Here is a 115,343-nt window from a genome sequence, read left to right as displayed (position 1 = left end):
CGCTTGTCTTGCAGGGTTGCCAATCATTAGCGCATACGGCAACACATCTTTGGTAATAACTGCGCCGGCGCCAATAAAAGCATATTCACCAATCGTATGTCCACAAACAATAGTGGCATTCGCACCAATAGTAGCACCACGCTTTACCAATGTAGGTTTAAACTCCTGCTTGCGGCTGATGGCACTGCGTGGATTAATCACATTGGTAAATACCATCGAAGGACCTAAAAACACATCCTCTTCGCAGGTTACGCCTTCATAAACGGTTACATTATTTTGCACTTTTACATTGTTGCCTAGGGTTACACCACGGCCAATCACTACGTTCTGGCCAATATTGCAATCATCGCCGATGGTGCTGTGCTGCATAATGTGGCAAAAGTGCCAGATATGCACGCCTTTGCCAATAGTGCAAGGCTCATCTATGTAAGAAGATGGATGAACATAATAATCCTGGTTATTCATAATTCGTTATCAAATTTATACTTTACATTCATCCGCCCGTTTCAAAGTTGAAAAGCAGCAGCAACAAACGTATGAAAGAACGATATTATTCCCTGGATGTTTTCAGAGGCGCTACGGTAGCGTTTATGATTATGGTCAACAACCAGGCAGGTACGCCTTATAAGCCGCTCGACCATGCACCGTGGCATGGCTGCACGCCTACCGATCTGGTGTTTCCTTTTTTCTTATTTGCTGTAGGCAATGCCATGGCTTTCGTAATGCCGCGTTTACAGCAGGCAGGCACACCGGCTTTTTTGGCAAAAGTATTCCGGCGTACGCTGCTCATTTTTGGCATTGGGCTTTTCTTAAACTGGTGCCCTTTTGTGCGCTACGACGCTGCCGGACATTTGGTGGGTAAAGGCTGGGAGTGGATTAACGGCGATGGGCAACTTGCCGGTATTCGTGTAATGGGTGTGCTGCAACGTATTGCTTTGTGTTATCTTTTTGCTTCGCTGATTATTTATTTTTTCAAGCCGCGTGGTGCGTATGTTACTGCTTTTATTCTCCTGATGCTGTATTGGGTATTGTGCGCTATGCTGGGCGATAAAATGGACCCATATAGCCTGCAAGGATATTTTGGAACGGCAGTAGATAAATGGGCTTTCGGCGCCGCGCACATGTATCATGGCGAAGGCGTAGCTTTTGATCCCGAAGGTTTGGCAAGTACTATTCCGGCTATTACACAGGTGATCTTTGGCTATTTTGTGGGTCAATATATTCAGCTCAAAGGCAAGAACTATGAGATGCTGAGCAACCTGTTTGTTGCTGGTTTGGTATTGATGTTTGCCGGTTATTGGTGGGATATGCTTTTTCCTATTAACAAAAAAATATGGACGAGCAGCTATGTGATATATACTACGGGTTTGGCTATTGCCATATTATCGGTGGTTATTTTTATTATTGAGTTTAAAAACCGGCGTGGCTGGCTCTCGCAGTATTTTAATGTATTTGGTAAAAATCCGTTGTTCATCTTTTTCTTAAGTGGTTTTTTACCACGCGTGCTCGCATTGATTCGCATACCTAATAGCGTAAATGCTGCGGGTGTACCGGCTTATACATCGCCTTTTGGCTGGTTTTATTTACATATTTGTAAGCCTTTATGGGCTGATGAGCGTGCTGCTTCGCTGTTTTATTCAATATGCCTTATCATTTTCTTTTGGCTGATTGGTTATATATTAGACAGAAAGAAGATTTATATACGGGTATAATATTGAGGTTAAAACGGATGGACCAATTAAAAAGTTTAGTAGCCTTTTATATTCAGGTTCTCAATAATAATGCTTATCGCACATAGAAAAGTTAAGTAAACGGATATCCTTAGTTTAATAGTACTAACCCAAGGCTTTAGCTCAATATCGTTTAATGGAGTATTGTATTAAGCTCCTTAGGAGTGGTACGTTTATAGTTTTAAACGCATCGCTCCTACGAAGCTTATCTTAATGGCATTCGAAATCTTAGGTTATATTCTTCCAATATCTTCATCAACTGATTTTTTCCATTTACCTGTCTCCCATTATCTGTGCATATCTGCGCCATCTGTGAGAAAAACATTCACATTAATCTACGGATGCGATGATTCATAATAGAGCTTGCCCGTATTCCACTTTACGCATTCTCTCATTAATGTCAAATTACTTTACTTTGCCGCAGTGAAAAAACCGGTAGTTCAGATTATTAACCGTTCGCCCAATCCGTTGCCGCAGTATGCCACGGCAGGCGCTGCTGGTATGGATATTCGCGCACACATTCCGGCACCCGTTACTTTACAACCTTTGGAGCGGAGTTTAGTAGCCACAGGGTTGTACATCCAATTGCCCGATGGCTACGAAGCGCAGGTGCGTCCGCGCAGCGGTTTAGCCATCAATCACGGTATTACCTGCCTCAATAGTCCGGGCACAATTGATGCAGATTATCGTGGCGAGATAAAAGTGATATTAATCAATTTATCGAACGAGCCGCACACCATTCGGCCCGGCGATCGGATTGCCCAAATAGTTATTCAAAAGGCGGAGCAGGTAGAATGGATGGAAGTAAACGAAATTATGGAAACAGCAAGGGGTGCTGGCGGCTTTGGGCATACGGGAAAGGAATAAATAACAGGTTAAGCATTGTAAAAACTACAGCTTCTTTTTAAAGCAGCTATTTTAATAACAAGAATGAAAAAACGTATTCGTATTATCAATCGCATTGTAGCTGCAGGTTTTTTTTTAATGGTAGCGTTTGCTGCCTGCCGCCCTGCAAAAAAAGTGCAGCGCATTGGCGCCGTTATTACTACAAAAGATACTGCATCTGCCGTTGCGCCCGATACCGCTGCCAATAAGGTAGATACTGCCCAAATAATCAGGAATATTGTTGACACATTAGGTAATCGTACAATTAACTTTAAAACATTTACTGCCAAAGTAAAAATGGACTACGACGGTAGCGAAGGCAACGGACAGGCTACGGTATATTTGCGTATGCAAAAAGACAGCATCATCTGGCTGTCGCTCACCGGCGCTTTTGGTATTGAAGGTTTTAGAGTCATTATTACTAAAGACAGCGTAAAGCTGATGAACAAGCTGGATAAAGTGGTACAGTTTAGATCTATACAATACCTGCAGGATTTGACACATGTGCCATTAGATTTCGATAACATGCAGCATATTCTTATCGGCAATCCTATTTATCTTGATAGCAATATTGTTTCGTATAAATATAGTGATGATGCTATTTTAATATTGATGGCAGGAGATGTATTTAAAAACCTGCTTACTTTAGACAAAAACACGTTGCTCATGCTGCATAGCAAGCTGGATGATATTGATCCCGATAAAAACCGCACGGCTGATATTACCTATAGCAATTATGATAAAGTGAATAATTTTTATTTTTCTACCGTGCGCAAAATATCGGTAGCAGAAAAGGCAAAGCTGGATGTTAGTCTCGAGTTTAAGCAATATACTTTCGACCAGCCGCAAACTTTTCCATTTAATATTCCAAAAAGTTATAAAAGCAAATAATAATTAACAGCTATACAACGTACTGTACACACTGCAGGCAGTTAATTTTATTAATCCTTACAAAACGGTTTACATGTTTAAGCAACTGGTAGTTTTAGTAATGATGCTGGCAATAGGTGCCACAGCAGCATTTGCCCAGCAAACAAAAGAAGAAATACAAAAAAAGCAACAACAATTGCAGCGCGAGCTGGCTGACCTGAACAGTACGCTTGCCGACATTAAAAAGAGTAAAAAGCAATCGCTTAGCCAGTTGGCGCTGGTGCAGCGCAAAATAAAAGCACGCGCAGAACTGGTTAGCAGCATCAATAAGCAGTTGCGCAATATTGATGATGAAATTTACCACAATAACCTCGATATTTATCGTTATAAAAAAGAACTGGATACATTAAAGGCAAATTATGCCAAGAGTCTCGTGTTTGCCTATCGCAACCGCAGCAGTTACGATTATCTCAACTTTATTTTTTCGGCCAACTCTTTCAATGATGCTATGAAACGCGTGACTTACCTCAGAAGTTACCGTCAATACCGCGAAACGCAGGTGGATAATATTTTGAAAACGCAAAACCTGTTGCAAACCAAAATGAGTAACCTGAAAGCAAGCAAGACCGAAAAGAGCAATACGCTGCAGGAGCAGGGCAAGCAGCTAAAGCAAATGGAAGCCGACCGCAAAGAGAAAGATGAAGCAGTACAAGACCTGAAAGGGCAGGAAAAAGAACTGGCTTCGCAAATACAGGACAGGGAAAGAACCCGTAAAAAACTGAACAACCAGTTGCAGGAAATCATTCGCCGCGAAGTAGCCGAAGCAAAGCGCAGAGAAGCAGAACGCCAGGCACAAATAGCTAAACAAAGAGAGGAAGAACGCAAACGCAAACTGGCTGAACAACAGGTACAGCAAGCCCAGGCAGCCAACAACGGCGCTGCCAACAATGGTGCTGCTACGCCTGCACCCAACAATACTACGGCGGCTATAGCCCCGCCAACTACTACAACACCGGCACGTAATAGCAACCGTACATACAGCGCGCTGGAATCAACGGAAGAAAACCTGACGGCTTCTATAAACTTTGAAAATAATCGCGGACGCTTGCCTTGGCCGGTAAATGCAGGTACTATTGTTATACCATTCGGTGTTTATGAAATTCCAGGTACGCCATTGCATGGTACCAGCGACGGAATAGATATTGCCGTGCCAACCGGTACAACCGTAAAATCGGTGGCTGACGGCGAAGTATCGGCAGTGGTGGACTTAGGTGACGAGCGGATGGTGGTAGTGCGGCATGGTAAATATTTTACTACGTACAGCCATTTAGCAACTGTAAGTGTAAACCGGAACGATAAAGTACATGCCGGCACTGTAATAGGAAGGGCTGCCAACAGTGATGATGGCGGCGGTATGGTTACTTTTATGGTATCTAATGAACAGGGCAATTTCTTAAATCCTACAGGCTGGCTAAGCGGTAAATAAATGGATGGAGGTACAAGAGATAAGAGGACAGCATCAAGATATACATTACGAAAAAGAGTACAAGATTCAGGCTACAAGGCTAAAACTAAAAGCACCTGCAAACAGTTTTGCAGGTGCTTTTAGTTTTAGAGAAATATAGCTATTTAAAATGCTACTGATTGTTCAATCCTCTGCCGGTTTTATGCTGCAATTCATCTATGCGCCTGGAGGCTTCTGCCTTGGTGAGGTTTTCGTCAAACTCCTCATTTGCCTCGTCCGACAATGTTTTTAAATAGCTTTTTTGTGCGCCGGTCATTGGCTCATCGCTGGTTGTCCATTCATCCGGATCTTTTTGGGTATTAGAGCCGGAAATGTTGGTGTTGGCTTGCGATACCTGGTTCTTTTCATTTTTTGCCATAATGCTACAATTTTTAGCAAATAATAAAACAAAAAGCAAACCAATATTGGTGCATTAACTTAATGTTATCAATTGTGTAAAATGTACACAATACAAAAAAGTACCTTACCTTTGTGCCGTCAAAAATAAAACATACAGCCTTACACCAAAGCTTAGTAGTCAGTACCCGCCGTAAGGTTTTCCCGCTTGCTTCCAGTTTTGCTTGTTTCATATTTCATAAGATTGCTGCTATAGCGCCATTGCTTTGCCTGCACGAGACCTTGCTATAGTAAAATTTTTCCGGTTGTTGCCTTTTATTGATTAACAATTAAAAAAGCAATGTTTATGAAAAAGCAAGTATTAAATTTTAGAAAAGCAATGTTAGTAGCCGTATTAGTAAGTACCGCATCACTTACTGCTATGGCAGCACCAGCTACGGGTAAAAACGAAAAGACCAATCAAAACAACATCCAGTACGTAGAAACGACCGACAATGGAATCGTATTCAATGTAAAATACGATAATGCAGAAGCTGCAAAGTTTGACCTCATTATTAAAAATGAATATGGCGATGTAGTATATCAGCAAACGTACAATGATAAAAACTTTGATAAAAAAGTAGTGCTGGTGAAAGAGCCCGGCGAGGCCCGTCTGACCTTTATCATCAAAGGTGCTGATACTTACAAGCAATCGTTCGACATTACTACCGTTACCAGAACTGTGCAGGAGGTAGTGGTTAAAAGTTCAAAATAAGAGTCGTTAGTACGCATTTGGAAAGATGTTCAGGATTAACCAGATTATCGGAGTAAGATCAATTAAAGCAAAAGTTCCGGCCAATGAATGGTCCGGAACTTTTTGTTGCCTGAACCGGGATTTTTTGAGATAAGTGAGATAAGCAGGATTGGAAAAAATATACAATGGATGAATCTATTACTATAATCAAACCTTCTCTATAGCCCACTATTTGAACTGTGAGCTGGATGTTAGTAAAAAATGCACATAAATGGGTTCAGCCGTTTTTATGTTATCTCTGCGTACTTCCTGCGTAAACTTCTATTCCCCGGCGGTAAAAAACGTACTCGCTTACATGCCCAGCAGGTATTCTTTAGTTGCAGTGTGCGACGCCTCTGCAGCCTCATTATTGTACTACAAGCTTGTACCGCAAAAAAGAAGAAAACACCACCAGGTGTTTTCTTCTTTTTAATATAAATGAGTATGCTTCTTTTAATACTATTTTCAAAGAAGCATCATTATGCGTTCGCTATAAATTCCTGATCTTCCAGCTTGTGGTTTGATACCTGTAAACTTACACAATATCCGCTATTGCTCTTCGGCGCTTACTGCTTTTTCGCGTTTATAAAAAATGGTAATAAAGCCCGGCTTGCGTGCTGTACTTTCGATAATGATATTACCGGCTTTGCTCTTACGCACCCGTACGTGCGCCGGCCGATAAACCGACAGCAGGTACACCACACTAAAGAAAGTAGCAGCCTGCAACAGGATTAAAACAGTAACATTGAATGATGCACAGGCAAAAGATAATAGCGAAAAAATAAGACTGAGGCTTGCTAAAATAAGCGTGGTGGCACGTGAAGAAAAACCTTTATCTAAAAAAAGATGATGAATGTGATTGCGGTCGGGGAAGAAAGGCGATTTTTTTTGATACAGGCGAATGCAAAACACCCGCAATGTGTCCATTAGCGGTATTAGTAACAACCCAAAACCTACTGCCGGAGAGGCGCTTGCAGTAAAAGTAGTAGCCGTTGGCGCTGCAGTAATAAAACGGATGACAAGTATAGCATTGATTAGCCCAAGCATTAGCGAGCCGGCATCACCCATAAATATCTTTGCCGGATTGAAGTTGTAATACAAAAAAGCAACAATGCTACCCGCCAGTGTAAAAGCGATAAGCGCATAAGCCAGATCGCCATTTACATAAAACCAGGAGCCAAAAAATAGCGTGGAAATAAGGCTAAGACTTCCTGCTAAACCATCCACGCCATCTATAAGGTTGATGGCATTAATAACAACCACAATAGTAAAGTAGGTAAGTATATAACTAAGGAGCACCGGTATCTCGTGAATGCCCAAAAAGCCATACAGATTATCGATGAGTAAATGCCCTTTTACTATCAGAATAAAAGAAGCTGCTAACTGACCAATAAATTTTTTAAGTGGTGAAAGGATCATAATATCATCGCCCACACCCAGAAAAAACACAATGAGAAAAGCTGCGATAAGATACTGAAACTCTAAAAAACTATTATTAATACTGGCACTCAGCAGCAAACTGAACAAAAAACCTGAAAATATACCAATGCCACCAAAACGCGGAACCGGGTCTTTGTGAATCTTACGGGCATCGGGTATATCCACCAGTTGTTTGGACTTAGCCAGCTCTATAAGGATAGGTATTAAGTAAAAACTAATAAAGAAAGCTACGACCGCCCCTACTATAATCTGCTGCATGAAAATGGTTTAAGAGTTAGTCTAACAGTAAAAGTCAGATTAGCAAAATTGGTGCAAAAGTACTGGTTTTTGCTTTTAGCCGGTATCCGGGAGCTATTTTATTGCTGTACCGGCCCTCTTGCATGCAATACCTTTTAAGTACGCTAATTCCATTAAATACGTAAATTACAATTATGTAAAATACCATAAACCATGATGCTATTAAAGTTCTCAGCGTTGCTTGATATTTTATTTTATATAAAATAAATGCATGGTTTTAAATGAAAAAGCATGGCTGCCTTTCGCAAAAACATAACATTATGTAGCAAAAGGGGAGGCTGAACGGCACTTATAAGCCAGTATAATTGTGCCATTTATTGCTCAGGTGCTATCTGCCGTTTAACCGTAATTGGAACAGTATTTAAGAAGTTAAAACTACAAAAGCGTAAAGAAAAGACCCCGCCTTTGCAGGCAGGCAGCTTCATTTTGCCGCTTTTATTGTTGCTTCGCCTGTGGCGGCAGGTACCAGATTCTAAGGTTTTATTGCCCGCAACATTTCCCGTTTTCCGGGTGGTCCAGCTAGTTTTTCTACCTTAAAATGAGCAGCCAGCATATTTCGCCGTACATCGCCTTTACTGCAATACGTTACCAGTACACCGCTGGTTATAAGCATATTATATAATTGTTCAAAGATCTGTTGTGTCCACAATTCTGGCTGGGCAGCCGGTGCAAAAGCATCATAATAAATAAGATGAAAAGGCAATGCAGCTTCAAATGCCTGTAGCGAAGAGTTGCTTTTATGCAATGTAAAAAAAGGATGTATTGCCACCGGCTCATTCCACTTGCATTGGTGCAAGGCGGTAAAATAAGCTTGCGGCAACACTGCTGAATAATCCAGTTCTTTTATTTCGTTATGGTTTAAAGGATATTTCTCAACTGCCTGGTAAAATATGGCTTGCTTTTGCAGTATGGCTTGTTTTAAAGTGAGCAAAGCATTCAATCCGGTGCCAAATCCCATTTCAAATACACGCACTGTTTCATATTGTTGTAGCAAGGGTATTAAGCCGGCTTGTATAAACACGTGCTTACTTTCCTGCACAGCACCATGCCGGCTATGATACGTTACCTGCATATCAGGAATAGCGATGGTTGGCGAGCCATCGGCGGTAGTTTGAATGATGCGTTGCATGCAGGTGTAAATTAAAGGGTTTAGACAATACTTCCATTCAAACATATTTATACGTTGATATTACTTAATTTGCCTGCATGGATTATGTTTCGCATTTATCAAAAGATAAAAAATTAGCTGCCATTATTCGTGAGCCGGCAGAACCATTGTACTCCCGGCAAAATATTCCTTTACGGCTGATGGCCAGCATTATGAGCCAGCAGCTAAGTACCAAAGTAGCCAAAGTTATCTACCATCGTTTTTTAGCTTTATACAACGGCGAAGAACCCACGCCGCAGCAGGTATTGGCTACAGCACCCGAAGCATTGCGTGCCATTGGATTGAGTAATGCCAAAGTAAGTTATGTACACAATGTAGCCCGCTTTTGTATAGAACACCAGATAGAAGACCATACGTTGCTATCTATGAGCAACGAAGCCATTATAGCATTGCTTACGCAGATAAAAGGTGTTGGTCAGTGGACAGTAGAAATGTTGCTGATGTTTACGCTTGGGCGCGAAGACGTGTTTGCAGCAGACGACCTGGGCATACAGCAAGCCATGATAAAACTATACAACATTAAAACAACCGAAAAAAAAGCACTGAAAGAAAAAATGCTACAACTTTCTGCCAAATGGAAACCATACCGCACCTACGCCTGTATGCACTTGTGGCGCTGGAAAGATAATGTGCCCGATGCTTAAGTTGATTGGAACTGCTGAGGTATAAGACACAAAGTACATTAACAACTAAATGGCCTTACTTATGGTTGGATGTCTTCTCTGCTGATAGCTTTATTTTTTATCTGGAGGTGTATCACCATCCGGAATGCAGGTAATTTATTCTAAATCAATTTATGTTAGAGAGTGTAGTTTCATAATAATCTGCAATGGAACGAAACTTCGCCGTGTAGTTCGCCAGGATGCGATTCAATAAAAATAACCGACCTTTTGCAGGTAATCCTGCTAATTCCTGCCCGGCTGACAACAGCCTGGGCAGGAGCCTAACCACATAAAATTCCGGTTCGGACATTTCACCAAGTTTTTAAGCCGCATCTTTCGCTATTCCTTAGATTTGCGCCTGTTTTAAATAAATTATACATATTATGACTGAGGAACTGGAATTGCTGTTAGAGGATGCGGAATCTTCTATGAAAAAAGCGATTAGTCATTTGGAAACAGAACTTACCAAAATACGTGCAGGTAAAGCCAACCCCACCATGCTCGATGGTATATTCGTTGAATATTACGGTGCTCCCACACCCATCAACCAGGTTGCCAATGTATCGGTCTTAGATGTCCGTACCATTAGTATTCAGCCCTGGGAAAAAAAAATGCTGCAGGCTATTGAGCGGTCTATTATGGCTGCCAATATTGGCATTACCCCGCAAAACGATGGCAACCAGATTCGCTTGTTTTTGCCGCCGCTTACCGAAGAGCGCCGCCGCGAACTATTCAGAAAAGCCAGCAACGAGGGCGAACAGTCCAAGGTAGCCATCCGCAGCATTCGCCGCGACACTATAGAGCAGATAAAAAAACTGCAAAAAGATGGCGACCTGAGTGAAGATGCGAGTAAAGATGCAGAAAATAGTGTGCAGGAACTGACCGACCGCTTTATTGCGCTGGTAGATAAGCATCTGGCAGCTAAGGAAAAAGAAATGATGGCAATTTAGAAATAGCTGCACCCAACAGGTTTGCTGGCTCTTGTGAACTTTTATTTAAATTTTATAGTATTTGAGTGTTCCTGCCTACCAGATAAAATTAGACCAGTTTGAAGGCCCCTTCGACCTGTTGCTGTTTTTTATAGAACGCGACGAGTTGGATATTTATAATATTCCTATTACCAAAATCACCAACGATTTTTTGGCGTATATCCACGCGCAGGAAAAACTGAATATAGAACTGAGCAGCGAGTTTATTTTGTTTATTTCTACACTCATGCGCATTAAGGCAAAAATGCTCCTGCCGCGCAAAGAGATAGATGCGTCGGGCAATGAAATAGACCCGCGCAAAGAACTGATAGACAAAATACTGGAGTATAAACGCTACAAACAGGCAGCTGCCGAACTGGCTGAAAAAGAAGCCTTGCGTATGCTAATGATGAAACGCGGCAACCTGCAGCAAGAATTGGTATCCATAGGTGAGCAGGCTGCCGAGGGCACCGAGATACAAACGGTTACGCTCTTCAAACTGATGAAGACGTTTGAAAAAGTAATGCAGCGCCTGCACGACAAGAACAACAAGCCGGTACATACCGTAGTGCGCTACAACTATACAATGGAGGAAAGCCGTGAGCACATGTTGCTGGTGGTAAAAGAAGAAAAAACCGTGGCGTTTGAAAAGGTATTTGCCCACTGCGAAAACCGCATTCATGCCATCTTTTTATTTCTTTCGTTGCTGGAACTGGTGCAACTGCATTATATGAATATACAAATAGGTGAAGGACGCAACAATTTTATACTGGAGTGGAATGAAGAAAGGGAAGAAGAGACAGTAATAAATGTTTAAGAATTTGAGCTACGAATAACACTAAGCTCTATGTACGGCGCCCGGTGGATACAGCAATACTTTACAACTGCTTTGTGTAACTTCTGCTCTTTGTGACTTAATGGTTCATCTATCAGGCAGCTTCTTTATTATGCCACAATGATATTCTCATTTTTTAACAAAGGCATATTGTTGAAGCGTAACAATACATTAGCAACCACGGCTACATCGCGCTGGCAATATTCTACTATGCGTGGCAGGTCATTTTCTTTATAATATACTTCCTGCACCATGCTGCCGTCCATGTCGGTTTTAGAGGTAGGCACGCCCAGCACACTCGCCAGCAGATCGAGCGAGATGTAGTTTTTAATATCGCCAAAGCGCCACCATTGCAAAGTATCCAGCATGTTTACTTCCCAGGGTTTGGCGTTGTGCAGGCACAGATATTGAGGAAGTGGTATATGGTTAATAATCATGCGCCGACATATATAAGGAATATCAAATTCCCGGATATTATGGCCGGCAAATTGAAAATCATTCTTAAGTTCGCACATTTTATTACTGATTTTTAAGAAGTTGCGGAGCAGTTCTTTTTCATTATGGCCATAAATGCTTTTTATTTTAAGGAAATTTTCATTGTTCCTATGTTGAAAGCAACCTATTGATATACAGATGATTTTACCAAACTCAGCCAGTATGCCGGCTTTTAGCAGGTAGCTGTCTTCGGGCTGCATGCCTTCTGGTATAGTTTTAGCTATTTTGTGCCACCATCGGGCTTGCCATTCGGTGCTAAGCTGTTGATAGGCAGGTTGTTGAGGAACCGTTTCAATATCAAGTAAAAACAATTTATGGAGCGGTAGTGCGTTATTCACAAGGCAGTTCTTTTTGTTTAATAAAACACAATTTATATGAGTTATACTAATTATCCAAGTGCCGGCACTCCAACTCCAGCCGGACGCCCTAATGATTCAAAAGACAACCGTAAACTAATATATGGCATTCTTATCGTTGCCCTGCTGGGCACGTGGGGGTATATTATTTACGATAAAAACAAAACCAACGAAAACATTGCGCAGCTGCAAACGCAAACAAGAACCACCGAAGTTTCCAGAGATTCTATACAGGAAGCATACAACGACATAGCCCAGCAGTTTGATACGCTTAAGAGCAACAATTTGCAATTGCAGGGAAAGCTATCCAAGAAAGATGAAGATATTAAGAGCCTGAGAAGCCAGATTGAAACAGAACTTAAAAAAAGTAACCGCGACAATGCTAAGTTGCAAAGTCTCATTAAGGAGCTGAGAGGTAAAGTAACGGATTACGAAACCCAGATTGCCCAGTTGAAGGCTGAAAACGAGCAACTCACTACCAGCAACAAGCAGCTTACGGTGCAGAGAGACTCGCTCAATACCAGCAATCAAACGTTAGCACAAAACCTTAGCACTACACAGGCCGAGAAAGCGCAGGTGGAAGATGTGGCTTCTACTTTACACGCTTCCAACATCAATATTGAGGCAATAAACGTAAAAGGCAGTGGCAAAGAAAAAACGACTTCTACTGCCAAGCGTGCCGACTTATTCCGCATCTCTTTTCAGTTGGATGAAAACCGTATTGCCGATAGCGGCGAAAAGGAATTGTATGTAGTGGTTACTGGTCCTGATGGTAAGCCCATTACTACACCATCCGATGGCAGCGGTACTTTTCAAACGCGTGACGAAGGTGAAAAGGTATATACCAACAAAGTAGATGTACAATATACCCAGGGACAACGCCTGCCGGTAAGCTTCGACTGGAAAATAGACAACAACCATTACCAGACGGGTAATTATACCATACAGATTTATCACAATGGTTACAAAATTGGCGAAGGCACCAAGAGCCTGAAAAAAGGTGGTTTGTTTAGCTGATTTATTTACAGGCAACAAAATTTTTAATCAAAAAAGCACCATTTTTATGGTGCTTTTTTGTTATGGGATGAACTTGTGTGCTACTATAAAGCTGTTGGTATAGCCTGCATGGCTATTGGAAGAAACGTTAAACAATGCCTTCATTGCGAGGGCCAAAGAAGCAACCTGTGGATGGCAGTACAAGCGATATAAGCCCTTTAGAAATTGATTTAAGACTTAATCTAAAGTTCTAATTCAATCCATCCATAACTATTTATACAACCCACAAAGTGCTTCACTGGCGCCCGCAATAACAAAACCATTTACTCCAACGCTTTAAAAACATAACCTTCTTTACTAAAATGCGCTAATACATTTGGCAGTGCATAGCTCATGCGGCTCCAGGCTTTGGTGCTGTCGTGGAAAACAATAATGGAGCCTTTTTGTGTATGTTTCAACACGTTGTTTAAGCATTGTTGCGGTGATAGTTGTACATCAAAATCGCCGCTTAGTACATCCCACATAATAATTTTAAACAGTGGGCGTGCTGCATCTTCTTTACGCATCAGCAGCTTACTCTGAAACTTTTTTATGCGCCCGTATGGCGGGCGGAACAAGTTGCTTTTAATAAGTTCCGCTGCGTCTATAATATTGTTGATATAAGTAGTATCATCCGTTTTCCACCCGTTTAAATGGTTGTATGTATGATTGCCGGTTGCATGCCCTTCATCCAGTATCCGTTTATATACCGATGGAAGGCTTGCTACATTTTTTCCTATACAAAAAAAAGTAGCTTTTGCGCCATATTTCTTCAATTCGTCCAGCACAAATGGCGTAGCTGTTTCGTGTGGCCCATCATCAAAAGTGAGATACAGCACTTTCTCTTTTGTACGTATTTTCCATACGAATGAGGAATAGAGCTTTTTTAACCACCAGGGCGCTTTTACAAAATACATACAGCACTTAATTAAATTCTATGACTACTACCGTGTCTGGTTCTTCATCCGTTATGGCGGGCAGGTTCGTAAGCAAAAGTGTGCTACCGTTCAATTTGGCTGGCACTGCATTTTTATTCTTCAGCAAATACACTTTTCCAATCTTTTTTGCAGGAAAATTAGTCAGTGATATGCTATCCCTGTTTGGCTGTAAAAGATGCACGAACATTTTATTATCTGTTTGTGTAATGCAGCCCCAATCCTGTGGACGCATGTAACCACCTTTGGTGTTGTAAATACTTTCGCCATACGTATTCATCCAATTACCCATCCAGCGTAGCCGCTCAACAAATTCCGGCTGAATCTCCCCATTAGGCATTGGTCCAATGTTCAATAAAAGGTTGGCACCATAGCCGGCAGCTTTTGCCAGTAAATCAATTAATTGTTTAGGAGATTTGTAAGAGGTATCAGTTATATTGAAACCCCAGCTATTGTTCATAGTTACACAAGATTCGAGTGGCAGATCAGATGGCTTCTGAAAGTTTAAACCACCTTTATTTTCGCCCGGCAGATCCTGTTCAAACATCTGAAAATCTTCGCCCGGCAATGGGGTAAGATGGTGGTTGTTGCCTATTAAACATTGTGGCTGTAATTGATGGATCAGTGTATAAATTTCATCGAGGTGCCAGTCAATTCTGGGCGTTCTGTCCGCGGCACCTTCAGGCGCTGTCTGGTCCCAATAACCATCAAACCAAATACCGCTGATTTCTCCATAATTGGTCAATAACTCGGTAAGCTGGTTTTTCATAAACTGGATATAATCGTTCCAATTGCCTTTTACGGTGCGGCCGGTGCCTTGTCCGGTGCGCCCGGTCCACCAGCTATAATCATCGCGCCGCCAGTCCAGTAAAGAGTAATAAAAAAACAATTTGATGCCTTGTTTATGGCATTCATCTGCTATCATTTTCACTATATCTTTTTTGTATGGCGTATGCATAATATCAAAGTCGGAATACTGGGTATCCCACATGCTAAAGCCATCGTGGTGGCGGGTGATGAGTGTAATGTATTTCATGCCTGCATTCTTAGCCAGGCTTACCCATTGTGCCGCATCAAAGTCTATGGGGTTGAAAAATTTTTCAAGTCTTGTGTAGTTTGCAACAGTAATATTGCGTTCGTTCATTACCCACTCACCCGAACCGGGAATACTGAAAGGCCCCCAGTGGATAAACATACCAAAACGGGCATTCTCAAACCATTCACGGTTTTTGAGGTTAGCGGCTGTAGGTTTGTAAGCAGTTTGTGCATGTAGTAATGCAACACATAATAAGGATACAATACAAAGCAATTGTTTCTTCATGCTAATGGCATTTAGCAATAAAGCTAATAACAAAAGCGGTATAGAAAAGCGTAAGTTAATTATGAATATAAAAGGGTTAGTTAGCAGATAATAGAAAATTATACGCCTCAAAAATGCTTGCAAGCTATACGGCAGCCGAAAAAAAAGGGCGTTATCATTGTGGATTGCACAAAAAGTATATTTTTGCTCCTGTAACTAAAACCATTTTACAATGTCAGACATAGCTACACGCGTAAAAAAGATTATTGTTGACAAATTAGGCGTTGATGAATCTGAAGTAACCACTGATGCCTCTTTCACCAACGACTTAGGCGCTGATTCATTAGATACAGTAGAGCTCATTATGGAGTTTGAAAAAGAATTCAACATTTCTATTCCGGACGAGCAGGCAGAAACAATTACCACGGTAGGCCAGGCAGTTACTTACCTGGAAGAACACGCTAAATAAGCGCTGCACTGTTCACCTGTATAATTTAATCCGCCTTTTGCAGTAGGTATTTTGCCGCGAAAGGCGGATTTATAACTTTTAAAAAAGGCTTGCACAATGGAGTTAAAAAGAGTTGTAGTAACTGGTATCGGAGCAATCACACCGATTGGAAACACTTTACATGATTATTGGGAAGGCTTAATAAATGGCGTCTCCGGTGCCGATTACATTACTCAATTTGATGCATCCAAGTTTAAAACGCGCTTTGCCTGCGAGGTAAAGAATTTTGATCCTACCGAGTTTCTGGATAAAAAGGAAGCGCGTAAAATAGATCGCTTTACCCAACTGGCTTTGGTTGCCAGTGATATGGCTATGGCTGATGCCGGACTGAACAAAGACAACACAGATCCCGACAGGATAGGTGTTGTCTTTGGTAGCGGTATTGGAGGCATCACTACCTTTCAGCACGAAGTAAGCGAGTTTGCAAAAGCCGACGGTACGCCGCGCTTCAATCCTTTCTTCATACCCAAAATGATATTGGATATTGCTGCCGGGCAAATATCTATGCGGCATAACCTCCGGGGCCCCAACTATGCTGTGGTAAGCGCCTGCGCTACCAGCACCAATGCTATTATAGATGCTTTTGACCTGCTGCGTTTGGGCAAGGCCGATATTATTTTAAGCGGTGGTTCCGAAGCTGTTATAACCGAAGCAGGTGTAGGCGGCTTTAATGCTATGAAAGCCATGAGCGAGCGGAATGATGACCCCAAAACAGCCAGCCGGCCGTACGATAAAGACCGTGATGGTTTTGTAATGGGCGAAGCTGCCGGCATACTGATAATGGAAACGCTGGAACATGCATTGGCAAGGGGTGCCAAAATTTATTGCGAAATAGCCGGCGGCGGCGCCACGGCTGATGCATACCACATTACTGCTCCGCACCCCGACGGGTTGGGTGCCCGCAATGTAATGCTGGCTGCGCTTAGCGATGCCAACCTGCTGCCTGAGGATATTGACTATATCAACACGCATGGTACTTCTACACCGCTGGGCGATGGCGCAGAAGTGAAGGCTATAATGGATGTGTTTGGCGAACATGCGTACGAACTAAACATCAGTTCTACTAAGTCCATGACGGGGCACTGCCTTGGCGCTGCCGGTGTAATAGAAGCTATTGCTGCTATCATGGCAGTAAAAGATGATGTTGTACCGCCCACCATTAACCATTTTACAGATGATCCTACGCTCGATCCTAAACTCAACTTTACCTTTAACAAGGCGCAGCACCGCTTGGTAAATGCGGCGCTGAGCAATACTTTTGGTTTTGGCGGCCACAATGCTGCTGTAATTGTAAAGAAATACGTAGCTTAACGCAGTGCAAATACTTCGTCGATTTTTCAGAAATAAAGGCAAACCATCTTTTGAGCAGCAGCTACGCAACCTGCTGGGTATTAATCCTGGAAAAATATCGCTGTACCAAACAGCGCTTAGTCACCGCTCGGTAAAGGAAGGGGCTGATGAAAACAACGAACGGCTGGAGTATTTGGGCGATGCGGTATTGAGCACTATTGTGGCGGATTACCTTTTTAAGCGCTATCCGTACAAAGGCGAAGGTTTTCTTACCGAGATGCGCAGCAAAATGGTGAATCGTCAAAAGATGAATGACGTAGCCCTGAAAATGGGGCTGAAAAAAATTACTATTTACAACAAGTTTGATAATGCGCTCAGAGGTAGCCAGATCTTTGGTAACACACTGGAAGCCCTTGTAGGCGCTATTTACCTCGATAAAGGTTATAAAAAAACGCAATATTGGGTGTTGCACCGCATGGTTATCCCCCATTTGTATGTAGATGATTTAGAGTCGATTGATATCAACCTCAAGAATAAACTGATTGGCTGGGCTACCAAAAACGGTAAAGCGTTAGAGTTTGAAACCATAGAAGAAAAGCTGGAAAACGGTCGCCGTATTTTTACCATTGCTGCCGTGCTCGACGGCGAAGCGTTGGCGCAAGGCAGAGGCTTTAATAAAAAAGACGCCAGCCAGATAGCTGCACAACTGGCAATTGAGAAATTGAAATTATAGTCCTTTTTAATAAAGATATTTCCTGATGTTTTCCTGATTTGGCTGATGAAGAATTTGAACCGCGAAGACGCTAAGGCGCAAAGATGCTCAAAGACTTTCTCTTCATCTGCTATTCCTTCGTGCGCCTCTATGTTCTTCGTGCCTTTATGGTTCAAAGAGAATTATGCCGCTGCTGTCTGATGTTGCTTTAGCACATTGATAAGCATATTGGCTTGCACTACGCCGCTTTGCCGCCACAGCACTTTACCGTTTTTAAACACGATTAGTGTGGGTACGCCCTGCACCTGGTAAGCACTCGCTGCCTGCGGATTCTTATCAACATCTACTTTAATAATGGTTACTGCATCGCCAAGTGCATGTTTTACCTGCTCCAGAATAGGAGACATCATTTTGCACGGGCCGCACCACGTAGCAAAAAAATCTACCAGTACCGGCTTGTCTGAATGTATTACCTGCTGAAAGGAATTCATAACTGTATGTTTTAAAATGGATTAATTACAAAAGCTTTTTGAATCACAAAACCGCTAAGAAAACACCAGATTTCATTAAAAAGACTTTATATCCTATTCCTTATATCTTTAAACCTTGTCTTTTTTCCTGAACTCTTGTGCCTTGTTCTCTTGTTTCTTCTTAAAAATATTTATCCAATGTTATTCCAAAAGTGAATAGCAGGTTTTCGCTGCCAGAACGGCTTATTTTGTTGTAACTGAGGGCAGAAGTGAGGCTCAGCCATTCATTAAGCTTAAAAGACAAGCTGTTATTGAATTTAAAAATGTAGTCTTTAAACGAAAGCAGCGAAGGTTGCCAGAAGTTAACGCCTTCGATGGTAATCACTTTACCAATCAAAAAATGATATTTTACTCTTAACGAATTGCGAACGGTCTGGTATTTTTCTTTGCCAAAAGTAGCATTGGTAAGGTCGGCCATTTCAAACAAAATACCATCACTTACTGTAAAAACGGCATTGGTAGTATCTATAAAACGATAACCAACACCGGCACCCGGCTGAAAACGGTATTTGGTTTTTAAAGAATAGCTACTTTCAAAATTGAGCAAGCCCCAATAGTACAACTTGCTTACTTTCTTCAAAAAATCCATATCGGTGGTAGCTGCAAAGTCGTTGTTGGTAAGCGTTTTATTAAGTTGGCCATACACCCAACTGGCATTCGTATTCAGGGTTATTTTACGCTTATTAATGTTGAAGCCAACACCATTGTTAAGAAGATAAGCATCACCAGCGTTGGTTTTATTGAGCGATCCGGTAGTGGCAAAGCGCAGGTGATAATTAATGGAATCGTTGAATTGTGCTGATGCGGGCAAAAAGGGTATAATACATAAGCAGAGTATGAGAATGGTGGTAAAGATGTTCATCCGGCTGTTGCTGTTTGTTTGCAGCCATGCCGCAATTACTGTGCCTTGAAGAATGGCATTCTTTGTATATTGTATTGAATATAATTATTACATTAAAATACAAAAGGCGAAGCAGTAAACCCTTCACCTTATTCACCGAAACCTATTAAGTATTTTGTAGTTGATTGACCGAATGATGAATGCAATATGCTATTAATTACTGCCGTTCATTTCATCAAAACTACTGTTATTATTAAGCAACATCTAATGCTGCCAATGCTACTTCTTTTTCCGCTGCTTCAAATATCTTCCGTTGCTTCCAATCATACCATTTGACCGGTGCCGTTTTTTTCATCAAAGTATCTATATTGCGCATTCCTACCAGGTTCCATACACCTTTTAGCTTGCCGCTAACCGAGTTGTTGAGTGCACGCAGGCTCATGGCAAAGCCACTTTCAAGATACTCCATGTGGTGCCAGTAACCACCGGGCATAAACAAGGTATCGCCATGCTCCAGCGTTGCATCAAAGCCTTGTGCAAACTCAATCGCCGGAAACTTTTTTGTATCAATCTTGCTTTTTTCAGGATCGTAATAATTGCTGAAATCAGCAATACTCAATACTTCAAATGGCTTGCGGTATAGTTTGTATTGCTCTTTGTACGGAAACATCAGCACCCGCTTTTTGCCGGCAAACTGCGTATGTAAAATATGGCTCAAATCAATATCGAAGTGCATGTGTGTAATGGAGCCTTGTCCGCCTGTAAACAGCATAGGCACTCTTTTTACAAAGCCTTTCATGTATGCATCTGGCCAGGTAAAATCTTGGGTAAGCTGTGGTGCATGGCTAAAAATATTAAACAAAAAAATACGCCACGCAGCCGGGCCTTTGCTAATCATATCTATATACCTGCCGAAGGTAGTGTAGTCATCAGCTTTGTTTACAGGTGTATAAGCATCACTTTTTACATTGTTGTAAATGCCTACTTCTTTATCGCCTACAATAGATTTGAAGTAATCCCAATTCCATTTGCTATATGCCGGCCAGCTTTTTGCCAGATTTCTAAGCACTACGGGTACCTGCGGCTCATAATATTTTTGCTTAAATTCTTCCGGACTTATATCATTCACCACATCAATAGGCTGCAAGTGCATTTGGATATATTTTTGCGCAAATTTAAAATGAAGTTATTGTTAACACCTTCTTATTTGTAAATTCAAAAGCTAATAAAAATAAGGAACAATGCTACTACACGTTCACCCGGATAATCCCAATCCACGCCATATCAAAACCATTGTAGAATGCCTGCAGGATGGGGGTATAATTATCTATCCAACCGACACGATTTATGGCTTAGGCTGCAATATTTTTCAGCATAAAGCTATTGAGCGCATTGCACGCATTAAACAGATGGATCCTGCAAAAGCCCAGCTCAGTTTTGTGTGCTACGACCTGAGCGATTTGAGTAAATATACCCGCAGTATTTCCACACCGTTATATCGGTTACTGAAAAATTATTTACCCGGGCCATTTACCTTTATCCTCCCCGCCAGCCGCGAAGTGCCTAAGCTGTTGCAAAGTAAAAAAAGTACCATTGGTTTGCGTATTCCCGATAACAATATTGCACGCACCATTGTACATGAGTTAGGCTCGCCTATTTTATCAGCCTCATTGCCTGGCGAGATGGTGGAAGAATATACCGATCCGGAATTGATTTATGAGAATTTTAAAAACCGTGTAGATATTGTGGTAGATGGCGGTATGGGTAGCATGGTGCCTTCTACCGTTATAGACTGCACCACAGATGAATACACAGTACTGCGGCAAGGCGCTGGTGTGTGGAATGAAGCGGAAGTGTAGCTAAATTTTAAACCTCAGATTGAACTGATCTAAAACTGATTTACTGATAACTATCTGTATAAAAGTAAGCATCTGTATTATTAGTTAGTCAATAAGGTTAATCAATATTGTTACCTCCAATATTAAAGCTCTTTCTATGATACTTGCATAAGCCATGTACATCTATGGCGGCGCGGTGTTCTTTAGTGCCATAGCCTTTGTTTTTCTTCCAATTGTAGTGTGGGTGCTCATTGTGCAGGCGCAGCATATAATCGTCACGGTAGGTTTTGGCTAAAATACTGGCTGCAGCGATGCTTGCATATTTGCCATCGCCTTCTACTATGCAATGGTGTGGGATGCTTTTATAAGGTGTAAAGCGATTGCCATCTATCAATAACAATTCGGGTATTATTTTCAGTTCATCCAGTGCGAGATGCATGGCTTTAAACGAAGCCTGCAAAATATTAATGCGATCAATTTCGCCTTCATCAATCATCGCTATGGCATACGTAATTGCTTCCTTTTCTATTACTTTCCTTAACTCATACCGTTGCGTTGCTGTTAGTTGCTTGCTGTCGTTCAATACCGGGTGCTGAAAGCTTTTGGGCAAAATAACAGCCGCTGCAAACACTGGTCCTGCATAGCAGCCACGCCCCGCTTCATCGCAGCCCGCTTCTATCAATATTTCCTGGTGAAAAGACTGGAGCACGCTATTCGTTCTTTATACGAAAATAAAAAGCTGTTTGCAATAGTATGCTTAATGGTGCAATCTTCTCAAAACTTTAAAACAGCCGTGCGTATCGTGTTCTATTTTTGCACAATTTTTAATTCTCTTTCATGCAGCAGTACCAGCGTTATTTATCGTTCACCAGGTTGTTATTAATTTGGTTGTTTGTAGTCATTCTTGCCGGCAGTATTGTGCGCACTACACATAGCGGCATGGGCTGCCCGGATTGGCCAACCTGCTTCGGCAATGCTATACCGCCCACACAGGAATATCAGGTGCGTTTTCAAGCGGATCATGAATATAGAAAAGGACAATTTATTATTTATAACGACAGCCTGAAATATGCAAATAAAACTTTTAAAAGTGGCGCTGCCTATAACCCTGCCGACTGGCAGCAATATGAGAAAAACAACTACGCCAAATTCAATGTATATCAAACGTGGATTGAGTATATCAACCGTCTTACAACCGGCGTTTTAGGTTTTATCATTATTGCGCATATTATCTGGAGCTGGCGGCTGTTTGGCAAAACAAGGCGGTCCATTCTTTACTGGTCGCTTTCCTTGTCGCTGCTTACTGCATTTGAGGCATGGCTGGGCAAGATAGTGGTTGATACCAACCTGGAGGTAGTGAAAATAACGCTGCACATGCTCTTTGCATTATTAATAGCTGCAGTTGCGGTTATTATTATTCACAAGGTAAAAGCAGCGCCGAAAGTAGTTGGTAAACAACTAAAATGGTTGAGCACAATTACTTTGCTGGTGGTATTGGTGCAAATAGTATTAGGCACTGAAGTACGTGAGCAAATAGATGAAATATCACTGGCACTTAGCTATACCAGCCGCGAGCTTTGGATAAGTCGTCTCAATGGCTGGTTTGAGGTACACCGCGATGTAGCATGGGCAGCAGCTATATTGTGCGTTTATCTTTTCTGGCAATCACTTCCGCACAAAGTGTTACAACGTACTGCTTTCATCATTCTTGCCTGTGTGGCAGGCACGGTATTGCTGGGCTTGATATTAATGTATGCAAATATTCCTGCTGCTGTACAGCCGCTGCATTTACTGCTCTCCAGTATTTTGATTATTGCTTTGTTTGCATATAGGTTGAAGGTGAAGTAAACTTTCGTAGTAAATTAAGCGTGCAAAATCAAATCGTAAATCTGATAAAACAGGTGTTATGGAAAATATACAGCAGCCACTGGTTTTGCTCGATTGATAAATAAACTTTGGACTAAAAGTGAGGCTGAACTTAAAATGATATGTACGCAATTATCGGCAAACGAATTAGCAGAAGAATGAAAAATATTATTAAAGACACAGACTTCAATAATGCTACTGAAGAGATATTACAAAAGTCATTCAAAAGAAATACTATCCGGAGCAACAGGCATAAAATAGTTATTGAGATTTCTTAAAAAACTTTATCATAAATATTGCTGCTACTATCACTGTTAGCCCAGGACATAGGATCAATAAAGTGCGCTAAATCCGGAATAAAGTTTTCGGGTAAAGACTTTTTAGCAATGGTAATTTTCTTTTTTATGCTGCCGTCATCAACAGGCTGTATTGTAATAATTAGTTTCCTTTTGTTGATATCGTAATACGCTGTTCTAATTCTAACAGGAACATTATTATACTTTTCATCCATAATAACTTCATGTAATTCTATGCTAATCAGTAAATATTTTTTAAGCTCTTGGTTAAATGTATAATGCAAGCTGAAAAAACCACCATGAAAGCTATGTTCAATGTTAAGCGTGTCATTTGATATAGCCCATTGAGGGCCTCTGCCATCGCGTATATATCTTGCGGAGCTATCTATAACCGTCAATGTATCATTCCTTCTCTCAAGTACGAAAATTTTACCAATTGGGTCTGCATTGCCGGTGTCTTTACGCCACGCCTGAATGATAATGATATTGTCCTGATCACCTTTTTGCTCAATATAAAAATCGTCAACAAAATTATTATTTGAAGTATCAAAATAAAACTCCGGTCCGATCAGTTGATTAATCTCTTTGATTACTGTTGTATCCTGAGCGAAGGATAACTTTGAAGAAAATAAGAAGATTAAAAAGAAAATAAAACGCATTTCTTATGTAGGTTGTTTGCTTTATAAAATACAATCCCTGCCTGTACCTGCAACTAACTATTGAAGGCTAAGGATAATAAGAAATGCTGACAGGGTTTCAAATCCTGTCAGCATTATAAGTAAAAGCCGCAATCACAGCATATTTTCCCGCACTTTCCCGTTACTACTTTTGCTATAAAGTATGGTAAAAGGATAAGTACCTGAGCCTGATTTTGTGGTAAAACGTGTCTGACACGTTCAAAATTCAACGTAATTACAATTAGTTATTAATTCAAACAACCATATAGCTTTTTAATAAAACACTCTCTTTCATTCAGCATCACTTCCAGCCGCCGCCCAATGCACGATATAGTTCTATTAAAGAATAAAACATTTGCTCTTTGGTATGTACCAGTTGCATTTGCGCATCTATCACGCTGCGTTGTGCCGTAATCACTTCAAGATACGAGGCGTAGCCGGTTTTAAAGAGGAGGTTAGAAGTAATAACTGCCTGATTCAGCACTTCAGCTTCTTTCTCTTTCAGCCTGTATACTTCTTCTAAATTTTGAATACTGCTCAGGCTGTTCACTACTTCGCGCACTCCATTTTGTATAGTTTGCTGATAAGCATAATACGCATCTATGCGGGCAGCGCTGGCAGTACTAAGATTGCGCCGCAACATGCCCTGGTGAAACACCGGTGCTGTAAGTCCGCCCAAAATGCCATATGTGAGTGAGCCGGCATTTACCATCATCGGCAGCTTAAAGGCATTCATGCCAACGTACGGCGTAAGCGTAACATTAGGATAAAAAGCTGCCCTTGCGGCGCTTACATCTGCTTTGGCGGCCACCAGCTCAAGTTCTGCCTGCTGTATATCCGGCCGGCGGTGCAACAACTGTGCTGGCACGCCCGCCTGCACTATTGAGGGCAACGTTTTGCTGAGCAATGAAGTGTCGCGCAGCACTGGCTGCGGGTAGCGGCCAAGCAACATATTAATTTCATTTTCGGTTTCGGTTATTTGCTGCAGCGTTATCCCTTTCAGCGCCATCGTATGGAGCAGTTGTGCCCTGAATTGCTCTACAGCCAATTCGTTGGCGCGGGCAGCCTGCTTTTGTATTTTCACAATTTCCAATGCCGAATCCTGCAGGCGGATATTATTTTGAATAATAGCTAATTCATTATCCAGCGCCAGCAATTGATAATACCGGCTGGCTACCTCTGCTACCAACGAAGTTCTTATGAGTTGTTCACCCTTTTGCGAAGCTAAAAAGCGGGCGTATGCTGCTTTCTTCAGGTTTTTGAGTTTGCCCCAGATATCCAGTTCCCAGGTGCTGCGCAAACCTGCAAAAAAGTCGGGTGTAACCGGGTAAGGAATGCGTTGCTTGCTGTTGAGATTGTCTGATAGATTGGTGTCGTAATTGCCTACGCCGCTTTGGGTGTACTTGCCATATTTATCCACGCCGGCAGTTACTTCTGCATCTACACGCGGCAGCAGAGCGCCTTTGCTAATGTAGTATTGGTTGCGCGCAATGGTGATGCGCTGCATTGCCCTTTTTAAGTCGAGGTTTTGCTGCAGGGCAGTGTCAATCAGGCTTACAAGATACGGGTCGGTAAATAGTTGCTTCCAGGGTACATCGCCGAGGCTGGTGCTATCGACGCCTAAGCTATCGGCATATACTGTTGGTGTTTGAATGTGTGGTAAAGGTGCCGGCTGCGATACTTTACAACCTATGTTGCTTATTAATACGATTGCTGTAATTACAATTCCGATCTTGTTTTTTATGCTCATGCTTACTCAAAAATTTAAAACATAAGGTGGATGATCAGCAAAATTTTTCGCTCATCCACTGCCATTATTTGGTATTATTTTATTGTCTTCCTACGGAAGATGTTGCTGGTAAAAAAGACATACAACCGGCTATTAGTATCTTAGGAAAACGCATGATTTCGCTTGTAAGCGGGCGGATAGTATGCAAGCCATTGTGTATGCTTTTCATCTGCTATTACGAGCTGCTATACAGGATACATTTTCTAAACTTACTATAACCGTTTTTCTCCTCACAACAGCTAATTCTGATTATCGTTTATAGTAATTTCTTCTTTCACTATCGTTACCTGTGTGCGCTGTAATATCAATTGTTTTCTCTTTTTGCCTTCGGCCATTTTTGCAAATAGCACATACAAGCCGGGCACGAGCACCACACCAAACAAAGTACCGATGAGCATGCCGCCAGCCGCAGTTGTACCTATAGAGCGGTTGCCAATAGCACCTGCGCCCGAAGCAATACACAGCGGAATCAAACCGGCGATAAAGGCAAAAGAAGTCATCAATATCGGGCGCAGGCGCGATACGGCACCTTCCTGCGCTGCCCGCAAAATAGTTGCACCTTCTTTACGCCGCAAGATGGCAAACTCCACAATTAATATGGCATTTTTGCCCAGCAAGCCTATCAACATTACCAGGGCTACCTGTGCGTAAATGTTGTTTTCCAATCCAAATAATTTCAGGAATAAGAATGACCCGAAAATGCCCGCAGGAAGCGAAAGGATAACGGATAAGGGCAGTAAGAAACTTTCGTACTGGGCAGCCAGCAATAAGTACACAAACAGGAGACAGATAGCAAAAATGTAGAGCGCCTGATTGCCCGATAGTATTTCTTCGCGCGTCATGCCGCTCCACGCAATGGTGTAGCCGCGCGGCAGCTTTTCGTCTGCCACTTTTTGCACGGTAGCAATAGCATCGCCGGTGCTGTAGCCGGGTTTAGTTTCGCCGCTTATCATTGCTGCGGTGTACATGTTATAGCGTGTTACCTGCTCGGGTCCGTACACGCGCTCCATGCGTATAAAAGTGCTCAGCGGTACCATTTCCCCTTTGTTATTTTTTACATACAGCTTCAACACATCTTCGGGCTTGGCGCGGTAGCCGGGCGCTGCCTGCAACATTACTTTATACATTTGCCCAAAACGTATAAAATTGCTTGTGTAATAACTACCCATCAGCGTTTGCAAAGTGCTTAATGCGTTATCAATCGTTACCCCTTTTTGTGCCGCTATTTCCTGGTTTACGTGTATCATGTATTGCGGAAAATTGGCATCGAAAGAAGAAAAAGCATCACTGATTTCGGGCGTTTCTTTTAGCTGGCTCATAAACTCGCGCGTAACTTTTGCTGTCCGCTGCATATTGCCTTCGCCGGTATGGTCGAGCAACTGCATTTCTATACCGCTGGCATTACCAAAACCCGGTACTGTTGGCGGCGGAAAGAACTGTATCACTGCATCAGAAATATATTTCGTTTGTTCTTCCAGTTCTTCAATAATGTCATCCGCAGTGCCTTTGCGGTCTTCCCATGCTTTCAGATTAATCATTGCCATACCATACGAAGCACCCACTGTTTCGTTTAAAATGCTGTAACCGGCAAGCGTGGTAATGTTTTCTACGGCATCTACTTTTTTAGCGGCAGTATATACCTGTTCCAGCACTTTTTCGGTACGCTCCAGCGTGGCACCGGGTGGTGTGGTTACATTTACATAAATAACACCCTGGTCTTCGGTAGGTATAAAGCCGGAAGGCAGCACCGAGCCAAGTCCCCATGTGGCCGCAAAGAAAGCAACGAGTAAGCCTAACGTAATTACCCTGTGGGCAGCCACAAAGCCAACCAATCGCTTGTATTTATTTTCAGTAGCACTATACCAGCGGTTGAAGCCGCCAAAGAAGCGCTGCATCAGTGATGGTTTGCGGTTATGTTTGGGTGGCTTTAGTAAAAGCGCACAAAGAGCCGGTGTAAGCGTAAGCGCATTAATACCCGATATAACAATGGCTACGGCCAGCGTAATAGAAAACTGACGGTAAAACACCCCTGCCGGTCCGGTCATAAAAGCAACCGGAACAAACACTGCCGACATCACCAGTGTAATAGCTACAATAGCGCCGGCAATTTCTTTCATACTTGCCAGCGTTGCCTCCATGGGCGGCAGGTGTTCATCGTGCATTTTGGCATGCACCGCTTCTACCACCACAATAGCATTATCTACCACAATACCAATTGCCAGCACCAGTGCAAACAACGTAAGCAGATTGATTGAAAAGCCCAGCATTTGCATAAAAAATAAAGAACCAATTAGCGCCACAGGCACCGCCAATGCGGGAATTAAAGTAGAACGGAAATCCTGTAAAAAAATAAACACTACGATGAATACGAGTATAAATGCTTCTATTAATGTCTTCAACACTTCATGGATGGAAGCATCTATAAAACGCGATACATCGTAGCTGATATCGTACGTCATGCCAGGTGGAAAAGTAGCGGCTTTCAGTTCTTCCATGCGCTGTTTTACATTGGCTATTACCTCACTGGCATTGGAGCCGGGGCGCTGCTTCATCATAATAGAAGCCGACGGGCGACCATTGGTACGCGAAACCATGTTATAATCCTCGGAACCAAACTCCACATCTGCCACATCTTTCAGCTTTAATACCGAGCCATCGCTGTTGGCACGAATAACAATATTGGCATATTGCTGCGGCTCGCTGAACTTGCCCGTGTAGCGCAACACATACTCCTGTGTTTGCGGCATTTTATCGGAACTTAAACCGGTTTTACCAGGTGCTGCTTCCACATTCTGGCTACGGATAGCTGCAATAATTTCATCGGCAGAGATATCGTAAGCCGCCATTCTATCGGGCTTCAACCATACGCGCATAGCATAATCGCGCGAACTCATTATTTCCACGCGCCCTACGCCATTGATGCGCTTAAGTTCCTTCAATACATTGATGTCGGCAAAATTGTAAATGAAGTTTTCGTCCAGCGTTGTATCCGAACTCATAATGTTGAGATACATCAGCATACTATTCACTTCTTTTTCGGTGGTTACGCCTGCTTTTATTACCTCTTCGGGCAGTTCGTCCACTATGGTAGTTACGCGGTTTTGTACGTTTACAGCAGCCACATCGGGGTCGGTGCCCACTTCAAAATTGACGGTGATGAGCGTAACGCCGTCATTGCCGCAAACCGTTTGCATATACGTCATGCCAGGCACGCCGTTGATGGCTCTTTCCAGCGGTGTAGCAACCGCTTTGGTACATACTTCGGCATTGGCGCCGGTGTAGGTAGCCGTAACAGTAACGGCAGGTGGCGCAATATCGGGAAACTGGGTAACCGGCAGGGTAAACAAAGCCAATACACCCAACAATACAATGATGAGGGATATAACTAAAGAAAGAACAGGTCGTTGTATGAATGTTTTGAACATGAAGCAACAAGTTTTTTCATGATATAAATAAAAAGGTGCTTTACCCCACCGCGTATTGCGGCAGAACAACATATAATGAAGAAAAAGCTACTGTTATAATTTTTGCGCCAGCAGGCTATCCATTGTTATAAAGTTTGGTTTAATGATCATACCGTCGCGTGCTTCCTGTATGCCTTCGTACAATATTCTGTCGCCGGGCTGTAAGCCGGATTTTACCACATAAAAATGCGAGAAACGCAGTCTTGGCTGGAAGCTTTTCATTACCAGGCGGTTGCTGTCGGTCAGTACAAACACATAGTCTTTATCCTGAATTTCGAGCACCGATTTTTCGGGCAGAATAACAGAGTTGTCTATATCCATCGGCAGTTCGATGGTGCCGGTAGAGCCATGCCGCAATATTTTATCGGGATTGGGAAAAATGGCGCGAACAGCAATAGAGCCGGTATTTTCGTCAAACTCGCTTTCTATTGTTTCTATTTTGCCGTTGTATTTATAAGGGCTGCCGTTGGCTAATATGAGGCGTACATCGTTTTCGCCATTCAGTTTGTGTTCGGTCTTTAAAAAGTTGAGGTATTCGTCTTCGGAGATATTGAAATAGGTATAAACAGAGCTGATGTCGGTAGCGGTGGTAAGCAAATCACCTTCATTTAAGAGGCTGCCTACTTTTAAGGGTATGCGGTTGATAACGCCATCAAAAGGCGCATATACATTGGTATAAGATAGTTTGGTTTCTACATTGCTCAATGTTGATTGCAGCTCTTGTATCCTGGCTTTGGCGGCGCTCAGTTTTGCTTTGGCAACATCCAGCTCCGATGCAGTAACTACATTTTTATCTACCAGCAGTTTTACTCTTTCCAGTTCCAGCTCTGCCGATTTGCTGTCGGCGATAGCTATGGATAAAGCAGCTTTGGCTTTAGCTGCATCCTCTTTGTATTGTTTATCTTCTATGTGAAATAATAGTTGTCCTTTTTTTACCTGTTGTCCTTCATCTACATATATTTTTTCTAGAAAACCCGGTATGCGGTTTCTTATTTCTACATTCTGTACTGCCTGTATATCGGCTACATAAGGGCGCGATACAGAAGTATCAATCGCTTTTAACCTGGTGACCGGCAGCGTTTCCGGCTCACTTACTTTTTGTTGCTCTTCGCCGCAGGCGGTCAAACCAATCAGAACACTTACACAGATAAAAAATTTATTCATACGGTTGCTTGTTTTAAAAATATACTGCTTACCTGTACGCGTATTTCCTGATACAGGTAAAAACTATTACTCATCGGTTTTTACGACGGGTATTAAGGGCAATATTACTTGTAAATGAGCGGCATGATTGATAAGCCGTATTAACAATAATGGCCTCGCAAAGAAGCTGTTATTGCTTAGAACAGGAACAGACTTTCGGGTAAAGCAAAAATGCTTTATGAGCCTGCCATCCAACTATCCACAAACAGATTGCCGCAAACCGGCAATTGCCTGTTTTTGACATGCTACAAAGGTATAAAAAACAGTACTTAAAGCGAAGTGTGAGCGCATACACTAGCGTGGTAAACACACCATAACTGTCCCATAATTAGATACAAATGCCCGTGCAAGAGGTTATATTGTATTAACGTACAGCTTGTTTTGGGTGTAAAAAGTAGTAAAAAAGTTATTTGTTAAATATTTTTTATATTAGTAAAGCACACCAAATAAGAGGTGATAAAACGTATCCGGCACATTCAAATTGTCTGATACGTTTCCTTGTTTTAAAGCACGCTAAATAGCGATGTATCATTGCGGTATGCTACACACCAAACGGATAAGTTTCCGGCGTTTTGGCGTTGTGTGGTTCCATGTGCAACGGATGCAAGGCTTGGGTTGTATCCAGATAAATCAATGCATCATATCGTTCGGCCAAAACAGAAGGTACGTAGTTTCCATACTTTTCGCGCAGCGGATCGTACACTACGCCAATGGCCCGATGACGCACACGCTGCTGATACAATTTATCATGCTCCTCACTAAACAGTATATAGCGGTTATGGCTACTTTCTTCATGCAATATTTCTTCTATACTGCCTTCTCTTGCTTCCGGCACTTCCATTACCCGCATCGGCTCGCCCCATTCGTCGCCGGCTATTACCGTGCCCTGGTACGATGCAAAACCACATAAGTACACATTATCAACGCCATATTCCTCACGCGCCAACTGCCCAATATTGAACATGCCTGCCCCTTTCATATCGGTAGCTCTTGCATCGCCAATATGTGTATTGTGCTCCCATACAATACCTTTTGAATCCAGCCTATGAAACCGCAACAGCCGCTGCAAGGTTTCCATCATGTGTGTGTCACGCACATTCCAGCTATTATCATCAAAACCTATCATACTACTATAATATTTTTCTGCATTTACGGCTATCAGCGCATTCTGCTCGGTATTAAAACCAGCTTCTCTATCGCCATCCAGAAACTGTGCTTTCATTCTTATTTCGCGCAGCAGGTTTACTACTTCGTCGCGGCAGCTATGTTTGGTAAGTGAGTACCGCGCATACATATGCTCGTTTTCCTGAAAAGGCTCAAAGCATTGTATGGCTTTGCGTACCGATTTAGCGGTTTGCGGGTCTTCTTTATCCAGATAATTCATCATTACTTTCATGCTATCCCAAAGGCTATATACATCCAATCCGTAAAAGCCTACTCTTTTATCTGCCGGTAAATCTTTATTGTATTCGCGCAGCCATTCGGCAAGGGCTGCCACTTCCCAGTTTGCCCACATCCAGGTAGGCCAGCGGTCAAAAGAATTGAGTATGGCTTTAATGTCATCGCCGGCATCTTTATAGCCCTTTACATACCGGTTAATTAAGTAGCAATCCGGCCAATCGCCTTCCACCGCAATAAAGTTGAAACCTTGTTCCTGTATCAAACGTTTGGAGATAGCCGTGCGCCAGGTATAAAATTCATGTGTGCCATGCGATGCTTCCCCCAGCATTACAATACGTCTGCCATTCATGTCTTCGAGCAATGGCGTCAAATCGTTGGAAGTGGTGAGTGGATACATACGAAAGAATTTTAATAATGAACTATATGATAGCTGCACAATTTTGATACCGCAGATGAATGCTGATGAGGTAATGGCTGTAATCTTAGGTAAGCATTTTTGGTATGTTCCGGTTGTATTAAAGTATATATTTGTTGAAAGCGGGGCTATATTTTAATCTATGAATACACTATACGAAGCGGCTGATTTTTTAAAGCAAAAAGGCATACACGAACCATTTGCAGGCATCGTACTGGGCACTGGCCTGCATCAATTCATTCATTATATAAATAATCCTGTTGTTATTCCGTACAGCGATATTCCGAATTTTCCATTATCAACCGTGGAGTTTCACAAAGGCAATTTGATATATGGAAATATTGGAGAAAAGAAGGTGCTCGCCATGCAGGGTCGCTTTCATTTTTATGAGGGTTATACCATGCAGCAAGTAGTATTTCCGATACGTGTAATGAAGTTGTTGGGCATTCAATACTTATTATTAACTAATGCGGCGGGTGGTATCAATCTTAATTTTAAGAAAGGCGATTTGGCGCTCATAAATGACCACATCAACCTGCAAACGGGCAACCCGTTGACAGGAAAAAATATAGATGCATTAGGCTCACGTTTTCCCGATATGAGCGAGCCTTATAACAAGTATTTGTGTAATGTATTGCAGCAAGCAGCAGACAAATTGAATGTACCTTTGAAAGAAGGCGTATATGCAGCCGTAAACGGTCCGAATCTGGAAACCAAAGCCGAGTATCGTTATCTCAAAATTATTGGTGCCGATATGGTAGGCATGTCTACTGTGCCCGAAGTGATTGCGGCCAATCATGCACAGTTGCCTTGCGCTGCTGTTTCGGTTATTACCGATGAATGCGACCCTGATAATTTGCAACCAATAAACAACATCGCAGAAATTATTGAAGTGGCAGGCAAAGCCGATAAGCAACTTTCACAAATACTCTATCAAACTATTCTATCCCTATAATCGTAATTCTTTATATGGAAAATCATTATTACAATGCCGAAGATCTCGGCAAATTTGGCGCAGTTAGCGAATGGCAAAAAACAATGGGCGATAAATTTTTTGCATGGTATAGTGAAGTATTTAAAGAGGGTGCTTTATCGGCTAAGGAAAAATCATTGATAGCTTTAGCTGTCGCGCACGCAGTGCAATGTCCATATTGCATAGATGCGTACAGTAGCGATGCATTTGAAAAAGGCTGGAGCGAAGAACAAATGATGGAGGCTGTGCATGTAGCAGCAGCCATACGCGGCGGTGCATCGCTGGTGCATGGCGTGCAAATGATGAATAAAGTGAAGGAAATAGCGATGTAATAAGTCGCGAGCGATAAACTGCAAGAAAAACGTATAGCAATTGTATCTGTAATTAGCCGCAAGCTTTTTGCTATTAGAATAAGAGACGTTAAGAATAATAATTGATGAAATCATTACAAGCTATGCACCACCTGCTTGCAGAGGCAGGCCATCAAATAGAAGTGTTGGAGCACCAGGGAGAATTGCCAATGTTTAGAGATAAACTGCAGGTGGTTGGCTTATTTCCCTTACTACCGGTAAGTGCGGAGATCTTTCAGGTGAATATTGGAAAAATGTGCAATCAAACGTGCAGGCATTGTCATGTGGATGCGGCTCCCGACAGAAAAGAAATTATGACACGCGAAACAATGCAATTGTGTTTAGATGTATTGAAAAATAATCCATCCTTTACAACGGTTGACGTTACGGGCGGTGCACCGGAAATGAACCCTGATTTCAGATGGTTTGTAGAAGAGATCAAAAAGCTCAATAAGCATATCATAGTACGTTGCAATCTTACTATTATTCTTGCCAACAAACGCTTTCACGATTTGCCTCATTTCTTTAAAAAACATGAGGTAGAAGTAGTTTCTTCCCTGCCATTTTATACGCAGGACAGAACCGACCGGCAGCGTGGCAATGGTGTGTTTGAACATTCTATACAGGCTTTACAAATGTTGAATGCGGTTGGTTATGGCACAGCAGGTTCGGGCTTGTTATTAAACCTCGTTTACAATCCTGCAGGTGCTTTTTTACCACCATCACAAGCAGCCTTAGAAAAGGAATACAAAGCAGAATTATTGAAACGGTATAATATCTTTTTCAATAACCTGTATGTGATTACCAACATGCCCATCAGCCGCTATTTGGATTATCTGCTGGTAAGTGGTAATTACGAAAAATACATGGATAAACTGGTAAATGCTTTCAATGTAGCAGCCGCCAAAAATGTGATGTGCCGCAACACCATTTCTGTAAGTTGGGATGGATTTTTATATGATTGCGATTTCAACCAGATGCTCGATTTGAAAGTAAGTTGCAGTCACTCGCAACATCTTTCCAGTTTTGATGCAAAGGCGATGAATCAGCGTAGCATTGTAGTAAACCAGCATTGCTACGGGTGTACTGCCGGTGCAGGTTCCAGTTGCGGTGGAGCAGTGGCAAAATAAATTTTTGTAAAACGAATCAATTATCAAAGCAGGCATTAAGTTGCATTAAACACTTCTTTGTGCCTTCGCGCTTTTGTGGCAAAAAACATTTGGAAACAGCACTCATCATATTTGTACGCCCACCTATTTTAGGCAAAGTAAAAACGCGCCTCGCCAAAACAATTGGTGATGTAAAAGCATTGGAAATTTATAAAGAATTGCTTCAACATACGCACAGCATTACTCAAACACTCCCTTGCGATAAATATGTTTTTTATACAGATAATATTAAGCGAAATGATATTTGGGAGAATAGCATTTACCATAAAGAAGTGCAAAGTGGTAATGAATTAGGCACACGTATGAGTACTGCTTTTGAAGGTTTAATTCAGAAGAGATATCAGCATATTTGTATTATCGGCAGCGATTGTTTTGAATTAACAACAGATATTATTCAACAGGCTTTTAATATGCTGCAGCAGTATGATGTAGTGATTGGTCCTTCAGCAGATGGTGGATATTATTTACTGGGACTTAACAATATGCATCCACTTTTGTTTACCAATATTCAATGGAGCACCTGCAACGTATTGGAGCAAACAATAGCTGCCTGTATTGCTTCCAATTGCTCGCATATACTGTTACCAATGCTGCATGATATAGATGATGAAAAAGATTGGATACAGCATCAAACCAAACAAGCCGCTTTATGATAAGCATTATCATTCCTGCTTATAACGAAGAAGCCCAGATTGCGGCAACTATTGCAGCCATAAGAGTGCAGAGCAATGCAGCATATATCACCGAAATTATTGTAGCCGATGGTGGCAGCAGCGATGGAACGGTGGAGGCTGCAAAAGCTGCGGGCGCTGTTGCTGTGGTAAGCCCGGCTAAAGGACGGGCGGCACAAATGAACTACGGCGCATCTATGGCAAAAGGTAAAATCCTGTATTTTTTGCATGCTGATACATTGCCTGCAACAAACTTTACAACAAACATTATCAATGCTATTGATAAAGGTTTTGAAGCAGGTTGTTTTATGCTCACTTTCAATCATGCGCATTGGTTTTTGAAAGCTAATTGCTGGTTCACGCGCTTTGATGTAAATGCTGTCCGTTTTGGTGATCAAAGCTTATTTATTACAAAGGAAAAGTTTATACAAGCGGGTGGTTTTTGCGAAAAACATATAGTGATGGAAGACCAGGAAATTATTAAGCGCATAAAGAAAATTTGCTGCTTCACTGTTATAAAAAAACCGGTGATTACTTCTGCACGTAAATATTTGGAGAATGGTATTTATAAAACGCAGGGTATCTTTTTTATTATTTATTTTATGTACCAGTTAGGCTACCCGCAACAAACCCTGGTAAATACTTACAGGCGGTTAATACGGCAGGATAAGTTATAGTTATTAATGCAGTGTATAATAAAAATACTGTTGTAAAAAAATATTTGTAAACATATATGGATGGAAAAGTTAAGAGCCATTTTTGATAGCATTGGCACACCAGTATTAATGGTTGTTTTTGCTACACTTTTTATTATAGAAGGTAGAAGGCAGTTGCGTAAAAGAGTGCAATCGCGGTGGCATCGTATTTTCATCAATTTTGTTGTTTCGCTGCCCGCTTTTACATTGCTGCGTTTACTCCTGATTCCTGCCATGGTATGGCTGGCAGTACAAAATGAAGGATGGCATTTTGGGTTGAATTATTTATACAATTTGCCTGCATGGGCGGAAGCAGCCATTGCCTTTATTTTATTGGATTACACCAATTATTGCTGGCATATACTCAACCATAAAATTCCTTTGTTGTGGCGCTTCCACCTTGTGCACCATACTGATGCAGATCTGGATGTAACCACTGCTATCCGTTTTCATTTTGGTGAGATTATCGGGTCGGTCTTCTTTCGCGGTGCGGCAGTAGTAGTGCTCGGTGCAACGCCGTTGCTCGTGCTCATTTATGAAATTGTTTTTGAAGCCTGCACACAATTTCATCACAGCAATATGAAGCTGCCTTTAAAAGTGGAAAAGGCACTAAACATACTGATGGTAACGCCACGTATGCACGGCATTCATCATTCAGTGGTGCGTAGCGAGACAGACTCTAATTACTCCGTTATCTTTTCTTTTTGGGATAGAATACATCGTACCATGAACCTGCACATTCCGCAGCAGCAGGTAGTGATTGGCGTACCTATGTACAGCAATCATCAGGAGTTGACGATTGGTTTTTTATTAAAGTTACCTTTTACCAAAATAAGAGCATGGAAGCTGAATGTACCGGAAGAAAATTCGGGTAAAGAAGAAATACGCTATTGACCAATGTGAGTAGTGAATTGTAAGTGCTGGAATTATTCACTATCTACATTCACAATTGACAATTCACCACTCACAAAATCACTATAATCTTTTAATGCTGATAATCGCTACCGGAGGCATAAATGCCTGATCCTCTTCGGGCTGGTCATAAATCTTTCGCACTACATCCATGCCTTTTACCACTTTGCCAAAAGCAGCATAGCCTTGCCCGTCAGGATTATTTTCACCACCATAATCAAAGCCCGGCTGGTTGCCTACGCAGATAAAAAATTCGGTAGTAGCCGTACCCGGTGCCTGCCGTGCCATGCTCAATATACCATCGGTGTGGTGAATGCCGGTTTGTTGCGTAGTCTCGTGCGGAATGCCGGGTAAGGCTATGGATTTTGATGGTGCCGTTTTCCATATTCCGCCCTGTATCAGCTTTGCTTTGGCAGCATTAGACGGCTGGTTATCGGTACTGAGTATGCGATAAAAGTAGCTCCGGTTGTACAAGCCCGAATCTACATAGCGTAAAAAAGCGGTAGCTGTTTTAGGTGCCTTATCGGTGTATATCTCTGCTTCTATATCGCCAAAACCGGTTGAGATAATTACATGCGGATATTTGTATTTGGGCGATGAACAAGCTATTACAATAATTGCAATCAGTGCTATACTATAATACCATCGTTGCATAATTGATAGAATAATTTTAAGTTTTTAATTTCAATCTTACCAGGTATTGCCCATATTCATCTTCTGCTATAAACTTCACGGCATAGCCTTCCGCAACAGCTATTTGCTTCAACAACTTTTTATCAATATACAGCCAGGTAAACCATTCTGTTTTTTGTTTTTTATATTGATAACGGTAGGCTGTTTCGCCATAATAATACTGCCTGGGCAATGGGTTTCCTTCATAAATATATGCCACATCTGATGAATCGAAAAGCAATTGCCCGCCGGGGAGTAATAGTTGTTTGGCATGCTGTAAAAAACGTTGCAAACCGCTTATGGTATTTACCAGTCCAATACCATTCATCAGCAATAATAAGGTATCAAATTGATCACCTGTATAGTCGAAAATATCCTGATGCAAAGGTTTCGTTATGCCGCGATGCTGCATTACTTCAACTGCTTTGGCAGAGGTGTCTATAGCCGTTACCGCGTGCCCATGTTGCTGTAGCCATAAAGCATGGCTGCCTGCTCCGGCACCAATGTCCAATATCTTTCCCTTGCAATATTGCAAAGCCGCTTGCTCCGGCAGCGGCATATCATTGTATTGCCTGAAGTACATGGCAACAGGCATTTCTTCCTTTGGTCCGTATTGATTGATAATCCACAGCTTGCCTTGCTTTTTACTAAAATAGTAGTCGTGCAGCGCAGCACCCAACACATCGTTGCTCATAGGTTAAAATGAAATAATAAACAAATGTGCTGTATAATTGAATAGGAGACCAACAAGATGAAAGAATTGTGCGGTATAAGGAAAAATCATGCAGCAAACAGATGTAATTTTATAAGGATATTATATTTTGAAAAACAAAATATAGAGATATTGCCGCCGCAACGAGCAGCATTGTTGAAAAAAGTTTTAAATTGCCACATTCCCCAAATGTTATGGCATTAAAGATTATAGACTATGGCTCGCCTGAGTATAAGCAAATGGTACAGTTGCGTTACAATATTTTGCGCAAACCGCTCGGGCTTGAATTTGAATCCAAAGACCTGGAGAAAGAGCATAATGATATTTTACTTGGCTGCTTTGATGATGGTAAACTGGAAGGTTGTTGCCTGCTAACGCAAACCGGGCCCAAAGAAGTGCGGCTGCGGCAAATGGCAGTTATATCGGGGCTGCAGGGAAAAGGCATTGGCAAAGCACTAATACAATTTGCCGAGAATATTGCCCGCGACCGGGGTTTCGAAATGATATGTATGCACGCCCGCAAATCGGCGATGGGTTTTTATGAGAAATTGGGCTACGAAAAAATAGGTGACGAATTTATCGAAGTTACCATTCCGCATTATAAGATGGAGAAAAGGCTGTAAACTGAACCGGCTTACTTTGCACTTCTGTGCGTAATATGCGTTCTGAAAATGGTGCGCAGGTCATCAAGCCTGTCGGGCGGAATACATTCTTTTGGCAAGAGAAAAAAAGACTTGGGCGAAAAGTACAAATGAAAGAAATTGGGGCTTTCAAAATAATGCGTAAACTTATTCCAGCTCCACTCTACATAGCCACGCTTGTTTTGCAGGCGTACCTGGCGCTCCAGTATGAAAATGGTAAAATTATCTTTAAAAGTGCCGGAACGCCTGTAAATAATATTGGGTAGAAGATACCAAAAGCTAATCATTAGAAAAATCCAGATAATGCTGCTCAGCAAAAAAGGCTCGGGACGAATTCGCTTTGTATAAAACAATACCGCCGACGTAATGGCGAAAATATTGACAAGAATAAGCAGGATGCGGATTTCTTTACGTGTAATAAAGTGGTAGCGTAAACCTTGGATTACCTTTTTTTTGTTGTACGAAATACTAAACTGCATGTTTCAAAAGTAAGCACATTTTGATGCGTATAAAGCTGGTGCACAAAATACATTTATAAAGCTTGTTTTTGAATCATGAAACCAGGAAAATAATAGGCACATAAAGAACAAAGGCAACGCGATTCCAAATTTTTGGAAATTGGTAATTCTTTACTGTTGAAATTTTTTAGGCTGTTTAAGATAGAAGAAGAGGGAAACAATGAGTATTCTAAGAAAAGAATTTGCACGAAATATTCTATATTTCTTTCGGTACTACGCTGTGTCTTCTGTTATTTTGTGGATCAAACAATTTTTTAACCGTCTTCTAAACACATTGGTTCCATTATTACACTGCAATCCCTAAAATAAAAGGAAAACACGGTAGGATGCTTTTCCTGTTATTTATCAGTCAAGTGCATTGATTTTTATCTGTTAGCTTTGTATTTTATTATTTATTAGGTATTAAGGAAAACTTTTACAGTTATTGTTGCTATGCCGCATAGAGAAGCGAATTTACACCAGTTAGAAGCTTTGTTTAATTATGCCACTATTGGTATTGTGGTTACCGATGCACAGGCGCGCATTATCAACTTCAACAGGTGCGCCGAAGGGCAGTTTGGCTATACAAGAGATGAAGTGTTGGGTAAGAAAATAGAAATTCTGTTGCCCGAAGATTACCGCAACAGCCATGTGCATTACCGCGATGTGTTTTTTGGCGATCCGCACCCGCGCCGCATGGGGGAAGGCAGAGATCTGAATGCCCGCAAAAAAGATGGTACGGAGTTTCCGGTAGAAGTAAGCCTTACCTATTACACCGCCGACCAGACGTATGTGATTGCATTCATCATAGATATTACGGTACGCAAGCATAGCGAACAAATTGTGTTAGAGCAAAAGGAAGAACTGCAACGCGTAACCAAAGAGATAAGACAACTGAATGCAGTGCTGGAGCAAAAGGTAGCAGACCGCACCAAAATGCTGCGCGAAACCTTAGCAGCATTAGAGAAATCGAAAGAAGAAGTAAATGAAGCACTGAAAGCAGAAAAAGAATTAGGCGAGCTGAAATCCAGGTTTGTAACGATGGCTTCACACGAGTTTAGAACGCCTTTGAGTACTATTTTAACATCGGCTTTCCTGCTGGAGAAATACAACAATGTGCACGAGCCTGCCAAACGCGAAAAGCACATTCAGCGCATCAAAATAGCCGTAGGTGATATGCGCAGCATACTGGAAGATTTCTTATCGCTTGGCAAGCTGGAAGAAGGTTTGATAAAAGCTACTATTGCAACCGTGCAGGCCGAAGAGTGCTTTGCGGTAATAAACGATGTAGTGCACGAAATGGAACCTGTATTTAAGCCAGGGCAAAAAATACAATACACATTTAATGGTAGCGGCGAAATATCTGTTGATAGGCAATTGTTGAAAAATGTGTTGATGAATCTGCTGTCTAACGCCAGTAAATTTTCACCCGAAAACGGTGTTATAAAAGTAGCGGGTACAGTAACTGATGACCAACTGCAAATTGTGGTGCAAGACAATGGTATTGGTATTTCCAAAGAAGATATGCAGCACTTGTTTGAGCGTTTCTTCCGTGCAAAAAATGCAAGTAATATACAAGGCACCGGTCTTGGGTTGCATATTGTTGTAAAATATCTCGACCTGATGAATGGCACCATAGATGTACAAAGCGAACTGAATAAAGGAACAACTTTTACTGTTCGTATTCCGGCATAAACGTTTTAGTTTTTATGAAAAGAATATTGATAATAGAAGATAACGATGAAGTAAGAGAGAATACCGCAGAAATATTGACGCTCTCGGGTTATGAAGTATTAACGGCAGCTAACGGAAAGGAAGGTGTGGAAGTGGCTTTGGCACAACGCCCCGACCTGATTGTGTGCGATATAATGATGCCCGTACTGGATGGCTACGGCGTACTGCACCTGCTGAGTAAACACGAGGACACGGCTTCGATACCCTTTATTTTTCTTACTGCAAAAGCCGAAAAAGCAGACCTCCGCAAAGGTATGGAAATGGGCGCTGATGATTATCTTACCAAACCTTTTGATGGAATTGAACTCTTAAACGCCATAGAAGTAAGATTAAAGAAAGCCGCCGCATTAAAACAAAAACTGAACGCGAACAACGAAGATCTTTCTGCATTTATAAACAATGCAAAGGAGAAAGGCTTGTTAAAGCTTACAAACAAAGAAAGCATCATTTACACGTATAAGAAAAAGCATATCCTGTACAGCGAAGGCCAGAAGCCCAAAGCAGTGTACTATATAATAAGCGGTAAAGTAAAAGTATATAAAACCAACGAAGATGGTAAAGAACTGATTACCGATATGTACACCACAGGCGATTTTTTTGGTTACCTGCCGGTGCTGCAGGATGTAAACTACCGTGATAATGCTGAATTGCTGGAAGATGCCGAAATGATGCTGATACCACGCGAAGACTTTAAAAAACTTATTACTGCCGATGCACAAACAGCCAAAGAATTTATTGGGTTGATGACCAACAACATGATGAACAAAGAAGAAGATTTGCTGAACCTGGCATATAATACATTGCGCAAAAAAGTAGCATACGGATTGGTACGGATGGCTGAAAAATATAAAGCTGATAACGGCAAAGAAACCATTATCAGCTTATCGCGCGAAGACATGGCACAGTCTATTGGCATAGCTACCGAATCGCTGATACGCACGCTTACAGATTTCAAGAAAGAAGGACTGATAGACCTGCAGCCGGGTAGGGTAATAATACTAAACGAAAACAAACTACGCAATTTGCCATATTAAGCAACGGAAGTATTCAGTTCGCTTAGTAGTTTACCCTCCTGGTTTTGCTGTTCCAGCGTCCAGTCGTTGGTGAGGGTAGTTTCAATCCATACGTTGCAAAACTTACGATATACTTTTACCCTCAAACCTGCTTTTTCTAAAAACTCCTGTTCCAGCCGGGCAACCGTTTGGTGTATGCCTATGCTGATAGCGGTGGCAGGTACTCTTGCAATTACTTCGTTTGCGTGCATAGCTTCTGCTTTGCCTGCATGTTGCCTTATCATTTCAATCTTCAGGTAAGGGTAGCGTATATTGAAATCAGTTTGTATCTGCTTTACTTGTTTTCCAGCTTCTATCTGCAGCATAGTCCTAATAATTTTTATAATTCATTACAAATGTACCCGGATTCAAAAGCCTTCAGAAAGACTAACATCATTTTAAAATATGAGATTCGTCAGGTATCTGCTTACCGGTAAAAAATAAAAAGAAGAGCGCACAAAGCCTTCCTTTTTACAAGAAGGCTTTTGCGCTAACATATACCTAAAGAAAACCACTCTTATGATTAGTAGGTAATTAGCATCTTAGAATTATACCGCTCACAGATTTCGCTTTAGCTGTTGTGTAGAATCACACCTGTCAGCACTTAAATCTGGTTTCAAAAATTTGTTTTAATGTATTAACGGGCAAGATAACCGCCGTCCACTGCATAGTAGCTGCCGGTTACAAAGGATGCTTTATCAGAGCTTAGCCACACCACCAGTTCGGCAACTTCTTTCGACTCGCCCAGTCTTCCAATCGGGTGTAAGGGCACCAAAAAAGATTGTTTTACATTATTGTCCATCCCTGCCTCGGTAAGCAAAGGAGTATTGATAAATGCCGGCCCTATTGCATTGATGCGGATACCTTTTGCAGAATATTCCAGCGCTGCCGTTTGTGTCAGTCCAATTACGCCATGCTTTGCTGCCACATAACCCGCTGCATTGGCAAAGCCAACAGACCCAAGTATAGAAGAGTTATTGACGATAGCTCCGCTGCCCTGCTTTTGCATTTGCAGCAACTGGTATTTCATGCAGTAAAACACACTGTTGAGGTTAATGGTAATCACCTTGTTCCAGCCTTCAATACTCATATCGCCTACTGCACTGCTTTCGCCACCAATGCCTGCGTTATTGAAGGCAATGTCTAAGCTGCCAAACGTTGCTACGGTTGTATTTACCAGTTGTTCGCACGCTTCGGGCTGGCTTACATCGGCTTTTACAAATATGGCTTTGCCGTCATGTTGTTGTATTTGTTTTACTACTTTATTGCCTTGCATTTCATGAATATCACTCACAACTACGTTAGCGCCATATTCAGCATATAACAAGGCTGTTGCTTCGCCAATACCCGATGCACCACCGGTTACAATTGCGGTTTTGCCGCTTAAATATTTATCCATGAAAGGGGATGTTGCTTGTTAAGAATGTAAGTAGAAAAGTACTGCGCAATACAGAATAAGTAGTACATCTGCTGTCCATGCAAGGACTATCACAGGAATGGTGATTTTAGTAGGCTGTGCAGCAAGGCTAATAATTAACACCGGTACATTGATAACGCATGCTAAAACCCATAGCGGGAAGCTATTATTGCCCATGAAAATGATAGCAGCCAGGGTAAAAGGTAATACTGCTGCTATTTGTACAAGAAGGGCAACCACTAACCACAATATTCTGCTGTATTCTTGTTTTTCGCACCAGTTAATAAATTTTGAAAAGACATTTTTGCTAGTTTTCTTAACACTGGGATGCTGATCGGTAGCTACAAAATCATGTACTTCGGTTGTTGATATTGCTTGTTGCATAACTATAATTTTTTGAGATTTGCTGGTGCAAATCTCAGCACTACTGCCTCTTTATTGCATGATATACGTCAGGTAAAAAGATGATTCTCGTCAGGTTTATGAGCTATTTGTGATCAATAATTGTTACGGTTAAGGAATTACTTGATTGGAACCCTGAAGACAGGGACCTGCTGCAGGCTAAAGGATACGCGAAGTATGCTTTTTTTATTCTCTTTGCGTTCTCTGTGACTTCGTGGTTCAAAAAAGCTGCATTTGCTCACCTTTGCCTATTTTTGCAGCTTAAAAAATCCTGCACATGGAGATAGCGCCCGGCGCTTTGCTGCAAACAATCAATAGCCCTGCCGATATAAAAAAATTGGATCGTTTGCAATTGCACCAGCTTTGTGATGAGCTGAGACAATACATTATAGATGTGGTAAGTGTACATGGCGGGCACTTTGCAGCCAGTCTTGGTGTAGTAGAACTTACCGTAGCCTTACATTACATTTATAATACACCCTACGATCAGTTGGTGTGGGATGTAGGTCATCAGGCGTACGGGCATAAGGTACTCACAGGGCGCCGCGAGAACTTTATCTCCAACCGCAAATACAAGGGCATCAGCGGCTTTCCCAAACGCAGCGAAAGTGAATACGATACCTTTGGCGTAGGACATTCTTCCACGTCTATTTCTGCCGCACTGGGCATTGCCATGGCTGCCAAATACAAGAAGGAAAACCGTAAATCGGTAGCTATTATTGGCGACGGCGCCATGACGGCGGGAATGGCATTTGAAGGATTGAACCATGCCGGTGTAGCCGATGCCGATATGCTGGTAGTATTGAATGATAATGGCATTGGCATAGACCCGAATGTGGGTGCATTGAAGGAATATCTCACCGATATTACTACCTCTCAAACCTACAATAAACTGCGTGATGATGTTTGGAACCTGCTTGGAAAACTACCCGTAGGTAAACGCTTTACGCGCGACATGGCAAGCAAGCTGGAAACCGGCATCAAAGGGCTGATAAGCAAACGCAGCAATTTGTTTGAGTCTTTAAACTTCCGCTATTTCGGGCCAATTGACGGGCACAACATTACCAAGCTGGTAGATACTTTATACGATTTAAAAAATATTCCTGGTCCCAAACTGCTACACATTATTACTACAAAAGGTAAAGGCTACGCACTTGCTGAGAAAGATCAAACCAAATGGCACGCGCCCGGACTGTTTGATAAAGTAACCGGCGAGATTTACAAAAAAGTATATGATACGCCGCAACCGCCCAAGTACCAGGATGTGTTTGGCAAAACTATTATAGAACTGGCAGAAAAGAACCCGCTGATTATGGGCATTACACCGGCTATGCCCAGCGGCTCCTCGCTTAAGTTTATGATGGAAGCTATGCCCAACCGTGCTTTTGACGTAGGTATTTGCGAGCAACATGCGGTAACATTGAGTGCTGGTTTGGCCACGCAAGGCATGAAGGTTTTTTGCAACGTGTATTCTTCCTTTATGCAGCGTGCCTACGACCAGGCAGTACATGATGTAGCCATACAAAAATTGCCTGTTATCTTTTGTCTGGACAGGGCAGGCCTGGTAGGTGAAGATGGACCTACACACCACGGTGCTTATGATATTGCTTACTTCCGCTGCATACCCAATATGATTATCAGTGCGCCGATGAATGAGCAGGAATTGCGCAACCTCATGTACACCGCACAGTTGGAAGAAACGAAGCTGCCTTTCGTCATCCGCTACCCACGTGGGGAGGGGGTAATGCAAAACTGGCAAACACCTTTTGAAAAACTGGAAATAGGTAAAGGCAGAAAGCTGAAAGATGGTAATGATGTAGCTGTTTTAACCATTGGTCATCCCGGCAATTTTGCCACTGTTGCCATACGCCAGTTGCGCACGGAAGGCATTGATGCTGCACATTACGACCTGCGTTTTATAAAGCCTATAGATGAAGCTTTACTGCACGAGGTATTTGCAAAGCATAGTAAAATAATAACTGTTGAAGACGGAACAATTATAGGCGGTTTTGGTGCTGCGGTATTGGAGTTTATGGCAAAATATAATTACACCGCCGAAGTAAAAACCTTGGGCATTCCAGACAGGATTGTAGAACACGGCACATTAAAGGAACTTCATGCAGAATGTGGTTACGATGCCAATGGCATTGCGGCTACAGCAAGAGCAATGATGCAGGATAGTGTGCGGGTGAAGGTAGAATTGCTGGGGTAAGTTAATGCGGAATTAGCTGCATAAATTACAATAGTTTCATACAATACGCAATTTTAAGCTTCGCCACCCAAATGTCAAACCTTGATAAAAGGAGTTATTGAGTTTTACCTTAATAAGCATCCACAAAGGCTAAACGCTTCTCCCGGCATGTGTTTCACATGCCGGAGCAACATGAAAGCTTAACGTAAGTTCTTTTTCTCTCACAAAGGAATAATATTTGAAACAGGTGTTGCAAACTATGGCAACATCTCACAAATCTATATACGGCGCACTCGTGGCTAATGTGCTGATTGCCATTACCAAATTCATTGCCGGTGCTGTTACCAACAGCGGCTCCATGATATCCGAAGGGGTGCATTCGATGGTAGATACAGTTAATGAATTGCTTTTACTGCTTGGTATTCACCAAAGCAAAAAGCCACCGGATATAAGACGCCCGTTTGGCTACGGCAAAGAGTTGTACTTCTGGTCGTTTATTGTTTCTATTTTAATATTTGGGCTGGGTGGCGGCATTTCCATTTATCAGGGTTATATGCATATCCGTCATCCCGAAAATTTAGGCGATCCATTCTGGAACTACATTGTATTGGGCACTTCCATCATTTTCGAAGGTACTTCGCTCATTATAGCCATCAAAGAATTTAATAAAGTGCGTGGCAAACAATCGTGGTGGGAGGCTGTAGTACGCAGCAAAGATCCTTCTAACTTTTTAGTGTTATTTGAAGACAGTGCTGCAGTTGCTGGATTATTTGTAGTAATGATTTTTATGTACCTGAGCCATGCCTTTAATAAACCTTTTTTAGATGGCGTGGCATCGGTGATAGTAGGGCTTTTGCTTGTGGGGGTATCGTTAGTGTTGGCGCGCGAAAGTCGTAGTTTATTAATGGGCGAAGGTATTGCACCCACTACTCAGGAAAAGATTATTGCACTCACCGAAAAAGATGAAGCCGTACTTAAAGTTTTAAACATTGTATCCGATTATCGTTCGCCGGAAGAAGTACTGTTGTTGTTAATCGTAGCCTTCAAAGCCGACCTCGATACAGGTGAAATCAACGAAGCCATTGCAAGGATACGGGAAGAAATAAAAGAAGAATTTAAGCTGGTACGTTACGTTATTATTCAGCCGGAGTTTTATGAAGAAAAGAAAGAGAAAGCTGCTTTGGATGAACAATTACCGCTCTTTTAAATGAAACTTTTACAGAAAGATAAATTTGCAAAACAAAAAGAAAACATGACCACAGCAGCTATAAGGTAAAAATTGTATAATTATATACCAATGATAATGTTATTGCTATTCCCTCAATTCCTTAACAATCTTTCTCCCCAATAATCTGCAACTTTGCACTTAAATCAGCGTTTAATCAGATTATGCAGTTGTATTGTAATTCACTTACGCAGTATAGCAGACTCCAAACAAAGGAAGTAAATATAGGCGGTTTGCTGCTCGGCAATTTCCATCCCGTGCGCGTACAAACAATGACTACTACCGATACGATGGATACCCTTGCCACGGTAGAGCAAAGTATCCGTTGTATAGAAGCCGGTGCCGAACTGGTGCGCATTACCGCACCCAGCAAAAAAGAAGCAGAAAACTTATTAAATATAAAAAATGAATTACGCCGCCGTGGCTATACTACGCCGCTCGTAGCCGACATTCACTTTACACCTAATGCCGCCGAAATAGCGGCACGCATTGTAGAAAAAGTACGCATCAATCCCGGCAATTATATTGATAAAAAGAAGTTTGAACTGATTGAATATACCGATGCAGATTATGCCGAAGAAATAGATCGCATTCGTGCGCGTTTTACCCCACTCATTAATATTTGCAGGCAATACGGTACCGCGATGCGCATTGGCACTAATCATGGTAGTTTAAGCGATAGAATCATGAGTCGCTATGGCGATACGCCGATGGGCATGGTAGAAAGTGCGATGGAGTTTTTACGCATTGCCCGCGATGAAAGCTATCACAATATTGTGCTGAGTATGAAAGCCAGCAATCCGCAGGTGATGGTGCAGGCTTACCGCTTGCTCATTCAGCAAATGGATGCGGAGTTTGGCGAATGTTACCCGTTGCACCTCGGCGTTACGGAAGCCGGTGATGGGGAGGACGGACGTGTAAAAAGTGCTGCTGGTATTGGTACTTTAATGGAAGATGGTATTGGCGATACCATTCGCGTAAGCCTTACAGAAGATCCCGAGTTTGAAATACCGGTGTGTAAGGATTTGGTGAAAAGATATTTTGGGGAAGGTTACGAAGGGCATGAAACAAGAAGCAAGGAGAAAGCAAGTGACAAGGTGCAAGAAAAAATTAATGCAAGCCTGTCAACTGTCAACAATCAACTGTCATCTGAAAACCCACCACTCACCACCCACTACTCACTTCCCCAATATTCTCCCTTCTCCTACACCCGCCGCGAAACATTTGCAGTAGATAATATTGGCGGGCATCAGGTGCCGGTGGTGATTGCCGATTTAAGTAAGATAGAAAACATTACGCCGCAGCATTTGCAGCGTGTTGGCTATACATACGATGTTATATCGGATAAATGGAACATCAGCGATGCGGCTGCCGATTATATTTTTACCGGACATCAATTATTAAGCTTTGCTTTACCCGGCACTTTGAAAGTAATTGTGTACCCGGCTACCTGGTTGCAGGCGGAAGACAAAATAAAATATTTCCCTATTTATCAGGATAGTGGCTTTGCGCAGGCAACAATGGTAAGCGACCACATCAACTTTGTGATGATTGATTGTTGTAGTGATAAATCTGGCTTAGATAATTTTACTTACTTAGATGTTGTTGCCAACAAGCCCAATGTAGTGCTTTGCTTAAGCAGTAATGCTAAACACGCGATGCTCAATGTACGCCGTATGTTTATAGAACTGCAAAACCGCAATATTCGCAATCCTGCAATCTTAATTTGCGATAGTTATTGGCAAACTGCCGATGAACATCTCATTCATTATGCTGCGGAATGTGGTGCTTTATTATTAGATGGTTTTGGCGATGGACTGTGCCTCGGCATGACGCAGGAAAGCTATCAGCAATCGCAAAGTATGAATGCCAGCGGGCGCAATTACCTCAACAATGCTACCGTTGAACAATTCATTAATAACACTGCTTTCAACATCTTACAGGCTACGCGTACGCGCATTTCCAAAACCGAATATATTTCCTGTCCTTCCTGCGGTCGTACCCTGTTTGATTTACAGGAAACAACTGCTAAAATCCGCGCCGTTACCAACCATCTAAAAGGGGTGAAAATTGCCATTATGGGGTGTATTGTAAATGGCCCCGGCGAAATGGCAGACGCTGACTTTGGTTATGTGGGCAGTGGTGTAGGTAAAATTACCTTGTACCGCGGCAAAGAAGTGGTTAAACGCAATGTAGATAGTGCCATTGCCGTGGATGAATTGATTAATTTACTGAAGGAAAGTGAAGTATGGATAGAGCCGCAGGCGGCAACACAGCAAGCAATGCTGGTATAGTTGTATTGCAGCCGGAGAAAACAGATAAATTTTGTGCGGGTATGTGTTTGTTGAACCGCAGAGTAATGCTCAGAGCAAATGGTTCCGGATTTTTTGAAGGTCCGGAATCTTTTGTTTATTTCTTAATCCAATGCATTCCTTCATTCCAAAATTCCGGTTAAGTCCATCAGGTTACTCAGCAAAAGCAATCAGGAAACGTCATTGTCCATAATTACTACTCCGCCCAACTCATTACATAATTTTCATTCTCTATTCCCAATGCCTGTTGCGTAAGCATCAGCGGGTGAAATGTATCTATCATCACTGCTAATTCTTTAGTTTCTTTAGCACCAATACTTTTCTCTACTGTGCCGGGGTGCGGGCCATGCGGAATGCCTGCGGGATGCAGCGTTATCATACCTCGTGTTACATTTTTACGGCTCATAAAATCACCATCCACATAATACAATACCTCATCGCTGTCTATGTTGCTGTGGTTATATGGTGCAGGAATAGATTGTGGATGATAATCGAATAATCTTGGAACAAAACTGCACACCACAAAATTGTTGGCTTCAAACGTTTGATGCACTGGCGGCGGCTGGTGCACGCGACCGGTAATAGGTTCAAAATCGTGTATGCTAAAGGCAAACGGATAGCAGCAGCCATCCCAGCCCACAACGTCAAACGGGTGGTGTGCATAGTGCAAGCCGTAAAGCACACCTTTCTTTTTTGTTTTAATAATAAAATCACCCTTTTCATCAATAGTTTGCAGGTTTTGCGGCGTGCGTATATCGCGCTCACAATAAGGCGAATGTTCCAGTAATTGGCCGTATTTACTCAGGTATTTTTTAGGAAAACGGATAGGCGAAAAAGACTCTACAATAAATAGCCTGTTATCGCTGCTATCAAAATAAATCTGATAAATAGTGCCGCGCGGAATAATCAAATAATCGCCATAACTAAACGGCAGTTCGCCATACTGCGTCAACAGTTTTCCACTGCCTTCATGTATAAAAATCAGTTCGTCGGCATCCGCATTTTTATAAAAATAATCCTGCATACTTTCCTGCGGTGCAGCAAGACTGATGTGGCAATCATTATTCACCAACACCGGCATGCGGCTTTGCAGATAATCTTTTTCCGGTTGTATTTTAAAACCTTCAAAGCTGCGGTGTTTCAGCATTTTTTCTTCCGCAATGGCAGGCGCCGCACTTACCGGTTCATCCGTTTTGATGATCTGTGTTGGCGGATGCGCATGGTATAGCAAAGAATAGTCATTGCTGAATCCTTCGGTAGAGAATAACTGTTCGGAATATAAAGTGCCATCCGGCTTACGAAACTGCGTGTGCCGCTTATGCGGAATAGAACCAAGAGAAGTATAGTGAGCCATAATAATATACGATTTACGATGCATGATATGCGGTGTGATGAACGGAATTACGGATAATCATATATTGGTAATGCAATACGTTCCTTAAATTTTTGAATTCTCTGCTAAGGTAAGCAGAAGTGGAAAGTAATTTGTAATAAAAACTAACAGTTGTTATTTTTTTAGATAATTTTTTTAATTTTGTTGAACGATGCAGCCCGATTATCCACATAAAATATTCAACGACCATTGCAACTCCTACGTCTGCCTCATGGAAGCACTGGCAATAGATAACAGTTGTTGTAAACGGTAAACGTGTGAGTGGTTAATTGTGAGTTCGAATTACGCTCACTATTCACTTCGCATGTTATCATTTCATTTTCGGTTTCACCACTCACTACCAACTACTCCTGCTCACAACATTCATCACACATCTTAAATAGTACATTATTATGTTTCCCGATATTCAAACTCCGCAAAAAACAAAACGGCAAAACAAAACCGTTGATTTCCTGCCGTTGCAAGGTACCGATTATGTAGAGTTTTATGTAGGCAACGCCAGGCAAGCCGCCCATTTTTACAAAACTGCTTTTGGTTTTCAGAGCCTCGCGTATGCCGGCCCGGAAACCGGCGTGAAAGACAAAGCAAGCTATGTAGTAAGGCAGAACAAGCTTACGTTTGTTTTTACTACGTCTTTGCACAACAACAGCGAGATAGCAGCACATATACAAAAGCATGGTGATGGTGTAAAACACCTCGCCTTGCGTGTGGAGGATGCCGCAGATGCGTGGCATCAAACCACCATACGCGGCGGCGAATCGTACCTGGAACCTTTTACACTGCACGACGAATTTGGTGAAGTAGTAATGAGCGGCATTCATACTTATGGCGATACGGTGCACCTTTTTATTGAGCGGAAAAATTATCATGGTGCTTTTATGCCTGGCTACCAACCCTGGAAAAGTGCTTACAATCCACCGGAAACCGGATTGCTATACGTTGATCATTGTGTAGGCAATGTAGGCTGGAACCAGATGAACCATTGGGTGCAGTTTTACGAAGAAGTAATGGGCTTCCGCAATATTCTCACCTTTGATGATAAAGATATTTCTACCGAATATTCGGCCCTGATGAGTAAGGTAATGAGCAATGGTAATGGTTATGTAAAGTTTCCTATTAATGAGCCGGCGGAAGGCAAAAAGAAATCGCAGGTAGAAGAATACCTGGAGTTTTATAATGGCGAAGGCGTACAACATGTAGCCTTAGCTACACACGATATTGTGAAAACAGTAACTGCCTTGCAAAGCCGCGGTGTGGAGTTTTTAAAAGTACCTTCCAGTTATTACGATGATTTGGCAGAACGGGTGGGACATATTGATGAAGATCTGCAGCCGTTGAAGGATTTGGGGATATTAGTGGACCGGGATGATGAAGGATATTTATTGCAAATCTTTAGCAAGCCGGTAGAAGACCGCCCGACTTTATTCTTTGAGATTATTCAGCGCAAAGGCGCAAAAAGCTTTGGCAAAGGCAATTTTAAAGCTTTGTTTGAAGCTATTGAAAGAGAGCAGGCATTAAGAGGAAATTTGTAGCAATAAAGGAGTAACTTCATTGAAATAAATTTATAAATCACTTTAAAATAAGTTACTTATTCTCTTCTCCCCGGAGAAGGGTTAGGGATGAGGTCTTATGAAATTAGTATCTTACTTACACAACGACAATGAGCAGCTTGCTTTTTTAGTAAATGGCTTACTATACGATTGCGATTTGATGCACCCCGAACTGCCGGCAACTATGGGTATGTTGCTCAATTTTTGGGATGATTTATTTCCTCAAATGCAGCAAACCGAAGAAGCTATCAGGCTTGATAATTTAGGTGAAGGAAATGGTGTTGACATCAATGAAGTAAAACTGTTATCGCCCGTTCCTTTTCCTCCTTCGTGCCGCGATGCGTATGCTTTCCGTCAGCATGTGGCTGCTGCCCGCCGCAATCGCAAGGTGCCTATGATTCCCGAATTTGACCAATATCCGGTATTTTATTTTACCAATCACAACAGCATACAGGGCGCCGGTGACATTCAATGTATGCCCGACCACTTTCACAAGCTGGACTTCGAACTGGAAGCAGCGATTATTATTTGTAAAACCGGCAGAAATATTAAAGCCGGAGAAGCGGATGAATATATTGCCGGCATCATGATTATGAACGATATGAGCGCCCGCACCTTGCAGATGGAAGAAATGAAATTGAATCTTGGCCCTGCCAAAGGCAAAGACTTTGCAACGGCAGTAGGGCCATGCCTGGTTACATTAGATGAATTGGAACAATATGAAGTACCTGCCAAAGAAGGTCATACAGGTGAAAGCTGGAACTTACAAATGACGTGCAAAGTAAACGGTGAGCAGGTAAGCCAAGGTAACCTCAGCGATATGGACTGGACATTTGCTGAAATCATTGAAAGAGCCAGCTATGGCGTAACGCTTCATGCGGGCGACATCATTGGCAGCGGCACGGTTGGTACAGGTTGTTTTTTGGAGTTGAATGGAACGGGTAAATTAACTAACCCGGATTATGAGGAGCAATGGTTGAAAGAAGGTGATGAGATTGAAATGGAGATAGAAGGAGTAGGGGTGTTGAAGAATAAGGTTGTGAGGGAAGAAAGTGATTTTTCTATTCTGGAGAAGAAGAGAGCTTTCATCGCGGAGAACGGAAGTAGATAGAGTTTACACAGAGATTGATTATTTTACAAAGAGGTACCCTTAGGTAAGGCATACGAGATTGATTTATTAGTAGAAGAAGAGATTATTATAGAAAATAAATCCTGCGAAGCCATTTTGCCCGTTTTTACAGCGCAGTTAATTACTTATTTAAAACTATATAATAAGCGATTAGGTTATCCGATAAAATTTCAACGTGCCATTGTTAAAGGATGGCTTTAAAAGAGTTGTACATAAATTTTAAAAACAAAAAATGAAGAACACTAGTAGATATATAGCAGCTCAAATTCCTCAATAAATAAACTCTGCGAAAACTCTATCTACTTCCGTTCTCCGCGGTGAAAATCTGGTGAAAACATGCATATCAACCTGAACGATATCACCACACAGCAGGCGCACCACTTTTTACAATATGCCATTGCACCACGCCCCATTGCATTTGTAAGCAGTATAGATGCTAATGGCAGTGTAAACTTATCGCCATTCTCCTTTTTCAACTTATTCTCCACCAATCCGCCTATTGTTATTTTTTCACCATCCCGGCGGGTACGCAACAACACTACCAAGCACACACTGGAGAACGTAAAAGAAGTACCCGAAGTAGTCATTAACATAGTTACCTGCTATATAGTGCAGCAGGTATCCTTAGCCAGCTGCGAGTATCCAAAAGGAACGGACGAATTTATTAAAGCCGGTTTTACCAAAGAAAAAGCAACGCTGGTGCGACCGCCAATGGTAAAAGAAAGTCAGGTAAAAATGGAGTGTAAAGTATTGGAGATAAAGCCCGTGGGCAACGAAGGCGGCGCTGGCAACTTAGTGATTTGCGAAGTGCTGTGTATGCATATGGATGACAGCATTTTAAATAAGGAAGGCACCATGATTGACCAAACCAAACTCCACCATGTGGCACGGCTTGGTGGCGACTGGTATTGTAAAGTAACGGAGCAAAACCTATTTAAAGTAGCCAAGCCCAGTACAAAATTGGGCATCGGGTTCGATAACTTGCCGCTTTCCGTTTTGCATAGCAACATACTCACCGGCAATCATCTGGCACAACTTGCCAATGTGGAAGCAATACCCGAACCTGATGCATCTTTCAACAATGTAGCCCTCCTTTTCATTCTAAAAGAGTATAAAAATAATGTAATAAAAATGAACCATGAATTGCATCTGCTGGCTGCCAGACTACTAAACAATGGGTTGGTGGAAGACGCCTGGCAGGTGTTATTAAGAGAAGTGTCCCCAACCCCCGAAGAGGAGCTTTTAAATACATATACAATGGCAACAGCCTTTTCTGAAGAAAGAGACCTGGCAGACCCTCTTCAAGGGCTGGGGACCGATAACCACAAAATAGTCTAACGATGCAACATAATAAACCTACAGTACAGGATTATAGTACTTATACACCAGAAGATTTTTATGTATGGCAATTGCTGTACGAGCGCCAGTTGCCTTTTGTGCAAGCCAGTGCAAGTGAATTATATTTAGCTGCTTTGGATAAAATTGGCTTTAACGCGGCTGAAATTCCGCACTTTGAAGAAACTACCAAACGGCTGCAACATCACACCGGCTGGCAACTGACCGTTGTACCCGAACTGGTGCCGCAGAAGGAATTTTTTGAAATGCTTACCAGGAAAACCTTTCCGGCTACTTGTTGGTTGCGCGCACTGGAAGAGTTGGATTACATAGAAGAACCGGATATGTTTCATGATGTATTTGGACATGTGCCGCTGTTGGTGAATAGTGCGTATGCCGGGTTTATGCAAAACTTTGGCAAGCTGGCAATGAAGTGGATAGACACGCCCGAAGCGATACCTGTTTTAGCACGTGTGTACTGGTTTACGATTGAGTTTGGTTTGTTGCACGAAAATGGCAAAAACAAAATCTTTGGTGCAGGTATTATTTCTTCTATCGGCGAAACGCAGCATGTGTTTAAAGACGAATCCCAAAAAGTGCCATTCAACATCCGGCAAATGCTCACTACCGAATACCGCATTGATACGTTGCAACCAACATATTTTGTAATAGATTCTTTTGAGCAATTGTGCAATGCTATTCCAGACATAGATAAGCAATTAGAACAGATTTTTTCAACACAACTAATACACTAAATTATATGTGGCAGGAAAAAGATAACGCTTTGCATCAAAGCTTTACATTCAAAGATTTTTCAGAAGCATTTGCTTTTATGACGCGTGTAGCCCTGCTGGCAGAAAAGATGAACCACCATCCCAACTGGAGCAACGTGTGGAATAAAGTAGAAATAATGCTTAATACACATGATGCTGGTGATACCATCACCGATAAAGACCGGCAACTGGCAAAAGCTATTGATGAATTGGTGAAAGCATAATGTTTAATAGGTATGCAGTACTACAGGCCATCCGTTCACATACCGTAGTGGTTCTATGCAAAGCACCCTTTTTATATAATGATCTTCGCTGGTTTTGCTTTTATTTGCCGGGATAGCATGATAAGCAATCCACCGGTTGCCTTTGTTATCTGCAACAATAGAATTGTGCCCCGGCGCCAGCCATGTACTGTCTTTCTCCAGAATAACGCTGCTGCCTTTACCGTTTGCCTCACCTAACCGCTCAAATGGTCCAAATGCGTTAGTTGCTCTTGCTACCATTACGGCGTAGTTTGCCTTGCTGCCGCAGCAGTTATCGCCCGAATAATACAAATAATATTTTCCTTTATACACATCTATCCAGCCACCTTCAATCAGGTTGGTATAGTTATTTTCTGTGTGCGGAAAAACAACAGCCACAGCCGTGCTGCCCGGTTTAAAGGCAGTCCAGTTGTTGGTTAATTCCTGCACCTGTATAGGCTGAAAACCAGAACCCCAATACAATAGCTTTTTGCCCGTAGCGGGATCAATCATCGCCATAGGATCAATATCTTTAAAACCTTTACCTACAATCAGCGGCGAATCTTTTGGTACAAAAGGACCTTCGGGATTATCTGCAAAGGCAACACCTATGCCTTTGTCTGTTGTGGTATCATTACTTTTTGCACAAAAGAATAGAACATATTTGTGCAATGTAGTATCGTACAGTACATGTGGCGCCCAAAAGTCTTGTGTACGGTTTGCCCATGCAGGTTTGTTTGGCAAGGCATCACCAATATAGGTCCAGTTAAACAGGTCTTTAGAAGAAGCTAATTGTATGTTTACCATTTTTCCGTTGTGTTCCGATTGGGTAGCATAAGCATAAAAAGTACTATTAACATTGATAACTGTCGGATCGGGAAAATCAATATCCAAAACAGGGTTGTGGTGAATAACTGATTGCTGCGGAGTAGATTGCCGGCTGCAACTTATATTAGCTGCCAACAGCAATACATACAGTACAAAAAAGGTGAGTGTATTTTTTATAAACATATTAATGCGAAGGTTTATCAGCATTGGAAAAATTAAAACAATCAATTATTTCTCAAACAGGCAGGATGTATTCCGAATTGGCGAACAGTAGCCCCGGCATAAGCGTTGGGGCAATACGTTATGACCAGCGAATAGTTGATTGCACGCGGTAAATACCTGAACTTTCTTATACCTCTCGAAGCATTATTTCAAATAGCACAGACCTGTTTATTTGTTTACTTCAGCAACTGCATTACAAAAGTCAGCATGGAAAATGTATAAAAAATTTTTTGTTAAAGGAAAAATATGCTTTTTTTGTGCAAACGATTGTATCAATCAATAACCGGTGAAAGTAACCATACAAGACTTAGCTGCTCAACTCCACTTAACGACTGCAACCGTGTCGCGGGCATTGAATAACCATCCCCGTATAAGTGATAGTACCAAGAAAGCTGTAGTTGAACTGGCAGAAAAAATGAATTACCGCCGTAACCGGATTGCTTCCTCTCTGCGTTCGGGAAAAACGCATACAATCGGGGTGATTATCCCCAGCGCAGAAATTAATTTTTTTGGCTCGGTCGTGCATGGTATAGAGAGTATAGCCAACACAAATGGCTATAACATCTTATTGTACCAGTCCAATGAATCAACAGAATACGAGCAAAAAGCCATTGAAACTTTTATAGATGTGCGGGTAGATGGTGTGCTGGCATCTATTGCAAAGGAAACAACTGATATAACCCATTATCTGGAACTTAAAAGCAAAGGGATACCACTTGTGTTTTTCGACCGTAGCAAGGACATGGTGAACATACCATCGGTGGTAGTGGACGACTTTAAAGGTGGATATATGGCTACCCAACATCTGCTGCAGCAGGGTTACAGGCGAATTGCACATATTACCGGACAGCTTCATCTCAAAATTTTTAATGACCGGTTAAATGGATATAAATCTGCTTTACATGCAGCGGGAATAGAGGTTGATGAGTCTTTGATATATTACGGTAATGTTTCTATTGAGGCTGGTAAAGAAGCAATCAATTATTTCTTTGGCATGGCAGAACCGCCGGATGGCATTTTTGCAGTGGAAGATTTTACAGCGTTAGGAGTTATTAAAGCTGCCAAGGAAAAAGGTATCAGCATACCCGAGCAATTAGGTGTGATTGGATTTGCCAACGAATCGTTTGATGAACATATAACGCCTAGCTTGTCGTCTATGGATCAACAAACTGTTTTGATGGGAAGAGAAGCCTTTAAATTATTGCTTGAATTAATCTATGAAAAAGAAGAAGTTCAATTGAAAAAAGTAAATGTGGTGCTGGAGCCCATTGCACGCTTCAGGCAATCATCTATGAGACAGATGATCGTAAATAAATTATAATACACCTTTTTTTTAAGGTTCTGTGCAATCGTTTGTACAGCAGTTGTTTGCCTATGACAAAGAAATTATCTATAACCATTTTTATTGCTGCGCTTGCAGGTGTGCTGTTGTTCAATAGCTGGAAAGCTACTGGTATAGATACCAGCATTACCTCTGTAGCGCGGCCAAGCAGGGCTGCTACCAACCAGTTTTATGTAAGCAACAAAGCGCCGTTAGCACCTTCCGGCTTTATAAAATTGCCGTTAGGAAGCATACAACCCGAAGGTTGGATAAAACAATATTTGCTACTGCAAAAAAATGGGTTAACCGGGCATTTGGGCGAAATAAGCGCCTGGCTCGATAAGCACAACAATGCCTGGTACAGCGGCAATGGTACCGGTGACCATGGCTGGGAAGAAGTGCCGTATTGGTTGAAAGGTTATGGCAATTTAGGCTATATCCTGCATGATACAGCTATTATTAATGAAACAAAACGATGGCTCGACAAAGTATTTGAAAGCCAGCAATCCAACGGATATTTTGGACCGGCAGTAATAGAAAACGAACACCAGGATAATAAAGGAAAAACACCCGACTTATGGCCCAATATGATTATGCTCTGGTGCATGCAATCGTATTACGAATACAGCGGTGACAGCCGTGTGATTCCCTTTATGACAAACTATTTTAAATGGGAAAATAAGGTGCCTGAAGACCAGTTACTGAAGATATATTGGGAAAACAGTCGCGGCGGTGACAACCTGTACAGTATTTACTGGCTGTACAACCGTACCGGTGAACAATGGCTGCTTGACCTGGCTAAAAAAATACACCATAACACTGCAAACTGGACGCAGCAAAATAATTTGCCTAACTGGCACAATGTAAACATAGCACAAAGCTTTCGCGAACCGGCTACCTATTACCTGCAAACAAAAGACAGCTTTTTTCTTAATGCTACTTACAACGATTTTAACCTGGTAAGAAAACTGTATGGGCAAGTGCCCGGCGGTATGTTTGGTGCCGATGAAAACGCACGTGCCGGCTATATCGATCCGCGGCAGGCAGTGGAAACCTGCGGCATGGTAGAGCAAATGGCAAGCGATGAATTGCTGGCCGGCTTTACCGGCGATCCTTTTTGGGCAGAGAACTGCGAAGATGTGGCTTTCAACACCTATCCTGCAGCGGTAATGCCCGATTTTAAAGGACTACGTTATCTCACTGCACCTAATATGGTGGTAAGCGATAGCAAAGACCACAGCCCCGGCCTTCAAAACGGTGGTCCTTTTTTAGTGATGAATCCTTTCAGCAGCCGTTGCTGCCAGCACAACCATGCACAAGGCTGGCCGTACTATGCCGAGCACTTGTTTATGGCAACACCCGACAACGGACTGGTGGCAATGCTATACAACGCCTGCACCGTAACCGCCAAAGCCGGCAATGGCAATGAGGTAAAGCTTAAAGAAGAAACGCATTACCCTTTTGATGAAAAAATAAAAATCAGTGTATTATCCGATAAGGCTACTAATTTTCCCCTGTACCTGCGCATTCCTTCGTGGTGCAATGAAGCAAAGCTGTATATCAACGGCAAATTGCAAACTAATGTAAACACGCCCGGCACATATACCCGCATCGAAAGAACATGGAACAAGAATGATGTAGTAGAACTGCAATTGCCCATGCACATCAGTGTAAAAGAGTGGACTGATAATAAAAACAGCGTAAGCGTGAATTATGGGCCATTAACCTACTCGCTTAAAATAAAAGAAGACTACATAAAAATGGACAGCAAGGCTTCTGCTATTGGTGACAGCAAATGGCAGGCTGGTGCCGATGCCAGTAAATGGCCTTCCTACGAAATTCATCCCGGTAGCAAATGGAATTATGGATTGATATTAAATAAAGATAACGCTGCCTCTTTTACTGTTGTAAAGAAAGCCTGGCCGGCTAATGATTTCCCTTTTACGCAGCAGGCTGTTCCTATCGAAATAAAAGCAAAAGGCAAGGAATTACCACAATGGACAATAGATAAATATGGCTTGTGCGATACGCTGCCGCAAAGTCCGGTAGCTGTAAACACACCTGCCGAAAACATTACTTTAATACCTATGGGCGCAGCCCGGTTGCGTATCTCGGCTTTCCCGGTAGTAGCAAAGTAAAATAGGTTATAATTTTTATTTTATATAAAAACACAATAGCAATAAATAAATGAAGAAAATCCTGTTAAGTGCGCTGCTGATTGCTGCATTGAATAGTGCTTTTGCGCAGCAACTCCGGCCGGTATGGGCAAAAGATCAAGCGAATGAGTGGTACAGTCAACGGGACTGGCTGCGCGGTGCCGATTTTATTCCCAGCACAGCTATCAACCAACTCGAGATGTGGCAGGCCGAAACCTTTGATACAGCTACCATTGACCGTGAACTGGGCTATGCCGAATCTATTGGCTTGAACTGTATGCGTGTGTTTTTGCACCACGTAGCCTGGCAGCAAGATCCGCAGGGTTTTAAAGACAGGGTAAATAAATACCTAAGCATTGCCAATGATCATCACATCATCACCATGTTTGTGTTTTTTGATGATTGCTGGAATCCTACTTACCATGCTGGCAAACAGCCTGCGCCCAAACCCGGTATTCACAATTCGGGCTGGATAAGAGATCCGGGGCAGTTGTATTACGATGAGCCAAAGCTGGTAGATACACTGGAGCGGTATGTAAAAGATATAATGACCACTTTTAAAGACGACAAGCGCATTTTGCTGTGGGATTTATATAATGAGCCGGGCAATACCGGTCATGGCAGTAAAAGCCTGCCGCTGCTAACAAAGGCATTTACCTGGGGTCGCCAGGTGAATCCTTCGCAACCATTAAGTGCAGGCATCTGGAATAAGGATTTGCAGGAATTGAATACTTATCAGTTAGCCAATTCAGATGTGATTACGTACCATGACTATAATCCAGTGGATGTACATCAGCATACGATAGATACGCTGCAGAAATATGGACGTCCGCTGCTGTGTACCGAGTATATGGCACGTCCGCGCAACAGCACTTTTGCAACCGTGATGCCTATGCTGAAGAAAAACTTTGTAGCAGCTATCAACTGGGGATTGGTAGAAGGTAAAACGAATACTAAATATGCCTGGGATACACCCATGCCAAACGGAGACGATCCGAAAGTGTGGTTTCACGAGATATTCCGTAAGGATGGTTCGCCGTACAATCCCGAAGAAACTACTTTAATAAAAGCGCTTACCAGCAATCCATAATCAACCATTAATTGTAACCACATGCAAACCGTTGCTAAAAACACCATCCTATCACCGCTGGAAAAGCTGAAACCATTTATCAGTGAACAAACTATTCTTGTCCGTTCACCCGGTAGGATCAACCTTATAGGCGAGCATACCGACTATAACGAAGGCTATGTGCTGCCGGCAGCTATTGACAAAGCTGCTTACCTGGCTTTAACACCCAGAGCAGACAACCAGATCAATCTGTTTTCCATTGACCTCGAAGACCAGTATTCCGGCGATATTCACGATTTTGAAAGAACAGAAAAATCTTGGCCCAATTACATTTTAGGCGTGGCAGACCAGTTCAGGCAAAGAGGCAAACTGACCAGCGGCTTTGATGCGGCACTCACCGCCGATGTGCCTATTGGCGCGGGACTTTCTTCGTCTGCAGCAGTGGAAAATGCCGTGGTAATGGCCTTAGATGCAATGCTGGATACCGGCTACGAAAAGCTAACAATGGTAAAAATGTCGCAAAAGGCCGAGCATACTTTTCCGCGCCTGATGTGCGGTATTATGGACATGTTTGCCAGTATGTTTGGTAAAAAGAATAATGTCATCAGGCTCGATTGCCGTTCGCTGGAATATGCGTATGAGCCGCTGGATATGAGCGACTTTAAAATTGTATTATTTGATTCCAATGTAGAGCATTCGTTGGGCTCATCGGAGTACAATGTGCGCCGTGCGCAATGCGAAGAAGGAGTGGCGTTGGTAAAACAATATTATCCGCATGTGCTCTCGCTGCGCGATGTAACGATGGACATGCTGAATAAATATGTGCTGCCAGTTAATGAACTGGTGTACAGACGCTGTAGCTACGTACTGGAAGAAAATGCGCGGTTACTGGCTGCCTGTGAGTACTTAGAAGAGGGCGATATGCAGGCTTTTGGTAAAAAGATGTATGAGTCGCACGAAGGCTTAAGCAAAAAGTACGAAGTAAGCTGCAAAGAGCTGGATTTTTTGGTAGAGCAGGTAAAAAACAATCCGGATGTGCTGGGCGCGAGAATGATGGGGGGCGGTTTTGGCGGCTGCACCATCAATTTGGTGAAAGAGGGAGCGGTAGAAAGCCTGATAGCCGAAATAACTAAAGCATATAAAGCCGCAACAGGACTGGATACAAAAGCATACATCACTAAAATTGAAGATGGGACAACTATCTTATAAATATAAAAAACTAATAATTGTATCGTCAAATTTTTAAACACCTATCATTTAAAACTAAAACTCCAATCATGAACAATTGCTTCCAAAGTATGTTCGGGAACACTAAACTCAGGATTCCCGACAAATGGCAGCGCTACCTGCCGCAAAAGTTTCTTTTTATTTTTATTGTGTTTTTAGTACCCTTTCTAGGTAGGGCGCAGGATCAGGAAAGAGTTATTACTGGTTCGGTAACCGACTCGGCTTCGAGGCCGCTCTCAGGCGTAACTGTTGCTACCAGCAACTCCAAACACGCCACCATTACCGACGACAATGGCTTTTTTACCATTAAGGCAGCGCCCGGCGACAAAAGCCTCACTTTTAGTTATGTGGGTATGCGTACCATTACGCAGCCGATTGATGCATCCACTACTAACTATTCAATTACTATGCAGTCGGATATTTCGGGACTAAATGAAGTAGTGGTAGTGGGTTATGGTACAAAGAAAAAAGAAGCTATCACTGGCGCGGTAGCTACCGTTACCAGTAAGGATATTGGCAGGGTACATGGTGGTTCTACGGCGAGTACCACTTTAGCCGGTAAACTACCAGGTGTGACGTTTCGGCAGGGGGAAGGTCGTCCCGGTGCTTCTGCTTCTATACAAATCCGTAATATGGGTACACCGCTGTATGTAATAGATGGTGTGCAGCAGGACGCAGGGCAGTTTAATAATCTGGCACCTAATGATATAGAGAGCATTACGGTACTGAAAGACGCTTCGGCTGCTATCTATGGCGTGCGTGCTGCCAATGGAGTAGTGCTGGTAACTACAAAAAAAGGCGTTACAGGGCGTAATAGCGTAAATGTAGATGCATACACTGGTTATCAGTACTTTTTCCGCTTTCCTAAAGTAGTTAATAATACGGCGGATTATTTATACTATAAAGCTGATGCAGACAGAAACTGGGGCGTTAGTGATACCATTACACAAGCTGTAATAGATAAAGCGAGAGCAGGAACAGACCCGATGTACAGAACTTTTGACTGGAGAGATTACGTACTGAATAACAATGGAGCCCCGCTTAATTCTATTAATGTAAATATAAGCGGCGGTTCTGATAAAGTGAATTACTATGTATCCGGTACCAATCTGTATCAAAACTCTGTATTAGGAAGTGAGTATAACTTTAATCGTACAAATATCCAGTCAAATGTAACTGCAAAGCTGGCTAATGGATTAAAAGTAGGTTTTGATATTAACGGACGTGTAGAAACAAGAAGAAATCCGGGTGTGCCTGGCGGCGATGACTACTTCTTAGCTCGTTTGGCTGTATTAAGAAACACACCGATGGAAAGACCTTATGCAAATGATAACCCGGCTTATCTGAACGATTTGGGTGAGCATTTGGAATCGAACTATGCCTTTCTTAACGATAAGTTATCAGGTAAGTTACGTTCTGACTGGCGTGTATTGCAAACCAATTTTCATATAGACTGGGATATCCCTTGGGTAAAAGGCTTATCTGTTCGTGGGTTAGGCTCGTATTACTTTGCTGATTATTTAGAAAATAATCAGGAATATACTTATGATGCTTACACCTATATACCAGCAAGCGGTTCGGAACCGGAACAATACAAGCGCACAGGTGGAGCTACCAATCCTTGGCGCGACCGTGAACAAATCAAAAATATCAATACCGATCTGCAGTTTCAGGTGAGCTATAATAATACCTTTAACAGACATACCATCGGGGCAACACTTGTTGCAGAAAGATTATCGAATCATTATTTAAGAAACTGGTTGCATGCTTCTCCGCAATCCAACGCTTTACCTTTAGTGTATTTTCCAATAATGGATAGGTACGAAGATGCTGACAATACGCAAACGCGAATTGGTTATGTTGGACGTATCAGCTACTCATACGCAAATCGTTACTTCATAGATGCTTCGGCAAGACGTGATGCTTCGTATCTGTTTGCACCTGGCTTTCGGGTAGGTTATTTTCCAGGCGGTTCAGTTGGATGGAGAATAACAGAAGAGCCTTTTATGAAGAGCTTATTGGGTAATAAAACCAATATCCTGAGTGATCTTAAATTGAGAGGTTCTTATGGATTACTTGGTGATGATAATCCTAATAATGTACCTATTGTATCTCCGTTTGCTTTCCTTAGCGGTTATAATTATGGTCAGGATAATGGTGGCAATCTTCTGCAGCCAGCCGTATTTGACGGAACGGTTGTTACTTCTGTAAGAGACAGGGGCATACCTATAACAAGTGTATCCTGGTTAAAGAGTAAAATTACAGATATAGGCGTGGATTTTAGTTTCTTAAATGGAAAGATTACCGGTACGTTCGATTGGTTTTATCGTAAACGCACAGGTTTGGTTGGTGTAAGAAATGATGTTATTCTTCCTTTAGAAACAGGTTATCATCTGAATAGCGAAAACCTTAATTCTGATGCACAATATGGCGAAGAAGGCTCACTAGCATACAATGGAAAAGTAGGTCAGGTGAATTTTACAGTTGGTGGCAACTTATCATACACTCGTTCCAAAGCTTTACAGTCTTATAAGCCTACTTTCCTTAATTCCTGGGATCAGTACCGCAATTCAAATGAAGAACGGTTTACAGATAAAGACTGGGGTTACATAATAAATGGGCAGTTCACCTCGCAGGAGCAGATCAACAATTATGATGTAGATATTGACGGACAAGGTAACAAAACCTTATTACCGGGAGATTTGATTTATAAAGATTTGAACGGAGATAAAAAAATTACTGAATTAGATCAACGCCCAATCAGCTTTGCTTATGGAGCACAACCTATGCTCAACTTTGGTTTTAACATTTCTGCTAATTTCAAATCATTTGATTTCCATGCAGACTTCTCCGGTGCAGCAGGTTATTCATGGTACCAGAACTGGGAAACCCGATGGGCATTCCAGAATAACGGTAACCTGAATGCTATTTTTGAAGACCGCTGGCATCGCGAAGATATCTTCGACCCAAATAGCGCGTGGGTACCAGGTAAATATCCTGCTAACCGATATAATCCTGGTTTTGGCCATAGTAATTATGAAAACTTTCCGCGTAATGGTTCTGCTGCAAGGAATAATACGTTCTGGTTGCATGATGTAAAGTACCTGAGAGCAAGAACAATTGAGTTGGGATATTCTGTGCCTCAATCATTACTGCAAAGAGTAAAAATTCAACGTGCACGGGTTTATGTGAATGTGTATAACCTGTTCTCAATAGACAATCTAAGGCAGTACTCCATAGATCCGGAATTGGTGGATGATAATGGTTTACAGTTCCCGCAAAACAAGGTCTTTAATGCAGGCGTAAATATTTCTCTCTAAATTTTTACTGAAAAAATTAGTTTAATGAAAAAGATATTTTCTATAACAACAGTATTACTCCTGTGTATAGGAGTGTGGAGTTGTAAAAAAGATGACAGTGAATTCTTAAATGTTCAGCCAACTGCCTTTTTAACAACTGATCAGGTATTTAGCGATCCGTCGTTGGCGTTATCTGTACTAGCCGATCTATATAACCGGCAGGCTGATTTTTCAAGCTTGGATAACGGCTGGGCGAGCTTTGCAGATTTTAGCGAAAGCTTTCCATCCGAAAATGGTAGTACCTATATTGTTCAGCGTACCGGCTGGCCTTTTGATACCTGGGGTTTAAACTGGTATGACAGTTATACTTACATCCGTGAGATTAATCTGTTTCTTGCCAGAGATAGTGCATCAACTGCATTCGGTGAAAATTTGAAAAAAAGATTTTATGCAGAAGGACGTTTTTTAAGAGCCGCTTTTTATTTTGAAATGGTAAAGCGTTATGGTGGAGTACCTCTGGTTACTTCAACACTCGATTATGATTACAAAGGAGATGTTAGTTCTCTGCAGTTACCCCGTGCAAAAGAGTCTGACATATATGACTTTGTAATTAGTGAATGTGAAGCCATCAAAAATGATTTTGTGGATGAGACATCCGGTATATTGTTGCCAACCAGTGTTAAATCACGTGCTACCAAAGGTGCGGCATTGGCCATGGAGGCAAGGGCTGCCCTGTATGCAGGCTCTATTGCTAAGTACGGCGCACTACGGACACCGGCTGTTTCATTGCCCGGAGGAGAAGTAGGTATAGATGCAAGTAAAGCAACAGGATATTATACAATAGCATTAAGGGCTGCCGAGGAAATTATATCAGGACAGGCAGGTGCTTATTCATTATACAATATCGGTGGTAATTTATCAGACAATTTTGCTGCTTTATTTTTAGATAAAACCAGTCCTGAAACCATCTACATGGAGGACTTTAAAGTAGGTGGCAGAACACATGCTTTTACGACCAACGACCAGCCTTACTCTCTATCTGAAGAAGGCGGTGATGCCGGCAGACTTGACCCTTCTCTCAACCTGGCTGAACAATATGAGAAGTTAGACAACACGTATGCCCCCTTTGCTACCACTGATGCTTCAGGCAAGCGGATTGTTTACGACAATCAGTTGGATATCTTTGATGGAAGAGATGCCCGTTTAGCCGGAACCATTCTTTTGCCCGGTGGAACTTTTAAAGGCGGCACAGTTGACATTAGTGCAGGCACTTACTTACCGGATGGTACTACTAATAGTACAGGCGTAGGAAAAGATGGCCCGGTAAATGGTTTGGAGTTTAGAACGCAAACCGGTTTTTATATTCGTAAATATCTTGACCCAACAGTTGGCGCAGGTAAAAGAGGTACCGGCAGCGCCGTTGCTTTCATTCGTTACCGTTATGCTGAGGTATTGCTCAATGCAGCAGAAGCTGCTTTTGAATTGGGACAGCCTGATAAAGCGGCTATGTATATGAATCAGGTACGTGCACGTGCAGGCTTGACCATTCCTTTAACACCCGCTCAAATCACATTTGACCGCATTGTTCATGAACGCAGAGTCGAGCTGGCTTTTGAAGGTCATTACTTCTATGATATGAAGCGCTGGAGACTGGCACATATTGTATGGAATGGTACGCCTACTACATTAAGTGATTTGAAGAGCAATATAGGTTCTGCCACCCAGCATAGCACACAGCCCTGGGGATTGTGGCCATACAGATACAATGGTACGAGTCAATGGGTTTATATAGAGACGAAGCCTTCGTTGGTTACCGGTTCTAACCGTTTCCAGTTCGGAAATTACTATACTGCTATCGGCAGCGATGTAATTGGAGCAAACCCAAAAATTGTAAGACAACCAAACCAGTAAGTCAGCTTTAAATTTTATATTATGGAAGTTTTATTTAAATATCTATTTATTGTGGCATTAATTACTACTATCTTTTCCTGTAAAAAAGATAATTACGATCCGCCTTCTGCCACTTTAAGCGGCCATTTGCTATATCAGGGAGATACAATACATGTAGAGCGAAATGCAGTGCACTTTCAGATTTACCAGTATGGATTTGGCCGGGTTGGGCAAATCTCCCCAGATGAAACCTTTGCTCAGGATGGCTCTTATTCTGCATTGTTGTTTCCGGGTGATTATAAAATTACCATACCAAGCGGCGATGGTCCTTTTATCTGGAAACAAACAGCATCGGGCACACCGGATTCTTTATCAGTTACAGTATCTGGCAATCAGACTGCAGACTTTGAAGTAACCCCTTATTACATGATAAGGAATGCACAGATTGCTGCTGCAGGAAGTAATAATATAACTGCTACCTGCAGTCTGGAAAAAATCATCAACGATGCCAATGCAAAGGATGTGGAGTACGTTGCTTTGTACGTAAACAATACACAGTTCGTTTCCGGAATTAATAATGTTGTTTCTGCAAGCATTGCGGGTGCTGATATTTCGGACGACAACAATGTACAGCTAAGTGTAACAGTGCCGTCGTTAGTGCCTGCTCAAAACTATGTATTTGCACGTATTGGTCTTAAAATGGTCAACGTGGAAGATCTTATTTTCTCTCCATTAGTAAAGATCACCTTTTAAGAAAAAATCAAAACATTGGCCGTCCCGTGTTGAGCGGGGCGGCTTTTGTTCTGTTTAGAAGGGGTATAAATATTAGGAAGCCTATGAAAAAAGCATTATTACTCGTTTTACTCTTAAAAATCGGTAATAATACCTGTCCCGCACAACCGGCTGCCGATACTATTACGTGGCAGCAAACAGTGGTCATCAGCAACGAGCCAATACCCGCCGGCGCCGACAGCACCTGGGGGTTTTATGGGCATTATGGCAGCGAGTATGCGCGGCTGCTGCATTTGAGCGATGGTACCTGGCTTGCCGGCTATACGGTTTCCACCAACAAAGGGTATAGGGAAGACAGTACAGGCGGTCTCCATCTGCAAATATCAAAAAGCAGTGATGGTGGCAAACACTGGACTGTGTTTTCTTCCATTGAAGATGCAGGAAGAGACCTGGATAATGCGCAGCTCATTCAACTAAAGGATGGTTCCATTTTATTAGCTTGTCGCTCCGTTCGCTGGCAGGAGTCGTATCGGTTGCCAGTTTACAAAAGCACAGATGGTGGAAAAAGCTGGCAATACCTCAGCACCATCGACAGTAATGAAGGGAAGCCAGGTGAACTGGGACATCCTGATAAAGGGGCGTATGAGCCGCATTTGTATTTACTCGATGATGGCCGTTTATCGGTAATGTATGCCAATGAAAAACACGTGAGCGAAACGCCGTCTTACAGCCAGATTATTGCTCAGAAAACATCGGATAATGGGGGCAAAACCTGGGGTAAAGAGAATTGGGTAGCGTATGAAGAAGGACATAATACATCGCGACCCGGAATGCCGGTATGGACAAAAATGCAAAACGGAAACTACATAATAGTGTACGAAATATGCGGACCCGAAAAGTGTAATATTTATTACAAAAAAAGCACAGACGGCATTAGCTGGCCAGCAGGCTTAGGAACACGCATTCAAGACCAGTTGGGCGGGCCTTTTATACTATCGCTGCCTAATGGCAATCTGCTGGTAACGTCCAACAGCAGTAACATCTCACTAAGTAAAGATTTTGGTTTGCACTGGCAAACGATCAATGCTGCTTTCAATCATTCGCTTTGGCCAGCCATGTATGTGTTTGGAAAAGGCGAAATAGGGGTAGTAAGCGCTCAAAAAAGGCCGGAAGGCGGCAACAGCGTATTGTTGAAATTCGGAACCTTTAAATGATAAAATTTCAATGTATTCCGGAACTGAAAACACAGGAAGCAAAGAGCGGGTTAAACCGTGCTTCGCATTACCAATATTAATAAACACTATTTATTCACTCTGATAATAAGATTGCTCTATGAAAAAGTTATTACTCGTGACCTGTTTGCATCTTTTTGCCTGTACGCTTGTTGTGGCGCAGGCAACTGCCTGGCATATTGCCGGCGACAAAATCACTTCTCCCTGGGCAGATAGTGTAAACCCAGCTAATGTATTACCAGAATATCCACGCCCGCAATTGGCACGTGGCAACTGGACAAACCTGAATGGTTTGTGGGAGTATGCCATTTTGCCCAAAGATCAGCAGGCAACTATTCCGGCTGCTACGCAGGGCAATATTTTAGTGCCTTTTGCAGTAGAATCTGCTTTATCCGGCGTAGGCAAAACAGTGGGTAAAGACAGTGTGCTGTGGTACAAAAAAACTGTTACCATCCCTGCCAAAACCAACGGCAACCGTGTACTACTGCATTTTGGCGCGGTGGATTGGCGTTGCGATGTGTATGTAAATGGAACCAAAGCCGGCACCCACGAGGGCGGTTTCGATCCGTTTACTATAGATATAACGGATGCTTTGAAAAAAGGCAATAAACAGGATATTGCCATTAGCGTGTGGGACCCTACCGATGCTGGCCCGCAGCCAATTGGAAAACAAATGATAAAACCACACGGTATCTGGTACACGCCGGTTACGGGCATCTGGCAAACGGTATGGGTAGAAAAGGTGCCGCAAACCTATATCGCTGCTACCAAACAAACACCGGATGTGGACAACAGCACGCTGGCTGTAAGCACAACCATCCAAAACCTGCAGCCCGACGATGAACTGCGCTTTACTGCGCTAAACAACAATACCACCGTAGCCGAGCAAACTACAAAAGATACTGCTGTTACCCTCAACATCAGCAACCCCGAACTGTGGTCGCCATCCAGCCCGCACCTCTACGATTTAAGAGTAAGTATATTACGCAAAGGCAAAGTAGTAGATGAAGTAAAGAGCTATTTCGCCATGCGCAAAGTATCTCTTGCACCGGATAAAAATGGCATTCAGCGTATGATGCTGAACAACCAGTTTCTTTTTGAATTTGGTCCGTTAGACCAGGGCTGGTGGCCCGATGGTTTATACACTGCTCCTACCGATGCCGCCCTGAAGTTTGATATTGTACAAACCAAAGCAATGGGCTTTAATATGATCCGCAAGCATATAAAAGTAGAGCCGGCGCGCTGGTACCGTTACTGCGATTCAATAGGTATGCTGGTGTGGCAGGATATGCCGAGCGGCGACTTAGGCAACCATTGGGAAAACCGCCCCGGTGTGATAGGCAGGGCAACAGACAGAGATCGTACATCCGAATCGGAAGGCTATTACCGGAAGGAGTGGAATGAAATTATGAATAAGCTGCATAATTTTCCCAGCATCGTTGTATGGATACCTTTCAACGAAGCCTGGGGACAATTTAAAACAGTTGAAATAACGAACTGGACAAAACAAAAGGATCCGTCCCGACTGGTAAACAGTGCCAGTGGCGGCAACTTTTATGCTGTTGGCGATATCCTGGATCTGCACAGCTATCCCGATCCTGCCATGCCGCGTCCGGAATTATTTGGTGGCAAAGAGGCAGTGGTATGCGGAGAGTTTGGAGGCTTGGGGTTACCGGTGGAAGGACATACCTGGCAGCAAAGAAACTGGGGTTACCAAACCTTTGGAACCAACGACAGCTTGTTTATGCGTTATCAAACGCTTACCAATAAACTGGCAGAATTGATTCCATTAGGATTATCTGCAGCCGTATATACGCAAACCACCGACGTGGAAGGCGAGATAAACGGCTTTATGACCTACGACCGTAAAGTGATGAAGATGCCATTAGACAAATTAAATGCAGACAATACGAGGTTGTATAGTATTAAGCCCGAATAGTTAGTGAACAATAGCGACACTTACGGCACAGAGCAGCACAAGATTATTACTGTGTTGCTCTGTGTAATTATGTTGTTTACGCTGCGCTTCAATACTCCAATTGACTCCCTTTTTTGTGTCTTTGTAACAAAAATCATTAAAATAATTATTATGAGAAGATTATTGCTGGCTGCTGTTATTGCATTGTGGGTGAGCAGTGCTTTTACACAACAGCAGGCAGTAATGTCCACGCCATGGACGGAAGCTGCAGTGAAAGTGCAGGTACCATTTCCAGAGTATCCGCGACCGCAAATGGAACGGGCGGATTGGCTGAATTTGAATGGTAAATGGGATTACATAGGCGGCAAAGATGCGCCTGATGCAACTACAGCCCGGCAGCCACCATCGTTCAACGGTGCAACGGAAAAAATAACCGTGCCTTATCCGCCGGAGGCTTATTTGTCCCGCATCGAAAGAAAGCAGGAAATTAATATGTGGTACCGTAAAGTGGTTACCATTCCTGCTTCATGGAAAGGAAAGCATGTACTGCTGCATATTGGTGCAGCAGATTATGAAACAGTAATATTTGTCAATGGCAAAAAAGCGGGTACGCACATTGGCGGCTACGATGCTTTTAGTTTTGATATCACGCCATTGTTACAGCCGGGTAATAACACCCTTATTATTGGCGTGCAGGATAAAAATGATGGCAGATCTGTTTCGGGTAAAAACGGTCCGCGTGGCGATTATACATTTACCTCCGGTATATGGCAAACAGTATGGCTGGAGCCGGTAGCTGAACATTATATTGCTGATATCCGGTTAACACCGGATGTAGCTAATGAAAAGCTGCACGTACAGGTCGTTTCCAATGCAGCAGGCTTAAGTGTGGCTGCTGTTGTATCGGGAGATAAAATAGCTACCATTGATGCTTCGGGCACTATCAATCAGTCGTTCGATATTGCTATTCCTAACCCTGTTTTATGGTCGCCCGATTATCCTTTTTTATACGATTTAAAACTACAGCTGAAAGATAAAAAGGGGGCTGTGGTGGATGAAATAAGCAGCTATTTTGGTATGCGTTCTATTGCATTGGGTGAAGTAAAGGGCGTAAAAAGGGCATTGCTGAACGGCAAGTTCTTGTTGCAGCTTGGCTTACTCGATCAAGGCTATTGGCCCGATGGTATTTACACCGCGCCTACCGATGATGCCCTGAAGTTTGATATTGAAGAAGCTAAAAAAGCCGGCTTTAACCTCATTCGCAAGCACATGAAAACCGAGCCGCAGCGCTGGTATTACTGGTGCGATAAACTAGGCGTAATGGTGTGGCAGGATATGCCTTCTATCTGGTACCAGTTTGAAGATACAGCGCTGGTGCGCAGCCGCTTCAGGCAGGAGTGGAAGGAAATCATAAACGAACATTACAATGCGCCTTCCATCGTTACCTGGGTGCCATTTAATGAGAACTGGGGTGCTTTTGATGTAAAGGAAATAACCGACTGGACGAAGGCTTACGATCCATCCAGATTGGTAAATGGCAATTCTGGATTCAACAACAATCCAAGCTATCAAAAAGCGTATGGCGATCCCGGTAATGGCGATTATGTAGATACGCACATTTATGTTGGTCCGTACGGTGCTTCGGTGCCCGATGGTAAACGGGCAGCATCGCTGGGTGAGTTTGGCGGGGTAGGTTTGTTTGTGCGTGGTCATTTATATCCGGTGTTTAACAACGCATATGCTTACGAACCAACTTTAAACGATTTGACAAACCGGTATGTCTTACTGCTCAACCAGGTAGAGCAGTTGGTGAAATACAAAGGTTTAAGCATTGCCATTTACACACAAACCACCGATGTAGAGCACGAGATAAACGGTATATTAACCTATGACCGGCAGGTAGAAAAAATGGATTTTAATAGAGTGAGGGAAATTAATTCGGCAGTGATAAATAGCAGTAGGGCATTGAATGAATAAAGAGACTGGTGAAAAGATGTATTATTTTCTCTTTATAAGCTTGTTGCTGTTGGCTAAGTAGGATTGGATAATTATTTACTTTTAAATGGGAATGGCACAGGTGTTTGGGGATGATTTCTCGCAGTAAGTTCTTGTTTACTTTTTCCTCCTGAAAGAAAAAAGTAACCAAAAAGTATGAATGCATTGATGTTTTTATCAATGGTATTCATGAGAACGCTTCGCTTAGTTACTTCGTGAATAATGTTTTTCTTTGGTCCCAGTGATACCGCTATGCGGATTCAAGGACGGCATGATCGCTCCGCGCATTTATCTTCGATGAGACTTCGTGTTGTCCGTGCCAACGCCACTTACTCTAAGATGGATTATGGCTTTTATGTGGATGGTTTGGTTGTCGAAAAGTTCTCAGGACACCTATGAAAGATCACGATTTGATAGCGTGCTATCGGCGGGTGTCACCACCCGCCGAAATTTAAATACCTTTTTTTCTTGTGAACCCTGGTGTTCTTTGTGCCTTCTTCGTGGTTTAAAATTTTTATCTAAATAAAAAGAATGAAGCAGCTAAGCATTTTTCTATTGATTTTTATTATCGGGCAAAAGACTGTTCATGCACAAACATTGCAGCTTACATCGCCGGATAAAAATATTACTGTTGAGGTGGAGGTAAAAGACAAGGTGTATTACTCGGTAAAAGCGGGCAATGAGCCATTGCTCAACAACAGCTTTATGCAATTATACGTGGGTAATGAAGTATTAGGTAGCAGTCCAAAGCTGCTGAAGAAAACAACATCCACTATCAATGAACAGCTAAAGCCGGCGGCGCCTTTTAAAAATGCGGTTGTGAGTAATAACTGCAATGTGCTGGCATTATCCTTTAAAGGTGATTACAGCATTGAATTTCGGGCGTATAACGATGGGGTGGCGTACCGCTTTATTACGCGTAAAAAGGATAGCGTTGCCATTACGGCTGAGGATGCCCACTTCGGTTTTGTACATAACGATTCTGCGTGGTATTCGCCCGAGAGAACCTTTTTTACGGCTTATGAAACGCCCTATGCCAAAGCACCTGTCAACAACTGGAAAGAAAATAAAATGAGTACGTTGCCGGTGCTTATCAGTGCAGGAAATAATTACAAGCTGCTTATTTCCGAAGCCGATTTGTACGATTATCCCTGTATGTTTGTAAAGCCGGATGGAGACAATGCATTAGGCTCCGCTTTCCCCAAAGTACCGCTGGCATTTGCGCCAAAAGATGATCGTACTTTAAAGATTACCAGCGAAGCAGATTATATAGCAAAAACAAGTGGCAGCCGCAGCTTTCCGTGGCGCTTTATAGTAGTGGCAAAAGAAGATAAAGACCTTGTTGCCAATGAAATGGTGTACAAGTTATCGCGCCAAACCACCTTAAGCGATACTGCCTGGATAAAACCCGGACACGTAAGCTGGGAATGGTGGCATGGCGCCCGTATTTATGGCGTAGATTTTAAAGCCGGACTGAATTTAGAAACCTATAAATATTACATTGATTTTGCTTCCAAATTCAATATTCCCTATATCATTATGGATGAAGGCTGGTCAAAATCAACTGTAGATGTGTTGCATCCAAATCCTAATATTGACCTGCAACAACTGATTGCTTATGGCAAGCAGAAAAATGTAAAGATCATCCTATGGTTTACATGGCTGTCTGTTGAAAATAATTATCAAACCATCTTTAAACAGTTAGCCGATTGGGGCATTGCCGGCGCCAAAATTGACTTTATGAACCGCAGTGATCAATGGATGGTTAACTGGTACGAAACGATTGCTAAAGAAGCATTTAAACATCATATACTGGTAGATTACCATGGTGCTTTTAAACCGGCAGGCTTAAGCGTTGCTTACCCTAATATACTGGCGCACGAAGGCGTAACCGGTATGGAGCAAAATATTGGTGGCGGATTAGCAACACCGGATAATAATATGCTCCTGCCATTCATCCGTAATGCTGTAGGACCCATGGATTATACGCCCGGCGCCATGTTCAATGTGCAGCCTGAGGATTATAAACCTACCTGGACAAACACCATGAGCATTGGTACGCGCTGTAACCAATTAGCTATGTATATCGTATATGAAAGCGGTTTACAAATGCTGGCTGATAATCCATTCAATTACTACCGCGAAGAAGATTGCACCAGGTTTATTGCCGGCTCGCCGGTAACATGGGATGAAACAAAAGTGCTGGACGCAAAAGCAGGTGAGTACGCGGTGATTGCAAGGCGTAAAGGCAACCAGTGGTATATTGGTGCCATGACCAATCATGAGCCGCGCGAGCTACACATCCCTGTTAATTTTTTAGGACAAAATGAAATGGCTTCCTTCACCATTTTTCAGGATGGCGTGAATGCTGATGTGCAGGCGAAAGACTATAAAAAACTGACAAAAACAATAAAAAACGGAGATGTATTAACCATCACCATGGTGCGCAACGGTGGCTTTGTGGCAACTACTGCAGGATTATAATTTTTGCATATTATGGGATCAGTAAGGCTTCAAAGAAGAGAAACTGCCTTGTCAGGCAAACAGGTTATACGAAATATGCTGCTGTTCTTTATAAACACACATTGTACGTAAAATGGTAGCCTTTTATGTCTTACTGGTTTGGAAAGATTTTCTTAAACAGAACATAAAGCAACCCATTTTTTAAACAGTATTTTTTAACTATCAACATATACAAGCATGAAGAGAATTTTGATCGTGGTGGGCGTACTGATACAGGTGCAGTTTCTTTTTGCCCAACTGCAAAAAGCGCCTGCTTACCCGCTCATCAATCATACAACTTATTTTAGTGTATGGTCGTTTACCGATACGCTGAATGCCAGCCCTACAAAGCACTGGACAGGCGCTACGCAATCGCTAGTGGGCATATTAAAAGTAGATGGCAAATCGTACCGTTTTATGGGCGAAATGGATAAAAGCTACAAAACCATTTTGCCTGCGGCTGATGAAACAACATATAGCGTAAAATATACCGAAAGCCAACCTGCCAGCGGCTGGGAAAACGGCAGCTTTAGTGATGCCTCGTGGAAGACTGGTGCTGCCCCATTTGGTGATAATGACTCGAGAGCCAAAACAAAATGGACGAGCAAAGACCTGTGGGTGCGCCGCACATTTACCGTACAGGATGCCAATATGCAAAACCTGTATTTAAAAATCCAGCACGATGATAATATAGAAGTATATCTCAATGGTAAGGAAATTTATGAGTACAAAGGCTGGATACATAAATACAAATACATACCGCTTAGCAGCTTTGCCGATGCGCTTAAAAAAGGTACTAATATTTTGGCCATACACATAGCCAACACTGCCGGCGGCTCGTGGCTGGATGAAGGGTTGGTTGTAGAGCAACAACCCAAAGAAAATGCTGCTATTGCCAAAGCCACACAGACCAATGTAGTAATGAATGCCACGCAAACGATTTACAATTTTACCTGCGGTGCCGCTGATCTTAAACTCACCTTTACCTCACCATTGCTCATGAATGATCTGGCATTAATGACACGCCCGGTTTCTTACATCAGCTTTGCAGTAAAGTCGAACGACGGCGCTGCACACGACGCGCAGTTGTACTTTGGTGCCGCTACCGATCTGGCAGTGAATGTGCCTACGCAGCCGGTAAAAGCAACAAAATATACTTCCAACAATTTAGCTATACTAAAAGCCGGAACGGTGGAGCAGCCGGTATTACAAAAGAAAGGTGATGACCTCCGCATAGACTGGGGCTATGTATATGTTGCAGCTCCGCAAAGCGAAAAACCGGCGCAGTCTGTTGCTTCGCCACAAATGAGCATAGACAACTTCAGCAGCGGCAAAATGGCGCAGACCGGCGAAGCTACCGGCAAGCAACTGATGCTGAATACGGTATTGCCTTTAAGTAAAATAAACAGTACCGAACAGGAAACACATGTATTGGTGGGCTACGATGAAATATATGGCGTGCAATACTTTGGTCAAAACCTGCGCCCTTACTGGAACAAAGATGGCAACGCCACCATCGAGCAGCAACTGGCATTGGCAGAAAATGACTATCAGGAGGTAATGGGCAAATGCGAAGCCTTCAACAAAAAAATGTATGATGATGCGGTGAAAGCCGGCGGCGAAGAATATGCAAAATTGTGCGTAGCCGCTTATCGCCAGGCTATATCTGCACACCAAACGGTGGAAAGTCCCCAGGGCGAACTTTTATTTATGTCCAAAGAAAACTTTAGCAATGGCTCCATCAATACGGTAGATATAACCTATCCTTCGGCACCGTTATTTTTAATCTATAACCCCGATTTGCTGAAAGGTATGATGAACGGCATTTTTTATTACAGCGAAAGCGGCAAGTGGACCAAGCCTTTTGCGGCGCACGACCTCGGTACGTATCCATTAGCCAATGGACAGACGTACGGAGAAGATATGCCGGTAGAAGAAAGCGGCAACATGATTATTTTAGCCGGTGCTATTGCTAAAAGAGAAGGCAATGCAGACTATGCCAAAAAGCACTGGAAATCGCTCAGCACCTGGGTAAACTTTTTGGTGAAAGATGGTTTTGACCCTGCCAACCAGTTATCTACCGATGACTTTGCCGGGCACCTGGCGCGTAATACCAATTTATCGGTAAAAGCGATTGTGGGTATTGGCTGCTATGCAATGCTGGCAGATATGCTGGGCGATAAAGCTACGGCGCAGCAATACCACGATACGGCGATTGCGATGGTAGCTCGCTGGCAGCAAATGGCAAACGATGGCGACCATTTTGCACTCACCTTCAGCGATAAAAATACATGGAGCCAGAAGTATAACCTGGTGTGGGATAAAGTGCTGGATTTAAACCTTTTTCCTGAAAGTGTATATGACAAAGAAGTAAACTTTTACCTCACCAAGCAAAATGAATTTGGCTTGCCATTGGACAGCCGCAAGACCTATACAAAAAGCGACTGGATCTTGTGGAGTGCTACGCTGGCCAATAATAATGAAGATTTTAAAAAACTGGTAGATCCGGTTTTTAAATACGCTACCGAGACGCCTACACGCGTTCCGCTCAGCGACTGGCACGAAACTACCACTGGCAAGCAGGTGGGCTTTCAGGCACGCAGCGTGGTAGGTGGCTACTTTATGAAGTTGTTGGATTATAAAATGATTAATAATAATGAAGCAGCCTTGCGCCGCTAATACAATATAGCCATTTTTTTCTCTCAAGCAGTTAGTTTAAACGCGGATAGTCTTATCCGCGTTTTTTGTTGGTGTTCAATGCGTCTTTGGTTGGAAACGGAAAGTCGGTTACTCTTGCAGAACAGGCACCTATTCCCATTCAGTTGCCGTTATTTCTTCTATCGGTTGGTGTCTCACCAACCGAAATTTTTACGCTCTGAAATGAGTAAGCATATTAAATTCATCTTTTCCTTCCAAATAAAATCTCGCACTACTCCATCGGTACTCTTCCGGATAAGTACACAATTTCCAATGTGGTCTTATAGGATTGTTGTGAATGTATTCCAGTTTGCTGATAAATATACTCTCGCTGCTAATGGGAATTGCCAGCGGATCTCTTTTCCGGAATTGATGCTGCCGGTCGTCCTTATCCGACTGAAATAGTTCCAGCTTGTGAGTATGCAGTAAATGTTTTCTAAACTGGTGTGCTATATATTTTGCAAGGCTTTCTGCCACGCTTTCTTTGCCATTTTGTTGATGGATGTACCACAGTAAATGAATATGGTTGGGCATTATAACAAATCCGTAGCGTGTTATCAGTTTCTTTTGTACAAAGTATTGAAGCGAGGAGATGATAACCATTTTCAGTATATCATCCGCCAGTAAATGTTGAAAGTTATTGATAGTAGCCGTGTAGAAATAACAAAGTGCTAATTCCATTTGCCCCTCTGCCGCTTATAGTATAGATTTATACTCCAGGTAAGCTATAAACTAATGGAATGTAAGCCACCCTATTGGTTGTTATCTCGCCAGCCGATGCGCATAGGCTTGGTGGAGTGGCTTATGAACGGAACATGCATCTACTGGATTATTCCGGTTGATGAGACACCAACCGATAGTGGGGAACAATGGAAAATATATTGAGATACCTCAGGTTGAGCATCAGGGTATCAGCCGCTTGCAAAGTGTATGGTACGGTATGTTACTACTCATAACATACCGTACTCATAACAGCATACGGGTTGATAGAATATTGCATGTCTATTACTTTTGGAGCTTCGCACAACTCAATATTCAAAAAAGACTTTGCCTGCATAATTTCCCAGAGGTATAAACTTTTGCCTTTGTCGGAGGTGTCAATAATTTCGGGCAGCATTGCATCCAGCCAGCCATTCCAGCAGGCGGCTTCCAATTGTTCATCATAAGGCAGGTTTCGCGCCGTTTCCATTCTTTCCTTTTCAAACAGTTGTCTTTTAGAAAAAGAAGTGTTTTTCATCAGTAATATTTCCTGTTGAACTGCATTCGTTTCCATTTCATAAGTTTTTATCTATTATATATAGACGTAAAAATGGTACAAAAGGTTAACGGAAACAAAGAGAAAATTCTGGTAAAATAGCCGTGTTTTCACCCGCAGCAGCTCGCTTCGCAATTTCTCTAATGGGTGGTGGGATACTAACCGGTAGCAGAAATAATGAAGCGCCATGTGTGGCTAATCAGTAATAATAGAAGTTTTTTCTTTCAAGCAGTTAATTTAATTAAATGCCGATGGTCTTATCCGCGCTTTTATTTGATGTAATTTTTACTTCTTTTTCGATATTCAGAAGCAGGCTTTGCCTAAGCTTATCCTACCCTTTACCTAGGCTTTGGGTAGGCTTTAGTTAGCGTGTTGTCTAGTCCTAAAATAGCTATACAAATTAGTGAATAATCCTGGTGGAGCTTACGCGGGCATTAATGGATATGTGAGGGAAGGAGGCATTGCAGCCGGAAGAATAAAATGAGAGAATGAAGTTTAAGTCTGGGAAAACAAATTTTGAGTTTCAAATTGACCATTTTATTAATAGTTTTCCCTTATTTTCCACCCAATTTATGTCAACTAAGTTTTTTACAAACCATAACGGGAATTCCGTTTTAAAAAAGTTCAAAGGTGCTTTTGAGCATATTGCCAATATCTATGCCTTTCATGCAGTAGTGGGTTATTTCCGTGCTTCGGGTTATTATGCCATAAGGGAGCATTTGATGAAAGTGCCGGAAGTGAAAATACTGGTAGGCATAAATGTAGATGTTATTAGTGCGGAAGCAAAACGAAGGGGATTGCTATTCTTTGGTGATGCTGAACGAACAAGAGATGAGTTTATCAAATGGATGCGGCAGGATATAAAGGAGGCTTCTTATACTAAAGAAGTAGAAGATGGCATTCTGCAATTCATGGAAGATATTATTGACAAGAAAATTCAAATAAGGGTTCATAAAACAAAGAAACTCCATGCTAAGATTTACATCTTCCTGCCACAAAACTTTAATGAGTATTCGGGTGGAGAAGTCATTACCGGCTCATCTAACTTAACGAGTGCCGGTTTGGGAGTAGAAGATGTAGGGAACTATGAATTTAATGTAGCTTTAAGAGATTATGACGATGTAGCTTTTGCAGAAAAGGAGTTTGCAGAACTTTGGAAAGACGGCGAAGAAATTCTGCCCATTGATATAGATAGAATCAGGCATAAATCGCATATTGGACAACTGTTCACACCGTTTGAGCTATACATTAAGTTTTTGATTGAATACTTTGGGAAAAACATAGACTATGACCCGGATACCGTAGGTGATTTGCCCAGAAACTTTAAAAAACTGAGTTACCAGATAGATGCCGTAAATCAAGGCTACCAGATGATATTAGACCATAACGGTTTTATATTAGCTGATGTGGTGGGTTTAGGGAAAACAGTTATTGCCAGCATGATTGCTAAAAGATTTCTAATTGCAAATGGCACTTTAAGTACCAAGATTTTAGTAGTTTTTCCGCCGCCGCTTGAAAAAAACTGGAAGACCACATTCCGGTATTTTGGTTTGGATAAACATACCCGGTTTATCAGTAATGGCAGCTTACACAAAGTGTTAAAAGATAATGAGGACTACTGGCCAAAAGAAGACTATGATCTCATTTTAGTGGACGAGGCGCATAAATTTCGTAACCACCGGTCTATTATGTTTGATAACCTGCAAACGATCTGTAAAGCGCCACGTAGCATTATTGGCAATGTATCGGGCTATAGGAAAAAGGTGGTGTTGATTTCTGCAACGCCTTTAAACAACAGACCGGATGATATTTACTACCAGCTTCAGCTTTTTCAGGATGCAAGAAAATCCACTTTGCCGGTTACCAATCTGCAAAGCTTTTTTGCCCCACTGATACGCAAATACAAAGAAATTATTGCCGGTGCCAAACTAAACGGGAAACCAGATGTTGCGGCATTAAGAACCATTTATGGTGATATTCGTAATAAAGTATTAGAGCCTATCACCGTAAGGAGAACCCGGACAGACGTAAAAAACTATCCTGCTTATTTAAAAGATTTAGAGGAACAAGGCATCAGATTCCCGGATATTGCACCACCAAAGGCGGTGGAATACGAGTTAGGTCCTGAGCTGGAAGCTTTATTCTACAATACCATTGCCTGCCTTGTAGATGAAATCGGGTATTACCGGTACCAGGCAATTGCTTATCTCTTACCCGAAATCCAGGATAAATATTACTCTCAGGCAGAACGGGTTTCCAAAACGCTTGCCCAGATTATGATGACGCAAATGGTAAAGCGTTTGGAAAGTTCTTTTTATGCTTTCAAAAAATCGCTGGAGCGTTTTCGTATTTCTACCCAACGGATGATTGACATGTTTGCAAAGGGCAAAATATATGTAGCACCGAGCACCAATGTGAATGCATTGATGGACCAGGACTGGACAGATGAACAAATAGAGGAAAGAATTTTAGAACTGTCTGCAGAAGACCCCAAAAATCAGATTTTTACTCCTCAGGATTTTGATGAAGAATTTATTGATTTACTCCGTGCTGATCTTGCCCATATCACCAAAATATGCGGGCAATGGGATGAGATAACGGAAGATCCAAAGCTTGATCTCTTCAAACAGCTTTTAAAAAATGAATTATTCAGAAACGATATAAATAAAACTGGCAAACTGGTCATTTTTACGGAATCAAAAGAAACGGCAGACTATCTAACCAAACAACTACATTATCCTAAAACCCTGACTGTTTCGGCAGATAACCGTAAAGCTGTTTTTGATGCCATACAAAAGAACTTTGATGCGAATTATAATGGAGACTTCCAGGATGATTACAACATCATTATTTCTACTGAAGTATTAGCCGAAGGCGTGAACCTGCATCGCTCCAACATCATTGTTAACTACGATACGCCCTGGAATGCCACGCGGTTGATGCAGCGTATTGGCAGGGTCAACCGTATTGGCAGTGTGGCAGACGTTATTTATAATTATGCTTTCTATCCTTCGCGCCAGAGCGACAAGCTAATTAATCTCTACAACAACGCTTATATAAAGCTGCAAGGCTTCCATACTGCTTTTGGCGAGGACTCCCGCATCTACACCGTGGAAGAAGTATTGGAGCAGGTAAAGCTGCACACGCAAGGTGTAGGCGAGGAGGAAGATAAGCGGTTGATTTATCTACGCTTCATACGGGAGTTTAAAGAGAAAAATGAAAAAGAATTCAGGCGCATCAAAAACCTGCCGCTGAAAGCCCGCACAGGAAGAAAGCCCGGCAAAAAGCATAAAACGCTACAGGGCAGCAGTCTCATCTTTATGAAATCGCCTTACAAGACTGAGTTTTATAAAGTAGATAATAGGGGCAAAATAGAAGCGCTCACCTTTATACAGGCAGCAGAACTGTTTGAAGCAACCATTACCGAAGTCTCCGAAGCATTGCCCGACTACCACCATGCGCATATAGAAAAAGCATCGGCTTATTTCGAACAGGAATTATTTTCCAATTCGGTGGAAACCGTTTCGGGCGAACAGGCAGATGCTAAAACGAATGGGGCTAAAAAGTTCATCAGGGAATTGCGTGCCGACAGCCGGGACGAAAAATTCAGAAATGCTGCCGAAACTATTTTATTATTGCTGGACAAAGGCACTATCACCAACCTGCCCAATGAGTTGAATAAGCTGCGCCTGAAGTATAATAAAGGAGATATAAAAGCACATGCAGCAGAAAATTTGGTGATGCAGCTTGCCGCCAAATACATGCAGCAGGATGCCAGCGAGGAAGATGCCGATGTGTTGGATGCGCCACCATTGCCTTTTGAGATTACCCAAAAACCGGATATTATTTTATCAGAAACTTTTCAATCTCATCTATGAACCCGGATTACAAACAATGGCTTGCCCATTTAAAAGCGCAAATCCGTTCGGCGCAAATCAAAGCAGCGCTGAAGGTAAATGCCGAACTCATTCTTTTATACTGGCAGTTAGGAAACGAAATAGTGCAGAAACAGAACGAAGCCAAGTGGGGAGATAAATGGCTACATCAACTTTCAAAAGATTTAATGAGTGAATTTCCTGATATAAAAGGATGCTCACACACAAACCTAAAATACATTATCCGGTGGTATCAATTTTATGCCCCTGCAATTGGGCAACAAGCTGTTGCCCAATTACAAAACAAGGTAAAAACAGGAGGCAATACAACTGTCCAACAACCTGTTGGACAAATCGGGCAACAAGTTGTTGACCAAATACCGGCTCTACTTACTACTATTCCCTGGGGGCATCATTTACAAATTATTACTAAGTGCAAAAAGCTGGAAGAAGCCCTGTTTTATATAAAAGAAACAAGCACTCACAATTGGAGCCGAGCCGTACTTGTACACCAGATAGAAAGTGGCTTATACCACCGTAAAGGTACCGCTGTTACCAACTTTGAAACAACACTGCCCAAGCCACAAAGCGACCTTGCAAAAGAACTGCTCAAAGACCCTTACACTTTTGATTTTCTCTCTTTAAGCGAGGAATACAAGGAAAGGGACTTGGAGAATGCCTTAACCGACCACATTACTAAATTTTTACTGGAGTTGGGTGCCGGCTTTAGCTTTGTAGGTCGCCAGTATCACATAACAGTGGGTGGTGATGACTTTTATATTGACTTACTATTTTATCATTTAAAGCTGCGCTGCTTTGTAGTAATTGAACTGAAAACAGGTAAATTTATTCCTGAATATGCCGGTAAGCTAAACTTTTATTTGAACATAATAGATGATAGCTTAAAGCATGCAACAGACCAGCCTTCCATTGGCATTATCATCTGTAAAGAGCGTAATAAAGTAGTAGCTGAATATGCATTGCGTGGTATGGATAAGCCTATTGGTGTAAGTGAATACCAACTCACTGAAAAGCTACCTGCTGCATTAAAGGGTAAATTGCCAACTGTTGAACAAATTGAAGAAGAATTGAAGGATATTACCGAATAAAAATCAATTGAACTATAATGTTATCTGCAGAAGAATTAAAACGCATATTTGAAAGTGAGTTTAATCCAGAATCCTGGAAGCGGATTTTAATTGAAATATTTGGTGTAAAACGGTTACACTTACAACCACAAACAATTGGTGTTACTCCTAACGATTGGAATGCGAAAGCATTTGAGTTAGGTAGCTTTGAAACTATTGAAGGAAGGCTCGTGGGTATATTTGAAGTGCAGATAAACAGAAAAGTAAAACTACAGTATAATAAAGTTGGATTGCGACAGCTATTAAAACCTATATACGAAGAAGATGTAGATGCCGCATTGATTGTGTTTAATCAAGATAAAATATGGCGTTTCAGTTATGTTAGTGAGATTAGGGAAACTAATAAAGAAACGGGCATACGTGAGAAGAAAGTTACGGACCCCAAACGGTATACTTACCTGTTTGGAGAAGGAGAAGTATGCAGAACCGCCGCTAAAAATTTTCATAGTTTACAAGGTAGACCAATCAAACTTGATGATTTATATGCCGCATTCTCAGTTGAAAAGCTTAATGATGAGTTCTTTAAAAAGTACAAAGATTTTTATCTGAAAGGCGTACGATATTTAGTTGAGAATCCAAGCTACTACAGTTTGTTTATAGACAAAAAGGAAACAGAGGAAGAAAAAAAGCAAAAGCCTATTCGCGACTTTGTAAAGAAATTGATGGGACGCATTGTATTTCTGCATTTCCTACAAAAGAAAGGTTGGATGGGTTGCCCGATATTAGCAAATGAAGAAGAAAATGAAGAGATATGGGAAAAGGGTAAAAAAAGATTTATGCACCTGCTTTTTAAAGGATACGATAATAAAGAACATTTCCACAGTCAATGCCTACGCATTTTATTTTTTGAAACGCTGAATACAAAGCGCGATAATAATATCTTTTCCATTCCGGTTTTAATTGACGAAGTAACCTCAGAAAAATCTTTAACAAGAGTGCCTTATTTGAATGGTGGCTTATTTGACCGTGATATTTCTTATGAGCATGATTTGGATTTCCCAACTGAGTTTTTCACACATTTATTTGACTTTTTTGAGCAATACAATTTTACAATAGACGAAAATGACCCTTATGACAGCGAAGTAGGTATTGACCCGGAAATGCTGGGACATATTTTTGAAAACCTCCTGGAAGAAAACAGGGAGAAAGGAACTTTTTATACACCAAAGGAAATTGTACAGTACATGTGTCAGCAAAGCTTATTACAATATTTGCGAACACATATACCGGAGTGCAGCGAGGAAGATAGCCCTGCTTTTAAAGCTTTGGAAAGTTTTCTGCTCAACACCTATATAGAAGATCTTACTGATAAAAGAAACTTTATCGTTAAGAATGCAAGGCGAATAGATAAACTACTGCATGATGTAAAGATATGTGACCCTGCTATTGGTTCCGGAGCTTTTCCAATGGGTATGCTGCAACTTATATTTAGAATAAGAATGGCGTTGGCATTAACACAAGACAGAGCCAATCTAAAAGAAGCCATCATTCAAAACAACATTTATGGTGTAGATATAGAAAGTGGTGCTGTTGATATTGCTCGGTTACGCTTTTGGCTGGCGTTGGTAGTTGACGAAGAAAAACCACAACCCTTACCTAATCTTGATTACAAGATAATGCAGGGGAATAGTTTATTTGAGCGCTTTGACCATATAGACCTGAAGTTTGAGCCAAAACGAATTGAAGTAAAACTGGTAAAAGAAACGGATTTGTTCGGCAATGTTGTAAAACCACAAATAACAATTGCTGAATATCTGCAATCTAAAGAAGGTGTCAGGGAGTTTGGTTTAACTGAATTGGAAGAAAAATATTTTAATAGTAATAATGCAATTGAAAAAAGAGAAATAAAGCAAAAGATTGATGCTTTTGAAAAAGAATTTATTAGCCAACAAATAGATAAGCGAAAAGAGGAATTGCAAACGCTGATTAGAGGTAAGGAAAACAGTGTTGATAAACGCAAACTAAAAGAGTTGCATCAGCATCAACAAGAATTAGAGACATTGACAGTTGCAAGTAAGGAATTGCAGGAAATGAAGCCGAACAATAAACCTTATTTCTTATGGCACTTGTACTTCATGGATGTATTTCGGGAAGGTGGTTTTGATATTGTAATTGGAAATCCTCCTTATTTGAGAATACAGGGAATTAGAAATGATAATCCGGTTATGGCTGATATGCTAAGTGAAGATTATGATTCTGCTACCGGTTCGTTTGACTTATATGTTGTATTTGTAGAAAAAGGGTTAAGTCTTCTAAAAGATACGGGAATATTAAACTATATAATGCCTGTTAAATGGACAAATGCTGCTTTTGGTGAGGGGCTGAGAAAAATCATGTTAGAAGGAAATTATGTTTCCCGAATAGTCTCTTTTGGAGCCTTTCAGGTCTTTAATGTATCAACTTATACAGGATTACAGTGGTTTAAAAAGGATGCAAATGGCTTTTTTTACAAGCAATTAGATAGAAATGTTCCTTCATTAAAAGAGTTAGGTGACTTTCTTCAAAGTTTAAGTAATGATCAATTTAGCAAAATCAATGTAAAAAGCCTAACAGCAGATAGTTGGATACTTACAGATAGCCAAAGACAAAAGCTTTTGGAAAAATTACAGCAACAACCAGATAGACTAAAAGATGTCTTTGCTAAGATTTTTGTTGGTCTACAAACGAGCTTAGATGAGGTCTATGTATTAGACTTACTTTCAGAAAATAAGAATAACTATACTTGCTTTTCTAACTCTTTAGGAGAACGTGTTGAAATAGAAAAAGGGATAGTAAAACCTTTTCTTATGGGCAAAGATGTTAAGCGATATGAAAAGCCTCAAAACAAACATGTTGTTATTTTTCCTTACCAGATAATAGATGGAACAGCCCGACTAATGGATCAAGATTGTATAAAAATCAGCTATCCTTTAGCTTGGAAATATTTAAATAATAATAGAATTGAACTTGAGAACAGAGAAAAAGGCAGAATGAGACATGAAGGTTTTTATGCTTATATATATCCTAAAAATTTGACTGAATTTGCAAATAGAAAACTTTTAACCCCAGATATTGCAAATAGAAGTGAATTAACAATTGATGAGAAAGGACAATACTATCATACAACTACAATTTATGGCTTATCACTAAAAAGTACGATTGTTGAGGATTTGAAGTATTTTCTTGGAATATTAAACTCAAAATTGCTATTCTTTTATTTATCAGCAACTGGCAATATTTTACGTGGTGGATATTTTAGATTTAAAACTGATTATTTAAAACCTTTTCCAATTAAAAGAATTAATTTAATTGAACTACATGAAAAGCAATCATATGAATTCATTATTAAACTTGTTGAAAATATCCTTCAATTAAGAAATAATAAGATTGATACTATAAAATGGGAGAATAAAATTGATGCTTTAGCTTTCCATTTATATGGATTAACTGAAGAAGAAATGCTGCAAGTATTAGATAGCTTTTCTGATTTAAGCAGCAAAGAACGAAATGGTATTCATAATGAATACCGTAATATTCAAAACAAACATTTCAAACTTGAAGTATGATACAACGGGTACACATAGAAAACTTTAAAGCTATCTATAGACCTGTCAGCTTATCCTTACAGCCTTTTACAGTTTTTATTGGCAATAATGGCACCGGTAAGAGCAGCATTTTAGAGGCTTTGAAACTTTTACAAAATGCAGTAAATGCCGATTTAACCAAAGCTTTTAATGATTGGGGTGGATTGGATAAGATAAGAAATTATAATGCCTTTTTAGATCAGGAAAATATTACAGAATCTGGATTCAGGAAACTTTATTCGCCTGTCTCCATATATTTTGAAGTGGTTGTAGAAGAAAAGCAATACGAGTATCTGGTGCGCTTCAACATGAGTAGAAATAATGACTACTATGTAGTAGAACATGAAGAACTATTATTGAATGGCTCACCGGTATATATTGCAGATGTTATAGGTAAAACTGGTGAAAACTTAGCGTTTTTTACTAATCCTGCTAATCAAAGTACGCCATTAGAATTTAAGTATGAAGCAAACAGGTTAGTCTTAGGCTTGGCAGGTCTGCCCATGCTTCCTGTTGATTTCCTCCATTTTCAGCAATATGTAAAAAGCTGGCAGTTTTTATCCCTAAACGCGCATGATATGGGAAAACCCGTATTAAGCAGCAGAATGGTAAATATTAAGTTAGGTAGCGAAGGAAGAAACATAGCTGAATATTTACTTTGGCTACGTGGGCAAGGTCAGGAATACCTTGATAGTATCATAAGAAAAATGAAGTTTGTACTTCCTTATCTTAATGATCTCCAGCCGCACGAGCAGGAAACGTTTAACCGGGAAATAGAAGTGTTGATGTATGAGGATAAAGAAGGCAGCCCAGCACTTCCAGGGTGGCTACTATCTTCAGGCACTTTGCGAATACTTGCTTTGCTTGCCATGTTTGAAACTCCTGAACCTCCTTCCGTATTATTCATTGATGAAGTGGAAAACGGACTTGACCCGAGAACCATAGGATTACTAATAAGTGAAATACAAAACGTGGTTGAAGACAGAACTATGCAGGTAATAGTCACAACCCATTCTCCTTATTTCCTTGATTTAGTACCAATACAAAGTTTGATTGTAGCAGAAAAAGCAAATGAAGGAAGTTACTTCCACATACCGGAAAACGAAGAAAGTCTGAACATATGGAAAGAGAAGTTTTCTCCGGGAAAGCTATATACCATGGGTAAACTAACAAGATAATACTTATGAAGATAGGAATGATACTTGAATGCCAGCCCGCAGGTCCTGATGCTGCTGTATATCCATACATTGCCAAAAAATTGTGTGAGGATTTGGAAATTGAAAAGCCGGAAACACTGGTAAATAAACAAAGGTTAATGAACGAGGCACCCGAAGTGGCACAAACATTATTACAAAATGGATGTGATATTGTTTTTATTATTTGGGATAAAAAACCTCGTTGGGGTGAAGGTGGAAATTGCGAAACAGACACTGCTGCTTTAACAACTGCATTAACTCAATTAGGTATTAATATGACGCAAATTCGTTTGTGTTGTATTGATGAAATGATGGAAAGCTGGATGATTGCTGATAGCAGAGGTTTTATGAATTGGATAAGAAGCAAGACTAATCACGCTTTACAAAATATTGGAGATCATGCTACACCTGCCGAACAAACAGACCCCAAAAACAGAATAAAAAGATATTTAAGAGACCATTTCAACAAAATAAAGTACAACGACTACGACCATAATCTGCAAATAGTTAAGGCGTTTCCTGATTTCAATAGAACTGCTGCCAATAATTCTTCATTCAAATATTTCAAAGATAGTATTGAAGAAATCTGCCCTTAATGTTTTAGCAGTTTGCTTGCCCTCAATTATTGCTTGCTTAAATATATCTTATCACTCAGTTTAAGTAATTCATTGTATAAAGTCCATTATTAAAGTTTTTAGTTATTATGGAAGCCAAAAATGCACCTCAATTCTTTACCCAAGAAGATTTCACTCAATTAGCAAAGTTTGCTAAACAGCCAAAAGAAAAAGACAATTCTGAACACCAACAAACTTATGATTATTTAAAAGAAACATACAATAAAGTAAAGTATTGGGCTGAGCAAACACAACATGAAATTTTCCCTAATGGTATCATTAATATATTACTAAAGCCTACCAACCAAGCAAATAGATTTGAAGACTATCAATGGGGAAAAATATATCACGATTCAGATAGTGAAGAGGAAGGCATACTTGCTTACACAGTGGGTATTCACAGGAACAACTTCGTCATCAAAATTGATACTGTAGGTTTAAAGGAAGCAGATAAAAAGAGGCAACAATACTATGAAAGAAGAGGCGATGAAAATAATTCCGACATTGTAAAGATTGTGCCTTCTCAACAAGTACTTGATAAAAGCTGGAAATACCTCATCGATTTAAGTGCCGCCTTCATCACCAGTTTACAACCTGCATATAAAGAGTTGTATAATTTACTTGTAGAAAACGCAAACTTACCGGAGCGAAGGGAGCAAAAAACAATTAAAGAAAACAACATGCCTTTGAACTGCATTTTTTATGGACCGCCAGGCACAGGAAAAACATACCACACTATAGATCGAGCTATTGAAATTGCTGATCAGGCATTTTATGATGAAAACAAGCATGAGAGAGAAAAGCTTAAACAACGATTTAATGAGCTATTAATAAAAGATTTTGAGAAAACAGATGGGCAGATTGCATTTTGCACTTTTCATCAAAGCATGAGTTATGAAGATTTTATAGAAGGCATCAAACCTGTAAAGCCAGAACAATCCGGATCTGTTTATTATGAAGTATTAGATGGCATTTTTAAGAAAATATGTTTGGAAGCAAATCGCTCTATTCAATATTCTGTTACCATTGATAATGTTCAGAATAGCCTTACAAGAGAATTATTTGAAGACTATTATTATAATTTTTCTGAAACGTTGCCAGAGCATACCGAATCGTCTTCCCCTGTAGTATTAAAAACAAAAGAAAATTACTCATTTGAACTTTTTAGAAATACTGCTGATTCAATCGTTGTTAAGGCGGGAGATAAAAAGACCAATTTAAGCGTATCATGTAGTGAATTAGCAGCAGTGCTATTTCAAAATAAAAAACCAACATACAAATCTTACGAAGAAATGATTCTCCATAAAATACTAGAGAATAAAGGCTTTCAAAAATCGGAAGTAGATAATCGGAAGAAAAATTATGTACTGATTATTGATGAAATAAACAGAGGCAATATTGCCCAGATTTTTGGTGAGTTAATAACACTAATAGAGGAAGATAAAAGAGGAGGACAAAAGGAGGAATTAGAAGTTGTGTTGCCTTATAGTAAAAAGCCATTTAAAGTACCCTCTAATTTATTTATTATAGGTACTATGAATACGGCAGATAGAAGTGTGGAAGCATTGGATACAGCTTTAAGAAGAAGATTTGTATTTGAAGCAATGGAGCCAAAACCAGAATTGCTTGATACTAAACATTTGTTATGGTGGTTTTTATGGAAGTATAAAGATGATGATTGGAAAGATTTGATGTTTCAGGAAAGAGAAAGGGAATTTTACAACTTCTTTGGTGTTGATGAGGGGCATAAAGAAGCAATAGAAAGAGCATGGTACAAAATGGAAGAGGAAGATATGAACCTTCAACAGATAGCTTTATTAGATGAGTTCACTTTTACTGGTGTTAATTTATTTAAGATGTTGAGTGTAATAAACAGCCGGCTTCAGGTTCTGTTAAGTAAAGATCATACTATCGGACATGCCTGGCTGATGAATGTATATAGCTTAAGCGATCTGCAGCATGCTTTTAAAAACAAGATACTACCACTCTTACAGGAGTATTTCTATAACAATTATGCAAAGATTGGACTGGTATTAGGACAAAGTTTTGTTGAGCAAGTACAAGTAAATAAAAGCCTGTTTGCTAAGTTTACCGATAGCGAAGAAACCGCCAACGATTACGAAGGCAAAACTATCTACACTTTGGTTGATCCATTTGCATTAGAAGCAGCAGCCTTTAAATCCATTTATGAATAATGCCATCCAAAAACATCATACGGGTTTCGGAGTTTGAAAAGCTGTATTATGATAATGCAAAACCTTTTAAACAAAAGCACTGGGCGGCACTGTGCAATTATCTGGAGAACGTAAATAAAAAGGAAGAAAACAGGATAGAGTATTTCCGCATTCTTAAAAACGGCATCCAGTTTACCAACTATGTAGGTGTAATACAGGCAGGTAATCTTACCGTAGAAATATTGCCCAAGGTAGATAAAGGTAACACCACCGCTGCCAATAAAAGTATTGAACAGTTAGAAGAGAAAATATCCAGGGAAAAGCAGCAATGGCATCATGTACTGCTGCAAATGCTTAAAGAATGCAGGCTTCTGAAAGTAAATCATGTTGACTATGCTAATCTTAATCTGCGTAGCAATTCCATACTGGATATTTACATAGAATTGTTTTTAGAAGAAGCCGAGCGGCTGCTACATGAAGGCTTGCTAAAAAAGTATCAAAAGAAAGAGGGCAATCAAACTGCTTTGAAAGGGCAATTACAATTCTCCAAGCAAATAGCTTACAACAGTACACACGGAGAACGCTTCTATATCCGCTATACCGAATACAACCGCAACAATATTTACAACCAGCTTATCTATAAAACGGTACAACTCATTCCAACCATCAGCAACAACACTTACCTGCTGGATAAAGTAAGCAGGTTGCTGTTAGACTTTCCCGAAGTAACGAACTGTATGGTCAATACCGATACGTTTTACCATCTTCAATTTGACAGAAAAACAGAACGTTACAAAGAAGCCCTGCTCATCAGCAAAATGTTGTTGCTCAATTATCGTCCGGATATTACCGGCGGCACCGAAAATGTGATTGCCATATTATTTGATATGAATAAGCTGTGGGAAGAGTTTGTGTACAGGCGATTGAAGAAAGAAGAAGCTACTACCAATATAACTGTACATCGCCAGCAATCATCTAATTTCTGGAAACCGGATAACAGCAATTACAGCAAAAAAATAAGACCGGATATTGTTTTGAAACATAAAGAAGGCGGAGCAGAACAAATAATTGTAGTTGATACCAAGTGGAAGATATTACAAGACCTTACCTCTTCGGATGAAGATTTAAAACAGATGTTTGTATATAATCTTTTTTGGAAGTGTGATAGAAGTATATTGCTTTATCCTGCGTTAAAGGAAGAATTTGCCAGTGGTAAATATTATGATTATAATAAACTTGAAGCGTTTGGAAGTTTATGTTCTGCCCTAACGATTAGTATTTTAGACAAAAGTGAATTGGATAAGGAGTTTGGGAAAAAAATTATAAATAAAATTAAAATGAAGTAATATGGATTTTATTTTCCTCGTTCTTTTCCGTTCTTTCATCTGTTAGCATAGCGCACCTGGAAGACTAAGGTAAAGACGGGGCTCAGACCTTTTATCGGCCACATATCTTAATCGGAAGACCCTTATACTCCCAACAATCTTCCCAACTTCGCTAATCTACCCCAAACTTTACTACTTTGTTCCGAAATACCACAATTGGCCAGCAAGCATATACTACTTAAACCAGCCCCTTTCTACATAGCCTTTCCCTTTTCCATAAACTTTTATTCCTGATTTTGGTAGTAGAAGCATTTATACGGAGCGTCTATTGCAGCAAAATAGAATAAAGGAAGGATATGTTTACAAAGGCTCTCGCACTCCTTCTTAGGATGATCGCTGCCATAGAAGAAGGCACAGTGAAGTACCATATACGGCGAAATAACTACCCGCAATAGCAAGCCCAAGCCTGCTGCCGGTGTCCCTATCACCTCTAAGGAAAGCAGAAAAGCGGTAACTGCTGCCGAAGATGGCAGCTATGGCCCCTACATGGGCAAAGTAGGCAACTGCCGGCTATCAGGGATGCCACACCGGATATTGTTGTAACAACAAATTCAACTCCTGTTCGGTAATGGGCAGTATGCTGCAATGTTTGGAGCCGCGCGGCGCACTCACCGGCACTTTTGTAAAATGCATAAAGTCGCTCGTTTCCCATGCCATGAAATTGTTGAAAAAAGGATCGGCATAAATGAGCCATTGATTTTCGTTTATCAGTTTAACAATTTCGGGTCCTTCTATAGGTTTTACCATGTTGGGTAATGGCTCGGCACCACTGCCCTTTTTACCAAAAGCAAAACCTTCTTTCTTAGGATTCAAAGCAGGCGATATCATCATGCCAATGCCCATATTGTCTTGTAAACTGCCGGGCTTGTGAAAAGCATAATATAAATCCTTGTGCTTAGTAATGGTAAGGTCAATATCATCTATTCCCAAGTCGTAATAAACAGCAGATTTTTCAGGTGTAATATTTTTCCAGTCTTTCGTAGTGATATAATGAATAGCATTGTAACCATTGTGCAGCGATGCCCAGAAAACATAGAACAATTCTTCTTCTTCCACAAACACAAATTCCGGTGCCCATGCCCGCTTTTTATCATCGTTCACCACTTGTATTGGTCCACCTTCCCAGTGAATTAAATCGTTGGATTGCCAGTGAAAAATATCCGTATGATCCCAGCCATGCGTATGCACCAGGTGAAAAGTGTCTTTCACTCTCGCAATGTATGGATCGCGCAAGTCCACCTTTGCATCCAGTACGAATTTGCGGTTATTTAATGCCGTCCAGTCCTGCGCATTGCGGCTGTAAGCATAGTATAACTTTTGATCGTTTTCCATAAAAAACGCCATCAGGTAGGCAGTGTAAACAGGTTCTTTTTTAGTGGCATTTTTAGCTAATGCCACGGCGATGTTTGGGATAACAGCCGGTGATACAATACTGAGCGATAAAGCTTTTAAGCTCTCTCTGCGATTCATCATGGGCAAGCCGTTTTAGAGTGGCTAAAGATATAATACAATTTTTTTGCGGGTGCAGGTACAGTGGTGTTTGAAGGTATGATTTCATACATATAGTTCTTGTCTAACTTTTTTCTTCACGCTTTGCGTGACAGGCATTGAAAGAAAAAAGTAACAAACCTGCCTGTCGGCAGACAGGAAAGTTCAAGGACAACCCGATCGCTCCGCGCGTTTATCTTCGATGAGACCTCGTGTTGTCCGGGCCTTCGCCGCCACTTACTCTAAGATGGATTATAGTTGTTGGAGTGTTTGTTTTAGCTAATAAAATTGTCTGGCGGTATTTGCTGAATGATGGCACTGCTGATAGGTGTAAATCAGCAGCATCCCAATCATTTCTTCGCCACTTCTTCTTTTCGCATTTTTAGTTTATTGATGGCAAACTGGCCAATACCGGTGCCTTCTTCAAAGCCATTGGTGATAGCCGGCATATAATGAATACCGCCATAAAAACGGCTGATGGCAGCCTCATGGGCCGCATCGTTGAAGGACCGGAATGTGCGTGGCGGCAATCCAAACTCCAGCTCTGTAGAATCAACAAAAGAGAAATGATCGCCAAATAATTTGGTAAGTACCACTGCCGCAGCAGACGATACTACACTATGACCGCTGGTGTACTCCGGAAAAGGCGGTGTTTGCAATAGCGGCGTCCAATCCGGATCTATGTATTGATTGATATAGGTTTCGGGACGAATGGACTGGCTGCGATATTTTTCATCCCAGCAACTAATAAAGCAATCTGCTAATGTAACCGCGAGGCAGGCATACGCTTCCGCAGAACGTACTAAGTCAGCATTTTCTTTTTTACAGGTTATCCGCGTAATGTTTATCCAATGCCCGTTGGGCGAAATCTTTTTGGTAGCATACATTACATGCCCTCTTACATTCATTTTAAAAGGATTGCAGTCCCAAAATTGCGCAATGGCACTTTGCTCATCTGTAATATTCGAAACTGCATTGCGTACCGCTAGGGCTTCTTTATAAAACTGGCTGCTGCTATCAAAACCAAAAGAAGTAGCTGGTTTAGGTTTAAACTGTTGTGCCGAATCCATGAGGAAAGTGCGCATCTTATTCCAGTTAGGCTCAATGGCTTTGATGTAAGCCGGAGGTGTGGGTTTCCATGCACCGGGATCATCATCGCGCACGGCATATTTTGCCATTGCACGCGTTTCTTTATACTTGTCTTTGGCAGCCCAATCCAAAATATGCGCTGCCACTTTTTTGCCATATTCCACCGAATTGTTGAACACTTCATCGGGCATGCCAGCATCCTTAAATTCTTTAGTTAATTCATCCAGAAAAGCATTGATTCTTCCTTCGGAAATCACCAGGCTTTTGCCTACTGTAAGAATAGCATATGCAGAAGCTAATGTAAAGCTGTATTGCTTGTTCTTATCAGGCTTGGGCGCCGGCGTTAAACCCTGCAATTGCCCTGCAAAAGATACATATTTTGGGTCTGCATTTATGGCCGCTTCGTAGCCGGCAACAGTGATGTAAGCATACGTGCGGCTGGCAACCGGCGGTGAATAAATATCGTACACCATTATATCGGTTACTTTTTTAATGGCACGATGAATATAGTCGGCATTCTCAGTTTTAGCCTTCCAGTTTTTTGCTCCTTCCCTGCTGTAAGCGAAAGTGCAAACTGTCATTAAAATAATACAAAGCACATACCTCATAACACTTCTCTTTTTACACCTTTATAATTAGTAATGGTTATTGTAGCTATGTTCTTATCTACTGGAATGATGCGCGAAGACTGCGATAAATACGTGGAGCCGTAGTAAAATTCCATCTTTCTTTTACCACCATTTTTTAAAGTGATTTCAGCAAAAGCATCATCGGGTTTTAGGGTTACCCATCTGAGATTTTCATCGTCCAATGCATCATTATGCTTAAATACTACAAGACTATCCGCATTTTGCGTAGCCACAATAATATCTTCCTTTTTGGCGGTATGGATAACGGCTAATCCTTTTGCATCGCCGTTTACAAAAAAGCCACTTTGTGCTACCGTCATGGGAGTAAAATTTCCTTTGCTATCACCTTTCATGCACAAGCCCATTAATGCATCGTGCCTGCCACTGTATGGGTCCATGCTGTAGTCGTTGCCCACCATCAACACATCCAGGTTGCCATCGCCATCTATATCGCGGCTTATCATGCCATACACCGGTGCTTCCTGTGCAGCAAGCGGTAACGGTTTTATTTTAAATTGTCCATTGCCCAAATTTTCAATATAACTTGTAGCCATATCATTTGCCTGCATCATGATGGCGCCTTCGCGGTCGGGCTTTGCCCACAAATCGTCCATCGTTGCTAATCCATACGATTTAAAAGTCGGATATTTTTTACGGATGGAAACCATTTGCGCAACAAGGTCATCTTTTGTTGACATGGGGAAGGCTTTCATGGTGCCATCCACCGCTTTCATATAGCAAAATACCATTGGATCGAGCGAGCCATTTTTGTCTAAATCCTTTGCAAGAATAGTCATTGGTTCATCAGGCGTTGCCTTATAGTTGGTATTCAACCCAAGATTACCGGCTATGTAATCTATGTCGCCATCGTTGTCAAAGTCGCCGGCTGCAAGGCTGTTCCACCAGCCAAAATGGTCGAGAATGCCGGTAGAAGTGGATACATCGGCAAAAGAACTGCCGGTGTTCTTTAAAAAAGTAATGGGCATCCACTCGCCGGTCAATACCAGATCTACTTTTCCATCATTATCAAAATCGCTCCACAAGGCATCGGTTATCATACCGGAATGTTGCAGTTGCGGGCAGTATTGAGCCGTTATATTGGTAAACTTTCCGCCGTCGTTGCGCCAGATAAAACTTTGCGGCGTGCCCGGGTAAGCACCGGATACCACCCGGCCGCCTACAAACAAGTCAAGGTCGCCATCTCCATCAAAATCGGCGGCGCGTACGCAAGAGCCATTTACCCGTTCCGATGGCAGTGCATCGGTACTTTTGCTAAATATGCCTTTGCCGTCATTAATATACAACCGGTCCTGACTAATGGGGTCGTTTGGTGGTATTTCGTAGCTGCCGCTTACGAGGTATAGGTCGAGGTCGCCATCGTTGTCTGCATCAAAAAACAGCACGCCCATATCTTCGTACAAAGGATCATCTTTTTGTGTAAAGCGTGAAGAATCAAGGGTGAATTTGCCAGCCGCATTTTGCATAAAAAATACGCCCGGCGTACCGGAGGTGCCGCCAATGTAAAAATCATCAAACCCATTGCCATCAATATCGCCAACGGCAATGCCCGGCCCGTACTGACTTAATTTGTGCGGCAAGGTTGCCTGTATATTGTAATCTACAAAATCTCTTTCTTTAGGTTTAAACTGAATGCCATAGCTTGCTGCAGCATTAATAAACAAAGGTGTTGGTGCGTGTTCAACAATGCCATTACCAGCATCTTTGTAAGAGAGGGTAATGGTTTGGCCGGTATTAATATTGGTAAGCAATTGCTCTTTGCCATCCGGCCATTGCACGCGCAGAGAATCTATGCGGGTAACGGTACCTAAACCAAAATGGGCCCGCGGATCATCGGTAGATAAATAACCGCGCGTAGGGTGATGCTCATATACCTGCTGCAAACCTTTGCCGTAATACATACGCACGGTGGCACCAATGCCAGCCGTGTTTTTACCTTCCCCTTTAAAGGCTACGGTAAGAATGTGGGCTGCATTTTTTTGTCCCGCACCATTTAACGTATTTTCGTACACAAACGCATTGCCGTTGATGTTGTTAATCACTACATCCAAATCGCCGTCATTATCCAAATCGGCATAAGCCGCACCATTGGAGAACGAAGGCAAATCCAGCCCCCAGTCTTTGGAAGTATTCTTAAAGGTTAAATCACCATTATTCTTAAAGGCATAATTAGGCAACTTTACAACGGGCAACGAATCGGTCATTGCTAAGGTATATAAACCGCCGCTGCCGCCCTGGCCGTTGTTATATTCCACATAATCCAGGTCTGTTACATCGCGTGGCAAGCCATTGGTAATAATCATATCGCGCAAGCCATCGTTATCAAAATCGGCTACCAGCGGGCACCAGCTCCAGTCGGTTTGATATACGCCAGCCATAAAGCCAATATCTTTAAATACGGGATGGCCGAGCGGCGTAGTTCCGCTGTTTAACTGCAACACATTGCGCACGTATTGGTGCTCATAGCCATACTTCGCACTATTGGTATAGTTGTAATATTCGTTGCCGCTCAACATGCGTTTTTTACGCAGGTTATCTTCGGGCAACATTTCGAGTGAGATGAAATCTATATAGCCATCATTGTTGATGTCCACCGCATCGGTGCCCATTGCATTCCAGCCGGTATGCTTAAAATAATCGTCCAGGCGGTCGGTAAAAGTGCCATCGTGATTATTGATAAAACAAAGGTCGTTCGATACAAAATCATTTGCCACATACACATCGGGCCAGCCATCCATATTAATGTCGGTAATGCAGGCGGCGTGTCCCCAGCCTTCTATTGTAATGCCTGCTTGTTTGGAAACGTTGGTAAAAGTGCCATCACCGTTATTGCGATATAAGCGGTCGGTATTTTTGGCGCTGCCATCTTTTACTTTCGGTCTGAATTTGATAGGCGTTTTTGGGTCGTACAATTCATTGGTTACCTGGTACATATCAAGGTCGCCATCTTTATCGTAATCAAAAAAATACGCCTGTGTGCTAAAGCCGGTATCTGCCAAGCCATAAGCCGCTGCTGATTCTTTAAATGCAGGCACGCCGTTTTTATTTACGCCCTGATTGATGTACAACAGGTTGGTGCGCAGGTTGGGATCGTTGCGAAAAGAGCAAGACACATAAATGTCCGGCAAGCCATCTGCATTAATATCTACGACTGCTACGCCGGTGCCCCATCTGCCATCGCCATTAACGCCCGCAGCATCCGTTACATCCTTAAATTGCATGGCACCTTTATTCAGGTATAATTTGTTAGAAACCATGTTGCCGGCCATGTACACATCCATCAAGCCATCGCTATTGAAATCGCCGATGCCTACACCGCCGCCGTTGTAAATATTTGCCTGGTTTAAAATATTCAGCGTATCACTTTCAGTCAATATATTTTTAAAATCAATGCCGGTTTGCGAAGAGGGCAACAGCCTGAAAAGTGTATTGCTGCTTTGTGTTTTACCGGTAAGGAAAAATAAAGAAAGCAGTAGCAACAAGCAGGAGCGCAGTATGGAATAACGTAACATGATGTTGATAGGCAGGCTTATTACCGTTTTATTTTATTAAAAGAAAAACTTGAAATGGACAAACGATTGCGCTAAGTTAATTGTGCAAGATGGCTATCCTGTTTAAATGTACAATTTTTAGCATTTTGTAAAGATGCTTTTTTTCCTGAAAAGCAGTAAAGCTACTCATTCATTTAGCTTTTGCAAAAAGGTATTTCGATAGCTCAGCGGGCTTAACTGCATACGTGTTTTGAAGGTTTTATGAAAATTGGAAATATCGTTAAAGCCGCTATCAAAGCCAATTTGTGAAATGGAATGACTGGTGTGAATAAGTTGCTGTGCAGCGTAGTCAATGCGATAATCCGTTACCGCTTCCATGAATGTTTTGCGGGTAAGTTTTTTAAAGTATTTGCAAAACGATTGCGGCGCCATATTCACCGCCGAAGCAGCCGCCGTAAGCGATATATCACTTTTAAAATGCTCTACAATATACGCCATGGCAATGTGGATTCTTTGCTGTTCCGCCGGCGAAAGCGCGGTTTGGTTGTGTTGTTTTTCAAGTAATTGATACTTTTTGGTAATGGATAATTCATGCAGCAAATCGAGCAGGAGAATAGTTTTTCTACAGCTATTTTTCTCCCCATACAACTGCTGCATTTTCTTTTTGTACAGCGCTGCATTGCCGGTAAACTGTATGCCATTACTGCTTTTTTGTAATAATTGCAGTACGCCTGCCATTTCGGGCTTGCTAAAGAAATCAGTGCCCAAAAACTCTTTTTTAAACTGCACCACAATAGAGCTGGAGTTTTCCTGCTCCATTGTTTGCTCCGTTTTCCAGCAGTGTGGCAGGTTAGCGCCCAGTAATACAAAATCGCCGGGATAAAAATCATTCATATTGGCGCCTACGTACCGCTTACCGCTCCCCGATAATATAAAGGTCAGCTCGTATTCGGGGTGAAAATGATACGGTGCCGAAAAGCTTTTTTCCTCAAACTTTCTCACTAAAAAAGAATGCAGCTTAAATGCGCTTAACGATTCGAAAGCGGGCTTCATATATAGAATATATTGTTGTGATTGCAGGGCAAGATATATCTTTTGGATAATATTTGCCATAAAATTGCCAAAAGCTGCATTGTTTTAGCGCTATTCATGTGTTTAGTTTGCTTTGCCATAAAAGCTACACATATGCTTACCGATTGCTTGCCATCCTTAGATGATTTCATTACTATTGCTCCACAACAAGTAGAAGACTTCAGGCGAAAAGGACACACCTTGATAAAAGGTGTGTTACGCCCTGAAGAAGTGCCGCCTTACCGCAATGCCATTAACGAAGCGGCTTACAAATACAATACAGAAAAAAGAGCACTGGAAGAGCGTGATACATATGGCAAAGCCTTTCTGCAAATTATGAATTTGTGGGAGGTAGACAAAAATGTAAGAAAGTTTACGCTGGCTAAGCGTTTTGCCAAAATAGCTGCTGATTTATTAGGTGTAGAAAACGTACGCATCTATCACGATCAGGCCTTATATAAAGAGCCGGGTGGCGGCTTTACGCCCTGGCATCAGGACCAGTATTACTGGCCATTAAGCACTACCAATACGATAACGATGTGGATGCCCCTGATAGATATAGAAGAAGATATGGGTATGCTCACGTTTGCTTCCAACTCACAAAATGCAGGTTTTGTGGAGAACATTGAGATCAGTGACGATTCGGAAGCTGTGCTGGAGAAATTTGTAAAAGACAAAGGCTTTCCAATAACCCGCGCTAAAACAATGAATGCGGGTGATGCAACCTTTCACTATGGCTGGACCCTGCATAATGCGCCGGGTAATCAATCGAAAGATATTACCAGGGAAGTGATGACCATTATTTATTTTGCTGATGGTGCCCAGGTAACGGAGCCCAAAAATAAACACCAGGAAAATGACCGGCAGGTATGGCTGGGCGGTTTACAAGCCGGTGAGAAAGCTGCATCGGTGCACAACCCGCTGGTGTTATAATTAAAATGCCGGCAGGATGTGGAAATCTGTAAGCATTTGGAAACGTTTCTAACCTATTTCATGAAAAATAAAACGATTGCTTGCCTGTTTTTTCTCCTTTTTTCTTCTATAAACAACATATTACTTGCACAAGACTCCACCCTCCGCTGGTCGCAGCAGAAAGCGTGGAATTGGTATAATAGTCAGCCCTGGTATTGCGGGTTCAATTACATTCCGGCATATGCTATCAATTACACGGCGATGTGGGATAAAACCAGCTTCGACCCGGTAGCGATTGGTAAGGAACTAACACTGGCGCAGGCAGACGGCATGAATGTATTGCGGGCTGTGCTGCAATACGCCGTGTATGCCGATGATCCGGCGTATTTTTTAAAAACGCTCGATACCTTTATGGGTATTTGCGCCAAACACAAGATTAAGTTTGTACCTGCCCTCTTTGATGATTGCGTTTTTGGCATCAACTCCGATCCCAAAATTGGCAAGCAGCCGGAACCGCTGAAAGGCTGGTATGCGTGGGCATGGTCGCCCAGTCCGGGGCACAGCATGGTGGTGGATAGCACTACTTATCCAAAGCTGGAACACTATGTAACCGCAGTTATTAGCCGGTTTAAAAATGATGATAGAATACTGCTGTGGGATTTGTATAATGAGCCTACCAACGGCGGTTTGGGCACTACTACTTTGCCATTGCTTAAAAGAGTAATTGCAGCGGCAAGAAAGGTCCATCCGTCGCAGCCTTTAACGGTGGATGTGTGGAATAATAACAAGCGGTTAAATGATATTGCGCTGGCAGCGTCGGATATAATTACTTTTCATAATTATGGCAATAAGAATGATTTGGTTAAGATGATTAATGATTTAAAGCAATACAATCGCCCGCTTATCTGCACCGAGTGGATGAACCGCCCTAATCGTTCTGTGATTGCCGATAATCTTCCCATTTTTTATAATGAAAAAGTAGGTTGTATGCTTTGGGGACTGGTAAATGGAAAAACACAAACGGATTTACCCTGGGGGCATCGCCCAGGCGACCCACCACCTGCTGTATGGCAGCACGACTTATACAAGCCTGATTTTACACCTTACCGACAGCCGGAGATTGACAGCATCAGGCTGTACACGCTGGAGAAGGTAAAATAGGTGTTGAAAATGCAATGCGAAGAGTAATGACAATAAGTGTTCGAAACATGAATTTTATATTTGAAAGTAGAATAATATCGTCACTGCGGGTTTACGAAGCAGTCTATGCTTAGCTGTAAATCAAAGCCTGATGGCTCATCTTGATTTTTCTACAACTCACAGATTGCTTCACTCCGTTCGCAATGACGAGCTGAAAACCTTAATATCCCAGGTTTTGAACACTTATGGTGTAATGACTTCGCATTTTTTATGTTATGCCGGAATAATACAAATTTTAGATAAGTTATTCGCAGTAAGCCTCAAACTGTAAACAGGAGGCTTAGAAATCTGGCTAAACGCATATCATGCCATTTCATTAAATGCTGTAAAACCTCATAATTAATTATCCGTCTTTTTACAGCTTTTCCTTCCTGCTGCGAATGCGTGCAACGTTATAGCTACCCTGCTTTGCACGCGATAAGTGCCGATTGCTCCTTACTCCTTCAGATAAGAAAAATATTTTTTATCCCTAAAGCCTCCAGGTACAGGCGTAAAACGGTGCATTATACTGCTGAATAATTTAAAATCGCTTACAATTTACAGTGCAATATTAAATAGGGCTGAAAAGCGTTTAAATGAGCCTTATAATTAAGCTGTGCCTGTATTTTAAAGAGAACAGGTGCTTATTTTTACATCAGTTATTCAAGCAATAAGGATTACAAGTTTTATGGTGTTTTTCATAGGTTAGCAACGGCCGCTGTTTTTACAGTGGCTTTTTTATTTCCATGCAATTATGATGTTGACTGACGAAGAAAGACTCAGGATGTCTCCTGATGTTTTGCTGATGATGAGGATGTAATTAATTGCTGTGCTCCACCATGTATTAACTTCTTTTATCCGTGGTTAAAAAACGTACCTGATATAAGCTACAAGCAGGAAACTTAGGAATTTGAGCTAAACGTATATCCTTATACTTAATTGAATATGGTATTATAGCCAAAAAAGAAAAAACACCACGCAGGTGTTTTTTCCAAATTTTTTTAATATAAATACGAAACTACACAACATTAAAACCAGCCACCGGCAATATTTCTGAACGGCCAGGGAATAGATAACAGTATAATAAGGAGCGCAATAACATAAAACACTACTGTACGGTTGTGTTTAGCTTTGTCACTAATGGCTTTTTTGCCTTGTGCTTTACCAATATGTAGCAGTATAATAGCTATCAGCATACCAGCCATGTGCTCTACACCATAAAAGCGGGTAACCGGGTCTTTCATAGCATTGCCCATACCACCCGCAGCTACAATCAGGTTATAACCTTTGGGTCCCCAATACCACAGTGCCAGCCCCACCAGCAGCATAATATCCGCTACAATGGTAAGCAGCAAGCCGGTTCGTGCATCGCTTTTTATGTAAGGTCGTCTGCCTGCAATCAGACTGTTGAAAATGGCAATTACTAATAACAGCAGCAATAGCCATCTTCCTATGCTATGCACGTGCAGCAAAATGCTATACAAGTCTCCGTTCATTCGTTTTTGGTTTTTGTTTAAGTCAAAGCTACACCGACACCGTATATTTTTGCAGTATGAAGAGATATTTTTTTTATGCTATACTATTATTCTGCACTGTTGTAGGTTGTAAAAACGATAGCAACACTACTACTGGCGATGCTTCTGGAGATAATAAAAAAGAAAAAACATTGCCACCCGAAGTGCTGGCTCTGCAACAGCAGGTAGCGCAACACCCTGATAGTGTAGGAATAAGACTGCAGTTAGCCATTGCATTAGATAGCATAGATGCGTATGCTCCGGCATTAAAGCAAATGGATACGCTTATTAAAAAAGACAGCGGCAACTACGGTTTGTGGTACACCAAGGCACAGATAGAAGAAGATGCAAAAGATACCGCCAATGCCATTACCAGTTATACTAATGCCATTAAAGTATATCCCTCTGCCGATGCAATGCTAAGCCTGGCTAATATTTATGCCGAACAAAAAAATCCACGTAGCCTGCTTATATGCAACCAGGTACGCCAGCTTGGTTTAGGTCGTAGCTATGATGCGGCATGTGCCTTTATTGCCGGCGTTTATAATGCCCGCACTGGACAGAAAGAGTTGGCATTAAACCTCTTTGACCAATGTATTCAAAACGATTATACCTATATGGAGGCATATATTGAAAAAGGGTTAATTTATTTTGACAGTAAACAATACCGACAGGCATTGGATGTGTTTAGTCTGGCGGTAAAAGTGAACCGTTTGTATTCCGATGCCTACTATTGGATGGCGCGCTGCTACGAGATGATGAATGTAAAAGACAGTGCCGTATATTATTTTAAACAATCGCTTGCACTAGATAAAGAGTCGCCCGAAACAAGGCAGGCACTGAAAAGGTTGGGAGCAGAATAAATGGTTGAATATTGTTTAAAGTATAGGGGTTACAGGTTCACGAAAAGTTTTGAAGATACAGCTCATTCCCACTTTTAACCTTTGACCTTTCACCAACTTACAACATTCACAATTCACCATTGACAATTCACCACTCACCAATCACAACATTCACCATAGCTCGCCGGTATGTTTTACTTTTGAAACGATTTTGTTTTGTTCAATATTAAACTTTAAACATTCCACATTAAACATTGCATACAATGCCCATTATTGCGCCTTCCTTTTTAGCATCCGATTTCTTGCATCTTGCCGGGCAGTGCGAGCTTATTAATAACAGCGTGGCTGAATGGGTACACCTTGATGTAATGGACGGGCGTTTTGTGCCCAACATCAGTTTTGGCGTGCCGGTAATAAAACCCGTTTGCAAAGCAACCCCCGGCAAATATCACGATGTACACCTGATGATCGAAGAACCGGAAAAGTATGTGGAAGATTTCAAGAGTGCGGGTGCCAACAGTATTACGGTACATTATGAAGCCTGCCGGCATTTGCACCGCAATATCGAGCAGATAAAAAAGTTGGGTATTCATGCGGGCGTTGCGCTTAACCCGCATACGCCGGTGGAACTGTTGCAGGATGTATTACCATACCTGGATTTGGTGCTGGTGATGAGCGTGAACCCGGGCTTTGGCGGGCAGCAGTTTATTGAGCACAGCATTGAAAAAATAAAAAGGTTGCGCCGGATGATTGATGAAAAGGCTTATACCGCGCTGATAGAAGTGGATGGTGGTATTACACTGGACAACGCAGCCGCTGTAGTAAATGCCGGTGCCGATGTACTGGTTGCCGGTAGCAGTATTTTTGGAGCTGACGATATTGTGGCTACCATCGGGCAATTTAAGGCAGTATAGCCTTTATTTGTTTATTAAATATATTATTAGAATTATATTTGACTGATTGTGTTCACAAATTCCGCACTATTTGTCCCAATTCATTTGAAGAGGCTGCCGCTGATTACAAGTAAATATAAATGTGCATTGGCGGTTTCACCTCTGAAGAGGCGGAACGACGACTTTAATTATCATCATTTACTTGTTACATTGTCTATTAAATATATTTTAACCCTCCCGCTACCATTTCAGATGGTAAGACCGGGTGGGGATACGCACCGAATACTTAAGCTATTTAGTTGACAATGTACTTATTAATTATTGATTAAAGAAAAATTCAGTGTTTTCAAAAGATAGCTTTTGTAAAAATGCCGTTACTTTTACCCCTTAACTTTAAGCTATGTTGTATTCAATGACCGGTTATGGTCGTGCAGAACAGGTTATAAACGATAAAACATTTTTAGTAGAAATAAGAAGCCTTAATGGTAAACAGTTTGACATCAGATTAAATCTTCCAACACTTCTAAAACCTTACGAGTTTGAGGTACGCAACATACTCAGCGAAGGGCTCATCCGAGGTAGCATAGAATGTAGTATTCTGCTTAAGCAAAATGGCTCGGCCAAGCCGGTGACTATCAATACAGAACTGGCCAAGTCGTATTACGAGCCAGTGGCGCAATTAGCTGCCGATCTGAACATGAACACCGACAATTTATTAAGTGTTTTGCTAAAATTGCCCGATGTGGTAACGCCCAGCACCGATGTGCTAAGCCCCGAAGAATGGCAGGCATTTCAGGTATTGATAAAAGAAGCGATAAAAGAGCTGAACATTCATCGCAAAGAAGAAGGCAAATCGCTGGAAGCCGATTTGCTGGAACGTATCAAAAATATACAATCGTACGAGCAGCAGATTGCTGCTATGGAGCCAGAGCGCCGCAAGAAAATAAAGGACGGGCTGGTAAGAGTGCTGGAAGAAAATTTGGGAAAAGACAATTACGATCCTAACCGCCTGGAGCAGGAATTAATTTATTATATTGAAAAAATAGACATCAGCGAAGAACAAGTACGCCTAAAAAACCATTGCGACTATTTCAGGCAGATACTAAAAGAGCCGGAGATAAGTAAAGGCAAGAAGCTATCGTTTATACTGCAGGAAATTGGCCGCGAGATAAATACTACCGGCTCCAAGGCATATCATGCACAGGTGCAAAAATGCGTAGTGCTGATGAAAGATGAACTGGAAAAAGCAAAGGAACAGATACTGAATGCATTGTAATACGGCTATGTACTTTTATAAAAAAGAAACATTGAAAATTTATTTCATCATTATACTATTAGCAGCATTTGTTGCCGGTTGCCAGCAGCTTGATGTGTACGAAAAAACAATACCTTTTCCAAAACACGAGTGGGCTGCCGCCGAAAAACCTACATTTAATTTTACCATTACCGATACGGCTGCGCACTACAATGTATTTATAGTATTGCGCCATGGCGACGCATACCATTTCAACAATCTTTGGATGGATATCACCACCATTCCACCCGGCGATACGGTGCAAACGGTACGAGCCAACCTAAAACTGGGCGACAACCAAAAATGGCTGGGCAATACCATTGACGATATTGTAGAGCACCGCATATTAATTAATACCAACCCACTAAAGTTCAAAGCCGGCAATTACAAATTCATGCTTCAGCAGGTAATGCGCGAAAATCCGCTGCAGTATGTTTTGAATGCAGGCATACGGGTAGAAAAAGTAACTCCATAATTAATTTACCCACAATTATACTTTATTATAAGCACTGCCGCCTTAATGTAAAAAATATCGGTAAAAAAGTACGCTTTCCCGGTGCAGCATAACTGCCTGAGTCTCTGTCTTAATAGTTTACAAAAAAAATATTTTTAACAATTTGTGTATTCAATACACAACCATGTTATTTTTACTCTTTCAAAAATCTGCTTGTTTATTATGAAACTAAACCGACTAACGAGAGTACTACTCTTATGTCCACTGCTACTGCTGTTATTGCAAACTTCAGTTTGGGCTCAAAGTAAAACAGTAACCGGTACCGTTACAGACGATAAAGGCGCAGCATTGCAAGGCGTCTCTGTACTGGTAAAAGGAACCAATATTGGAACACAAACGGATGTTTCCGGTAACTTTTCGCTAGCTGTGCCCGAAACTGCAACAACACTTACTTTTAGTTACGTGGGCTTTGTGCCACAAGACATAAATATCGAGGGCAAAAACAGCGTTAATGTGAGTTTGGTTACACAAGGTCAAACCAATCTTAATGAGGTAGTAGTAATTGGATACGGAACGGCAAGAAAGAAGGATGTAACGGGGTCGGTAGCTTCGGTAACTTCTAAAAATTTTAACCAAGGCGTTATTGCTGCTCCTGACCAGCTATTTCAGAATAAAGTAGCCGGATTGGAAGTTACAGCTAACAGCGGACAGCCTGGCGCTGCCACTACTATAAAAATCAGAGGTAACAACTCCATCCGCACTGCTAACAATCCTTTGTACGTGGTAGATGGGGTGCCTTTGGATGGCAGAACTGCTAAACCAAGCTTGGATCTAGGTACTGCCGGGCTTGGCTTTGGTACCACACCGGAGTCCAATCCTTTACTTTACATCAATCCAAATGACATTGCACAAATTGATGTATTGAAGGATGCATCTTCTGCTGCTATTTATGGCTCGCGTGGAGCTAATGGGGTAATTGTTATAACAACAAAGAAGGGAACAAGTGGTCCTACTAAATTAGAAGTTGGTACCAACTTCGGGGCATTTGCAGGATACATGAAGAAATATGATATACTCTCCGCTTCTCAATTCAGGAATGCGCTTAAGACGTATCAGCTAGACACCCTTTCTGGTAATACTAACCCTTACGATGCAGGTTCATCTGTTGATGCTTTAAAAGCTATAACAAGTAATGATCTAACACAGAATTATAGTCTGGCATTTAGCGGTGGAAATGAAACGGGTAAGTTTCGTGCCTCTTTTTTAGGTTCTAAAACAGCAGGATTTCTTAAAAAGACTTCTTTAGATAAATACCTGGCAAATTTGGGTGGCACATATAAGTTTCTGGATAAACGTTTAACGCTTGACTTTAACTTAATAGCTGGCCATACAACAGAAAATATGAGTTTGATTTCAAATACCCCGGGAGCAGGTGGTGCTTTAATATCCTGGGCATTAAACTGGAATCCAACCAGCCCGTTTTATGATGAAAACGGTCAATTCAATAATACTGTCGCAAATAACTATGCTATACCTAATCCCCTGGCTGTTATTGATGCTTATAGCGATGTCGCAGATGTAAATACTTTTTTAGGCAATGTTTCGGCATCATTAGAGTTAGCTAAAGGGTTAACCTATAAATTCTTGTATGCTGTTAACCATGGCGCCGGAACACGAAAAACAAACATTGAAGGCTGGGTGGCTGGTATTCAAGGCCTGTCAGGTTCAGGTTTTGCTGCAATATCTAATGCTGCCCTTACCTCGCAAACTTTTACACACACCTTAAATTACAATACTAACCTGACCAGCAATTTAAGATTTGATGCTGTTGCGGGGTATGAATACTGGAAAAGCAGCTACGAGAACTCAAGTTTGGCTGCTAAAGGTTTTAACACCAACTTAGTTCAGGCTACACGTACCGATGTTAAGTACACCAGCTTCATGCAAAATGCCTCCACTCAGTTTCCTTTAACATACTCCAGCGACCCTAATACAGAGATACAATCCGTATTCGGAAGGGTGAACTTTAACTTGTCGGATAAATATTATTTGACTGGTACTTTAAGGGCAGATGGTTCTAATAAATTTGGTAAAAATAACAGATATGGTTATTTTCCATCCGTTGGTGCAAAATGGAATATCAGTAATGAAGGTTTCTTAAAAGGTAGCAGTACATTTACCAACTTATCCTTGCGTGCATCATGGGGTATTACCGGCAACCAGGAGTTTCCTTCCGGTGCCTCGTTGGAACAAATTTCCTCAAGTCAATATAACAGTGTTAGTCAGACAAACGTTGCCAACCCGGATTTAAAATGGGAAAAGACAACGTCAGTTAACATTGGTTTAGACTTCGGTCTTTTCAAAAACGTATCAGGTTCTATTGATTATTATCATAAAAATACAACAGACCTGCTGTTCCAAAGTACCGCTATTCAGCCGGCTCCAGCTTCTATCTATTTCATCAACTTGCCTGCTGACTTAATTAATTCAGGCGTTGAATTTGGCATTAATGCTACACTTGCTTCACAAAAGCAGTTTACCTGGGATGCAGGCTTCAATATAGCTTACAACAAGAATATGTTGAAGCATTTCAACCAGGCACCCATACTTACCGGTACTATAAACGGTAATGGTCTCTCAGATGTATTTGCACAGCGTATAACTAATAATCAACCTGTAGATGTGTTTTATTTAAAACCATTCAGGGGATTTGACCAAAGTGGTAACCAGATAGTTGGTGATACTGCATTTTATACCGGCGACCCTAATCCGCATGTTATAGCCGGCTTTAGCAGTACTCTACGGTACAATAAATTCTCTCTTACTTTTAACCTGGGTGGTGCATTTGGATACCAGATATATAATAACACCTTAAATGGTGTTACCAATATTTATCAATTCGGAAAAGGGCAGAATGTCTCAAATTCCGTGCTTGGCACCGGTGAAGGTGTAAGCAGTGGCGCCATTGCATCGGACAGATATTTGGAAAGTGGAAATTACATCAAGCTGCGCAACGCTACCTTGAATTATGCTGTTGGGGATGTAGGAACTTACATTAAAAATTTGAATGTTTTTGTTGGCGGAACAAACTTATTTGTCATTACCAAGTACACTGGTTTTGATCCTGAAGTAAATACGGATAAAAGCAATAATAATTATCCTTCGAGAAGCATAGAGTACCTGCCGTACCCTACTCCACGTATCATCACCTTTGGTTTAAATTTTGGTTTATAAATGATAATAATTAAGCTATATGAAATATTATAATTATATAAAAGCAGCAATATTCTTTCTTTTTATAGCCTATTCTATTAGCTGTACGAAGTTGGATCAAAAACTAAATTCAACTTTAACGAATGAGGAGGCTGCCAATACTTTTGATGCTTCTTTGTTTTTGCAGACAGCTTATTATGATTTAGGGTATCGCTATTCAGACTTGGGAAGGGTCTTCGCTTTGGAAGAAGTGCCGGCAGACGAAACTATTGTTCCTACCCGTGGTGGTGACTGGGATGATAATGGTAAATGGCGTGCTTTGCACCAACATGCCTGGACAGCGGATAATGTTAATACCTTTAATGATGAGTTTAACGGCCTTAATAAAGTCCAGTTTGATGCAACCAATGTTCTGAATTTTAAGCCTTCTGCAGAACAAGCTGCAGAAGCAAGATTTATAAGGGCTTTTGCATTATACCAGCTATTGGATCTTTTTGGGCAATTTCCTTATAGAGATCCGGGTGAAAACTTGCTAAATGCACCAAAAGTATATAGCGGTGACAGTGCGATACAGTTTATAATTAATGAACTGAATGCTGTAATACCAGATCTTGACAGTAAAAGTCCTATTACTAAAGCTACGCCCGAGGCGGCTAAAATGCTGCTGATGAAAGTATATCTCAACAGGGGTGCATTTCTTAACAGGCAAAGCCCCACGTTCGACGATGCCGATATGCAGAAAGTAATTAGCTTGGGTAATGAAATTATCAATTCTGGCAAGTATTCATTTAGTTCTAATTATTGGGATATTTTTAGCCCTCATAACTCTTCTAATTCAGAAGCTATTTTTGCAACTGCCAATTCATCTGGTGTATCTACTAATAATACAGGGATTAGTAACTATTGGTGGTCAACATTGCATTATAATCAGTATGACGTACTGGCACCGGCAGCCGGATGGAATGGTTTTTCTACTGTAGCAGAATTTTATAATTCTTTCGGTACTTCTACTGCGACTACACAAACACCAAAGGATACTGCACTGGATATGAGAATTGGCGGAAGATATTATCCTGGTGTAACAAATGTTTCAGGTGTAAGGACTGGATTACTTATAGGTCAGCAATATGATCAGGACGGTAATAAATACTTTGATAGAAAAGGTAATTCCCTTATTTTCACTCCAGATGTTTCTCCAGATTTGAAAGAAACTGGCAATCTTTTAGAGGACAAGGGTATTCGGGTAATAAAATATCTTCCCGATTACTCTCTTGGTAGCTCTAGCTATAATTCTGCAGGTAACTGGTTAATGCTTCTCAGATATTCCGACGTAGTACTAATGGTGGCAGAAGCAAAAATGCGTTCGGCTGCACCTGATGACGCTGGTGCACTGGCCTTGGTAAATCAGTTGAGAGCAGCAAGAGACGCGCAGCCCTTAACATCAATGGTATTGGTAAATCCCGATAATGTGTACGATGCACATACTTTGTTGGCAGAAAGAGGACGTGAGTTATATTGGGAATCTGTAAGAAGAACTGATTTAATCCGCTTTGGCGTATTCCTGAAGCCCTGGGCTTACAAATCTAATGATGACGCACATTTCCTGCTTTACCCTTTACCGCCGGCAGCTTTGGCCTCAAATCCCAATCTTAAACAAAATGAGGGGTACGGTCAGTAAAGACTATTTCTTACAACTACTGTTTTAATAAAGAAAAAGGTCATTGTTTTAATGACCTTTTTCTTTATATGTTGCCCTACTTATATATTTAAACAAGTATATTTTTTAACAAATAGTAGAAGAAAGGAATAAAGGGTTTGTAATTACATTTACTATTATTTATAGGTAAAGAAATCTTTAGAGTTTGATATTGCTTAACTGTATTGCTTATGCACACAACTGTAACAAAAATACTTTCCTGTTTTTTTTTACTTATACTTATAGGTTTAATAGCGGTTTATTTCTTTATGCCTTCTCAGCATACTGTAAGCATTATTGCGAAAATAAACTGTAATACAAATGCCGTATCCCGGGTCATAAACAATCAGTGGCATGAAGTACTAACTAAAAGTAAAAGAGCTAGCCGTGGAATGTGGGATGGATATACCTATACTGTAAGTCAAAAGTTATATAATGCAGCAAACATCAATATCGAGCAGGAAAATACTGTTTATACCAGTAATCTTGTGTTACTTCCACTAAAAAATGATTCTACTGCATTACAATGGAGCGCACAAATACAAGAAGGAAATAACCCTTTCAATAAATTGGTAGCATATTATAAGGCAAATGCCTTAAAAAACAATATGGTAGAAGTGATGCAGCAGCTTCGCCATTTTTTAGAAAATACAGCATGTGTTTATCATTACAATATTACACGTACAACACTCACAGATACAACTATAATATCTACTAAGATACTGAGTAATGCTTATCCTTCAACTGTGCAGGTTTACGCGCTTGTGCAAAATTTA

Annotated in this window: 91 protein-coding genes (2 of these 91 cut by a window edge); 60 read left to right on the top strand and 31 right to left on the bottom strand. The window is 41.5% G+C overall.

Annotation, left to right across the window (positions count from 1 at the left end; genetic code table 11):
* Window positions 1-465: the 5' portion of an acyltransferase gene (locus FC093_RS05930; protein WP_137260831.1), read on the bottom strand. Its footprint begins 123 nt before the window's first position; the window shows 465 of its 588 coding nt (coding positions 1-465); the start codon lies at window positions 463-465; its stop codon lies off the left edge, out of view.
* 71 nt (window positions 466-536) lie between these two features.
* Here FC093_RS05930 and FC093_RS05925 point away from each other — a divergent pair, with 71 nt between their 5' ends.
* From FC093_RS05925 to FC093_RS05910, 4 genes are all read left to right on the top strand, one after another.
* On the top strand, window positions 537-1,712 hold the full coding sequence (locus tag FC093_RS05925; RefSeq protein ID WP_137260830.1) for an acyltransferase family protein: 1,176 nt from the start codon (window positions 537-539) through the stop codon (window positions 1,710-1,712).
* 441 nt (window positions 1,713-2,153) lie between these two features.
* On the top strand, window positions 2,154-2,597 hold the full coding sequence (gene dut, locus FC093_RS05920) for a dUTP diphosphatase (protein ID WP_137260829.1): 444 nt from the start codon (window positions 2,154-2,156) through the stop codon (window positions 2,595-2,597).
* Window positions 2,598-2,660: 63 nt separating this feature from the next.
* The gene (locus FC093_RS05915; RefSeq protein WP_137260828.1) at window positions 2,661-3,506 is read left to right on the top strand and encodes a DUF4292 domain-containing protein; all 846 of its coding nucleotides are present in this window, start codon (window positions 2,661-2,663) and stop codon (window positions 3,504-3,506) included.
* A 73-nt stretch (window positions 3,507-3,579) separates the two neighbouring features.
* Entirely contained in the window at window positions 3,580-4,971 is a 1,392-nt protein-coding gene (locus FC093_RS05910; RefSeq protein ID WP_137260827.1) for a murein hydrolase activator EnvC family protein, read from the top strand.
* A 151-nt stretch (window positions 4,972-5,122) separates the two neighbouring features.
* Here the strand turns inward: FC093_RS05910 and FC093_RS05905 are convergent, their stop codons facing one another.
* Window positions 5,123-5,368 carry a DUF3072 domain-containing protein gene (locus FC093_RS05905; protein WP_137260826.1) on the bottom strand — a complete coding sequence of 82 codons (246 nt, stop codon included), beginning with the start codon at window positions 5,366-5,368 and terminating at the stop codon, window positions 5,123-5,125.
* Between the two features lie 324 nt (window positions 5,369-5,692).
* On the opposite strand from FC093_RS05905, the gene FC093_RS05900 reads away from it, so the two are divergent.
* Complete coding sequence (locus tag FC093_RS05900) at window positions 5,693-6,100, top strand: hypothetical protein (RefSeq protein ID WP_137260825.1); 408 nt, start codon at window positions 5,693-5,695, stop codon at window positions 6,098-6,100.
* 567 nt (window positions 6,101-6,667) lie between these two features.
* Here FC093_RS05900 and FC093_RS05895 read toward each other — a convergent pair.
* Window positions 6,668-7,816, bottom strand: a complete 1,149-nt coding sequence (locus FC093_RS05895; RefSeq protein ID WP_137260824.1) for a glycosyltransferase family 4 protein — start codon at window positions 7,814-7,816, stop codon at window positions 6,668-6,670.
* Window positions 7,817-8,327: 511 nt separating this feature from the next.
* On the bottom strand, window positions 8,328-8,984 hold the full coding sequence (gene mnmD, locus FC093_RS05890) for a tRNA (5-methylaminomethyl-2-thiouridine)(34)-methyltransferase MnmD (RefSeq protein WP_137260823.1): 657 nt from the start codon (window positions 8,982-8,984) through the stop codon (window positions 8,328-8,330).
* A 77-nt stretch (window positions 8,985-9,061) separates the two neighbouring features.
* On the opposite strand from mnmD, the gene FC093_RS05885 reads away from it, so the two are divergent.
* The 3 genes from FC093_RS05885 to FC093_RS05875 all read left to right on the top strand — a co-directional run bounded on the left by FC093_RS05885 (window position 9,062) and on the right by FC093_RS05875 (window position 11,470).
* The gene (locus FC093_RS05885) at window positions 9,062-9,667 is read left to right on the top strand and encodes a DNA-3-methyladenine glycosylase family protein (protein WP_137260822.1); all 606 of its coding nucleotides are present in this window, start codon (window positions 9,062-9,064) and stop codon (window positions 9,665-9,667) included.
* A gap of 401 nt (window positions 9,668-10,068) precedes the next feature.
* A complete protein-coding gene (frr, locus tag FC093_RS05880) occupies window positions 10,069-10,635 on the top strand; it encodes a ribosome recycling factor (RefSeq protein WP_137260821.1) in 567 nt (188 codons plus the stop codon).
* Between the two features lie 61 nt (window positions 10,636-10,696).
* Window positions 10,697-11,470, top strand: coding sequence for a segregation and condensation protein A (locus FC093_RS05875; RefSeq protein ID WP_137260820.1), 774 nt, complete (start codon window positions 10,697-10,699; stop codon window positions 11,468-11,470).
* Between the two features lie 128 nt (window positions 11,471-11,598).
* Here FC093_RS05875 and FC093_RS05870 read toward each other — a convergent pair whose 3' ends face one another.
* Entirely contained in the window at window positions 11,599-12,321 is a 723-nt protein-coding gene (locus FC093_RS05870) for a ribonuclease H-like domain-containing protein (RefSeq protein WP_137260819.1), read from the bottom strand.
* Between the two features lie 36 nt (window positions 12,322-12,357).
* On the opposite strand from FC093_RS05870, the gene FC093_RS05865 reads away from it, so the two are divergent.
* A complete protein-coding gene (locus FC093_RS05865) occupies window positions 12,358-13,356 on the top strand; it encodes a hypothetical protein (RefSeq protein ID WP_137260818.1) in 999 nt (332 codons plus the stop codon).
* A 302-nt stretch (window positions 13,357-13,658) separates the two neighbouring features.
* On the opposite strand, the gene FC093_RS05860 is transcribed toward FC093_RS05865, so the two are convergent.
* Together FC093_RS05860 and FC093_RS05855 are read right to left on the bottom strand one after the other, a co-directional pair.
* Window positions 13,659-14,291, bottom strand: coding sequence for a polysaccharide deacetylase family protein (locus FC093_RS05860; RefSeq protein ID WP_137260817.1), 633 nt, complete (start codon window positions 14,289-14,291; stop codon window positions 13,659-13,661).
* Between the two features lie 7 nt (window positions 14,292-14,298).
* Window positions 14,299-15,630 (bottom strand): alpha-L-fucosidase, encoded by a 1,332-nt coding sequence (locus FC093_RS05855; protein ID WP_137260816.1) that lies wholly within the window; start codon window positions 15,628-15,630, stop codon window positions 14,299-14,301.
* Window positions 15,631-15,841: 211 nt separating this feature from the next.
* On the opposite strand from FC093_RS05855, the gene FC093_RS05850 reads away from it, so the two are divergent.
* From FC093_RS05850 to rnc, 3 genes are all read left to right on the top strand, one after another.
* Entirely contained in the window at window positions 15,842-16,078 is a 237-nt protein-coding gene (locus tag FC093_RS05850; RefSeq protein WP_137260815.1) for an acyl carrier protein, read from the top strand.
* A 96-nt stretch (window positions 16,079-16,174) separates the two neighbouring features.
* Window positions 16,175-17,428: a beta-ketoacyl-ACP synthase II gene (gene fabF / locus FC093_RS05845; RefSeq protein WP_137260814.1), complete on the top strand. Its 1,254-nt coding sequence runs from the start codon at window positions 16,175-16,177 to the stop codon at window positions 17,426-17,428.
* Between the two features lie 4 nt (window positions 17,429-17,432).
* Window positions 17,433-18,140, top strand: a complete 708-nt coding sequence (gene rnc / locus FC093_RS05840) for a ribonuclease III (protein ID WP_137260813.1) — start codon at window positions 17,433-17,435, stop codon at window positions 18,138-18,140.
* Window positions 18,141-18,301: 161 nt separating this feature from the next.
* Here rnc and trxA read toward each other — a convergent pair whose 3' ends face one another.
* The 3 genes from trxA to FC093_RS05825 all read right to left on the bottom strand — a co-directional run bounded on the left by trxA (window position 18,302) and on the right by FC093_RS05825 (window position 20,643).
* On the bottom strand, window positions 18,302-18,610 hold the full coding sequence (gene trxA, locus FC093_RS05835) for a thioredoxin (RefSeq protein ID WP_137260812.1): 309 nt from the start codon (window positions 18,608-18,610) through the stop codon (window positions 18,302-18,304).
* A gap of 160 nt (window positions 18,611-18,770) precedes the next feature.
* Window positions 18,771-19,511: a DUF481 domain-containing protein gene (locus FC093_RS05830; RefSeq protein WP_137260811.1), complete on the bottom strand. Its 741-nt coding sequence runs from the start codon at window positions 19,509-19,511 to the stop codon at window positions 18,771-18,773.
* 232 nt (window positions 19,512-19,743) lie between these two features.
* A complete protein-coding gene (locus FC093_RS05825) occupies window positions 19,744-20,643 on the bottom strand; it encodes a cupin-like domain-containing protein (RefSeq protein ID WP_137260810.1) in 900 nt (299 codons plus the stop codon).
* Window positions 20,644-20,731: 88 nt separating this feature from the next.
* On the opposite strand from FC093_RS05825, the gene FC093_RS05820 reads away from it, so the two are divergent.
* Complete coding sequence (locus FC093_RS05820; protein ID WP_137260809.1) at window positions 20,732-21,349, top strand: L-threonylcarbamoyladenylate synthase; 618 nt, start codon at window positions 20,732-20,734, stop codon at window positions 21,347-21,349.
* A gap of 97 nt (window positions 21,350-21,446) precedes the next feature.
* Here FC093_RS05820 and FC093_RS05815 read toward each other — a convergent pair whose 3' ends face one another.
* Window positions 21,447-22,037, bottom strand: coding sequence for a ribonuclease HII (locus FC093_RS05815; RefSeq protein WP_137260808.1), 591 nt, complete (start codon window positions 22,035-22,037; stop codon window positions 21,447-21,449).
* Between the two features lie 128 nt (window positions 22,038-22,165).
* Here FC093_RS05815 and FC093_RS05810 point away from each other — a divergent pair, with 128 nt between their 5' ends.
* A complete protein-coding gene (locus FC093_RS05810; protein WP_137260807.1) occupies window positions 22,166-23,176 on the top strand; it encodes a COX15/CtaA family protein in 1,011 nt (336 codons plus the stop codon).
* A 292-nt stretch (window positions 23,177-23,468) separates the two neighbouring features.
* Here FC093_RS05810 and FC093_RS05805 read toward each other — a convergent pair whose 3' ends face one another.
* From FC093_RS05805 to FC093_RS05785, 5 genes are all read right to left on the bottom strand, one after another.
* Complete coding sequence (locus FC093_RS05805) at window positions 23,469-24,149, bottom strand: hypothetical protein (protein ID WP_137260806.1); 681 nt, start codon at window positions 24,147-24,149, stop codon at window positions 23,469-23,471.
* Window positions 24,150-24,468: 319 nt separating this feature from the next.
* Complete coding sequence (locus FC093_RS05800; protein ID WP_137260805.1) at window positions 24,469-25,917, bottom strand: TolC family protein; 1,449 nt, start codon at window positions 25,915-25,917, stop codon at window positions 24,469-24,471.
* A gap of 278 nt (window positions 25,918-26,195) precedes the next feature.
* Window positions 26,196-29,381: an efflux RND transporter permease subunit gene (locus tag FC093_RS05795; protein WP_137260804.1), complete on the bottom strand. Its 3,186-nt coding sequence runs from the start codon at window positions 29,379-29,381 to the stop codon at window positions 26,196-26,198.
* A gap of 93 nt (window positions 29,382-29,474) precedes the next feature.
* Window positions 29,475-30,584, bottom strand: a complete 1,110-nt coding sequence (locus FC093_RS05790) for an efflux RND transporter periplasmic adaptor subunit (RefSeq protein ID WP_137260803.1) — start codon at window positions 30,582-30,584, stop codon at window positions 29,475-29,477.
* A gap of 580 nt (window positions 30,585-31,164) precedes the next feature.
* A complete protein-coding gene (locus tag FC093_RS05785) occupies window positions 31,165-32,421 on the bottom strand; it encodes an erythromycin esterase family protein (RefSeq protein WP_137260802.1) in 1,257 nt (418 codons plus the stop codon).
* Window positions 32,422-32,581: 160 nt separating this feature from the next.
* Between FC093_RS05785 and FC093_RS05780 the strand changes: the two genes are divergently transcribed.
* The 6 genes from FC093_RS05780 (at window position 32,582) to FC093_RS05755 (ending at window position 37,191) form a co-directional block, all read left to right on the top strand.
* Entirely contained in the window at window positions 32,582-33,394 is an 813-nt protein-coding gene (locus tag FC093_RS05780) for a purine-nucleoside phosphorylase (RefSeq protein ID WP_137260801.1), read from the top strand.
* A gap of 14 nt (window positions 33,395-33,408) precedes the next feature.
* Complete coding sequence (locus FC093_RS05775) at window positions 33,409-33,744, top strand: arsenosugar biosynthesis-associated peroxidase-like protein (protein ID WP_137260800.1); 336 nt, start codon at window positions 33,409-33,411, stop codon at window positions 33,742-33,744.
* 104 nt (window positions 33,745-33,848) lie between these two features.
* Window positions 33,849-34,892, top strand: a complete 1,044-nt coding sequence (gene arsS, locus FC093_RS05770; RefSeq protein WP_137260799.1) for an arsenosugar biosynthesis radical SAM (seleno)protein ArsS — start codon at window positions 33,849-33,851, stop codon at window positions 34,890-34,892.
* A 59-nt stretch (window positions 34,893-34,951) separates the two neighbouring features.
* The gene (locus FC093_RS05765) at window positions 34,952-35,584 is read left to right on the top strand and encodes a TIGR04282 family arsenosugar biosynthesis glycosyltransferase (RefSeq protein ID WP_206106521.1); all 633 of its coding nucleotides are present in this window, start codon (window positions 34,952-34,954) and stop codon (window positions 35,582-35,584) included.
* Window positions 35,581-36,279: a TIGR04283 family arsenosugar biosynthesis glycosyltransferase gene (locus FC093_RS05760; protein ID WP_137260798.1), complete on the top strand. Its 699-nt coding sequence runs from the start codon at window positions 35,581-35,583 to the stop codon at window positions 36,277-36,279. Before FC093_RS05765 ends, FC093_RS05760 begins: the two co-directional genes overlap by 4 nt.
* Window positions 36,280-36,339: 60 nt before the next feature.
* A complete protein-coding gene (locus FC093_RS05755; protein WP_137260797.1) occupies window positions 36,340-37,191 on the top strand; it encodes a sterol desaturase family protein in 852 nt (283 codons plus the stop codon).
* Between the two features lie 81 nt (window positions 37,192-37,272).
* Here FC093_RS05755 and FC093_RS05750 read toward each other — a convergent pair whose 3' ends face one another.
* Together FC093_RS05750 and FC093_RS05745 are read right to left on the bottom strand one after the other, a co-directional pair.
* Entirely contained in the window at window positions 37,273-37,863 is a 591-nt protein-coding gene (locus FC093_RS05750) for a peptidylprolyl isomerase (RefSeq protein WP_137260796.1), read from the bottom strand.
* Between the two features lie 16 nt (window positions 37,864-37,879).
* Window positions 37,880-38,575 (bottom strand): class I SAM-dependent methyltransferase, encoded by a 696-nt coding sequence (locus FC093_RS05745; RefSeq protein WP_137260795.1) that lies wholly within the window; start codon window positions 38,573-38,575, stop codon window positions 37,880-37,882.
* A gap of 212 nt (window positions 38,576-38,787) precedes the next feature.
* On the opposite strand from FC093_RS05745, the gene FC093_RS05740 reads away from it, so the two are divergent.
* Window positions 38,788-39,216 carry a GNAT family N-acetyltransferase gene (locus tag FC093_RS05740; protein ID WP_137260794.1) on the top strand — a complete coding sequence of 143 codons (429 nt, stop codon included), beginning with the start codon at window positions 38,788-38,790 and terminating at the stop codon, window positions 39,214-39,216.
* A gap of 11 nt (window positions 39,217-39,227) precedes the next feature.
* Here the strand turns inward: FC093_RS05740 and FC093_RS05735 are convergent, their stop codons facing one another.
* The gene (locus FC093_RS05735; protein ID WP_137260793.1) at window positions 39,228-39,713 is read right to left on the bottom strand and encodes a YcxB family protein; all 486 of its coding nucleotides are present in this window, start codon (window positions 39,711-39,713) and stop codon (window positions 39,228-39,230) included.
* Window positions 39,714-40,184: 471 nt separating this feature from the next.
* Between FC093_RS05735 and FC093_RS05730 the strand changes: the two genes are divergently transcribed.
* Window positions 40,185-41,426 carry a PAS domain-containing sensor histidine kinase gene (locus FC093_RS05730; RefSeq protein ID WP_137260792.1) on the top strand — a complete coding sequence of 414 codons (1,242 nt, stop codon included), beginning with the start codon at window positions 40,185-40,187 and terminating at the stop codon, window positions 41,424-41,426.
* Window positions 41,427-41,440: 14 nt separating this feature from the next.
* Window positions 41,441-42,499 (top strand): response regulator, encoded by a 1,059-nt coding sequence (locus FC093_RS05725; protein ID WP_137260791.1) that lies wholly within the window; start codon window positions 41,441-41,443, stop codon window positions 42,497-42,499.
* Here the strand turns inward: FC093_RS05725 and FC093_RS05720 are convergent.
* The 3 genes from FC093_RS05720 to FC093_RS05710 form a co-directional block, all read right to left on the bottom strand.
* Window positions 42,496-42,843, bottom strand: coding sequence for a hypothetical protein (locus FC093_RS05720; protein WP_137260790.1), 348 nt, complete (start codon window positions 42,841-42,843; stop codon window positions 42,496-42,498). The two genes, FC093_RS05725 and FC093_RS05720, sit on opposite strands and share 4 nt — an antisense overlap.
* Before the next feature lie 311 nt (window positions 42,844-43,154).
* The gene (locus FC093_RS05715; RefSeq protein ID WP_137260789.1) at window positions 43,155-43,916 is read right to left on the bottom strand and encodes a glucose 1-dehydrogenase; all 762 of its coding nucleotides are present in this window, start codon (window positions 43,914-43,916) and stop codon (window positions 43,155-43,157) included.
* 18 nt (window positions 43,917-43,934) lie between these two features.
* Window positions 43,935-44,318 (bottom strand): hypothetical protein, encoded by a 384-nt coding sequence (locus FC093_RS05710; protein ID WP_137260788.1) that lies wholly within the window; start codon window positions 44,316-44,318, stop codon window positions 43,935-43,937.
* Window positions 44,319-44,613: 295 nt separating this feature from the next.
* Between FC093_RS05710 and dxs the strand changes: the two genes are divergently transcribed.
* From dxs to ispG, 3 genes are all read left to right on the top strand, one after another.
* Window positions 44,614-46,548 (top strand): 1-deoxy-D-xylulose-5-phosphate synthase, encoded by a 1,935-nt coding sequence (gene dxs / locus FC093_RS05705; protein ID WP_137260787.1) that lies wholly within the window; start codon window positions 44,614-44,616, stop codon window positions 46,546-46,548.
* A 238-nt stretch (window positions 46,549-46,786) separates the two neighbouring features.
* Window positions 46,787-47,734 (top strand): cation diffusion facilitator family transporter, encoded by a 948-nt coding sequence (locus FC093_RS05700; RefSeq protein WP_137260786.1) that lies wholly within the window; start codon window positions 46,787-46,789, stop codon window positions 47,732-47,734.
* A gap of 182 nt (window positions 47,735-47,916) precedes the next feature.
* Entirely contained in the window at window positions 47,917-50,046 is a 2,130-nt protein-coding gene (ispG, locus tag FC093_RS05695; protein ID WP_137260785.1) for a (E)-4-hydroxy-3-methylbut-2-enyl-diphosphate synthase, read from the top strand.
* 214 nt (window positions 50,047-50,260) lie between these two features.
* On the opposite strand, the gene FC093_RS05690 is transcribed toward ispG, so the two are convergent.
* Entirely contained in the window at window positions 50,261-51,418 is a 1,158-nt protein-coding gene (locus tag FC093_RS05690) for a homogentisate 1,2-dioxygenase (protein ID WP_137260784.1), read from the bottom strand.
* Between the two features lie 431 nt (window positions 51,419-51,849).
* Here FC093_RS05690 and hppD point away from each other — a divergent pair, with 431 nt between their 5' ends.
* From hppD to FC093_RS05660, 6 genes are all read left to right on the top strand, one after another.
* Window positions 51,850-52,989, top strand: coding sequence for a 4-hydroxyphenylpyruvate dioxygenase (gene hppD, locus FC093_RS05685; RefSeq protein ID WP_137260783.1), 1,140 nt, complete (start codon window positions 51,850-51,852; stop codon window positions 52,987-52,989).
* 97 nt (window positions 52,990-53,086) lie between these two features.
* Complete coding sequence (locus tag FC093_RS05680; RefSeq protein ID WP_137260782.1) at window positions 53,087-54,118, top strand: fumarylacetoacetate hydrolase family protein; 1,032 nt, start codon at window positions 53,087-53,089, stop codon at window positions 54,116-54,118.
* Window positions 54,119-54,175: 57 nt separating this feature from the next.
* Window positions 54,176-54,337, top strand: coding sequence for a GxxExxY protein (locus tag FC093_RS24560; RefSeq protein WP_206106525.1), 162 nt, complete (start codon window positions 54,176-54,178; stop codon window positions 54,335-54,337).
* Window positions 54,338-54,472: 135 nt separating this feature from the next.
* On the top strand, window positions 54,473-55,474 hold the full coding sequence (locus tag FC093_RS05670; protein WP_137260781.1) for a flavin reductase family protein: 1,002 nt from the start codon (window positions 54,473-54,475) through the stop codon (window positions 55,472-55,474).
* 2 nt (window positions 55,475-55,476) lie between these two features.
* A complete protein-coding gene (locus FC093_RS05665; protein WP_137260780.1) occupies window positions 55,477-56,226 on the top strand; it encodes a phenylalanine 4-monooxygenase in 750 nt (249 codons plus the stop codon).
* Between the two features lie 5 nt (window positions 56,227-56,231).
* Entirely contained in the window at window positions 56,232-56,468 is a 237-nt protein-coding gene (locus FC093_RS05660; RefSeq protein WP_137260779.1) for a 4a-hydroxytetrahydrobiopterin dehydratase, read from the top strand.
* A gap of 3 nt (window positions 56,469-56,471) precedes the next feature.
* On the opposite strand, the gene FC093_RS05655 is transcribed toward FC093_RS05660, so the two are convergent.
* On the bottom strand, window positions 56,472-57,497 hold the full coding sequence (locus FC093_RS05655) for a glycoside hydrolase family 43 protein (RefSeq protein ID WP_170971007.1): 1,026 nt from the start codon (window positions 57,495-57,497) through the stop codon (window positions 56,472-56,474).
* Between the two features lie 325 nt (window positions 57,498-57,822).
* Between FC093_RS05655 and FC093_RS05650 the strand changes: the two genes are divergently transcribed.
* From FC093_RS05650 to FC093_RS05595, 12 genes are all read left to right on the top strand, one after another.
* The gene (locus FC093_RS05650) at window positions 57,823-58,857 is read left to right on the top strand and encodes a LacI family DNA-binding transcriptional regulator (protein WP_137260777.1); all 1,035 of its coding nucleotides are present in this window, start codon (window positions 57,823-57,825) and stop codon (window positions 58,855-58,857) included.
* A gap of 53 nt (window positions 58,858-58,910) precedes the next feature.
* Window positions 58,911-60,995, top strand: a complete 2,085-nt coding sequence (locus FC093_RS05645; protein ID WP_137260776.1) for a beta-L-arabinofuranosidase domain-containing protein — start codon at window positions 58,911-58,913, stop codon at window positions 60,993-60,995.
* 49 nt (window positions 60,996-61,044) lie between these two features.
* Entirely contained in the window at window positions 61,045-62,103 is a 1,059-nt protein-coding gene (locus tag FC093_RS05640) for a cellulase family glycosylhydrolase (RefSeq protein WP_137260775.1), read from the top strand.
* 21 nt (window positions 62,104-62,124) lie between these two features.
* Window positions 62,125-63,291: a galactokinase gene (gene galK, locus FC093_RS05635; RefSeq protein WP_137260774.1), complete on the top strand. Its 1,167-nt coding sequence runs from the start codon at window positions 62,125-62,127 to the stop codon at window positions 63,289-63,291.
* Between the two features lie 68 nt (window positions 63,292-63,359).
* Window positions 63,360-66,629: a SusC/RagA family TonB-linked outer membrane protein gene (locus tag FC093_RS05630; RefSeq protein WP_240743207.1), complete on the top strand. Its 3,270-nt coding sequence runs from the start codon at window positions 63,360-63,362 to the stop codon at window positions 66,627-66,629.
* A 24-nt stretch (window positions 66,630-66,653) separates the two neighbouring features.
* Window positions 66,654-68,519: a RagB/SusD family nutrient uptake outer membrane protein gene (locus FC093_RS05625; protein WP_137260773.1), complete on the top strand. Its 1,866-nt coding sequence runs from the start codon at window positions 66,654-66,656 to the stop codon at window positions 68,517-68,519.
* Between the two features lie 21 nt (window positions 68,520-68,540).
* Window positions 68,541-69,251, top strand: coding sequence for a DUF3823 domain-containing protein (locus FC093_RS05620; RefSeq protein ID WP_137260772.1), 711 nt, complete (start codon window positions 68,541-68,543; stop codon window positions 69,249-69,251).
* A gap of 83 nt (window positions 69,252-69,334) precedes the next feature.
* Window positions 69,335-70,444 (top strand): sialidase family protein, encoded by a 1,110-nt coding sequence (locus tag FC093_RS05615; RefSeq protein ID WP_137260771.1) that lies wholly within the window; start codon window positions 69,335-69,337, stop codon window positions 70,442-70,444.
* A 118-nt stretch (window positions 70,445-70,562) separates the two neighbouring features.
* Entirely contained in the window at window positions 70,563-72,401 is a 1,839-nt protein-coding gene (locus FC093_RS05610) for a glycoside hydrolase family 2 protein (protein ID WP_137260770.1), read from the top strand.
* Window positions 72,402-72,551: 150 nt separating this feature from the next.
* Window positions 72,552-74,357, top strand: coding sequence for a glycoside hydrolase family 2 protein (locus FC093_RS05605; protein ID WP_170971006.1), 1,806 nt, complete (start codon window positions 72,552-72,554; stop codon window positions 74,355-74,357).
* A gap of 549 nt (window positions 74,358-74,906) precedes the next feature.
* Window positions 74,907-76,859: a glycoside hydrolase family 97 protein gene (locus tag FC093_RS05600; protein ID WP_137260769.1), complete on the top strand. Its 1,953-nt coding sequence runs from the start codon at window positions 74,907-74,909 to the stop codon at window positions 76,857-76,859.
* Window positions 76,860-77,075: 216 nt separating this feature from the next.
* The gene (locus FC093_RS05595; RefSeq protein ID WP_137260768.1) at window positions 77,076-79,556 is read left to right on the top strand and encodes a glutaminase family protein; all 2,481 of its coding nucleotides are present in this window, start codon (window positions 77,076-77,078) and stop codon (window positions 79,554-79,556) included.
* Between the two features lie 189 nt (window positions 79,557-79,745).
* On the opposite strand, the gene FC093_RS05590 is transcribed toward FC093_RS05595, so the two are convergent.
* Window positions 79,746-80,255: a transposase gene (locus FC093_RS05590; protein ID WP_137260767.1), complete on the bottom strand. Its 510-nt coding sequence runs from the start codon at window positions 80,253-80,255 to the stop codon at window positions 79,746-79,748.
* Between the two features lie 265 nt (window positions 80,256-80,520).
* Window positions 80,521-80,847, bottom strand: a complete 327-nt coding sequence (locus tag FC093_RS05585; protein ID WP_137260766.1) for a hypothetical protein — start codon at window positions 80,845-80,847, stop codon at window positions 80,521-80,523.
* Window positions 80,848-81,401: 554 nt separating this feature from the next.
* Between FC093_RS05585 and FC093_RS05580 the strand changes: the two genes are divergently transcribed.
* The 7 genes from FC093_RS05580 to FC093_RS05550 all read left to right on the top strand — a co-directional run bounded on the left by FC093_RS05580 (window position 81,402) and on the right by FC093_RS05550 (window position 94,745).
* Window positions 81,402-84,707 (top strand): helicase-related protein, encoded by a 3,306-nt coding sequence (locus FC093_RS05580; protein ID WP_137260765.1) that lies wholly within the window; start codon window positions 81,402-81,404, stop codon window positions 84,705-84,707.
* On the top strand, window positions 84,704-85,813 hold the full coding sequence (locus FC093_RS05575; RefSeq protein WP_170971005.1) for a PDDEXK nuclease domain-containing protein: 1,110 nt from the start codon (window positions 84,704-84,706) through the stop codon (window positions 85,811-85,813). The genes FC093_RS05580 and FC093_RS05575 overlap by 4 nt, the downstream gene beginning before the upstream one ends.
* A gap of 17 nt (window positions 85,814-85,830) precedes the next feature.
* Window positions 85,831-89,397, top strand: coding sequence for an Eco57I restriction-modification methylase domain-containing protein (locus FC093_RS05570; protein ID WP_137260763.1), 3,567 nt, complete (start codon window positions 85,831-85,833; stop codon window positions 89,395-89,397).
* Entirely contained in the window at window positions 89,394-90,593 is a 1,200-nt protein-coding gene (locus FC093_RS05565) for an AAA family ATPase (protein WP_137260762.1), read from the top strand. The genes FC093_RS05570 and FC093_RS05565 overlap by 4 nt, the downstream gene beginning before the upstream one ends.
* Window positions 90,594-90,598: 5 nt before the next feature.
* A complete protein-coding gene (locus FC093_RS05560) occupies window positions 90,599-91,207 on the top strand; it encodes a hypothetical protein (protein ID WP_137260761.1) in 609 nt (202 codons plus the stop codon).
* Window positions 91,208-91,314: 107 nt separating this feature from the next.
* Window positions 91,315-93,420, top strand: a complete 2,106-nt coding sequence (locus tag FC093_RS05555) for an McrB family protein (RefSeq protein WP_137260760.1) — start codon at window positions 91,315-91,317, stop codon at window positions 93,418-93,420.
* Window positions 93,420-94,745: an McrC family protein gene (locus FC093_RS05550; RefSeq protein ID WP_137260759.1), complete on the top strand. Its 1,326-nt coding sequence runs from the start codon at window positions 93,420-93,422 to the stop codon at window positions 94,743-94,745. The genes FC093_RS05555 and FC093_RS05550 overlap by 1 nt, the downstream gene beginning before the upstream one ends.
* Window positions 94,746-95,297: 552 nt before the next feature.
* On the opposite strand, the gene FC093_RS05545 is transcribed toward FC093_RS05550, so the two are convergent.
* The 4 genes from FC093_RS05545 to FC093_RS05530 all read right to left on the bottom strand — a co-directional run bounded on the left by FC093_RS05545 (window position 95,298) and on the right by FC093_RS05530 (window position 102,552).
* Window positions 95,298-96,257 (bottom strand): family 43 glycosylhydrolase, encoded by a 960-nt coding sequence (locus tag FC093_RS05545; protein ID WP_137260758.1) that lies wholly within the window; start codon window positions 96,255-96,257, stop codon window positions 95,298-95,300.
* Between the two features lie 365 nt (window positions 96,258-96,622).
* Window positions 96,623-97,969: a vanadium-dependent haloperoxidase gene (locus tag FC093_RS05540; RefSeq protein ID WP_137260757.1), complete on the bottom strand. Its 1,347-nt coding sequence runs from the start codon at window positions 97,967-97,969 to the stop codon at window positions 96,623-96,625.
* The gene (locus FC093_RS05535) at window positions 97,966-101,520 is read right to left on the bottom strand and encodes a VCBS repeat-containing protein (RefSeq protein WP_137260756.1); all 3,555 of its coding nucleotides are present in this window, start codon (window positions 101,518-101,520) and stop codon (window positions 97,966-97,968) included. Before FC093_RS05535 ends, FC093_RS05540 begins: the two co-directional genes overlap by 4 nt.
* 165 nt (window positions 101,521-101,685) lie before the next feature.
* Window positions 101,686-102,552: an AraC family transcriptional regulator gene (locus FC093_RS05530; protein WP_170971004.1), complete on the bottom strand. Its 867-nt coding sequence runs from the start codon at window positions 102,550-102,552 to the stop codon at window positions 101,686-101,688.
* A 132-nt stretch (window positions 102,553-102,684) separates the two neighbouring features.
* On the opposite strand from FC093_RS05530, the gene FC093_RS05525 reads away from it, so the two are divergent.
* The gene (locus FC093_RS05525; protein ID WP_137260754.1) at window positions 102,685-103,503 is read left to right on the top strand and encodes a phytanoyl-CoA dioxygenase family protein; all 819 of its coding nucleotides are present in this window, start codon (window positions 102,685-102,687) and stop codon (window positions 103,501-103,503) included.
* Between the two features lie 60 nt (window positions 103,504-103,563).
* Window positions 103,564-104,643, top strand: coding sequence for a cellulase family glycosylhydrolase (locus tag FC093_RS05520; RefSeq protein ID WP_137260753.1), 1,080 nt, complete (start codon window positions 103,564-103,566; stop codon window positions 104,641-104,643).
* 1,046 nt (window positions 104,644-105,689) lie between these two features.
* On the opposite strand, the gene FC093_RS05515 is transcribed toward FC093_RS05520, so the two are convergent.
* Window positions 105,690-106,157 carry a hypothetical protein gene (locus FC093_RS05515; RefSeq protein ID WP_240743206.1) on the bottom strand — a complete coding sequence of 156 codons (468 nt, stop codon included), beginning with the start codon at window positions 106,155-106,157 and terminating at the stop codon, window positions 105,690-105,692.
* A 56-nt stretch (window positions 106,158-106,213) separates the two neighbouring features.
* Between FC093_RS05515 and FC093_RS05510 the strand changes: the two genes are divergently transcribed.
* From FC093_RS05510 to FC093_RS05480, 7 genes are all read left to right on the top strand, one after another.
* Window positions 106,214-107,038 carry a tetratricopeptide repeat protein gene (locus FC093_RS05510; protein WP_137260752.1) on the top strand — a complete coding sequence of 275 codons (825 nt, stop codon included), beginning with the start codon at window positions 106,214-106,216 and terminating at the stop codon, window positions 107,036-107,038.
* Between the two features lie 242 nt (window positions 107,039-107,280).
* Entirely contained in the window at window positions 107,281-107,931 is a 651-nt protein-coding gene (rpe, locus tag FC093_RS05505; RefSeq protein ID WP_137260751.1) for a ribulose-phosphate 3-epimerase, read from the top strand.
* A 379-nt stretch (window positions 107,932-108,310) separates the two neighbouring features.
* Window positions 108,311-109,186 (top strand): YicC/YloC family endoribonuclease, encoded by an 876-nt coding sequence (locus FC093_RS05500; protein ID WP_137260750.1) that lies wholly within the window; start codon window positions 108,311-108,313, stop codon window positions 109,184-109,186.
* 31 nt (window positions 109,187-109,217) lie between these two features.
* Complete coding sequence (locus FC093_RS05495) at window positions 109,218-109,679, top strand: gliding motility lipoprotein GldH (protein WP_170971003.1); 462 nt, start codon at window positions 109,218-109,220, stop codon at window positions 109,677-109,679.
* A gap of 201 nt (window positions 109,680-109,880) precedes the next feature.
* Window positions 109,881-112,892 (top strand): SusC/RagA family TonB-linked outer membrane protein, encoded by a 3,012-nt coding sequence (locus tag FC093_RS05490; protein ID WP_137260748.1) that lies wholly within the window; start codon window positions 109,881-109,883, stop codon window positions 112,890-112,892.
* A 19-nt stretch (window positions 112,893-112,911) separates the two neighbouring features.
* Window positions 112,912-114,549, top strand: a complete 1,638-nt coding sequence (locus FC093_RS05485) for a RagB/SusD family nutrient uptake outer membrane protein (protein ID WP_137260747.1) — start codon at window positions 112,912-112,914, stop codon at window positions 114,547-114,549.
* A gap of 410 nt (window positions 114,550-114,959) precedes the next feature.
* Window positions 114,960-115,343, top strand: partial view of a hypothetical protein gene (locus FC093_RS05480; protein ID WP_137260746.1) — the 5' portion only. The gene runs 351 nt beyond the window's last position; only the first 384 of its 735 coding nucleotides appear in the window; the start codon lies at window positions 114,960-114,962; its stop codon lies off the right edge, out of view.

This window comes from Ilyomonas limi, from assembly GCF_005233845.1.
GTDB lineage: Bacteria > Bacteroidota > Bacteroidia > Chitinophagales > Chitinophagaceae > Ilyomonas > Ilyomonas limi.
This window is presented reverse-complemented; position numbering and strand designations above follow the sequence as displayed.

Bases quoted from the DNA above. Each gene is read 5' to 3' on its own strand.
- FC093_RS05925 (WP_137260830.1), top strand. From the start codon at position 537: ATGAAAGAACGATATTATTCCCTGGATGTTTTCAGAGGCGCTACGGTA.
- FC093_RS05915 (WP_137260828.1), top strand. From the start codon at position 2,661: ATGAAAAAACGTATTCGTATTATCAATCGCATTGTAGCTGCAGGTTTT.
- FC093_RS05910 (WP_137260827.1), top strand. From the start codon at position 3,580: ATGTTTAAGCAACTGGTAGTTTTAGTAATGATGCTGGCAATAGGTGCC.
- FC093_RS05905 (WP_137260826.1), bottom strand. From the start codon at position 5,368: ATGGCAAAAAATGAAAAGAACCAGGTATCGCAAGCCAACACCAACATT.
- FC093_RS05900 (WP_137260825.1), top strand. From the start codon at position 5,693: ATGAAAAAGCAAGTATTAAATTTTAGAAAAGCAATGTTAGTAGCCGTA.
- FC093_RS05895 (WP_137260824.1), bottom strand. From the start codon at position 7,816: ATGCAGCAGATTATAGTAGGGGCGGTCGTAGCTTTCTTTATTAGTTTT.
- mnmD (WP_137260823.1), bottom strand. From the start codon at position 8,984: ATGCAACGCATCATTCAAACTACCGCCGATGGCTCGCCAACCATCGCT.
- FC093_RS05885 (WP_137260822.1), top strand. From the start codon at position 9,062: ATGGATTATGTTTCGCATTTATCAAAAGATAAAAAATTAGCTGCCATT.
- frr (WP_137260821.1), top strand. From the start codon at position 10,069: ATGACTGAGGAACTGGAATTGCTGTTAGAGGATGCGGAATCTTCTATG.
- FC093_RS05865 (WP_137260818.1), top strand. From the start codon at position 12,358: ATGAGTTATACTAATTATCCAAGTGCCGGCACTCCAACTCCAGCCGGA.
- FC093_RS05860 (WP_137260817.1), bottom strand. From the start codon at position 14,291: ATGTATTTTGTAAAAGCGCCCTGGTGGTTAAAAAAGCTCTATTCCTCA.
- FC093_RS05855 (WP_137260816.1), bottom strand. From the start codon at position 15,630: ATGAAGAAACAATTGCTTTGTATTGTATCCTTATTATGTGTTGCATTA.
- FC093_RS05850 (WP_137260815.1), top strand. From the start codon at position 15,842: ATGTCAGACATAGCTACACGCGTAAAAAAGATTATTGTTGACAAATTA.
- fabF (WP_137260814.1), top strand. From the start codon at position 16,175: ATGGAGTTAAAAAGAGTTGTAGTAACTGGTATCGGAGCAATCACACCG.
- trxA (WP_137260812.1), bottom strand. From the start codon at position 18,610: ATGAATTCCTTTCAGCAGGTAATACATTCAGACAAGCCGGTACTGGTA.
- FC093_RS05830 (WP_137260811.1), bottom strand. From the start codon at position 19,511: ATGAACATCTTTACCACCATTCTCATACTCTGCTTATGTATTATACCC.
- FC093_RS05825 (WP_137260810.1), bottom strand. From the start codon at position 20,643: ATGCACTTGCAGCCTATTGATGTGGTGAATGATATAAGTCCGGAAGAA.
- FC093_RS05820 (WP_137260809.1), top strand. From the start codon at position 20,732: ATGCTACTACACGTTCACCCGGATAATCCCAATCCACGCCATATCAAA.
- FC093_RS05810 (WP_137260807.1), top strand. From the start codon at position 22,166: ATGCAGCAGTACCAGCGTTATTTATCGTTCACCAGGTTGTTATTAATT.
- FC093_RS05805 (WP_137260806.1), bottom strand. From the start codon at position 24,149: ATGCGTTTTATTTTCTTTTTAATCTTCTTATTTTCTTCAAAGTTATCC.
- FC093_RS05800 (WP_137260805.1), bottom strand. From the start codon at position 25,917: ATGAGCATAAAAAACAAGATCGGAATTGTAATTACAGCAATCGTATTA.
- FC093_RS05795 (WP_137260804.1), bottom strand. From the start codon at position 29,381: ATGTTCAAAACATTCATACAACGACCTGTTCTTTCTTTAGTTATATCC.
- FC093_RS05790 (WP_137260803.1), bottom strand. From the start codon at position 30,584: ATGAATAAATTTTTTATCTGTGTAAGTGTTCTGATTGGTTTGACCGCC.
- FC093_RS05785 (WP_137260802.1), bottom strand. From the start codon at position 32,421: ATGTATCCACTCACCACTTCCAACGATTTGACGCCATTGCTCGAAGAC.
- FC093_RS05780 (WP_137260801.1), top strand. From the start codon at position 32,582: ATGAATACACTATACGAAGCGGCTGATTTTTTAAAGCAAAAAGGCATA.
- FC093_RS05775 (WP_137260800.1), top strand. From the start codon at position 33,409: ATGGAAAATCATTATTACAATGCCGAAGATCTCGGCAAATTTGGCGCA.
- arsS (WP_137260799.1), top strand. From the start codon at position 33,849: ATGAAATCATTACAAGCTATGCACCACCTGCTTGCAGAGGCAGGCCAT.
- FC093_RS05760 (WP_137260798.1), top strand. From the start codon at position 35,581: ATGATAAGCATTATCATTCCTGCTTATAACGAAGAAGCCCAGATTGCG.
- FC093_RS05755 (WP_137260797.1), top strand. From the start codon at position 36,340: ATGGAAAAGTTAAGAGCCATTTTTGATAGCATTGGCACACCAGTATTA.
- FC093_RS05750 (WP_137260796.1), bottom strand. From the start codon at position 37,863: ATGCAACGATGGTATTATAGTATAGCACTGATTGCAATTATTGTAATA.
- FC093_RS05745 (WP_137260795.1), bottom strand. From the start codon at position 38,575: ATGAGCAACGATGTGTTGGGTGCTGCGCTGCACGACTACTATTTTAGT.
- FC093_RS05740 (WP_137260794.1), top strand. From the start codon at position 38,788: ATGGCATTAAAGATTATAGACTATGGCTCGCCTGAGTATAAGCAAATG.
- FC093_RS05735 (WP_137260793.1), bottom strand. From the start codon at position 39,713: ATGCAGTTTAGTATTTCGTACAACAAAAAAAAGGTAATCCAAGGTTTA.
- FC093_RS05730 (WP_137260792.1), top strand. From the start codon at position 40,185: ATGCCGCATAGAGAAGCGAATTTACACCAGTTAGAAGCTTTGTTTAAT.
- FC093_RS05725 (WP_137260791.1), top strand. From the start codon at position 41,441: ATGAAAAGAATATTGATAATAGAAGATAACGATGAAGTAAGAGAGAAT.
- FC093_RS05720 (WP_137260790.1), bottom strand. From the start codon at position 42,843: ATGCTGCAGATAGAAGCTGGAAAACAAGTAAAGCAGATACAAACTGAT.
- FC093_RS05715 (WP_137260789.1), bottom strand. From the start codon at position 43,916: ATGGATAAATATTTAAGCGGCAAAACCGCAATTGTAACCGGTGGTGCA.
- FC093_RS05710 (WP_137260788.1), bottom strand. From the start codon at position 44,318: ATGCAACAAGCAATATCAACAACCGAAGTACATGATTTTGTAGCTACC.
- dxs (WP_137260787.1), top strand. From the start codon at position 44,614: ATGGAGATAGCGCCCGGCGCTTTGCTGCAAACAATCAATAGCCCTGCC.
- FC093_RS05700 (WP_137260786.1), top strand. From the start codon at position 46,787: ATGGCAACATCTCACAAATCTATATACGGCGCACTCGTGGCTAATGTG.
- ispG (WP_137260785.1), top strand. From the start codon at position 47,917: ATGCAGTTGTATTGTAATTCACTTACGCAGTATAGCAGACTCCAAACA.
- FC093_RS05690 (WP_137260784.1), bottom strand. From the start codon at position 51,418: ATGGCTCACTATACTTCTCTTGGTTCTATTCCGCATAAGCGGCACACG.
- hppD (WP_137260783.1), top strand. From the start codon at position 51,850: ATGTTTCCCGATATTCAAACTCCGCAAAAAACAAAACGGCAAAACAAA.
- FC093_RS05680 (WP_137260782.1), top strand. From the start codon at position 53,087: ATGAAATTAGTATCTTACTTACACAACGACAATGAGCAGCTTGCTTTT.
- FC093_RS05670 (WP_137260781.1), top strand. From the start codon at position 54,473: ATGCATATCAACCTGAACGATATCACCACACAGCAGGCGCACCACTTT.
- FC093_RS05665 (WP_137260780.1), top strand. From the start codon at position 55,477: ATGCAACATAATAAACCTACAGTACAGGATTATAGTACTTATACACCA.
- FC093_RS05660 (WP_137260779.1), top strand. From the start codon at position 56,232: ATGTGGCAGGAAAAAGATAACGCTTTGCATCAAAGCTTTACATTCAAA.
- FC093_RS05655 (WP_170971007.1), bottom strand. From the start codon at position 57,497: ATGTTTATAAAAAATACACTCACCTTTTTTGTACTGTATGTATTGCTG.
- FC093_RS05645 (WP_137260776.1), top strand. From the start codon at position 58,911: ATGACAAAGAAATTATCTATAACCATTTTTATTGCTGCGCTTGCAGGT.
- FC093_RS05640 (WP_137260775.1), top strand. From the start codon at position 61,045: ATGAAGAAAATCCTGTTAAGTGCGCTGCTGATTGCTGCATTGAATAGT.
- galK (WP_137260774.1), top strand. From the start codon at position 62,125: ATGCAAACCGTTGCTAAAAACACCATCCTATCACCGCTGGAAAAGCTG.
- FC093_RS05630 (WP_240743207.1), top strand. From the start codon at position 63,360: ATGAACAATTGCTTCCAAAGTATGTTCGGGAACACTAAACTCAGGATT.
- FC093_RS05625 (WP_137260773.1), top strand. From the start codon at position 66,654: ATGAAAAAGATATTTTCTATAACAACAGTATTACTCCTGTGTATAGGA.
- FC093_RS05620 (WP_137260772.1), top strand. From the start codon at position 68,541: ATGGAAGTTTTATTTAAATATCTATTTATTGTGGCATTAATTACTACT.
- FC093_RS05615 (WP_137260771.1), top strand. From the start codon at position 69,335: ATGAAAAAAGCATTATTACTCGTTTTACTCTTAAAAATCGGTAATAAT.
- FC093_RS05610 (WP_137260770.1), top strand. From the start codon at position 70,563: ATGAAAAAGTTATTACTCGTGACCTGTTTGCATCTTTTTGCCTGTACG.
- FC093_RS05605 (WP_170971006.1), top strand. From the start codon at position 72,552: ATGAGAAGATTATTGCTGGCTGCTGTTATTGCATTGTGGGTGAGCAGT.
- FC093_RS05600 (WP_137260769.1), top strand. From the start codon at position 74,907: ATGAAGCAGCTAAGCATTTTTCTATTGATTTTTATTATCGGGCAAAAG.
- FC093_RS05595 (WP_137260768.1), top strand. From the start codon at position 77,076: ATGAAGAGAATTTTGATCGTGGTGGGCGTACTGATACAGGTGCAGTTT.
- FC093_RS05590 (WP_137260767.1), bottom strand. From the start codon at position 80,255: ATGGAATTAGCACTTTGTTATTTCTACACGGCTACTATCAATAACTTT.
- FC093_RS05585 (WP_137260766.1), bottom strand. From the start codon at position 80,847: ATGGAAACGAATGCAGTTCAACAGGAAATATTACTGATGAAAAACACT.
- FC093_RS05580 (WP_137260765.1), top strand. From the start codon at position 81,402: ATGTCAACTAAGTTTTTTACAAACCATAACGGGAATTCCGTTTTAAAA.
- FC093_RS05575 (WP_170971005.1), top strand. From the start codon at position 84,704: ATGAACCCGGATTACAAACAATGGCTTGCCCATTTAAAAGCGCAAATC.
- FC093_RS05570 (WP_137260763.1), top strand. From the start codon at position 85,831: ATGTTATCTGCAGAAGAATTAAAACGCATATTTGAAAGTGAGTTTAAT.
- FC093_RS05565 (WP_137260762.1), top strand. From the start codon at position 89,394: ATGATACAACGGGTACACATAGAAAACTTTAAAGCTATCTATAGACCT.
- FC093_RS05560 (WP_137260761.1), top strand. From the start codon at position 90,599: ATGAAGATAGGAATGATACTTGAATGCCAGCCCGCAGGTCCTGATGCT.
- FC093_RS05555 (WP_137260760.1), top strand. From the start codon at position 91,315: ATGGAAGCCAAAAATGCACCTCAATTCTTTACCCAAGAAGATTTCACT.
- FC093_RS05550 (WP_137260759.1), top strand. From the start codon at position 93,420: ATGCCATCCAAAAACATCATACGGGTTTCGGAGTTTGAAAAGCTGTAT.
- FC093_RS05545 (WP_137260758.1), bottom strand. From the start codon at position 96,257: ATGATGAATCGCAGAGAGAGCTTAAAAGCTTTATCGCTCAGTATTGTA.
- FC093_RS05540 (WP_137260757.1), bottom strand. From the start codon at position 97,969: ATGAGGTATGTGCTTTGTATTATTTTAATGACAGTTTGCACTTTCGCT.
- FC093_RS05535 (WP_137260756.1), bottom strand. From the start codon at position 101,520: ATGTTACGTTATTCCATACTGCGCTCCTGCTTGTTGCTACTGCTTTCT.
- FC093_RS05530 (WP_170971004.1), bottom strand. From the start codon at position 102,552: ATGAAGCCCGCTTTCGAATCGTTAAGCGCATTTAAGCTGCATTCTTTT.
- FC093_RS05525 (WP_137260754.1), top strand. From the start codon at position 102,685: ATGCTTACCGATTGCTTGCCATCCTTAGATGATTTCATTACTATTGCT.
- FC093_RS05520 (WP_137260753.1), top strand. From the start codon at position 103,564: ATGAAAAATAAAACGATTGCTTGCCTGTTTTTTCTCCTTTTTTCTTCT.
- FC093_RS05515 (WP_240743206.1), bottom strand. From the start codon at position 106,157: ATGAACGGAGACTTGTATAGCATTTTGCTGCACGTGCATAGCATAGGA.
- FC093_RS05510 (WP_137260752.1), top strand. From the start codon at position 106,214: ATGAAGAGATATTTTTTTTATGCTATACTATTATTCTGCACTGTTGTA.
- rpe (WP_137260751.1), top strand. From the start codon at position 107,281: ATGCCCATTATTGCGCCTTCCTTTTTAGCATCCGATTTCTTGCATCTT.
- FC093_RS05500 (WP_137260750.1), top strand. From the start codon at position 108,311: ATGTTGTATTCAATGACCGGTTATGGTCGTGCAGAACAGGTTATAAAC.
- FC093_RS05490 (WP_137260748.1), top strand. From the start codon at position 109,881: ATGAAACTAAACCGACTAACGAGAGTACTACTCTTATGTCCACTGCTA.
- FC093_RS05485 (WP_137260747.1), top strand. From the start codon at position 112,912: ATGAAATATTATAATTATATAAAAGCAGCAATATTCTTTCTTTTTATA.